Origin of the sequence: Salinibius halmophilus, from assembly GCF_003577475.1 — a bacterium.
In the GTDB taxonomy this organism is placed as follows: Bacteria; Pseudomonadota; Gammaproteobacteria; order Pseudomonadales; family Natronospirillaceae; genus Salinibius; species Salinibius halmophilus.
In genome coordinates, this window is the sequence record NZ_QPEP01000011.1 from 1 (window position 1) to 115,343 (window position 115,343).

Here is a 115,343-nt window from a genome sequence, read left to right on the forward strand (position 1 = left end):
TATGATTGACCATGCTGAGGGACTTAAATTTTGTTTGTGTGGTAACTTACATTTTCTAAGAACCTCGGCTCCTTTTCTAGCCGTTCAGATTTTCACCTACACCCTTAAATGCGAAGAGCCGCCAAAGTATTTCACGGATATGAGCCTGATAATTAACGTCGACAACGATATTGATATGTGATGATACAGGACACCAATCGAAAGTAACCGATTCACTGTTCTAGCAGGTAAGCGGTAAGTCTAATGGAGTTTCCGCATCGTTATTAACCAAGATATCAATGAGCAACCAAGGAATTAACTTAATTAGGTGTTGAGCTGAGCACCCATCAATTTTCAATGGCCCTAAACGGTGGGTGTCCAAGTTAGTTCCAAGTTAGTTCGCAAGTTAGTTCCTTCGAGGAACTTTGAGGAACTTTGGACACTCAGCGTTATTTAGCAGTTGAGTCAGTTATAAATCAACTCGTTTAAGGTGGGTGGCCAAGTTTATAATTTAAGGTTAGGAGCCTTTCTCTGATACAAGTTTTCTTAGTTCCTGAGTTATTCCATCCAAACTTTTATTCATTTTCAAAAAAATCGTATGGTTTCTACCTTTCAGTGCATCTGAAAGGTCATAGGCTGCACTATTCTTCGTACTTAGGTGCTGCATATAGTGAATATTCAAAACAGATAAATCGACGCCCCGCTTTGATGACTGAAGTGGAGTTCGGAACGTATACTCAGCAAGAACTTCTATGCCGTCCCCGATCTGAGCACTCAACCCTCCATATTGGCCACCAGCAAACCTAATTTCTCTACCAGGCGCTAGAAATGGAATGTCATGCTCGACGAAGTGAATATCACTTTTATCTGCTTTCTCAACTCCCCAGCACCTAATGGGTAACGGCTCTGAAAATGAAATATCCCTTGCAGTACCAGTTCCGATGTTGCTTATTACGAGATCTATCTTACTGGCCGTATCTATGTTTGGCTCATAGTAAATCACGATAGCTGGTTTGGTTTGTCGGTAAATCGCGTAGTAAGCCGTAAATACAGCCAAAAACGTACCTATAGGGCTAGCGATATAGAATGCTATTTGTAGATAATCAGCCATTATTAACCCTTTAGCGGTAGAATAGTGGATATACATCGTTTTTTACAGTTGAGCAAGTAATTTGTCAAATTGATTAAGTTGGGTGTCCAACCTTGCTGACAATGCTTGTATTGTTTAGTGCATAGTTCCAAACTCTGTAGAAATAGAATATGTACCCTAACCCCAATGTGAGAATGGATATTATAATCCAAACAATTATATGCCCTATTTTGCTGAAAAGGTCGATGTTACAAAACATTCTTTTGCAGTTGCCGTTCTCATCAATAAAAAACGTTCTGTTAATTATAAAATTTGAAAATGAGTATGGAAAAAAGAACAGGGCTATGCCAAAAGTAATAATGCTTAAAAACAACCAGATAATCAGGTGCCCTAAAATATCTATAATGGAAATGTCCGCTTTTAATCTCAAAGTTTGCTCCATGATTTTTAATTTGTTTCTATTTCTGGCGTAACCAACCGATTTGTGGAATACAGTGGAAGAAACCGGAACTGTTTACGTACATTTTAGGCTCTACCACTTGCTTGTTCTAATGAATCTCTTGGACACCCACCGTTCTTTAGCAGTTGAGCTATAAATGAATAAATTAGCTTAAGAAAGGTGTCCAGTTTGTTCCTAAATTAACGCCTAAATCAGGTACGCCGTAGGCGTCACCTGGATTTTCTTGTTAAGTTTCAATTACTCCGATTCTCTACGCCACCTATTTATGACATTACCAAAGTCTGTTGCAATCCAAGGCATGCACCAAGACGAATAAACGTCTAAGCTGGCTGATTTAGGTTCTGGATCAGGTTTTGGTAACTGAACAAGCGTTGGCATTAAACTCGCGTCACCTACTACTAAAGCTTCACCTTGGCCCAGACTCGGCAGCATTTCTGCTGCACCGCTCGTATTTTCAGGAAGAAGACCTTTAATGTAACTTTGATCATGCTTATTCGTAAGCCTTAGCGCAATAAAATTATTACACTGCGAAAATATGGTTGGTGAAACTTCTGAGGGGCGTTGACTTACAACCATTAAACTCAAGCCGTATTTTCTTCCTTCCTTTGCAATTCTTTCTATTGATTTTCTTGACGCTCGATACATAACTGAGTCAGAAGCTGGAACATAGTTATGAGCTTCCTCGCACACCAAGAGGACAGGAATATCATTAACAGAATTTTCACTATGTTTTAGCTTTGAGTAATGAAAACAAAAGTCGAATATTAACCTAGATATTAGACTAACTGTAACGCTGAGAACTTCAAATGGAACCCCGCTGATGTCTACAACCGTTACATTTGACGTATTCAAATAACCTATGAATTGTTTAAGCAGATCTTCAAAGTCATTTGTTTGGTAAATTTCTCCATCTTCACGTCGAGGTTTTAATAAGAACCGTAAACGCTCATCGGCTAGTCTGGTTTCAAGCCTTGAGACAAACCTAGTTAGCTCGCCATTAAATGGACCATTTGATGCTTTTGTAGCATTTGCAGTAGAAGGGGGCGCAAATAACAATCGGTCATTGAAGTAGATACCCATATCTTCAATCAAGGTGCCATCAAGTAATTTGGGTTTTCCTTCGCCTTCTTTTTTGCCAATGACCTCTCTATCTATGTTGTCAATATAATTTACCACTTCAGTAATAGAGAAGTAGCAAGGAGTGTCATAAGTTACATCTGAAAGAGTTGGGTTATATTTTTCTTTATTTAATATTACGGCTTTCTTGAAAATCGCAATCTGGTTGTGTGAGTTGCTTTCACTACTCTCGATGAACATGCTTTCTAGTTCTTCTGAGTTCATTAACCAGTATGGTAGCTGTAACCTATCAACGGTCAGATCATTTAATGTAAAACCTTTTTCTCCTTCTATTTTAAAGGCAGATGCGTATTCCGAATGGAGGTCAAAGATTACTATATGTGAATTATTTTGCTCGTGATGGATGGTATACTCATTATCTTTGATGCCTACAGCACTTTGCAGAATACCAGAGACAGCACAAGACTTACCTGAGCCAGTAGAGCCGACTATGCCGATATGTTTACCAAAGAACTTGTCACCATTTAGGCTGTAAGTAACGGACGAATTGTTTGATAATGTACCTATTGCAAAATCATACTCTCCGTTTGAAGAGAAAAGCAAATTCAAGGTCTCAGTATCCATTACATGGACAGGTTCTGTTGGAACTGGCAGTACAGGAGTTCCTTTCTTAAATCTCAAACCTTCTTCTGTTGATACTAATGCTCCTACAGGTATCGCTTCTATTGTAAACTTCCAATTCTCCTCGTGAGTACTATCAATATTCCTTATTATTGCGACCGCAAAGTTATGATTGCCATCTTCTATTTTTAAATATCTACCAACTTGTAGATTTCTCTTGTTCGACTCAAAGGTCTCAAGACTATCTATTTGAATAGATATTTTAGATGGTGCACTCGATATTACAGAACCAATGTTACTCATAACTATTCCTCATGCTTAAAACAAATTCTAATTCATTCGTATCAGGAACGCCTAAAATGGATGTTTCTATGTCCGTACAATCAACATTCTCTGGAATCTCGTTTCCAATAAAGAAAATATCATCACATTTTCTTGAGTTTAATAATTCTGGATGTGATTGACTTGAGAATAATCTGATTTGAAATTCCCTTTCAGATACTAATGACCGTGCTCCTCTTGATATTGGATCTTTGAAGAATTCGCTTTCAACAAATCTAGTTCCAATATAGCCTGTATGAGCTTTGATCCTTTTTAGATAAAGCCTGTGCTCTAATTCAAAAAGCTTGTCTTCTGTGCAATCAATGGAAAATATTGGTGTTTTTATATGGGCGGCTTTGTTGTGATACTTTGCAAGATAATTGCTAACAAAAACTACGAACCTGTCCTCAAAGTCTTGAATTTGTTCAGACATAAAATAGATGCATCTTTCCCTGGAGTTTTGAGAGAGATTTGCAGATATTTGTTTTTTCTTCGAAGTAAGTAATGATTTCTTGTCTTTAAGAGCCAACGTCCACTTTGTTATTGCAGTACTATTAACTCTTGCCAGCATATCTTCTAAACTATGTCGATTAATCTCTCGGTTAGAGTCTCCAGTGTTGCAGGAGAGAGTTGCTATGTGGTTGATACAATTTGGATATAGAATATTATCAACATCAGAGTTCTGAATCCTTAGCTCACCTAATGATGATTTTATTTCATTGGCTAAATCATCAAGGGAAGAACCAAACTCTAATCTGGCATTTTCTAAAAATGACTCTTTGTCAAACGTAGAGGGTATTCTTCTTATGATTGGTGCAAGCTTCTGGTTCGTTGATTCAAGGGCCTGATCCAACTCTTCTAGTGCTACTTGCCTTGAATTTTGTTCTGTATCTGATGTATGAACAAAAATAATGTATTTTATATTCGCCCCACTGGATTTTGAAAAATGCTCAGCCATTTGAAGCAAAGGTTTGTAAATTAAGCTAGGTGAGAAATTTTCACTTGATTCATGATACTTACATTGTATAGCAGTAAATGATCCGTCAGCATGTGCCACATCTATATCTTCAATCACACCCTCAACTGTTACAGTATCATCGTATTCTGACGTAAGTATTGATTGTGCTGTTTTATGAAATTGGTATAAAAAGCCTTTGATAGTACTTTCTGCTGTCCTTGACATATAAACCTTATGACTTGATGTATTGATGATACTTGCTTTGAAACTTAACAGCTACGTTTAGTGCATGCACAGTTTCAGTAGACTCGCCCGCAGGCTATCAAACCAATTCACTTTAAGGCTTCAAACCCGCCACCGTATAAACCCAGAAACCAGCACAAACTCGCACAACGAAAAACTGCACTAAATTGTTTGTTTATGTATCCAAGCTACTACATTGCTATCGGCATTAGAAGGTGAAAACATAACTAAAAGTGCAAGGAAATTGGCTTTAATCAACGAATTATTTAGTGCGCCTATTCGAAGCTGGTTTCACTTGCCTGAACCATCACCATTCACCACTCGCTCAATTCGCCCAATTGCACAGGCAAGTATCCACTCGCGGTAATTCAAGTCGGTTAGCCATTCGGGTTGTTGCTGTACGGCGTAGTTCACTTGGGTTTGCAGCATCACGCGCACTTGCGATACGGCGGTAGTGAGTGCGTGTGATTCTGGTGTGTTGGTCAGTTGTGCAACTTTTTGGCTAAGCACGCGCTCGGCGGCGGCCATAGCGGTTTCTACGCGTTGGCGCATCAGCAGTGGGTCGACCATCAACAGTATTTGGCGGTAGGCGCTTATGGTGCGGGCGGCTTGTTCGAACATAAGTGTTACTAGGGCATGGGCGAGTGCCTGCCAAGTTGGGTAGTGAGCTTCTATGGTGGCGCGAAATTCAATGAGGTCGTGGTCGAGCTTTTGCTGAATTACCCGTGCGTAAATGGCTTGTTTGTCGGGAAAGTACTGGTACAGGGTGCCAATGCTAACACCGGCGCGCTCGGCAATGTGGTTGGTGGTGAGCTTTTGCGCCGAGTAGGTTTTTAGTAGCTCGTCGGTGGCGGCCACAATTGCCAGCACACTAGCGGTAGATCTCTGCTGTTTCGCATGCTTTCGCTGCAAAGTTTTTTCCTCACAATGCGAGTAGTTCTGCTTAGGTTGGTCAAATTACCATGATTGTTATCTCACAGGTAGGGCAGGGCGATGACAGACACACAAATGGTTATTTTTGGGGCAGGCATTGCTGGGTTAACAGCGGCCATTGCGCTAAACCAACAAGGGGTGAAGGTTCGAGTATTAGAAAAGCAGGCGGCAGCTAGTACCGCTGGGGCGGGCATTGTGATCGACCCAGCCGCGCAGGCCTTGCTTGGCAAGCTTGGGGTAAGCCTGCACAACAGCTACTCGGCGAATAGCTTCGCGCTTGCCGAAGCCCGCTCTAAGCGGTTATTGGCTCGCCAAAAGGCTGATTTATTACTTATGCACCGGGCCGAGTTACACCAGGCATTGCTGGCTAAAAGCGAACACCTAGTGGAATACGGCCAGCATTGGCAAAGTCTTGAGGACGTTGGCGATTCTGTTCGTTGGTATCAGAATGGTGGCACGCATACAGCGAAACTGGCTATTGGCGCCGATGGTTTGCGCTCAATTGTGCGCTCGCGTACTTGTGGGCGTTGTAAAGCTCGGTTTAGTGGGCAGGTGGCGTGGCGCGGGGTAGCGCACAATAGCCTAGGCATTCACGCGCCTATTGAGTATTGGCATCACGATAAAACTCGCTTGGGGTTAGTACCGCTGACTGATAACCGGCTGTACTGGTACTTCACCGATGTAAACAATGTGGATATACCCGTGCTCAGCAAAGTTTGGCGCAATATTGTACCAAATCTTGAAGCTTGGTTACCTGGCGCCTTGCGCCATGAACTTTGGGCGCTGCCTTCTCGTTGTGCGGGTAACAATCGCATTGGTTTAATTGGTGATGCAGGCCAAGGTATGACGCCAAACCTAGGCAAAGGCGGCTGCCAAGCTATTGCCGATGGCGTCGCACTGGCCAATGCTGTGGCCGAATATGGGCTAGTGCCCGAAGCACTGTGGCGTTACGACGCAGCTCGGCGCAGCGAGAGCAATCGCATTATTAGCATGTCGAACCTAGTCGGCAAGGTGGCCACGGCAAATCGCTATGTGGTGCCGGTGCGTAATAGCCTTATGAAGTTGGCCGCTACTCTAACTTAGTGGCAGTAAAATCCGTGATTTATAAAAAGTCGTTATATTGCCGTTTTAACGAATTAAAAGTGGTAAAAAATTGCTAAATAGGAATATAAATTCAAGTTTTATTGAGACTCGTCGTTGTGGGTAGGAATCAGTTTTTCCTGCTCCCACTGGGCTTTCTCTTCTGCTAAGCACTTCATGCACAAACACTCTTCCCACTCCTCTTGTAAGTAGGCTGCTAGGTCGCGCGGCACCTGAATATTGTTGCAGTCGCAAATGGTTGATGAGCCGAGTTTGCACTCAAAATAAGTACCGCATTTGGGGCAGGGAATCTCATCGTGACAGGGCATGGGTTCTCCCGTTTCTTCCCAAACGATACGCAGCGCTTAGCTAAGTTAGGTATTGCTTTTAGCTGTCAGTAGCTGCTCAATGGTTTGCAGGTGCACAAGGGTGATGATCTCGCCTAGGGCAGCTTATCAAACGCCTGAATAGTTTGTAGGTCACTATCCCAATTGGCGGCGCTAGCTTTGAATAGGTGGGCATTGGGTTTAATGGGTACGGGTTGGTCTAAGCTGCCAGCGGGTACAACAACCAATTTTCCTGCCATTTGCACAGTGGGTAGCGCCGAACCGCAGTGTGTACAGAAGCTTTTGCTATGGCGAGTGTTCGGTAAGTTGAAGGTGTTGACTAGGCTTTCGCCGGTTAGCCATTCAAGCACGGCGTTGCTGGCAAACAGGTTGGCAGCATGGGCCGAGCCGGTGTCTTTTTGGCAATAGCGGCAATGGCATAGGTAAAAGCTGTCGAACTCGCCAGTTAGAGAGTACGTTACCTTGCCGCATAAACATGAACCTAGGTGGGGCATAGTTAGCCTTCTTTCTTTTTGGTATGGCTGAATAGTTTGTGCCACTGCGCCATCCATTCATTTACTTTTGCTAGTTCGTTGAACGCCACCGCTGCTAGTGGCTCAAGGTGTTTTTTATCGAAGCTGCCAGCGCGGCAGAATTCAAGTTGCTCGCTTACGAACTGGTACACTTTTCTAGCGTCTTCGTCGGTTTCGTTGCTGTGGTCACTATTGCGCAAGGCGTGAGTGAGTTCAATGGCGTTTTGTAAATACTGGTCTTGTGCTTGTTCGGTGTTCTCGTTGAATAGAATAATTTCCGAGAGATCGAGCCCAAATTTAAACAACATTACGGCGAATGCCCAGTTGCCAGACTTAGCCGAAGAACGTGCGTGGCGCATAGTGGCCTGCCAATTCGTTTTGGCTAAGTCGATGTCGTTGGTCATTTTTTCTTTAAACGCAGGTTTCATGTTGGCCCTTCCTTGTTTTTGATGTTGTTTAAAAAACTATAGCAACGGCCTCTAGTATTGCAAATGAGAACCCTTATCGAAAAGCTGGCGTTTAAGGTAGTTATTCAGTCGTGGAACCAAATCGCCGTTAAAATAGTATATCGATGTAATGCCACAGAATTGAGCTACCGATGAGCAAACCTAGACCCACACACAGTATTGAGTCGTTGAATGTTTATTGGCGCGAGTTGTATCAAAACCGCCCAATGTTAGCAGCCGAAAACCTACCAGGGCTTGAGCTAAATGCAGCGCTAAATAAACCTGCATTTGTGCGCGAGAAAAACTGGGTGCCTTCGCCTGCAAGTGGTGTGCAGCGTATTTTGCTTGAGCGCCAAGGGGGCGAGTTAACCAAGCGTGCCACGAGCTTGGTGGCTTATCAGGCTAATAGCCGCTTTAACGCGCACACGCATCCACTGGGCGAGGAGTTTTTGGTGTTAGCTGGTGTGTTTAGTGATGAATATGGTGACTATCCAGCGGGTACCTACGTGCGCAACCCACCTGCCTCTAGCCATTCACCCTTTACCAAACAAGGTTGCTTAATTCTGGTAAAACTGCAGCAAATGCCCGTTGATGATTGCCAGCGAATCGTTACCAATGCGTTGCAGCAAGCAAGCGGTGAACAGATGCTTTTTAATGACTACGAGAAAGTTAGCATGCTCACCAGCAGTCACGAGCCAGTTCACAGTCAAACTCAAGAAGGTTTAGTGTTGCAAGGCAGCGCTCAAGTAGCCGGGCAAACCTTGCAAGTTGGCGACTGGTTTCGCTACTCAAATGAGCAGGCCATTACCCTAGCACCCAACTCGCTAGTGTTTTCGAAGCGCGAGCATTTATCATGATTAGCATTGTTGGTGGTGGCCTTAGCGGCTTATACACAGCTTATTTATTACAGCAAAAAGGCCTGGCGTTTCAGCTATTTGAAGCGCGCGAAAGGTTCGGTGGCCGAATCAAAGGCCTGCCGGTTGGCGATAGCTCGCACTTGGAGCTCGGCCCATCTTGGTTTTGGCCTCATCAGGCTCGTATGCAGCAATTATGCGCAGAGCTTAATTTGCCCTACTTTGAACAATATGTAGCTGGCGATGCGCTTTATCAGTTACCTGGGCGCCCCATGCAACGCTTTCAAGGAGCGGGTACCATGACGTCGTACCGCCTTGCGGGCGGGTTAACGAAGCTAGACGCGGCACTGGTTGAACAACTGCCAAGACATGCGCTGCACGCGAATGCACCGGTTGCCCACGTTCAGTACCAGCAAGGCTGGCAGTTAACGGTAAATGGCGTCACTCATAACAGCGATGCCTTGATTTTAGCGGCGCCACCTAGGGCGCTTATTAACAAGACCAACTTAGCTGAGCAGTTATCGCCTAAGCTTGTGGATCGGTTAGCGAGCACGCCAACATGGATGGCGGCACAAGCGAAGTTTGTCGCGCACTATTCACAGCCATTTTGGCGCCAAGCAGGCTTGGCTGGCGATGCCTTTAGCCGCACTGGCCCAATGGTAGAGATTCACGATGCTAGTGCGCACGAACAAGCAGGTTTTGCGTTATTTGGTTTTATTGGCCTAGATGCGCAGCAACGCAAAAGCATTGCGCCTAAGCAGCTTGAGCAAGCTTGTTTAAAACAATTTGCCGATCTGTTTGGCCCACAAGCACTGCAACCAACTACTTTTGCTTTGCAAGACTGGCAACACTCTCCGTACACCTGTACTCAGGCAGACATAAACCAAGCAACCGAACACCCAAATTGCCCCGTTCACGAGTTTACTGACGAGCTGGCAAGCCTTAACTTGTACTTTGCAGGCTCAGAAATGGCCAACGAAGAAGCAGGCTATTTAGAAGGCGCACTGGCTGCAGCAGAAGGAGTCGTTTTGCGTATTTAGTTCACGTATTGTGAACAGAGGTGGTCGTGCAAGATATATCAAGACAACCGTTAAACGATGCAGTAAATAAAATACAAACGATTTGCAGGCGTTCATTGCAATTATGAATGCAAGGAGGCAATAAATGGAAGGCGTGTTGAATTTACTTTTAGCCATAACTGGCATTGGTGGCTTTATTTTTGTGCTGTTGGCTACTGGCTTTTATGTTGGCTCATCGGTTGGTGATGCATTGTCCGATCAGCCGCAAGCAAAAGCGCCTACTGATGAATTTAGCGTGCACTCCATTGACAATATTAAAATTAAAAGCAGCGACCTTGGTCATCGGTTTATTGTTATTGGCGCTAGTTTGCTATTTGTTGCAATGTTACTGGCCATGTGGATTAAACACGTCGTCAATTAGCGCTAATCAAGCGGGTTACCCCGCTTTAGATTCCAGTAGTTCTCGCAAAGGCACTGGTAACATTGCCCGTGCTTTATTAGTAAGTGTTTGTTCGTGTTTTTGCCACAGCACGCCTAAAAAGATTACGCTCAGACTAACATCAAACGTATAAGGGCTGTATGAATCAGCATGTCGCCCCCAGCCTCTCCACCTCTGTGTGCCACTGCGCAATCGTTTTTGGTTTAGCACTGATCACTGGGCCAAAATATTTGCTGCGCTTGTTTTTAATGCCAACAAACCCGAGCACTGTGCGTTTTAGGTGGCGGTAAACAACATTGCCTTGCACCAGTTTGTACCACCAAGCGGGTGTGTCGAGTGTGATAATCAGCTCCGAAGTTTTACCCTCCAGCAATTTTTTAGGGAACAGCTTGCCCGCTTCATATTTGAAGGCAAAGCCTGGTAATAAGATTCTATCCAACGCGCCCTTGAACACCGCCGGTACGGTACCCCACCAAACCGGAGTAATGATTACCACGTGGTTAGCCCATTTTAGCTGGGTTTGTAGGGTTACTAGGTCGGTTTCCAGAGGCTGAATTTTCTCGTAACCCTGCTGCAAATTGCTATCGAATGTTAGCTCGCCAATATTCATTACTTGCACGTGATGCTTTGCCTGAGCCGCTTTGGCATAGGTAGCGGCCAGTGATTTATTCAAACTATCGGTTTTTGGGTTGGCGTTTAAAACCAGTATGTTTTTCATTTTTAGTCTTTATTTGGTCAAGTGACCAAAACAATAGCATTGGCTTTTTAGTTTAAGCAAGTAAAATTTGGTCGACTGACCAATATTTTTTCTATCATAAGTCAGCAGTGTTATACTGGCTGGCCATGGCGGGTGAGCTGGTTCTGGGAGAAGTTGTGACAAGCAAAAGTGAGCAAACAAAGGCTGAAATACTTCGTGCGGCGCTAGAAGTACTGCGGGAATCTGGCGCTGAAGGGTTAACGATGCGCGGGGTAGCCAATGCTTGTGGGCGCAAGTTGAATAACGTGCAGTATTACTACAAAGATAAAGCCGTTCTGCTCAACAGCCTTGCTAACTATCATTTTCAGCTTTGCGAAAACTTTGTTGAAGACTTTGAACCAAGTAGTGGCGAGCTTTCCGCTAAAGCGCAGCTGCATGAGGCCATTGTTTACAGCTTAAATTATGCTGCGAGTCTAAGCGATTCATGTTTGGTATTTCGTGAGCTGTGGGCCATCAGTACCCGCAATGAAGCCGTGCAGGCTAACCTAACGGACTATTACACCGAAGCGTTCAATCGTATGGTTGAATTTTGGTACGACTACCCACTAGAAAACCGAAAAAAAGCCGCCGCAATTTTAGTGCCTTATGTCGACGGTTATTCGATTCAATGCCAGGCGCTGCCCTATAGCGAGGCAGAAATGGCCAACCTGCTAACCGACGTGATTTATGCAGTGCTGACCAAGGAGTTGGCTGAGTAGCGACTATATTAAACCAGCACACAACTTAACCAACACAAGGCGCACCTAACATGATTCTTTACCACCATCCTATTTCGGGCAACGCACACAAGGTAAAACTCACGCTTGCCGTGTTAAAACTTGAAGCCGAACAGGTAATCATAAATCTGCCTGCGGGCGAGCATAAAGAGGACTGGTTTAAAGCGTTAAATCCATTTGGCCAAGTACCTGTGCTACGTGACGGGGATGTCACGCTATTCGATTCTCAGGCGATTATTAAATACCTAGTGCAAACTTATGCACCGAATAGCCAATGGTATGGCCCAACCCCTAAGCGCCAAGCTCGAATTGACCAGTTTTTGGCGGTTGCCGCCGAGAAGCTCGCAGCCGGCCCAGCCAAAGCTCGCTCGTCCACATTATTTAAGCGTCTTGAACACGTTCCGCCAGCGCAGCAAATTGCCAGTGGCTTACTCAGCACCCTTAACGATATTTTGAGCCAGCAAGCATGGCTGGTTGATGACCAACCAAGCCTTGCCGACTTAGCACATTATGCATATATCAAACGTGCACCCGAAGGCGGCATAGAGCTTAGCGAATACCAAAATATACTGGCTTGGTTGACCCGAGTAGAGGCTCTAGAAGGCTTTATTGCCATGCCCGAAGCGAAGGAAATTTTCGCTGGCGCTTAGCAGCGAATAGAGAGATGGGTAGGCAAGGCCTGAACTTCCAGCTTGCTATCTTAACGTGGACACCCACTGCAATTTAGTCGTTGAAGCATTTACCAGCTTCGAGGGCTTGGGTGGGTGTCCAGCTTAGACCCCAACGAGACAGAGCGACCAAATATCAGCTCAGTTTTCGCCATAATATATGCCCTTACTCATTGCATGGTTTATTGCTACTGTGGCATGGTTTTACCTAATTACGGTGTCATGCGTATGGCATTTACCTGAGCGGGATGCTTAAAGCTGTTGGCTACTTTAGCGCCCCACATACCGCGAAATCTATAAGGAGATGTTCATGGTAGCCATATTGGTGATAGCTGCTGCAATCGTCTGTGTGTTTCTTGTTCTTGTACTGCTAGAGAAGCATTTGAACAAAAAGTTTCGTACTCAGCCAACCGGCGAAATGCTGGGCAAATGGCACGTGGATAAGCAAATTGTAAACAGCGGTCCTACTGTTGTGTTTGAATCGGGCTTGGATTCGTCTGGACTACTTGGCTGGAGCCCTGTAATAAAAGCATTAAATGGGCAGGTTAATACGCTAAGGTATGACCGGCTAGGCTATGGCTTTAGCCATGCGGCGCAGTCATCCAGAACCATTAATCAATTGTCTATAGAGCTTGAGGAGATGCTTCGCACGGCAAACCCTCCAAAGCCATTTATTTTAGTGGGGCATTCACTTGGCGGTCTGGTGGTACAAAGTTTAGCTAGCCGAGCACCCGATTTAGCTGCTGCGGTGGTACTCATAGATGCCTCCCACCCTGAACAAACTAAGACGTTTCCTGATAATAAGCTGGATATAAGTAAAGTGCCGCCGCGCTGGATACTAAAGCTAATGCTGAGCACCGGCCTATTGCGGCGTATAACGCTCAAGCAGTTTCAAGCTTATTCACTAAACACGCGCGAAATTGCTCATTACTTGACTATGGGGGGCATGAATATCCACCGTGAATTGAGCGCGCTTGCAGAATCGTTAGAACAAGCCAGCCAAATAACTTCACTCGGTACCATTCCGCTGCGCGTGATTGTAGGTAGCGATGCCAAAAAACGTGCAATGCCAAGAAGTAAGCTTGCAGGTGAAGCGATACGCGACTGGTGGTTAGCGTTGCAAACCGACTACCTTAATCTGTCATCAGACAGCAAATTGGTTGAAGCCAAGCACAGCGGTCATCTGGTAATACTTGATGAACCGGAGGTGTGTGCAAATGTGATTAAAGCGCTCGCAGAGTCTAAAGATAGCGAAGCGCAGCTGTAGAGTTATGTGGCTTGGTGCTTTAGTTCACAATCAGCTTTAGCCCTCGCTTTTCAGCAAGCGCTAAAATTTCTTGAGCGCTGCTGTCACTTTTGCACAATATGAAGGCAGTGAAGTCCCATGTCACATAATAAATAGCGGCTAGGCTTGGCACGAACAGCGGCTTCATAGTGAATTGGTGATTGTGCAAATCGTTCAACAGTTGCTGCTGGTTTCTTACGGCTTTAAGCCTGCCACCTTTAAATAGCCCAAATACCTCGTAGCGCTTAACAATATCTGCCGCAACGCCGTATAGTTGGCTGTAGCGCTGCCATGCTTCCATGTCTGAGCATTCAAATGGTGGCAGCGCATCAGCTTCGCTGTAGTACCAGTGATCCCACAACGAGATTGCATACGTCAAAATTGATTCATCATCGTGTAATTCATCTATTTTAAAGCTAGGTAGTCGCCCACTTAGCTGCGCTGATTGTTTTGTCGTTATTTGTTTGAATGCTCTCATGCCTGCACGCTATGTAATTATGGTTTTACCTACATGATCATCACCAAAGCAACGCGAGTTAGCTAGCCGTAACAAATAAAGTATCGCAACAGCCAGTAACGCCTGAGCTATGCCAGTCAACCAAACCCGTTAGTAAAACGCTAGCTTCTAGTGATCATCAGTCTAACCGCCATGGCGGGTTTAAGCGGTTTTCGCCAGCCCAGTATAGTTTGATCTTGTTTCCACAAGGGTCTGCTAGCAATGCCTCCCGCCAGAGATAGGGTTGATCTGTGGGCTCTTGTAGAAAAGCGATGCCCTTTGCTTTAAGGCTTGCAACCAACTCATCAAGGTTTTGATGTTCGAAATAAACAATGGTGTCGCCAACAGAAGCCCGATCACTAAGGTAAACCGAGAAGGTTGAACCACCTTGCGGGCACTCAAAACGTCGCGTAGTGGTCATTGCCGACAATTTGTTTTAACCCTAACAATTGATAGAAGTCGATGGCTTCTTGAAGGTTACTCACCGCAACGGTTACTTGATTCAAATTCACTGTTAGTCCTTATTTCAACTTTTAGCATCAATATTGTTAGTGCTTCTTGCTGGCAATTTAAGCCGTCCTCACTACACGCGTTAGCGAGTAGCAACTAAAAAATAATGGCGAAGCAGCTCGTAGAACCTTGCAACATGAGCAGGTTTGTTCGCTTGATAGCGATGCAAAAAGAAAAAATGCCAATCGCGGCCACGTAGTTCTGGTAACACCTGAACTAGGTTGTTTTGCATTACCATTCCAACATTGCCTTGCTGCACTCTTTGCTTAGCGACAAAGTTGGGTAATAAGCCGATACCAATGTCTTGATTTACCATGTCAACCAGCGTAGCCAGGCTGTTGGTATAAGCCGTTTTTGGCAGCTCAAATTCAATCTCTTCGTCACCACGCCACAGCTTGGTTTTGTTTTGTTGCCAGGGGGTGGCGATAAACACGTGATCTTTGATATCAGCGAGTTGGATTATTGGTTTATGCTGCTGTAGGTAGCGGCTTGAAGCACAAAACACATCATGCACCCGCCCAACAGATTGTGCCTTATAAGCGCAGTCTTTTAGGTCTCCGCCAAATATTGCTGCATCCAACTGATGATCTATTAGATCGCGCCACTTGCCTGTAATCTCGATGTTCGGCTGAATTCTTGGAAATTCGATACATAGCTGGCGTATAGCCGGCACCACGATATTACGCTCCAAAAATGGTGGTACGGATATTTTAAATTCCCCACTAGGCTGGGCTTTAACATGTTGCATATCTTGCACAACATTGTGTAATTGCGCAGTAAGTAGCTCACTGCGTGATAACAAGGCTTCCCCATGATTGGTTAGTACAACACCGCGGGTGTTTCGTGCCAGCAACTGCATCTCGACCATGTCTTCTAGCCGTTTAATTTGCTGACTAATGGCTGACTTACTCAATCCCAGTTTCTTCGCCGCACCAGTGAAAGACTTTTGTTTAGCCACTTCCGCGAAGATCAATAACAGTGGCGCAAGCTTTAATGCGTTCATAATTTTAAACAGTTAGTTAATTTTTTGGATATTGTTGATATTAGTGTACTCGCTACACTTGGTCTATCTAATAAACACTGATAGGAGGCCAGGCAATGGCTTACGTAATTGTTGAAGGTAATGTAAAAAATCCTGAGATATTGGCGCAATATAGCCAGCAAGCAGCGGCAACATTAGCAAAGTTTAGTGGCAAGTTTATCGCTAAAGGCGCTGCAGAAGCACTGCATGGGAAGGCTGAATTTGCCATTCGTGCAGTCATCGAGTTTGCCTCTGTTCAAGCGGCAAAGAATTGGTACTTTAGCCCCGAGTATCAGGCGCTAAATGAATTGCGGGAGCTAGGTATGGAAAGCCGTTTTGTGGTGACTGAAGCTATTTGACACAGTTCCTGCGTCGGATCAGCTTCAGGAATTGTTCTGCTAAATGATGAGTGTTCAGACACTCGCTACCAGTATATTTTGCGCACATTACGCCTAATGAATACTAATGCGCTGGGGCGTGAGCTTTCAGACAATATGACAAGAGGTGTCTCCCACCGAGTAATGTATGGGTAGGGCGCTAAAGTGGTTGTCCTTCGATAATCATTAGCATTATTTGCCTCTAGCTTGGGCAACTGCAGGCCTAGCCGGTACACTGGCTTGGCGCTCATTGCTGATTTTTTTCGGCGTTGGTTTATCCGTGAGGGCTTAAAATGAGGGCAAATAATGGATTTCAATCGCGCTAGCACAGCTGTGTCGGGTTTCAACAAATGGGTTGGTTGGTGGCTCCTGCTCGTCGTATTTATTAGTGGTTTTTTCTTTCGCTTCGCGCCATCTACGTTGTCTTTGAGTATGCAACAAGAGTTAAACCTTAGTGCCACGGCACTTGGGTTGGTTGCCTCTATGCATTTTTGGATATACACCTTTATGCAAGTGCCTTCAGGTGCTCTCGCCGATAAATTCGGCACTCGCAACAGTGCCTTACTTGGCGGCGGTGTGACGACGGCGGGCGCGCTTTGTTTTGGTTTGGCGAGTAACTTGCCTTGGTTATTGGCAGGTACGGCGCTCATGGGGTTGGGGTTGGCAGCCATATTTGTGGCGCTCATGCGTTACAACACACAGTGGTTTTCTCGCCATACTCTCGTGCTGAGTGCCACTATGTTATTTGCCGCGCTGGGCAGCGTGATTGCCCAAAGCCCTACTGCGCAGCTACTTATTTGGTTCAGCTGGCGCGAAATTGTGCTGTTTTTCACGGTGCTGATTCTCATCGCCAGCTTACTAATGGTTAGGTTTTTAACCGCTGGCCCGCCTGCGCAACAACGCGTGGCGCAAGGTGATAACTGGGCAGTACTAAAAAATAAGCAGATATGGCTATTGTTTGTATGCGTGGCAGCCACGAATGGTACGTTATACGCGTTCTTAGGATTGTGGGCGATACCCCTTATTGTGGATGGTTTTCAGGTGTCGGCAACGCTTGCGGCGCAATATTCCACCACGGCCCTCATTGTGTATGGGCTTGGGTCGCTATTGTGGGGCTGGGTGGGCGAGCGAGTGGGTGCGCACAAGCCAGTTATACTGGCAACGGCAGTGCTGGCTGCCGTGACTTGGGCTGTACTGACTTATAGTAACTGGTCGCTCGGTTGGCCGGGCATGGCATTATTCTTATTACTGGGGTTATCTGGTGGGCCAGTGGGGGTGATTTTTGCTGCCGCTAAAGATGCCGCACCACCACAAAATGTGGGGTTCGCAATTGCGTTGGTGAACATGGGGGCGTTTTTAATTGCTGCCATCGTGCAAACTGGCATGGGCGTGATACTAGATGTAACCTCGCCAACGCCGCAACTAGGTGATTATCAGCTTGCACTCCAGTTACCTTTTTTCGTTAGTGTTTTGGGTGTAGCCGCCGCGTTGATGCTGCCAGGTCGTTCAAGTTAGAAGCTCTGAACGATCAATATAATGATTCTTTGGCGTAAAAATCGGCTGCGCCTGCATAGTTCAAAGTCATTAAATATTCGGTTGATTCGACAATGTGCAGGGTAGTGATAGACTGCCAAAGTAATCTATTAACGAGCGTTACATGACCGATCAAAGTCGCGTTGAACCCATAACTGACAATGTGGTTGCAACACTAGTCGCAAAAATCACTGAGGCATTACCGAGCACTTAAACGACTTCCTCGCCTTCAGTGAGCAGCTACTTAAAGCTGAATAACTCAGAAGGTCATTTAAATGATCTTTTCCTCCATTTTTATTATGAAAGAATCAATTAGTTGATTGTTTTGCGCAGAAAGAGTCACTATAATGATTCAAAAGCGAACATTTTTAGCTTTTCAGTCATTATAATGATTCCTTCCTACATCGATCTCTTCAATCCTAAGTGGGGGCAGCGTGGAAATTAAAAATGCATCAAAAACGCTAGTGGAAACCCTTAATGCAGCGCTTGGCATAGCGGACAATATCGACAAGGCTTGCAGTCAAATGACCCAAGTACCGGTGCCTTTATCTGAGCTGCCAGAAGAGATTAATCGCCGGTTAAATGAATATGACCTCACACTCAAGCTGCTGTCTGAGCAGTCTGGTGTGGCGGTAAACTCGGTAAGGCGGGCGATCACCAATCCAGAAAGCATGCGCTTGGCAACACTTCAAAAAGTGATAGAGCCGCTGGGGTTAAGTTTATGTTTCGAAAAGCAGTAGTACGGATGGCAGGTAAAACCGCTGGCTATTTGTATCGATTGGATACGGGGTACCGCTTTGAATATGTGCCCGGTTATGCCTACGCCGGTGTGTCGCTCAGCCTGCCGGTGCGAGATGATCCTTACGAATGGGATGAGCTGCCGCCAGCGTTCGCCGCATTAGCGCCGGAAGGATGGATTCAAAAAAGAATCGCCATGCAAGAAAAAATTGATGAGAACGACGCATTCGAAATGTTGTGCCGCTTTGGGCAAGACCTCATTGGTGCTGTCGAGATAGAAGGTGTGGAATGAGCCAATCATTTTGCAAAATTACATTAAAGCCCTTGTCGTCTGAACCAGAGCAAAAGCTTGGTTACACTCGTGAAGGACTAAAAGCTTTATTCGACACGAGTGCCGTTAACCCAGTGATGGCCATGACACGTGCGGATTTTATGCAGGGTTTTAAAGCCTCACAAAACCGCATGTCTATTTCAGGTGTGCAACCCAAGCGTTCTGCGGTACTAAATGGCAATGCGCTTGCGATGACGGATACTGGCGGTCAGTACATCATAAAACCATCGCCAGAGGAGTATCCGAACCTGGCGGAAGTAGAGCATGCCTGCATGGCAATGACTCAGGCTCTTAGTCGCGGTGGTCGGCTAACGGTTGCCAAACATGGCTTGTTTGAACTCAGTGACGGCGAGCTTGTTTACGTCACCCGCCGGTTCGACCGCCTCGCAGACGGAACCAAGTTACAGCAAGAGCAATTAGATGCGGCCATGGGCGTCGTTGATAAGTACGATGAAAATGTTTCATATGAAAGAATCGGGCGGTTTATTCAGAAAAACGTTTCGGTACCACTGCCTGCGTTAATGGCATTCTACGAGCAGGTGATTATTTCTTTTATGCTAGGCAACGACGACTTGCACATTCGCAACCTTGGCATTCAGGTTGATTTGAGCACCGGTAAGGCAACAGGGTTAACCCCTGCGTACGATATTGTTGCTTCTAGCTTATATACCAACGGGGCCAGCTACATTGCTTTGCCCCTAACGATTGAAGATGAAATCGACCAGCAAGGCACAACTCCAGGCATGGCCGAATACGGTTACTATACCGGTAAAGATTTTATCGACTTAGGCACAGGGGTTGGTTTAAGCGGAACCGTTGCTGCACGTACGTTAAAGCGTATCGTTGACAACGTACCCAGCGCGAAAATTTTGCTGGAACGGTCATTCATGCCAGAGGAAAAGAAACAGGCGCTGTGCGAAATCCTAGATGAGCGGGTAGTGATGTTAAGCAAAGGTGTTTGATCTACTCAAGCCAAGCAGCGGCAAACTAATGACGCCCGCCGGCATCTTCGCTAACCTGTCACATCAGACTCCACTTTTTCAGTGCTCGCTAAAGGACATCCAAGCATGCTGCAGCCTGGTTTTGCCATTATTCATAGTAATCAACTTGAGCAGTTGCGTGAGCTGCTGGTTAGCTGGATGCAGTCGCATCCGTTGCCGGTGCTGGCGCAGGAAGAAATTCTGGTGCAGTCCAATGGTATTGCCCAGTGGCTGAAAATGGCGCTGGCCGATGATGCCCATCAGGGCATTGCCGCTGGGTTACAGGTGGACTTACCCAACAAGTTTGTTTGGCGGCTTTATCGGGCGGTGCTGGGTGAGAATATTCCCAAAAGTTTGCCATACGATAAGCAAAACCTCGCTTGGCGCATTCAGCGCTTGCTCCCCTCGTTAACCAGCCCGGTGTATCAACCCATTCAAAGTTATTTGGCCGGTGATGAAGACCAGCGCCGCGCCTATGAACTCGCCCAGCGCTTGGCTGATTTATACGACCAGTATCAGGTGTATCGTGCCGATTGGCTGCAATTGTGGAGTGCTAATTTAGGTGGTGAGGTTGATCAAATTCGCCGCAATAACAACACCCTTACCGAGGTGCCACCAGAACAACGCTGGCAACCTGCGTTGTGGCGTGCCTTGCGCGAAGACATGGAAGCTAAGGCTGCGCCAAGCCAGTTTTCTAGCCGTGCCGATGTGCACCAGCTAGCGCTCAATGGTTTGGCCGCCGGTGAGTTTAAGCACCCTGAGTTGCTGCCCGAGCGGGTCATTGTATTTGGTATTTCTACCTTGCCAGCACAAACCATTGAGCTACTAGCCGAGCTAGGGCAGCACCGGCAAGTGTTGCTGGCGGTGCTCAACCCTTGCCAGCACTTTTGGGGTGATATCACCTTGCTGCAAGACGAAATTCGCCGCCAGCAAAAACGTCAGCAGCGCAAACCTGGGCTGCCAGAAGAAATTGAGATCGACGATCTGCACCTACACGCACCGCCGTTGCTGGCTGCCTTAGGCAAGCAAGCGCGCGACTACATTAGCTTGCTCGATGAGTTTGATGAGCCCGAGCGCTACCGCGAGTGGTTTAATGGCCGTATCGACCTGTTTAATGCACCAGATGGTGAGCATATGCTGGCGCAGCTGCAAACCGATATTCTTGAGCTGAACCCTGTAACCCAGCGCGCCGCGTTAGCTGGCGATACCAGTGTGAGTTTTCATATTGCCCACAGCCGCCAGCGCGAAGTGGAAGTGCTGCAAGACCAGCTCATTGCCGACTTCGCCGCTGAGCCAAGCCTAAACCCGCGTGATTGCATTGTGATGGTGCCAGATATCGCCAAGTACGCGCCGCTCATTCAAGCCAGCTTTGGCCGGATCGACAAACAAGACCCGCGCTATTTGCCATTCGATTTGGCCGACCAAAAAGCGCGCGGCGAGCAGCCGCTGTTGTTGGCTTTAGAATACTTATTAAATTTGCCCGAGCAGCGCCTAACCGTCAGCGAAGTGCTCGACCTTATTGAAGTACCAGCGGTGGCCAACCGCTTTGGCATGAACCTAGATGCCATTGGCGCGGTGCGCAGCTGGTTACTAGAAGCCGGTGCCCGCTGGGGGCTAGATGGCGAGCAACGCCAGCAGCTGGATATGCCGGCCATGGCCGATGCCTTCAGTTTTGCCTATGCCGTAAAACGCCTGCTGTTGGGCTATGCCATGAGCGATGACCAGGCCTGGCAGAATGTGCTGCCGTTTGACAACTTGGGCGGCTTGGCGGCCGCTGAGCTTGGGCCCATCCTCACCCTGATTGAGCAGCTTAAAGTGTGGCTGGATACGCTTAATGGCGGTGAGCGCTCGCCCGAGCAGTGGCAGGAATTGATGGTGAAAGACAACGGCCTGTTGCGCCGCTTTTTTGCCGCCGAAGAAGACGATGAAAGCCGCTTAATTCTCACTCTACAAAATGCCGCGCAGCAGGTGTTAGATGCCTGCCAAGCTGGACATTTTGAAGAGCCGATTAGCTTATTGGTGTGGCGCGAAGCCTGGCTTAATGGGGTCGACCAAGCCGGGCTTAGCCAGAAGTTTTTAGGCGGCTCGATTACCTTTTCTACCTTGCTGCCAATGCGGGCCGTGCCGTTTAAGCGGGTATATTTGCTGGGGATGGGCGATGAAGATTACCCCCGCCAGCAACCGCGTGATGACTTCGACTTAATGGCCAACGACTATCGCCCCGGTGACCGTAGCCGGCGAGATGACGACCGCTATCTATTTTTAGAAGCCATGCTTAGCGCCCGCGATAGCTTCTATATTAGCTGGGTAGGGCGCAGCATTTTAGATAACACCGAAAAGCCCGCCTCGGTGCTGGTGAATCAGCTACGTGATGTGATCAGCCTGGGCTGGGGCGAAGAGGCCTTGGCTAGCTTAACTTATGTGTACCCAATGCAGCCGTTTTCTAAGCGCTATCTCAGTGGTGATCTGGCAACCTATGCTAGTGAGTGGTTACAAACTCATGCAGCAGAGCAGCTAGAATCCAGCTCGCTGGCAGATGAGCAGCTTAGCGAGTTAGAGTTATCTATCAGCGATGTGGGCCGCTTCTTGCGCTGCCCAGCCGACTTCTATTTAGCCAAACGCTTTAACGTGTTTCGCCCAGACGACCTAGACGCCACCGACGACGATGAGCCATTTATTATTGATGGCCTAAGCAAATATCAGTTTAGCCAGCATGTATTTGAGCAAGTACTGGCAGGCTCTAACATCGGCACCCAGCTCGACCGCCTGCAGCAACAAGCGTTATTACCAGTACAAGCCGCCGGTGAGCTGTTTCGCAAAGAGCTTGGCCGTGAAATGACTGTGGTGATGAAACGCCTAGAAGGCCTAAGCGAGGCACCACCAAGGCGTCGTGCCCAACCGCTAGAAATTAACCTGCACGACCCCGCCACCGGCCTGCACGTGCAAGACTGGTTAGAAGATATTTACCTACTAGGTGATGAGTCCACTAGCCGCCCAGTGCAGTTTGTTGTGCGCAGTGGCGCCGTGCTCGATAAAGGCCAGCCCAAGTTTTATATGCTGCTAAACGCCTACTTGCGCCAGTTATTCGCCAACGCCCACGGCGTGCCCTTGGTCACTCATGTACTCGGACTAGATGCCGGTTATTGGCTCACGCCGGTACCGGCCACACTGGCCAAAGCGCAAATTTGCAATTGGCTAGGCTGGCTTGCCAAAGGCCTACAGCAACCGCTGCCATGCGAGCTGCGCACCGGCTTGGTATGGCTCACTACCGAAGCGCCCGGCAAAGCCCAAGGTGAATACGAAGGCGGCTACAACAGCACCGGCGCCGTTGCAAAAAGCCTAGGCCTGCAACGCTATTTCCCTGATTTTAACCAGCTATTTGGCGGCGACTTCGAACAACTCGCCGAGCAGCTCTACGGCCCACTACTAAGCGCCGACTGGCAGGAGAAGCAATAATGTTATCGTCATTGCCAAACGCCACCAGCACGTCATTCCCGCGCAGGCGGGAATCTAGTTATCGAACCAACGTGTATCGCCGAGATAATTTGTTTCCCAAACCTTCGGTTGGTAAAACCTACGCCGCTTCGTCATTCCCGAGTGCTTTTGTCGGGAATCCAGTTGCAAGTATCAAAATCGGTTACCACGCATACCAATGGGGTTGTTAATGTCTAACGTACTTGAGCCACTCCAGTTTCCGCTGCATGCCAGCCGCCTGATTGAAGCCAGTGCGGGGACCGGTAAAACCTTTACTCTGGCAGCCTTATATGTGCGCCTCGTGCTTGGCCACGGCGATGAAGATAGCCGCCCGGTGCGCGCTCTGATGCCCAATGAAATTTTGGTGCTGACCTTTACCAAGGCTGCCACAGCAGAACTGCGCGACCGGATTCGCGCCCGCTTGGTGGAAGCCGCACAGGTTTTTCGTGGGCTTACCCCACCCCAAGACCCAATACTCACAGCCCTTGTTGGCGACTACGCGCCCGAGCTACACAGCCGCTGCGCGACCCAACTAGATTTAGCCGCTCAAAGCATGGACGACTCGGCGATCTACACCATTCACTCTTGGTGTCAGCGCATGCTCAGTGAGCACGCCTTTGATGCCGGAGCCAGCTTTGGTGAAACCATCGCCAACAGTGATGACGAACTGCTGCAAAACCTGGCGCGCGATTACTGGCGCTGTCAGTTTTATCCACTGCCTAGCGACTTGCTGCCCGAGTTCTTATCGGTCGCCAAGTCGCCCGATGATCTACTGGCCAAATGCAAAGCGCTGGTCAACGTCCAACCTGGAAGTGTGATGCACATAAGTGGCGAAGCCCTGCCCAAGGCGGCCTCGCCAACCGAGCTGCTGCCACAAATAGAAAAGTGGCGCGGCGAGCTAGAAACAGCCTTGGCCGGTATGGATGAGCTGGTAGAGGAAGCACTCAGTCAGCTTGACCAAGCCTTTAGTGAGAAAACCCTACACGGCAATAAGTTCCGTGAAAGTACTTGGCTGAGCAAAGAGCGTGACCTGTTGGCAGGCTGGACTGAACAATTGCCAAAAGCCAAAGACTTAAACGCTCTGGCAGCCAAGTACAATCAAGACAACCTGAGTGCCAATACTAAAAAAGGCAAAACACCGCCTACCTCAGACTTTTTCAACAAGCTGGACACGCTGGCCGAGGTGATGGCCAAACAGCCAGATATCAGCTGGCAGGTGGTCAACCATGCTAGCCAGTGGCTGAGTCAGCAGTTAGCCAAACGCAAACGCCAGCTGGCGCAAATGAGCTTTGATGACATGCTCACCCGGCTTAACAATGCGCTAGATAGCACGCAAAAAGGCGAGCAAGCCAAGGCGCTGGCCGCCAGGATTCGCCAGCAATATCCGGTGGCGATGATCGACGAATTCCAAGACACCGACCCCACCCAGTTTGCAATTTTTAACCGGGTTTATCAGGACATCCACCAAAGCCGCGAGCAAGCCTTGGTGCTCGTTGGTGACCCGAAGCAGGCCATTTATAGCTTCCGTGGTGCCGACCTACACACCTACCTTAGCGCGCGTGAGCAAACCCAGGGGCGCCACTACAACCTAGGCACCAACTTTCGCTCCACCCAAGCCATGGTGGGCAGTGTCAACGCCTTATTTGAGCGTGGCGAAAGCAATTTAGCCGATGGCGCTTTTGGCTTTAAAACCGAAACCGATAACGCCTTGCCGTTTTTACCCGTGCACGCCAATGGCAAAACACAGCACTTTGATATGCCCGAGCCGGTGGCGGCAATGAATTATTGGCCAATTGAAGATGTCGGTAATAAGTCGGATTATGATGCCCGCATGACCACCGCCTGCGCAGATCAAATTCAGCAATGCTTGCAGCATGGCCAGTTAGTGGACGATGAGGCAGCCCAGCCGATTACCGCCAAAGACATTGCCGTGCTGGTGCGTAACCGTACCGAAGCTGAGCAAATCAAAACCGCCTTGGCGGAGCGGGGCATCGACAGTGTTTATTTATCCGAGCGCCAATCGGTGTTTAGCAGCGACGAAGCCAAGCTAATTTATCACTGGCTGCACGCCATTCACCTAGGCGATAACGAAAGCCTGCTGCGCGCGGGTTTGGCATTGCCACTAATGATGCTAAATGAAGCACAGCTAGCGCAGTATTTAGATGACGACCTGCGCTGGGAGCGCCTAGCCGAGCAGGTCAAACACTGGCAGTGGTTATGGCGCAAACTAGGGGTGCTGGCCATGCTGCGCAACTGGCTGCACTACTTTGAACTGTCTAGCCTGTGGCCAGAGCGATCACTTACCAACTTTTTGCATTTGGCCGAACTGCTGCAACAGCAAAGCCAGCTGCAAGACGGCGAAGCGGGCCTGGTGCGCTGGCTGGCCGATGCCATCAGCGAAGGGGTGCAAAACGATGACAACCAGCTGCGCCTAGAAAGCGATGAGCAGTTGGTGCAAATTGTCACCTGGCACAAAGCCAAAGGCTTGCAGTACAGCCTGGTATTCTTGCCTTATGTGATGAACTACAAGCTGCTAACGAAATCGCATACCGTGAGTTACCACCAAGATGGCGAGTTGATTGTTGATGTCTCGCCAGATGAGCAAGCCTTGGCCCAAGCGCAAGCCGAGCGCCTGCAAGAAGAGGTGCGCCTGCTTTACGTGGCACTGACTCGCCCGGTGTATGCCTGCTGGCTGGGGCTCGCTGCGTTTACTGTGGGCAAAAAGAAAAAAACCGAATTACAGCACTCTGGTTTGGGTCACTTACTTGGCTTAAACACAGGTGATGACGCGGCTGCACTCTCACAAGCCGTTGCTGGCTTGGGGTGGAAGCAAGTGAGTTGGCCAGCTGGCGCGCCGCCCCTCACCAAACAGCGTCCAAAAGTGGCGGCCAGCCAAGCACTGCCCATGCCTAGCCCGCGCGAGCGCTGGTGGATTGCTAGTTACTCAGCACTAGAAACTGGCGCGCTGCGCACGCCGATTGCCGCCCCAGACACCGCCCAAGAGGCCACCTGGTTGGAAGAAGAAATCAGCGTGCAAGATAGCGAACAGCAGCTCAGCATGGATGACTTTCCACGCGGTGCTGTCGCCGGTACGGCGCTGCACGACATGCTGGAGTGGCGCATCACCCACCGGCGCAGCCCAGAAAGCGAGTGGCAGCATTACTGTAAGGAGCAACTAGCGCGGCGCGGTTGGAGCGAGTGGCTGCCAGTGCTGGATGTTTGGCGTCAGCAAATGCTCACTACGCCAATGACGGTAGACCACCAAAGTAGCCTAGAAAACCTGCCACAAGCAGTCGCCGAAATGGAGTTTTGGTTGGCGGCCAATCAGGTAAGTGCACCCGAGCTAGACGACATCATTGCCAAGCATATTTGGCCGCAGCTAGCTCGCCCGCGCCTACAGCCCGACCAGCTAAACGGCATGCTCAAAGGCTTTATCGATTTAACCCTGCAAGATGCCAAAGGCCGTTATTGGGTATGCGATTATAAATCGAATTGGTTGGGCAGTGATGAGCAAGCCTATAGCCAAGCGGCCATGCAAAAAGCCATGCTCGATAAACGTTACGACGTGCAAGCCGCGCTTTATATGCTGGCCTTGTATCGGTTATTAAAAGCCCGCCAGCCAGAGTTTTCAGCCAAGCCAGAAGCCTATATTGGCGGTGGTCATTATTGGTTTATTCGCCAGCCCCAAGCCGGGCAAATACTACTGCCAGCGAACCTAGAGATGCTTAAAGAGCTGGATGCACTATTTAGCGGAGGCCACCACTAATGGCAGAGCAACGAGATTTGTTTTTCGATGAGCCTACTATCGAACCTATGACTAGCGAGCCGCTTACTAGCGAAACACCTAATAGCCCTGAGCAGCAACTGGCCGTATGGGTTGAGCGTGGCTGGATTCGCGCCATCGATCGCCAACTGGTGCGCACCCTGAATGAATTGCAGCCTTGTGCCGAGCCACTAATGCACTGGCTGGTGGCGCTGTTGTCGCACCAGTATGGGCGAGGGCACAGCTGTATCGACCTCAACGAACTGCTGCGCAACCCAGATGGTTTATTAAGCCTGCCACCGGAAAACGAATATGATCAGCCCTTTAGTGATAAACCCAGCCAACTGTTGCAAAACCTAGGCTATCAACAGCTGGCCGATGTGATTCAAGCCTGCCCCTGGGTTGGCGAGCAAGCACCACTGGTGTGGCAAGCGCCAAGGCTTTATTTGCAGCGTTTGTACCGCGCCGAGGGCATGGTGCAGCAAAAAATTCGCCAGCGCCTTACCGGCAAAACACTTACCATTAACCTCGCCGATGAGTTGGATGACTTGTTTGGCCCAGATACCACCGATGCGCCAAATTGGCAGAAACTGGCCTGCGCTTTGGCAGTACAGCAACGTTTTGCCATCATCACCGGTGGCCCAGGTACTGGTAAAACCACCACAGTGGTGCGCTTGTTGGCATTGATTTCCCGCAACCAGCCCGGCGCACGGATTCGCCTCGCTGCCCCCACAGGTAAAGCGGCAGCACGCCTGACCGAGTCGATCAGTGGCGCCATTGCCAAGTTACCAGAAGCGGATCAAGCGCAGATTCCCACCGATGTCGCCACGCTGCACCGGCTGTTAGGGGTGGCAGGTCGTGGCTTTAAGCATCATGCCCAGCGCCCGCTCCATGCCGACGTGGTAGTGGTCGATGAAGCCTCGATGATTGACCTTGAGCTGATGAGCGCGCTGCTGCAAGCACTGCCCGAGCACTGTCAGCTCATTTTATTGGGCGATAAAGATCAGCTCGCCTCGGTAGAAGCTGGTTCGGTATTTGGCGATTTATGCCAAGGTGCCCAGCAAGGCAACTATCGCCCAGCCACCATCGAAAAGCTGCAACCGTTTAGCAACCACTCGCTGGTTGCTTATCAAACAGACGAGGGCAGTGACTATAACCAAGCCACCGTGATGCTGCACCACTCCTACCGCTTCGACGCCAACTCGGGAATTGGTATGCTTGCCAGGGCTGTGAATAACGGACAATCCACAGGCCTAGAGCTGTTCAATAATGCAGCATATTCCGACCTCAGCCGACTATCCCCAGAAACTGTGGATAACCCTGCGGTTAAGTCATTGGTGGTACAGGGGTACGCCCAGTATTTACGGGGCCTACAGACGGTTTTGACAGACTTTGATCAATGGGCAATCAGTGTGATCAAAAGCTACCAAAAGTTCCAGGTGCTGGCCGCATTAAAGCGTGGGCCTTGGGGTGTGGATGGTTTAAATGAGCAAATTACTCACTGGTTAAAACAGGCCAATTTAATACCGCAAAAATATGGCTGGTATGAAGGCCGCCCGGTAATGATGAACTCGAATAATTATGCGTTGGGCATTATGAACGGGGATATCGGCATTACCCTCTATTATCCAGATCACGACAATCCAGAACAAAAGCGCCTGCGGGTGGCGTTTCAAATGCCGGATGGCAGCGTTAAATGGGTATTACCAAGCCGCTTAACCGATGTGCAAACGGTATACGCTATGACCGTGCATAAAAGCCAGGGCTCTGAGTTTGATCATACGGTATTAGTGGTACCGCCAACGGCCAACCCAATATTAACCCGCGAGCTGTTATATACCGGCATTACCCGCGCCAAAAATAAATTTACCTTGGTGGCGCAAAGTGACAGCGTGGTGCAAGATGCCATTGCCCGCTCAGTTACGCGCAGTAGTGGCTTGTAGCCACCAGTGGAGTTTGTAATAGTGTTAATAGCCTTGCCATAGTGGTCAGGGATGAAAGGAGGTAAGTATGTTTAAAAAAGTAGCAGCTGAAGCGCTTGGTTTAGGAGACTTGGGCAAAATTATTGGCCCAGAAGACTACGACAAAGTTGATGCAGATGATTATGTAAATCATGAAGAAGATGAAAAAATCTATTTTCTCATTAAATCCAAGCAAGATGAATACTGCTTTACCAATCGAGCGCTCATTCATATTGATGGCGACTCGGCCATTAGCTCAAAACGTTTGCTAAAACGCTACGACTATAACAGTTACCAAGTGCAGAATGTGTTCTTGGAAACTGCTGGGCGCGTAGACCTAGATGTCGAAATTAAGTTCACCTTGAACGAGCATAAGTTTTCTATCGACGTGGATAAGAATCAGATAACGCCGCTGAAAGATTTGTACAAAGCGTTGTTAAAAATTGCGTCAATTCAAAAAGAAAACTTGGTGAAACTAGATTACGCGATGAAAAGCCTGCAAAGTGCCGAGGCGATGTCGACTCGCTATAACAGTGAATCCTCAACATCGCCAGCAGCACAGTTTAAAGCCGTCAATGAGTACGCGTTTAATTGGATGAGTAAGGCGCATGATACTTACATGCGCCGTGACTTCGGCGAGATCTACGCCTTGTTCATAAATAACTAATCTAGTTAGCTAGCCATAGCGCTGAACGATAGATTTCAGCTTGTTAGTTGAGCTCGCTAGTTCTTGCGCTATTTGGCTTAAGCTATCGGCTTTACTGTCCGATTCCTGGGCATTGGTACGAATAATTTCGACCTGCTCAGTGATTTGAGACACCGTGCGTTGTTGCAAACTCGCCGCTTCAGCAATTTGCTCAGATTGCTGGCGCATTTGATTAATCGCATTTGATACATCGCCGAACACGCTCGCCGTTTTGTCCACATCATCAACGGCTTCACCAATGAGCTCATTGCCCTGGGCCATGGCTTCTACCGACTCGTTTACTCCTTTTTGTAGGGTATCAATTCGTCGTTTTATGTCTTCAGTAGACTGCTGAGTTTTGCTCGCCAGTGAGCGGACTTCATCGGCAACCACCGCAAACCCTCGGCCTTGTTCACCGGCACGCGCTGCTTCAATGGCAGCATTTAGGGCAAGCAAGTTAGTTTGTTCAGCAATGCCTTGAATCACATCTAATACCGCGCCAATACTCACTGCTTCTTCAGCTAATTGTTTAATGGCGCCTGAGGTGGCTTCTAGCGTTTCTGCTAGGCGTGCAACTTTTTTGTTCGCCGTTTGTGCGGTTTGCTGCCCAGAGATAACCGCTTCCGATGCTTGATTAGCATTATCTTGGCCTTCTATGGCTGCTTGCTCGGCATGTTGGGCACTGTCGGAAAGCTGCATGATTGCGTCGTGCACATCTTCACTATGCGCTTGCAAATGCGCTGAGATAGCGCTGTTTTCTTGTGCCGAGTTAGTAAGGTTTTGCCCTTGGCCGTCGAGCACATTACCAATGCTTTCGATGTCTTTAAAGCACGCAGCGAGGCGATCCATCACTTCGTTAAACGACAGCGCCAGCTTGCCGTACTCATCTTTCGATTTCACCGGAACGCGATTCGCAAGGCTTTTCTCGCTGGTACCAATGGTTAGCATTCGCTGGCGAATACGCTCAATAGGATTAAGCAATAAGCGCGGAGCCCCTATGATCATAACAATCAGTAGTGCTATGAGAATGGCTGCATACACTAGCTGCTGCTGGATGCTACCTTGTAAGGTATCGCTAGCATCAACTGATGCTTGATCAGCAAGCGTGTTTATCTCTTCACCCAAAATGTCCAACATATCACGTGGTGTATCAAATAAACTGGTATCGGGGTCAAAAGTGAAGGTACGCATTTTTTCATCAGAGTGTGCCTTCCATGCTAACAGTGCTCGCTCTAGCTGATCAGCATCCACTTCTTGGCTATTAACCAACGCAAGGGCTTTTAAGCCACGGTCAACCGTTTGTTGAAAGTTTTCATCGTGCGATTCTTTTAAGGCAGATAGTTGGTCGGCATCACCATTTGGTCCTAGCGCAATGTAGTCACGCTGAGCGACTAGAGCTTGATAGAAATCTCGGTCGCCATTGAGCACTAACGAAATAGCTGGGTACAAGTTGTTGGCGATATTTTCAACTTTAGTATCCATTGCGTCGATTGACCGGTAGCTAGATATCGAAGCAATGAAAAACAAAGCTGCTAACAGCCCAACGACCACTCGTATTTTTATCCGAATGGAAATATCTGAAAACATGTTCATAGCGGCGTCCATGTTGGAAACGTGTAGTTAGGTATAGAACAAAATGGAAAGTTTTGCGCAATGCTTGACCTTGGTGTTACCCAAAGGTTTTATGCTGTAAGTACTCTAATTGCTAAAGGTGATGAAATGCTTGTTTCAGACCTGGCCAAAGCCGCCGGTGTAACTGGCGAGACAGTGCGCCATTACACCCGCAAGGGGTTAATCAAGGCTCAGCAAAACCCCGAAAATCAATACCACGAGTATGATTTGCAGGCCTTGCAGCGCCTGCGATTTATTAAGCGGGCGCGAGCATTAGGTTTTAGCTTAAACGAAATTCAAGACATTATTGGCTTGGCCGAGCATGGCGAGTCGCCATGCCCGACGGTGCGCGATTTAATGGCGGAAAAAATCCCCGAAACGGAGCGCAAAATAGCCGAGCTTGAGCGCCACTTGGCGCTAATGAAGGCAGCTCTTACTGATTGGCAGACCCAGCCAGACGGTGTGCCCACGGGGAGCTCAATTTGCTGCCTAATTGAGGACTGGTCACAGGAGACGACTGATGAGTAAACAGACGTACCAAGCTGCGGGGGTAAGCTGCCAAGGTTGTGTGAAGAAAATTCGTACTGCCTTGCAAGCTGTAGACCCTCAGGCCGAAATAAATGTGGATATCGATGCGCAGCAACTTAGCGTGCAAGGCGAGGTCAGTGATGAACAAGTTGCCCAAGCGTTAAGCGAGCTGGGCTATGCGCGCCAGCGCACCTTGCCAGTTAGTGGCATTAGCTGCCAAGGCTGTGTGAACAATATTCGCAAGGCCGTGCGCGCCCAAGATAATTCAGCTTCAGTTGAAGGTGATGTGGCGGCACAAGAAATTCATGTAGATAGTCGCTTAGGCAAAAAAGCGTTGAACAATATTCTGGCCGAGTTGAACTATTTGCCAAAAAGCGAGCCCGATGAAGCGCAAGCAGAGGGTAATCGTACAGACATTTCAGAAACTACGGATTCAGATAACACAGAATCAGAAAATAAAGCGTCAGGGGAATCGGAGCCTATCCAGCAGGGAAGTCAGAGGGTTCTTGACCTGCAGCTGTCTGGCGTGACCTGTGCAAGCTGTGTGGCCACCATTGAAAAGGCGGTCAACCAGCTGGAAGGCGTGCAAAGCATTGATATTAACTTTGCCAACCGCACGGCCAGTGTTTTGGGCTCGGCATCACGCGAGCAGGTAGTGAAAAGCATTGAAGATGCTGGTTATGGCGCACAAATCATCGAAAACGCCGAGCAGGCCGAAGCAGATCGAGAGCAAGCCGAAGCTGATGAATACAAGTCGAAACTACGCCAAAGCTTTATTGGCCTAGGCTTGGGTGTGCCATTGATGGCCTATGGCTTGCTTGGCCTGCCAATGCACGTTAACAGCTTAACCCTGCAACTGGTGTGGGGTGTGGTGGGGTTGGCGACCTTGGCTATTTTAATGACCTCGGGTCGCCACTTCTTTGTTGGCGCTTGGAAGGCGTTTAAAAACCACAGAGCCACCATGGATACCCTGATTGCCTTGGGTACCGGCACGGCTTGGCTGTACTCCATGGTGGTGGTATTGGTGCCTATGTTGCTGCCCGAAGTGGCACGCCACCTTTATTTTGAAGCCTCGGCAATGATTATTGGTTTAATCAACCTTGGCCAAGCGCTAGAGCTAAAAGCCCGTGGGCGCACGTCGCAGGCGCTACGCCGCCTGTTGGATTTGCGTGCTAAAACGGCAGTGGTGATTCGCGATGGTAAAGAAGTCACCCTAGATGTGCGCGAAGTGGTCACCGGCGATCAGGTGCGTGTGCGCGCTGGTGAAAAAATCCCGGTGGATGGCAAGGTTTTGCGCGGCAATAGCTACATTGATGAGTCGATGCTCACCGGTGAGCCAATGCCGGTAGATAAGCAAGAGGGAGATGTCTTGCATGCGGGCACCATTAATGGTGATGGCAGTCTGACCATGGAAGCCGAAAAAGTTGGCAACGACACCGTGCTGGCGCAAATTATTGAGCAAGTGGGTAAGGCGCAAAATACTAAGCCGCCGATTGCCCACCTGGCCGATAAAGTCTCTGCGATTTTTGTGCCTACGGTCATGATAATTGCCGTCCTAACAGCGCTGGCTTGGTACAACTTTGGCCCACAGCCCGTGCTAGTGAACATGCTGGTTACGGCAACCACGGTGTTAATTATTGCTTGCCCGTGTGCCTTGGGCTTAGCCACGCCGATTTCTACCATGATTGGTGTGGGCAAAGCGGCCGAATATGGCGGCTTGGTGCGCAATGGTGAAGCGCTACAGCGTGCCAGCAAGGTCGACACCGTGGTGCTTGATAAAACCGGCACCATCACCCAAGGCAAACCATCTGTGGTGGATGCGCAACTTATTGAAGATGAATCTCAGGTATTGCCATTGGTCGCGGCGGTTGAGCAAGGCTCAAACCACCCATTAGCACAAGCCTTACTGGCTTATGTTGGTGAGCAAAACGTCAGCGAGCCTGAGCAGTTTGAATCTGTGACCGGCAAAGGGGTGAGTGCCACCGTGGATGGCAAGCGTTTGTTGCTTGGCAATCAAAAGCTGATGGATAGCGAACAAGTGGATGTGGCCAATGTGGACACCCAAGAATGGCTCAATAACGCTAACACCGTGGTGTACTTTGCCATCGATGGCAAGCTGGCTGGCGCTTTTGCCATTGCCGACCCTATTCGCCAAGATGCCAAAGAGGCCATCGCGCGCTTACATGAGCAAAATATCCAGGTGGTGATGCTCACCGGTGACAACCCTCAAACAGCTGAGGCCATCGCCAAAGAAGCCGGGGTGGATCAGTTCCATGCGGAGCTAATGCCAAACGATAAGCTCGATTGGATTAAAAAGCTGCAAGACCAAGGGCATGTAGTGGCCATGGCCGGTGATGGCATTAATGACGCCCCGGCACTGGCGCAAGCCGATGTTGGCTTTGCCATGGGCGGCGGCACCGATGTGGCCATCGAAAGTGCTGACATCGCTCTCATGCGCGGCTCGTTGCATGGCATTAGCGACATCATCGGTATCAGCCAAGCCACCATTCGCAACATTAAGCAGAACCTATGGGGCGCGTTTGCCTACAACTCTCTGGGTATTCCGGTAGCTGCTGGGCTATTGTTCCCATTCACGGGGATGTTGCTCAGCCCAATTATTGCTGGCGCGGCGATGTCGCTCAGTTCAGTCACCGTGGTCACCAACGCCAACCGCCTGCGTTTTTATAAACCCAGTCGAGCAAAAAAAGGAGAGCAATCATGATTGTTAACTTAATTGGATTGGGCCTAGTTGCAGCCATTGTCTGGTGGTTTTGGTTGAGCGATTAGACTAATGCTAGTCACCCCCGCGAAGACGGGGGGGCTAGGTTACGTTATTTGGCTAATGCACAGTTACTAGCGCCAATATAGCCCCAAGAGTTCAATCCTTTCTGAATATGTTCGGCCGCCTGTTGAGCGGTATAGGTGCCAGCCAGCATACCTTGCCAAGCCGCCGCACTCAGTGCGCCATAGGTTGGTTGTTTCTCATTCAGTGATGGTGCCAAAAACGGCTCAACTGCTGCTGCATTCGGCATCTGTTTGATTACTTTCTCAATAATTGGATGGGTGCCAGCAGGAATATTAAATGGCTTGTTATAGGCTGGGATGTCGCTACCTATTTGCTCAACAAAAAGCTCAGCAAATTTTGCCGTGGTGGCAAATTCTAACACTTTGGCGGCACTACTTTGCTTGGTGCTGTAGGCCGATACCGCATACCCACCATCTGGGTGGGCGACAATCTTGTTATTTGGACCAGGGAAGGGGCCGTATAATGGTTTAAAGTTTGGGTTTACATCATATAAACCACCAGTAGCTTGTACTACCCAAACACCCGTTGTCCAAGCACCATCCATCATGCCGATCGCATCGCCGGTTACGACAGGTGTGCGCATTGCACCGTAGTCTATTTTCAGTGGGTCATCATGCATATTTGGAATCATGGCTATGACGCGCTCAAACGCGGACACCACTTCGGCATCGGTAAAACAAGCTGTACCATTGATAAGCTTTTGTTGGGTGGCATCACTGATCCAACCTGCCATGACCACCTCATTGGCGACTTGGTTGAGGTACCAGCCGTCTTTGCCATCAAGGGCTAAGCCAACTTGGTTAGCATTTTGGGCAGCTTCCATCAACTGGTCAAACTCAGCGACCGTTTGCGGCGCCGCTGCAAAGCCAAGCGCTTGCAATTCAGTTTGGTTGTAAATCATCGACTGTAACTGGATGGCATTAGGCACGGCATACTCAATACCATCCCATGCCACCACACCGGCGCGGCCGTTCATATTATCAAGCGTTATGCCGAGCTGATCCATAGACACCAGCATGCCACTTTGCACGAATGGGTCGAACCAAAGAGCACCGCTTTTTGCACCCAAGATATCAATCTGCCCTCTTGGCATGGTTTTGCGAAGTAGCGCTTCGTAATCTTCAGAGCTTAAGAGGTTCACCTGCACATGAATGCCGTCGATTAAGTTTTGTTCGTTGATGGCCTGCCATAACTTAGCTTCTTGTTGACGAAAGGTATGCAAGTTAACAACGGTTTTAGTGCTGCCACCGATCACTTGCCCATCACTGGTGACTGGTTCACTACATGCAGAGATAAAAAGTGCAATGGTGAGTGCTAGTAGAAATCGCATTGTTCCCTCGAATACGTTAGGTTTCATGTATTGTTACAGTTCTAACGCAATTAGGAAGTGGCGCCTTTGGGTAGTGCTAAGCGGTTCACAGTAGTAAGTGTTGCCCGGCGCACGCTTTTCGAAAAAACGCGCCGTGCAACCTACGGGTTCGGGCGTAGGTTTTACAAACCGCAGGTTTGGGAAACAATGATCAACGTTGCCCAGCGTAAAAAACACCGTTCTCGGGCTACATAGGAGTAGACCATGCCGCACCTGGTATTTGAGTACACAGCCAATCTTCAGCCGGAACCTGAGTGGCAACTAATGTTGCAGGAGTGTCATCAGTTTTTGGCTACTACAGGTGAGTGGGACCTAGCGGATATCAAAAGTCGGGTGTACAAAACCGAAATATTTCTGCAAGGCGATAAACCGGAAAAGGCACACATAACCCTGACATTACAGATGCTAGATGGCCGCAGTGATGAACTCAAAGCGAAGGTGGCCAAAGCGCTTGGGAAAATTATTGAGCGATATGTCGATACTGCTTGTGTCCACACTATGACAAACATCACTGTGCAATGCGTAGATATCCACAGGGCTAGTTATTACAAGCGAGCATAGGGGCGAATAGTCTAGTGCCTATTCAAGAGGGTCATAGCAGCTAGGTCGACTCTCCTGAAAAACGCTTTCTTAAACGCACCCTGCTCGTGGTGGGTTTATGGCGGCGTACTTTTTGCTGCGCATTCTTTAAGCCCACAATAGCTTGTGGGCTAGTTGCAATTATTGACCAAAAAGCTGTCGATAGAAGTTTATAACTTTACTGATGCCTTGTTCGGTTGATGCACCAGGCTGTAGCACGTCGAACCCATGCTTGGCGTTTTTCACCAGTAGGCGAGTAGCCTGAGTGTTATGCTTAGCATAGGCACCCATCGCGTGGTTTGCTGTCTTTCACCGGCGCTGGGTGTATTCTGGACCCTGAAAAGCGGAGCAATAAGGATTAACAATCATGGAAATATATGGCGATAAGCAGGCCGGTGGACATAAAGCTCTGCGTGTAATGGCGCAACAGCTCTCAGCGAGCCCATTTTTAGTGGGTAATCAGCTCACAACAGCCGATATTAGCTTGTATGCCTACACCCATGTGGCGCATGAAGGCGGTTTTGATTTGCAACAATATCCATCGATTCGGGCATGGTTAGGGCGTATAGAAGAGGTGGCTGGTTACGTGCCACTCGGTTAGCAAATGTTGCCCGGCGCACTTTTTTCGAAAACACGTGCCGGGCAACTTTCTTGTATGCTTAGTAGCCGTTGCGGCCTTTGCCGCCACGGCGCTCTTGCATGTGCTCCCTGCGTTCTTCCAATTGAGTAATTTGCTCGTCGGTTAGAATCTCAGCCAGAGCTGCGTGCATTGCTTCGCGGCTTTCTGGGCGTTGACCACGTAATTCAGCAATTTGTGCTTTTTGCTCATCGGTTAATTCAAGGCCTGCAAACATCGCCATTGGGCCACGGGCGCGAGGGCGCATTGCTTCAATTTGCTCATCGGTTAGCACGGTGCGCAGCTCGGCTTCTAGTGCGGCTTGTTGTGCATCACGAATTGGCTCGTTGCGCTCACGGTGATCTTGCAAGATTTCTTGCACCTGTTGGCGCTGCTCATCGGTAAGCTCTGCCATCGCGCCACGGTTTTGGCCACCAAATGCCAGGGCTGAACCGGCAAGGGTGAGTACTAAAACTGATACACCTAGTGTCTTCATCGCTTTCATTTTAATCACCTCTTTCTTTTAGGAGTTAAGCAGCGTTTGGCTGCCTACGTGATTAACTATGCGCGACAAAAGTGCAAAAAATGTGCAGCCTTTAAGGAAGAATGTGAAAGCATAAAAAAGCCGAGCACTGGGCTCGGCTATGTTGACCGTTTTCTTTTATTCAAACCGGCGCGGGTTCTTCGTTTTGATGGTGGCAATGTAGGCATGCCAGCTGGCGTAAGCCAAAATCGGCATAATAATCACGAAGCCAATCGCAAAGGTTAGGAAGCCGATGGCGATTGATACCCCAATGATGCCTGCCCAAACAATCATCGGAATGATGTTGTTATAAACGGCCTTGGCCGAGGTTACGATGGCTGTCATTAAGTCGATGTGGCGCTCCATCATGATTTGCGGTGTAAAGGCTGAAATCATAAACACTGCCGCGGTCAACATGCCACCGGCGAAAGTGCCTAGCGTTAAAAACGACACCAAGTCTTGCAGTGGTGGGTTAGCTTGTACCGGGTAAACGGCGTGGATGACTGCTGCAATACGCAGCCAAAAGATCATTGCCAGCATGAGTACAAATGCGAAACCCCATTCTCCAACTGGGTTTCGAAACATCGATCTCAGGCTGTGGCTCAAGGTTGGCTTGTGGCCTTTTTCCATCTCCCAAGCAACATCGTACAAGCCGACGGCGAATACCGGACCTATCATGGCGAAGCCAATCACCATGGGCGCTACATAGATATATTCGCCGGTGCTGTTGTAGAAGTACATGAGTGCGGCGGGTATTAGCGCGAAAACGATACCGTACGCCAAGCTGATCAGCGGTGCTTTTAGGAAATCTTTCACCGCTAGTGAAAGCCAATGGAAGGGTAGTCGCGCACTGATTTGATAGCTATCGATGCTGCGAGCTAGTTCTGTCGGCTGGTGTGCTGTTTGCTTTGTGTCTGCCATGGTGTTGTGCCCCCACAAATCTATTCGAATTTTTATGATGCGCGTAAAACTCATCTCGCGAACCAGCTAATTGCCATTACGCAGCATAGACAGGCATCAGTTTGAAATACCACTTATAGAATTGTATGTTTTCGTAATCGTAACCTTTTGCGGGCACGCAGCACCCTAGCCAAATACTCGTTATTAATTGCTTGAATGCATCTATGACCACTACAGTGAAGTAAGCAACAACAAGGGCAAACCCCGCAACGGGCGAAACGCGAAATAACAGGAGGTCCTATGTCGAATTCCAGTGAGTCGCAACCAGTCTCGCAACCAGAGGCATCACAGCTTACAGTGAATGGTGTGTCTTATCATTACATGCCAATCGCGCAAGCAGGCGAGCAGGCACAGCAATTACCTTTTTCTTTAAAGGTGTTGCTAGAAAATTTACTCCGCCATCATGATGGCGCAGCAACGAACGAGCAAGTTGCCGCCATGCTTGGCTGGCTTAAAGAAGGTAAGGCCAACAAGGAAATTCCCTACCGCCCAGCCCGAGTACTGATGCAAGATTTCACCGGTGTGCCAGCCGTAGTGGACTTAGCAGCCATGCGTGATGCGATCACGAAAGCTGGTGGCAATGCCGAGCAGGTCAACCCTCTTACGCCGGTTGATCTTGTGATCGACCATTCGGTTATGGTGGATGAATACGGCAATAAAGGGGCGTTTGCTAACAACGTCAAAGCTGAAATGGCGCGCAACAAAGAGCGCTACGAGTTTTTGCGCTGGGGACAGCAAGCCTTCGATAACTTTCGTGTTGTGCCGCCAGGCACTGGCATTTGTCACCAAGTTAATTTGGAGTACTTGGCCCAAACCGTTTTTCAAAACGATACGGGCGAAGCGTCTTGGTTGTACCCCGATACCCTAGTGGGCACCGACTCACACACCACCATGATTAACGGCCTAGGTGTGCTAGGTTGGGGTGTGGGGGGCATTGAAGCCGAGGCCGCGATGCTTGGCCAGCCGGTGTCGATGCTGATTCCAGAAGTGATTGGTTTTAAAATGACCGGTAAATTGCGTGAAGGCATTACCGCAACCGATCTAGTACTTACGGTTACCCAGATACTGCGCAAGCACGGCGTGGTGGGTAAGTTTGTTGAGTTTTATGGTGATGGCCTGGCAGAAATGCCGGTAGCAGACCGTGCCACCATTGCCAATATGGCCCCAGAATATGGTGCTACTTGTGGTTTCTTCCCAGTCGATGAGCAAACCCTGAAGTATTTAGCCCTTACCGGTCGCTCGCAAGACCAAATTGATAAAGTTGAGGTTTACAGCAAGGCGCAAGGTTTGTGGCGTAATAAAGGTGATGAGCCGACCTATACCCAAACACTGGCGCTAGACTTGGGTGATGTTGAAGCGTCGTTGGCTGGGCCGAAACGCCCGCAAGACCGAGTAACGCTCAACCATGTGAAACCAACATTCGAGTTGATGATGGCCTCAAGTGAGGGCCCAGCCGAGACGCAAGAAGGCAAGCTACTGTCCGAAGGTGGCCAAACCGCCGTTGGTGTGCAGCAAAGCTACCGCCATGCGGCAAGTCAAGAAACCAAAATTGAGGGTGAATCTTTTTGGCTAGACCCTGGCGCGGTAGTGATTGCTGCCATCACTTCGTGTACCAACACCTCTAATCCAAGTGTGATGATGGCGGCTGGGTTATTGGCGCAAAAAGCGCGTGAAAAAGGCTTGAATCGCCAGCCTTGGGTGAAGAGTTCGCTCGCACCTGGCTCGAAAGTGGTGACCGACTATTTAGCGAAAGCGGGTCTTCAAGATTCGCTTGATGAGCTGGGGTTCCAGCTAGTGGGGTATGGCTGCACAACCTGTATTGGGAATTCGGGGCCATTACCTGAGCCAGTAGAGGCAGCCATTCAGCAAGGCGGTATGACTGTAGCCTCTGTGTTGTCCGGTAACCGAAATTTTGAGGGGCGCGTGCACCCATCAGTGCAAACTAACTGGTTAGCTTCACCACCACTTGTAGTAGCTTATGCCTTGGCAGGTAATATTCGGGTGGACTTTGATAAAGATCCACTTGGCCATGATCTAGAAGGCAAACCTGTGTATTTGCGTGATATTTGGCCGAGCCAAAGCGAAATTGAAACTGCTGTAGCGAATGTCGATCAAAGCATGTTCCATACCCAGTATGGACAGGTATTTGATGGCGATGAAACCTGGCGCAATCTGGAAGTACCCGATAGCAAGGTATACGAATGGAGAGATGATTCAACCTACATTCAAAAACCAAGCTTCTTTGATGACTTGCAGCCACAACCGGCAGCGCTTAAGGACGTGCAAGGCGCCAAAATTCTTGCCTTAATGGGCGACTCGGTTACCACCGATCATATTTCGCCAGCTGGGGCATTTAAACCAACTACGCCCGCGGGCGAATACCTACAAGAGCAGGGGGTGCCACCTGAGCAGTTCAATTCGTACGGCTCGCGCCGAGGTAACCACGAAGTGATGGTACGTGGCACCTTTGCTAACGTGCGCATTCGCAACGAAATGCTGGATGGCGTTGAAGGCGGTTATACCCGAATTGGCGGCGAGCAGTTGCCTATTTATGATGCGGCCATGCGCTATCAAAAAGCGGGCACTCCACTGGTGGTGATTGCTGGCAAAGAATACGGCACCGGCTCTAGCCGTGACTGGGCTGCTAAAGGTACACGTTTGCTTGGAGTGGAAGCTGTGGTAGCCGAATCCTTTGAGCGCATTCACCGTTCAAACTTGATTGGCATGGGCGTAATGCCGCTGCAGTTCCCCGAGGGCGTTGACCGCAAAACCTTAAAACTAACCGGTGATGAAACCATTAGCTTGTTAGGCATAAGCGATTGGCAGCTTGGGCAGCCGGTCAATATGAAGGTGGACTACTCAGATGGCGACAGCCAAACCGTGCCATTAAAAGTACGCATTGATACCGAAAATGAAGCGGCTTATTTCCGCAATGGCGGTATTTTGCACTATGTATTGCGCCAGATGATGGCGAAGTAGGTTGAACGGCGGCGTTAGCCGCCGGGCAACAATTCAATTAAGGCTGTGGGCGCAGCACTAGGTTGCTGTGCACCACTAAATCCCCATTCACCGCTAGGCGAGCTGGTACTGGCATTAGGCTTTGCCAGGTTAGGTTGCCGTTCACTTGAATCAGCTCCGCTTTTGGCAGTGAGCCACCCCAGCTAACGGTTAGGTCGCCATCGATGACTAACACGTCCGCCGTGGTAAGCATTGGCGAGTTTAGCGTGCCAGGGGAGGCAATCATTTGGTCGCCGCTGGTTATAAACACTTCGCTAGGTGAAGCTGACGTAATGCTTACACCATCAACAAAGCCATAAGCGGTGGCACCGCCAACAAACTGCTGGCTCGCTTGCCAGCCGACGTTAACCCAGCTTTGGGCTTGAATGGCATCGTATTGCTCAGCTGGATACCACAACCAAGGCGACGCGTCCTCGGCATTAAGGCAAAACTGGCAGTAGTAGGCTTGCACCCAAGCCGAGTTGTGCGTGGTAATGCTGCCGTTGACCGACAGCAGAGCTGACTTTTTTGCTGGTAGCTCAAAACTTACGATCACAGGGTCGTGATCTGAAGAGCGATAAACACTGTCGCTGTACCACAAGTTGGCTTGCTCACCCGACTTAAAGCGCGTGGTGTAGTCTAGTGCGCGAGGCTCATCGGCATTAATGTGCCAAACGCCGGCATCTTTCAGCCATATTTTGGCGGCATTGTTTAGCAGTGCATGGTCGAGCTGACCAGACTGACCAAAGAACACATAGGTGTGTTCACGCTCATCTAATACCGACTCATAACCGGCTTGCGCGAGTGCCATAATTGGATCTTCTTTGGCGTAGGCATTTAGGTCGCCAATGACTGCGATTGCTTGCTCGCTGTATTCCTCTGCCAACCATAGGCTTAGTGCTTGCGCAGCTTTGGTGCGGGTAAGGTTACAGTTGCCTTGGCCGTCGCCCGCGTTCGGGTCGCCTAGCTCATCGCAGTCTGAACCCTTAGATTTAAAGTGATTCACTGCCACCACCACTTCTTGCTCGGTTGCTAGGTGGCGGAACGCTTGCGCTAGTACTGGGCGGTTTTTGCTATCAATAAATAGCGGCTGACCGTTGTTGTCTAGGGCTGAGTTGGTGCTGTCGAGCACTTTCGAGGCACCAGCTGGGCGAACCACATCGCCACGGTAAATAATACCTTGGCTAATCGCATCGCTGCCAATGCGCTCATTGCGAGCAACAAATTGCCAATCTTGTTGGGTAGCTTGGCGCACGGCCTGGGTTAATTGCGCAATGGCCGAGTTTGGTCCAAACCCATCGTTTTCGATTTCCATCAGGCCAATTACATCGGCGTTTAGCTCAGCAATGGCGTTAACAAGTTTGGCCTGCTGGCGGACAAGCTCTTCCTCGGTGCTTGCACCACGAGGGGTTGGGAAACCGGCACCTAGACCGTCGCCATTGAAGTAGTTCAATACGTTGAAGCTTGCAACGGTAAGATTGCCACGCTCAACGTCTGGGCTAGCAGGGCGCTCAGTGCTCACAAATACCGGCGGCTGAGCTGGCTGTAAGCGGTAGTTGTTAAAACCATATCCAACTGTGGCGACGAGCTCGGTGACTTGATCACCAACGCGCACCGGGTTATTAGCCGCTAGGCGAGGCGCAGGGTAAGGTACAAGTTCAGGGTTTTGTTTGGTTGAGCCATCGTCTAATAAAACACGATTTGCCAAGTTAGCTGCCTCAACCGCATTGGCCTCGCTGCCTGGGTTGGCAATTTGCGTTGGGATGAACTGGCGCTCGGTCGCCAAAACCATTTCGCCAAAGCGCGCTAGGTTGTAGTTGTCGTTCACCACTAGTGTGTCGGCAAAGGTGATCAACATGCCTTCCAATACTTCCCAGTTAGCCACTGGCATGCTCACCAAGGTTGGGGTCACAGGCGCTGTGCCGCAGTTAACGCTTGCGCTGATGTTGCTTAGTTGCGTTTCGTTGTAAAACTCTTTCACTACACCGTTTAGGTACACCACATCGCCAATGCTAACGTTGCTGCTGTCGTAAACAAATAAGCCTTCCGAAGTGCTTGGGTCGGTGTCTTCTTCTAGCGAAGCAATGGTATAACCGCTTAACCCAGGCAATACATTGCTGACCACTCCCGCTACAGTGACTTCTTCACCAGTCAGTGGGCTGGCTGCGGCATTACCTTGTACAGCATGCGGCGCTAGGGCATCGCTGGTACAGCTGAGTTGATCGTTGTCTGAGTCGTTATCTCCAGGGCCATCACCAGAACCAGCAAACTGGCCTAAATCGCTAAAATCGTTTTTATCAAACGCCGCGTATTGCTCGGCTGGGTCGAATGCGTCGTTAATATTGGTGTCGGCAGTTGTGCTGGTACGGCGGAGTACATTGTCACGTGTGGTAATGGCGCCAGAACCGTAACGCGAACCTGGGTCGAAACCAACTTGCCCTAGGCTGTCGACGATTTCGCCATTGCGGTAAACAACAATGGCATCGTCGCCATTCCAAGTACCGGTTGGAATTTCTTGGTCGGCGATCGCAAGCAATTCGCTGGCTGCTTTGGCATCTACGAGTACGTAACTCTCGCCTGCTGCCAGGTTGCCACTGAGCTGCGCCCGTTTGCCGGCCGAGGTGTTACCGTTAAAGTACACCTTTACTTCGTATTGGCCGAGGTCTAGCGCTTGGTTGCTAACATTAGTGAGCTCTAGGGCTTTATTAAAACTGGCGCCCTCTAAGTATTCGGTTATTAGCAGGTCGGCGTTAGCAGATCCTACCGCTAATGCTAAGCCGAGTAAGGTATACTTGTTCATCACAGCACTCCATGTATGCGGGTAAAAACCCGTGATTTAGGTACAGGTAGTGTCAGACTTCGATGTGTCACACTTGTTAACATTAAGTGGCCATAAGATTACATGTTTTTCGGCTGTCTAAAAGGGCAGTTCAATGCTCGCGCGCTAAATTTGAAAGGCGAGTAGATTGGAGTAAATGATGAGTTCAGACTTAAAAGCAAAAATTGCGGCGGCAGCTAATCAGGCCCTAAAGGGCAAGAACCGTAAGGCGCGTGCGTCACACATTTTGGTGCGCCACGAAGACAAAGCACTTGAGCTGAAAGCCAAGCTGGACAGCGGTGAAAAGTTTGCCAAGCTCGCCCGCGCCCACTCGAACTGCCCATCGAAAAAGAATGGCGGCGACCTAGGCGAATTTGGCCCAGGCCAAATGGTGCCAGCTTTCGACAAAGCCGTATTTAGCGCCTCGCCCAACACCGTAGTGGGGCCAATAAAAACCAAATTTGGTTACCACATAATTTGGGTGCAGTATTTTAAGTAATGGCTCATGCCATCAAAAGTCGCTCCGCGATTATTTAAAGACCTACGGAGAGAGATTTGTAGGTCCGTAAATCATTCGCGCAGCGAATGTTTGCGGACACGGATGTCCGTAAGGGCGAATTGCACGGCTTACATTAAATAGGTTGCGATATGAAAGTATTAAAATGGGTATCGGTAGCGCTGCTGGCTGCCATTGCCGGTTTGGCTGGTTATTATTTTTGGTATACCGCCAACCCGTACCAGGCATTGCCGGAAATGCGCGAGCAAATCTCTAACCCCGAGCTTCGCAGTGAAGGGCGCAATTATATTCGTTACTCACCAGAAGGTGAGCCATTGGCAAACTTGGTGTTTATCCCAGGTGGTTTGGTAGAGGCGGAAGCCTACGAATATCTCGCTGCCTCTTGGGCTGAGCAGCAGATAAGAGTCACCATAGTGAAACCCACACGAAACCTGGCCATCATGTCGCCTAATCAAGCGCTTGAGCACCTAAGCGGCGAGGCGCCGAACTTCCTTGTTGGCCATTCATTAGGTGGTACTGTGGCAGCGATGAATGGGCAAGCAGAACTAGGGGTTGATGGTGTGGTGTTACTGGCTAGCTATGGCGTCAGCCCAGTCGATGTGCCGGTGCTTTCAATTGTGGCGTCGAATGACCAGATTTTAGACTCGGTGCGTTATCAAGATTCACAAGCCAATTATACTGCTGGCTTTAGCGAGCTAACTATTGACGGTGGCAATCATGGTTATTTCGGTTGGTACGGCGAGCAAGAAGGTGATGGTGAGGCTCGCATAAATGTATGGGAGCAGCAGGACTATGTTGTTGATGCTGTGCTCGATTTTGTATTGGTTAATCAGTAGGGAATGTTATGCAATACCGACCTCTAGGACGTACTGGGTTAAACGTTAGTGTTATTGGCTTGGGCACCATGACTTGGGGCTTTCAAAATACTCAAGCCGAAGGCTTTGAGCAGATGGACTATGCCCTAGAGCGCGGCATTAACTTCTTTGATACCGCCGAAATGTATTCTATTCCGCCAACTGCTGAGCGCTTTGGCAACACCGAAGAAATAATTGGCAACTGGTTTGCCAAGCGTGGCAAGCGCGAGCAAGTAATACTCGCTAGCAAAATGACTGGCCCCAGCCTTGAATGGGTGCGCGGCGGCAGTGCAATCACACCAGATACCGTGGTGCAGGCCGTGGAGGGTAGCTTAAAACGACTGCAAACTGATTATATCGATCTTTACCAGTTGCATTGGCCAAACCGCGGTTCATACCATTTTGGCAAGGTATGGCAGTTCGCACCTAACTTTGACGCGCAAGCAGAAAAGGCCAACTTTCTAGCGGTTTTGCAATGTTTCGAGCAGCTTATCAACGACGGTAAAATTCGCCATATTGGGCTAAGCAACGAGACCGCATGGGGCCTGCAGCAATGGCTGAGCATTGGCGAGCGTGAGGCTCTGCCTCGTATTGCCAGCATTCAAAATGAATACTCGCTGCTGTGCCGCCATTTTGAGCCCGACTTAGCCGAAATAGCCGTTGCAGAAGACTGTGGCTTACTAGCTTGGTCACCCTTGTGTCGAGGCATGTTGAGTGGCAAATACCTAAACGGTGCTAAGCCAAAGGGTGCTCGTTTAACCCTAGATACCCGCCATGATTTTCGCAGCAATGCCAACACAGACGCGGCTATTCAAGCTTACATAAACTTGGCACAAGCACATGGCTTAGACGTAACACAAATGGCGCTAGCGTTTGTAAATAGCCGCCCGTTCGTTACTTCAAATCTAATTGGCGCCACCAGCATGCAACAACTGCGCAGCAACATAGATTCCATAGACCTTGAGTTAACAGAGGATGTGCTCACCGGTATAGAAACCATCCGCCGCCAGTATCCTATGGTGTTTTAAATGTTTGGATCTGGCGACCCTATAAATGGGTCGCCGGCATCTTACACGGATCGGTTTAATGTACTTCGCTTAGATAGCTGCGTAAGTCGAATTGTCCGAGTGACGCGGCGCTAGCGCGCTCCTCAATGCCAACTTGTACACTAAGCAGTTGTAAGTCGACCATCTCTTCTAGGTAAGGAACACGCACCACATAAACAGTATTTTCTTGTTGTATTCCGGTTTTAGCTAGCTCGTGTTCCTGCGCGACTAAATGGTCTTTTAGCAGTATCCCTGGCGGGTCTATTGTGCCTTTATAAACGATTTCTTGGTCGCCATTGAGCAGTATAAACCGTACGCCACCGTCCTTTTCTATTTCATTGACTGTTGGTGGGTAGGTGCGCTCAAGGACTGTTGCACTTCGAAGTTCGTGCAGGCCGCTTTCATAAGCAATGCTAAGCACTAATGTTTTACCCAACGCTATTTGGCTGAGCATCAGGCAGGCGCAAGTAAGTAACCATTTTTTCATTATCGAACCTCCCAAACGATGGTGTCTGTGCTATAGCCAGCTGTATCGCGGCGAATTTTACCGGTCACGTCTTTTATCTTGGCTTCTACCCGAGCACCCGGCACTACTAAGCGAGTGAGCGCTCGACCGTCGGAATCAGAGTTAGCTTCAGTGGCTACCCCGTTCACATACCAGCTAACTTGTTGTACTGAGCTATCTGCAAAAGTAGAAACCGAGAATGTTTGTGCACCGGGTTCGACCACAGGTGTTTCAGGGTATTTCGCATAATGCGTGCCCGCTACCATATAGGTGCTAATAGCCCATTGCTCAGCGTTTACGGCGTCAAAGTTTGCACCCAATACCCTCATAAAACTTGCTCTTGATGGGCGCCACACACCTGTTGTGCAATAGCGACCACCTTCATATAAATCGATGCTTGGGTCATCCAACCAATGGTGCCATTTCACCGTGTTACGGTTGCTGTTCGTTGTGGCATTTACAGCGTTTGGCTCTGAGTAGGTTCGGCAGTTTCCGTAGTCGTATTCATCAGATAAATCGGCAAAACTATGGGCCATTTCATGCAGTGCTAATGGCAATGCCGAGGATGCACGAGAGTACGTACCTAGATTGGCACTAGTGTAGCCAGCACCACCGTACTTGGTGTCGTTCACAACCACAAGCTTTTGGTCTACCTGTGGTGCATGCGTGGTTAGATACTGAGTTACTCTGCCACTTGCAACACATAACAGGCGGTCCATGCCGTTACAGTTGTAAGTTGCATCGAACAGGGTATCGCGACTGCCGCCCATACTGCCGTTATCGGCACCACTTTGTTTAGACACCGCATCCACCGCTATAAAGTTCCAGAATTCGTGGTGGGCGCCAGCATCCGGCTGGGTGCGTAAGTAGTCAGCATATGCGGTTGCTAGTTTGGTTATGTCATTCTGTTGCGCGGCAGTAAAACCGTCGCCGGTAATCACAAGATCTACCCCTTTGCCATCGGTTCTTCCCTTGATTAAGTTAAAGATCTCGGAAGGGTTAGCGAGCACTTTTAAGCTGACAGTCTTGGTGCTTTCACCACCCTGGTTGTCGGTAGCTGTTACGCTAAACTCTAGTGTTTGATTTAGTACAGTATTCGGTACTTCTAGTGCTAATCGGCCATCCTGCTGAGAATATGCTACCTGGCTACCTCTGCTTTGTTGCCAAACTAAGTTGCTAATCTGCCCGTCTACATCTCCCGCATAGGCTGTCAGGTTGATGATTTCTCCTGGCGATACTTCTCGGCGAACTTCACTTAAGGCGATTGCAGGTGCGATATTAGCGATTGGGCTAACCGTAGGAGTGGAAGTTGCGGTTGCCACTACCGTTGGTGTACTCGTTGGCGTAGCCGAAATTGGCGCGCTGGTAGGTGCAGTAGTAGGTATTGTCGTTGGTGCACTAGTTGGAACGGCAGTAGGCGGCAAAGTCGGCGCAGCAGTTGGCAAAACGGTCACCGATGCACTTGGTAAACTAGTTGGCGACGTTATCGTAGCAGTAACCGTCACACTTGGAGTTGGCGTGTTGGTTGCTGGTGTTGAAGTAGGCAGCGCTGCACTGTCGGATGGTTAAAGTAACCGGCTGGCATGCAGTTAGCAGCATTGCAGACGCTAGCAGGGTTAACGGTCTGAGCATGGTTGTTCCTCGAAAATTTACGAGGCGAAGAGTAGAAGCTAGCGCTGTTCGAATCTGTTCCTAAAAGTATCGAACTGCGTACAAATGTGCTTTGCCACACAGTTTGGAACAGTGTTATACCAACTCATAACGTTGTTTGCCAAAAAGCGTTATTTGCTGACAATTTAGGTTAATTTCTACGGCCATTTTTTTGCAATGCTATAAGAACGTCGAATCAGTCACCCGTGCTGTTTTTAGTTGCTTATTCAGCTCCCATTTTTGTTGATGCACTACAGTCAAGTAACTGGCAACTAGTAAGAGGGACACAAAGATGGCCGCTGATGCATTTTGGAACCGTTTGGCAAAGAAGTACGAGCGCACACCCGTACCGAGCGAGGAAGTCTATCAAGCCAAGCTTCGCAAAACCCAAGCGTTGTTTACCCCAACAAGTAACGTTCTAGAGTTTGGCTGTGGCACGGGCACAACAGCCGTTCAACACGCCAAGCATGTTGCGCACATTGATGCGTTAGACTTTTCCGCCAAGATGATTGATTTTTGCCAGCAGAAAAAAGCCGAGGCAGGGGTGGAGAATGTGCGCTTTGTGCAGGCAACTTTGCAATCCTTCTCACCACCAGATGCGCACTATGATGTTGTGCTGGGGCTGAGCATTTTGCATCTATTAGAAGAGCGCGACGAGGTCATCGGGCGGGTTTATCAAACCCTCAAGCCAGGTGGCTACTTTGTTAGCAGTACTACCTGCATTGCCGACTCTATGAAGGCGTTAAAACATATCGCACCATTAGGTGCAGCCATTGGATTGCTTCCACAAATCAATGTATTTAGCCGGCAAAATCTTGAAGATACACTTACCAAACAAGGCTTCGTGTTAGAAGAAGTGTGGCAACCAAACGATGCGGTTTTTATTGTTGCCAGGAAGTAGGGCCAGCTTGTTGTAGAGCTAATTTAGAAAGTGCACTATTTTTTCACCTATTGCATGAACACCCACCAATTTATCTACCCTTGCACAACATTGGTGGGTGTTCTGGTTAGTAGGCTCAAAAAAAGCCTGCTAGTTAAACTTCGCTAGGCCTTGTTCTAAGGCGGCCATTTTTAGGCACAAGCAGAAGACGGACATGGCTTGTTCAACGTCGTCGACACTCGCCATGCTTGGCGCGATGCGGATGTTGCTGTCTTGTGGGTCTTTGCCATATGGGAAGGTTGCACCGGCAGGGGTGAATTTAACGCCTGCTTGGCCTGCTAATGCGACGGTACGGCTAGCGAGCCCAGGCGCGGTATCCACCGAAATAAAATAGCCACCGTTAGCGTTTGACCACTTGGCCACACCTTTACCAGAAAGCATGCGGTCGAGCACTTCTACCACTTTTTCAAACTTAGGTCGCAAGATGTCGGCGTGTGCTTGCATGTGGCGTGTTAGGGCTTCTGGGCTGTTTAACAAGCGGCTATGGCGAATTTGATTCACCTTGTCTGGGCCAATTGTGATAAACCCTAAGAAGCGTTTGATATCCGCCAAGTTGCGCTCGCTGGTTGCCAAAAATGCCAAGCCAGAACCGGCATGGGTGATTTTTGACGTTGAGGCAAACATGACAATATTGTCGAGTGTGCCATGCGCTTCTGCCTGTTGCCACAGTGAACTGAGCGCAGCTGGCTCGGCTAAATCATGCACCGAATAGGCGTTGTCCCAGAACACCTTAAACTCAGCACCGGCTTTTTGGCCAAGCTTAGCGATGCGCTCAACCACCTCATCGCTATACACAGCGCCAGTTGGGTTAGAGTATTTAGGTACGCACCAGATGCCTTTGATGCTGCGGTCTTCGCCAATTAACGCTTCTACAGCATCCATATCCGGGCCGTCGTCATTCATTGCCACCGGAATCATTTTGATGCCGAATAATTCGCAGAGGGCAAAGTGGCGGTCGTAACCGGGTGCTGGGCAAATAAACTTGGCGTTTTGCCATGGCTCGCCACCTAAGCCGAATTGGTAGGCAATTAACATGGCTTGCGACATCAGGGTAAGGCTAGAGTTACCACCTACTAAAATATTGTCGATTGGCGCGTCTAACAGCCACTGCCCCAGCGCTTTGGCCTCTGGCAAACCATCGATGCCACCGTAATTGCGCGTGTCGACGCCATCTTGTGATGAATAATTACCGGCGATCATGCTATCCAGCGAATTTGATAGTGCTAGTTGCTCGCTGCATGGTTTGCCACGGGTTAGGTCGATATTCAAAGCGGGAAGGGCTTGGTACTGCTCGGTCAGAGCAATCAAGGTTTGTTGCATCATTTGCTGCGGGGTTACGTCCATCATTCAACTCTTTGCTTTATCCGTAATCGTTGCAGCAAGCTTACCTTGAGTAGGGTAAAGGTCAAACGAGACGTGGTTGCAAATTAAATTAGCTCTCCGGTTTTTAATTGCTGGTTTTTGAGCAAGGGTCACTTTGCTTTGGCGGACTGGGTTTGGATGCTTTTGACATGTGCTTCTCCAGGCTGGTAACCGTTTAAGTTAGTTCATTGACACGCTATATGAGTTGGCTATGTTTTTGTATTGGCGGTGTTATGCTTTTAGTGCGATTTTGAAGAGCAGCACCTGGCTGCTCTGCAAGCATCATTTTATGGCTTTAACTTATAGCCAGTTTTAAAGATCCACGCCGTCATGCCAATAAATAGCGCAAGGAAACCAAGCGTCATACCAAGGCTAATCCAGATGTTAACGTCAGACGAGCCATAAAAACTCCAGCGAAAGCCACTAACCAAGTAGACCACTGGGTTGGCTAGGGTAACGCCCTGCCAAAATGAAGGCAGCATGCTAATCGAATAAAAGGTGCCGCCCAGAAACACCAATGGGGTGACGACCATTAATGGCACGATTTGCAGCTTTTCAAAACCGTCGGCCCAAATGCCGATCACAAAGCCTAAAAAGCTAAAGGTAACGGCGGTCAGCACCAAGAATCCCAGCATCCAAAATGGGTGCTGAATCTGGAAGTCGACGAATAGGGTAGACGTGGCCAGAATGATCAGACCCAAAATAATCGACTTGGTCGCCGCTGCGCCTACATAGCCAATGACGATTTCAACATAGGAAATCGGCGCTGATAGCACTTCATAAATGGTGCCAGAAAATTTCGGGAAATAGATGCCAAATGAGGCATTCGAGATACTTTGGGTAAGCAGGGTGAGCATAATCAAGCCCGGCACAATAAAGGCACCGTAGCTTACGCCTCCTACATCTTCCATGCGTGAACCAATGGCTGAGCCAAACACTACAAAGTATAAAGATGTTGAGATGACGGGCGTTAAAATGCTCTGCAGCTTGGTGCGCCACATGCGAAACATCTCAAATTGATAAATAGCAGCGATAGAATGAACATTCATGCGGCATCGTCCTTTTGGTGAACCAGGTTGACGAAAATATCTTCAAGTGAGCTTTCTTGCGTTTGAATATCGGTAAACTCAATACCTTCTGCTTGCAAGTTGGCAATAATGTGCGAAATGCCATTGTGCTCTTGCTGGGCGTCGAACTCATAACTAACGGTTAAGCCGTCGTCGCTCAGTTGTAGCGGGTAGTCGGCAAGGCTGATAGGCAAGTCTTCGATGGCTTTGTATAAAGAGATCGTTAGCGTTTTACGGCCAAGGCGCTTCATCAAAGCATCTTTGTCATCAACTAGAATAATCTCACCACCGTTAATCACCCCAATGCGGTCGGCCATTTCTTCGGCTTCTTCAATATAGTGGGTGGTAAGAATAATGGTAACGCCATTATCGCGCAGCTTACGCACTAGCGCCCACATGTCGCGGCGCAGTTCTACATCTACGCCAGCGGTCGGTTCGTCGAGAAAGAGAATTTGTGGCTCGTGTGAGAGCGCCTTGGCAATCATCACTCGCCGCTTCATGCCACCAGAGAGTTGGCGCAGCTGATTGTTGCGTTTATCCCACAGCGACAAGTCTTTTAAAATTTGCTCAATGAGCGCTTTATTTGGCTTTTTACCAAATAGTCCGCGGCTAAAACTAACGGTTGCCCACACGGTTTCGAAGGCATCTGTGGTGAGCTCTTGTGGTACTAAGCCAATTAACCCGCGGGCGGCTTTGTATTGGCTAATAATGTCGAAATCCCCCGCTTTGACCGTGCCTTTGGTTGGGTTAACGAGCCCACAAATCGTTGAGATGAGTGTTGTTTTGCCCGCTCCGTTGGGGCCAAGTAGTGCAAAAATTTCGCCTTGTTTGATGGTCAGGTCGATATTTTTCAGGGCGCTAAAGCCATTTTCGTAGGTTTTCTCAAGGCCTTGTACCGAAATAATGTCGGTCATGGCGTGCTCCTAGTGATGTGATGGGTTTTGACGGTCGTGCTTGGTCATTTTTAGTATCTAGCAGTTATATGTCCGAATGTACGTTTTGCAAATTTATTGTGGTTTTTTCTACGCCAATGTAGCTCTCCACCAGCGTAGCCACGCCCGCAGTGTTTTAGCGGGCGTCTAGTTTTGTGGCTGGATGCCCGATTAACCCACCTCGGGCATGACGGTGGGTGAATTCGGGCATGACGGTGCGTGAATTCGGGCATGACATTGACTAGGAGGACAGTGCCTTGGCTAACTCGTGATACGCACTCGGCAGTGGTGCTTCTATCAACCAATACTGTCTACCGTCATTGGTTCGGCCAAGCAGACCTGCGCTTACCAGTTCTCGGCGCACTAGAACGTAGTCAGAAAACTGTATGGCAGCTTTGATGTGCTCGTTGACCTGTTTTTCGTCAATGTCAGTGAATTTTGGCAGCTGCAGATAAATCATCCACATCATCGCCAGTTGATCACTGCGTTTTGTCGGCCATCTATTCGGTTTGCCATTGCCATGGTATTGGCGCAGCTGGCGGCTGGTGGCCTTGCTAACAGGTTCTGCAATATTTGGTTGTTGCGCTTTGGCGTGTTGGAAGTTCTGTTTTCCAGCGGCTTTGGCGAGCAAGTTTAATATTTGTACATGCGAAGGTTTTTCATCCGGCCAGTGGTTGGCGAGATACTTTGCCGCTTGTGATAAATCTTCAATAAGAAGGGAAGTGTTCTGTTTGCTCATGGCTATCTCCATAACGCACGCACAGCATGGCTGTGTGCAATGATCGCCCTTGTTGCTCGTGCATTCTGGCTTGGCCAAAACAAATACAAATTGAATAAGCAGGTTTAGCGAATTGGCGATGCCTAGGTGAACTGCAGACCTTGCACAAAAAAGTAACAGAACCTTTCTAAAAAGCAAGTCTAGGCTTCAAGGGTTGCCAAGCGAAAACACTTTAGTTTATTTTCAGGGCTAAGGGTTTTTAATCCGATTGGTAATTTATAAACGTACCAGTGACGGTGCGGCCAGCACATCTGTGCTGACGACAACAACAATCTCGAGAAGGAGATACCAATGAAGAAGCTACTTGCAAGCCTAGCTATGGCAAGTGTCGTGGGCGTTACGGCACCATCAGCGATGGCAAATGAACAAACCTTCCTAACCGTTGGCACGGGTGGTCAAACTGGTGTGTATTACCAAGTTGGTCAGAGTGTTTGCCGCTTTGTTAACCGCGATCATCAAGACCTGCGTTGCAACGCACCATCAACGGGTGGCTCTATTGCCAACGTTAATGGCATGATCGGCGGAGAGTACGATATGGGCGTTGTACAATCAGATGTACAGTACAAAGCTTTGACGGGTGCAGCACCATTTGAATCCGCCAATACCGAATTAAAAGCATTGTTCTCATTGTACCCAGAGCCATTTACCATTCTTGCGCGTGCCGATGCCGATATTCGCAATTTTGATGATATGTATGGCAAGCGTGTGAACATTGGCAACCCTGGTTCAGGTCAACGCGATACCATGGAGACTGTTCTAAATGCCAAAGGCAAATCAGTCGATGATTTTGGCGTCACACTTGAGCTGCAAGCGCAAGAAATGGCGGCGGCACTGTCGGACAACAAGGTTGACGCAATTGCTTATACTGTTGGCCATCCAAATGGCAGCATTCAAGAAGCGACCACAACAACCGATGCCCGTTTGGTAAATGTTGATGGCCCAGCAATAGAAAAACTAATTGCCGACAACAGCTTTTATGCTGAGGTTATAATTCCGGGCGGGATGTACCGCGGTAATGATGAAGACACTGTTACTTTTGGGTCATTGGCAACGTTCGTTGCGGGTCCAGAAATGTCTGAAGATGTCGCCTATAAAGTCGTGAGCTCGGTGTTCGAGAACTTCGACCGCTTTAAGCGCCTGCACCCGGCGTTTGCTAACCTAAACCCAGAGGCAATGATCCAAGACGGTTTGTCTATGGAGCTACACCCAGGTGCGGTGAAGTACTATCGAGAGCAAGGTTGGATGTAATCCAAGCTTAGGTCTTTTAAAAAGCGCTAACACCCTGTTAGCGCTTTGATCTCTCACGCTACGTGTTAACGCTGCGCCCTAACTAATCATTCCTCGAGGAATTACCAATGGCTAATCACGCACAATCGCGCTCGGCTGATATTGATGCGCTCATTGCCAAGGATACTGGTGGTCGTATTCCGCTGGGCCCGTCGGGCAAATTAATTTTAGTCACCGCCGCCGTGTGGTCGCTTTTTCAATTATGGATTGTTTCACCGCTGCCCTTTATGCTGAAGTTTGGGGTATTTAACGAGGCCGAAGCGCGCTCAATTCACCTAACCTTTGCAATGTTTTTAGCCTTTTTGGCCTATCCACTACGTGCCAAAAGCCCGCAAAACAGTATTCCAATTTATGATTGGATTCTTGCCCTAATAGCGGCAGGCTGTGCGAGTTATTTGTTCGTTTTTTATGAAGACCTTGCCCTTCGACCAAACCTTCCGACTACTGCCGACATCGTAGTGGGTGTACTGGGTATCTTGTTGCTCTTGGAAGCGGCACGCCGAACACTAGGGCCACCACTGGTTATTATTGCCTCACTATTTTTGCTCTACAGCTTGGCTGGTCCTTACATGCCAGACATGATCTCGCACGGTGGCGTGAGTTTATCTGGCTTAATTAACCACCAATGGCTAACGTCGTCGGGTGTATTTGGTGTTGCCCTCGGTGTTTCCACTAGTTTTGTATTCCTGTTTGTATTATTTGGCGCTTTACTCGACAAAGCCGGTGCCGGTAACTGGTTTATTCGTGTGGCTTTTGCCTCACTTGGCCATATGCGCGGTGGTCCGGCGAAAGCGGCTGTGGTGTCGTCTGGCCTAACTGGCCTTATTTCAGGGTCTTCTATCGCTAACGTAGTCACCACGGGCACCTTTACCATTCCATTAATGAAGCGCGTAGGGTTTACCCCAGAAAAAGCAGGCGCGGTAGAAGTGTCGAGCTCGGTCAATGGCCAGCTAATGCCACCAGTGATGGGGGCCGCCGCGTTCTTGATGGTTGAGTACGTCGGTATTTCTTATGTTGAAGTGATCAAGCATGCCTTCTTACCGGCCCTAATTTCATATATTGCGCTGATCTACTTAGTGCACCTAGAAGCACTTAAAGCTGGCATGCAAGGGTTGCAGCGAGTTGAGCCACCAAAGCCAATTGTGCAAAAACTTATTTCCTTCCTTACTGGTTTACTGCTGGTCATGGCGATCGGTGCGGTGACCTATTATGGCCTGGGTTGGTTAAAACCCTTGTTGGGCGGCTGGGCACTGTTAGTTATCTCGCTATTGTTAGTAGCGGTTTATGTTGGGCTTGTGCGTGTGGCTAGTACGCAACCAAGCTTAGACCCAGAAGACGCAATGGATGAGTTGCCGCGCATTCGCCCAACCGTATTGGCAGGGTTGCAATACCTGTTGCCTGTTGTGGTATTAGTTTGGTGTTTGATGATTGAGCGCTTCAGCCCAGGATTGTCGGCGTTTTGGGCCAGTGTGTTGATGATCTTTATCGTCGCAACACAACCTTGGCTTATTAGCAAGCTTGCCAATGAAAGCACCGAAGGCATGGTTAAACGCGGCCTTGCTGATTTAACCGCTGGTCTAATTAGTGGCGCACGGAACATGGTCGGTATTGGCATTGCCACCGCGACTGCTGGCATCATTGTTGGGGCAGTATCGCAAACGGGCATTGGTTTGGTGTTAGCCGATGTGGTGGAAGTGTTGTCGATGGGCAACTTGCTGCTAATGCTGCTACTTACGGCGTTGCTGAGCCTGATTCTTGGTATGGGGCTGCCAACCACTGCCAACTATATTGTGGTGTCGGCCTTAATGGTGCCGGTTGTGCTCACGCTAGGTGAGCAGGCAGGCCTCATTGTGCCTTTGGTAGCGGTGCACTTGTTTGTATTCTACTTCGGCATTATGGCCGATGTGACCCCACCGGTTGGCTTAGCTAGCTTTGCCGCGGCGGCGGTGTCGAAAGGCAAACCAATAAAAACGGGTGTAACAGCGTTTTTCTACTCTTTGCGCACCGCCTTGCTACCGTTTTTATTTATTTTTAATACTGACTTACTGCTGATTGACGTGCCTTGGTGGAAAGGGGTGATTGTCTTTGTCACTGCCACCATTGCGATGTTGTTGTTCTCGGCGGCCACCATGAACTATTGGTTTACCAAGTCACGCTGGTATGAGTCGGTGTTGTTGTTATTAATCGCCTTCACGTTATTCCGCCCCGGTTTCTGGATGGATCGTATCTATCCACCGACCGAGCAGCTTCCGTCATCTCAGCTTGAGCAGGTTATCGAGCAAAAGGCGCCCGGCGATACCTTGCGTTTGTGGTTCGATGGTGAAGATATTTATGGCGACCCAGTCAACTATGTGGCGCAGTTTAAAGTACCAGAGGCTGCGGGCGCGCAAGCAAAGTTAGATGAACTTGGGTTAACCTTCTACGAAGTAGATGGTGAGTTGCTGGTTGATATCGTAGGCTTCTCCTCTCCAGCCGAACGCGCTGGCGTGCAGTTTGACCAACGCCTGGTGTCGGTAGAGAAGCAGTTGCAAACGCCGCCAAAAGAGCTTGCCTGGATCCCAGCGTTAATCTTGCTGTTCGGTGTGTACTGGCTGCAACGCCAACGTAAACTTGGCATGGTAAGTTAATGGTATTGATAGATGGAAATCGTTAAGGGTAAGCATGGAACACTGGCCAGAACCTAGGTCGAAACAACGCAAAGGGAACTACCCTTACAAGTTTAAAATCGACAAGGATTATCAATACCACAACACAGGCTGGCAGCTTAGCCAGCCCTTCGACTCTAAATGGTTGCATATTAGCTGTGAGGGGGTTGTGACAGTGAAAGCCAACGACACTGGTTATGCTTGGGACGGCTGCTCACCTAAATTTAGCGTGTTGAACCTATGGGTGCTCGGCACGCCAGACGGGCATGTGAACTATCGCACCATGAAGCCCTACACCTATTATGCTTCGATGGTTCATGATGCTTTGTACCAGTACCTTGATAGCATTCCAGTAAGCAAATATCAGGTCGATCGGCTGTTCTTGCAAATGCTGGGTGATTTTCAGTTACGCTATCCTTACTACTGGGCTGTGCGTCTATTTGGTGGTGTGCGGGTGAAACAGTTAGGCTTGCCAGAAACCCCGGCCATGAGTTAAGCACCATTACTTGCAGGTTTTAGCCCATTACCGTAATGTTGCCAGCCTCATTTTTTGGGTAGGCAATATGCATTTTAGCGAGTCTTGGTTGGCACCATATTTTACGCAACACTTTGGCTTTAAACGCCCTAACTGGACAGCCATGAGTGACCCAGTTGAGCAAGGCTTGAGCGAAGCACAAAAGCATGACGCTTGGCATCAAATCGCTAAAACCTGGCTTAGCTGGCTAGCCGATGGCTGTAAAACAGCCTATCAACAAAGCGAAAGTAAAGAGTTCCTAGTGTTTGCGCCGGCAAACTATGCTGACCGCGATGCGCTGCATGCGTTTCTTGAATCGAGCTATCAAACTATTTTGCACCACCTACCAGGCATTACCTCGCCTGAGGGCTATGGCAAGCATCTAGTGATTCTGTTGCACGACAATGATCATTTTCAGCGCTACCTTGGTTATTTCTACCAGCAAAGCAGCCTGCCAATGACCTGTGATGATGGCGTGTTTGTCAACGATGGCTACGGTCAGCTTGTGCTGCGTGCTCACCCTCTGGCCGACTTAGCCTCTACCATTGCTCATGAGCTGACTCATGCGTGTCTTACACACCTTGCCTTGCCAGTGTGGTTAGACGAAGGTTTGGCCGATTACATGGAAGATCACCTGTGTGGGTCGGCACCCTTTTACTTAAACGATGACGCCATTGGCCAGCACCAAGCATTCTGGACACCCACCAAAGCACAACAGTTCTGGCAGGGTCGCAGCTTTTTTGCTGACGACGACGAACATTGCGGATTAAGTTACCACCTTGCGCGCGCACTGGTGCAAACCTTGCTCGCTGATTACCCGCCGTTTAAGCAGTTTGTCAATCTAGCAAACTGGTCAGATGCTGGAGCTGGCGCCTTTATAAAGGTGTATGAGCAGCCTATCGAGGCACTGCTCGCGCCTGTATTTGACTGCCCTGCACCCGACAAGGCTCAGTGGCTCAAATAAGTGGTGCGTTGGCGCCACACGAGCACTACCAATAGCGTTAATGTGGCGGGTAAACTTAACCAGATGACGGCCTGCCAGCCTAACCCACCATAGATAACCCCAGCCGACAGCGAGGCAATTGCCTGCACACCAAATACTATGGTGTCGTTGAGCCCTTGTGCGGTGTTAGCTTGCTCTGGCGTATAGCTTTGAGCCAGTAGAGAATTACCAGCCAAAAATAAGAAGTTCCAGCCTAAACCCAATAATACTAGCGCCCACCAAAAGTGAATCACCTCCTGCCCAGACAGCGCCACCACAAGCACAAGAATGTAAGCGAGCACCCCTGCCATCATTACCTTGTGAATACCAAAGCGTGCGATTAACTTGGGGGTAATCAAACTAGGTAAAAACATTGCCACAATATGGCTTTGAATAACCCACTTGGTATCGGTGCCGCTATGGTTGCAGCCATATTGCATACTCAGCGGTGTGGCGGTCATTAAAAATGTCATCACGGCAAAGCCAATCGCCGAAGAAGCGATGGCTAATATGATGTCTGGGTTTTTTAGTAATGTGCTGCGCTTTACTCGCGCCTGTGTGGTTGACTGAGCCGACTGCTTTGGAATATTTAGTCCTAGCAGCAAACTGCCCGCCAAAATAATAATTATGGCAAGTAATAAAAAAGACCCTAGGTAGCGAGTGTCGAACAGCATTTCGCCCCGCGCACCGATTTCTGGGCCAACAAAAGCACTGACTAAACTAGCAAGTAATAAAGCACTCAGCACTTTAGGCGCATTGTTTTTATCGTCTAGTGCCTCAACGGCGGCAAAACGCAATTGCTGGCCAAAAGCAATGGCAGCACCAGAGATACCTGTAGCAAGGCACAACAAAGCAAAACTTTCGATGATGGTGGCGAGCGCACCCAACAGGGCACCGGACAGGGCAATTGCAGCACCAATTAGTGCCCCCAGCTTACGGCCAAGCTTGTTATAAACGAATGCTGCAGGGCTCGCCGCCAATGCGGTGCCTATTACCATGCAGGCAACGGGTAGGGTCGCCCAGCTTGGCGACGGTGCATAATACAGCCCCATTAATCCGCCAATTAGTACAAGCATGGGGGCAATGACCAATACCAAGGGTTGTGCCACTAAAATGGTAACAATGTTGCGGTTATACATAGCCGACTCCGGTATACTTAGCGGGCAGCAGTATAAAGCCATGCAATGCAAAAAGGACAATAAAATGACTAAGTTTTGGGTTGGCGGCTATGGTGAAGATCATCCGCTCAGTCTGGTTGCCATCGAAGATGAAAAACTAGTGATCAAGCGCTCTGTTGCGGCGGTAAACCCGAGTTTTATTGCTCAAGCTGGCAGTGAGCTGCTGCTGGTGAACGAACAGTTCCCCGACAATGGTGAAATCTGGAAATTAGATGCCATTACTCATCAAGTATTGTTTAAGCGCAACTCACTAGGGTCGGCGCCGTGTCATTTGTTAGTTCAAGGGAAGGATTTGTATATCAGCCACTACGGTGGTGGCAATATCATGCGTTGGGATGTAGAGCGCCTAAACCTGCAGGCGGTATTTCAACAGCGTGGCCAGGGTAAACACCATGAGCGCCAAGCAAGCTCGCATGTACATAGCACCATACTAACACCCGACCACCAGTGGTTGCTGGCGGCTGATTTGGGCACCGATGAAATTTTGATGTTGTCGCCTGAAAAGTTGGTACTGGAAAAGCGTTTTGCGACCAAAGCAGGTGATGGTCCTCGGCACATGGCATGGCTAGACCCTCAACATTTGTTGGTCACCAATGAGCTCTCGGCTAGCTTGTCGCTTTACTTGTGGCTAGACCGCAAACTCACGTTAGTGGATAACATTAAAGTTGGCACGCCTTTGCAGGATTACCCTGCGGAAGTTAGTGTTGTAGATGGTCATATTTACCTGTCGATTCGTGGCAGTGATCAATTGTTACAGCTCGTGTTAATGAATGGCCGACTCAAACGTGTTGCCACCGTTGCAACGGCAGGCAAATTTCCGCGTCACTTTTTAGTTACCCAGCAATATGTGCTAGTTGCTAACCAGCTCTCGGACCGCTTAGCATTATTTGAACGCAAGTCTGAAACCGGTGAAGTAGGTGCGCTGTTAAGCACATTAACTGTTCCGGCCCCTACCGTGGTTGTTGCAGTTAAATGATAAGCGTTACAAAAAGTTAAATTGCCTCTCGAAAATCTTCGCTATGGTTAACAAATAACCATACCTTTGCGAAGGAGGGCGCAATGGATAACTTGCCCATCAAAACGCGACATAACATTATTATTGTGGCCGTAATTCTAGGTTTCAGCTTAGCAATTGCACTGGCACTGTTTTCGGTAAATCGCTTATCGACGCTTGCCGAAGCTGAATCGCAAGCGCTTACCCTAGAAGCAGATCTGCTACAGCTGCGCCGCGCTGAAAAAGACTTTTTAGCGCGGCTCGATACTCAGTACGTCGAGCGCTTTAATCAACAGGTAGACAAAACTGCCCTTACCATTGACCGCATCGAGTCTTTTGGCATTGCCGATACCAATACCAGCCGAGCACTGCTTAGTCAGTACCAATCATTATTTAACAACCTAGCCAATCGCCAGGTAGAAATTGGGTTAACACCTACCGATGGCCTCTACGGTGGCTTGCGTGCAGCCATTCAGGAAGTAGAAAGTAATTTATCCAACGAGCCCGAGCTGCGCGCCGACATGTTAATGCTTCGCCGCCATGAAAAAGACTTTATGTTGCGCCTAGGTATGAAGTACCTCGATCGTTTTCGACGCGATATAGAAACCTTCCGGGTTAATTTGCGTCAGTTAGACCCGGCCTTACTGCCATTGGTAGACAGCTACCAGCAGCAGTTTGAACAACTGGTTGTAGCCGAGCAAGAAAAAGGCTTAAACGAAGAGAGTGGCTTGCGTGGCGAGTTGCGCACAGCCGCCGCAGGCTTTGAGCAAGAGGTCTTTGATAAGCAGGCGGCTATTGAACAAAGCATTGCCTCGGCTCGCGCCACATTAATCGTTATGATTGTTGTCAGTATCTTTGTGATTGCCATAGTCGCCGTCGCGCTAACGGTATGGATCTCACAGACCATCCGTAAAAGTGTGCTGGCGTTAATGAAAACAGCGGCAAACCTAGCGAACGACCCAGCGTTAGATGTAACACAAGGCAAAAACGAGCTGGCCTTTTTGCAGCAGGCATTAACAACCTTACATAACAAGTTAGATGCCGCGTTTGCTAATTTTCGTAATGCAGCCCAAGAAATTGAAGCGGTGGCAGCGCGTATTTCATCAGCCGCGCAAGATGTATCGAACACCACGCAGAGTGAGCACGATCAACTTAATCAATCGGCTACAGCGGTGCATGAGCTCAATACTTCATTTAAAGAGGTGGCTGAGTTAGCGGGCAAAACCTCGGAACTTGTCGGAAGTGTGAATGACCGACTTACCTTCACCACCCAAAAATCAAGCATGGCACAAGATTCTATTGGGCAACTGCAAGCCGACTTAAACTCAGCGGTGTCTGCGATTAATCAGCTAAAAGAAGCAAACCAAGATACTAGCAAGGTATTAGATGCCATTGAGCAAGTGGCCGAGCAAACCAACTTGCTAGCGCTTAACGCAGCAATCGAGGCAGCCCGGGCCGGCGAAGCAGGGCGCGGGTTTGCCGTGGTAGCAGATGAAGTGAGGAGTTTGTCGAGTAAAACGTCTGAGAGCACCGAGCATGTGCGGGGTACTCTGCAACACTTCGAAAAGGTAATTCATGAAGTGGTACGCACCGTTGAGTTGTCGAGCAATCGTGGCAAAGAAGGTGTGCAAGAATCGGAAGGCGCGTTGTTGTTAATTAGAGAAATGACCCAAGCTATGGCCGAAGTGAGTATGATGAACTTACAGGTAGCCACAGCTGTTGAACAGCAAAGTGCCGCTGCATCAGAAGTTGATAAGCATGTTGCTGAGCTACTAGAAGCAGCTCAGCGCGTGCAAGCAAAAACCCAAGAGAGTGACGAGGCGACCAAGGTGCTTGCGCAAGTCGTCGAGCAAATAGGCCACACGCTCAAAACCTTGGAAGCGAATTAATCTAGTTGGCGCAGAGGGATCTGTTCTTCGACCACCATATACTTTGCTAGTAACTTAAAACAGGCGGCGGCTACCAGCCAGCCAACAATAATTAGCCCGCCGCTGACAAGTGCTTGGCTAAACAGCTGACTAGCTTGATAGATGGTCATTGCCACTAAATAAGCCACGCCTGTGGTCCAGCAAACGGCAATAATGGTCCAGCGCCTTCCTGCCTCGCGATAAATGGCGGCAATGGTAGCGCTACATGGTGTGTATAGAAGAATAAACGCTAGGTAAGAGAAAGCGGCCGACACACCACTAAAAGCAACAGTTAAGCGGCCTAGCGTATCCAGTTGCACCCCTTGTTCGGTTGCCGCAGTTGCTTGATTGTCTACTGCGCCAATCGAAATACCCAGTGGGTCGGCCAATGCCCCCGTTAAGCCGAACAAGTTGTCCCTAATCGATGCAACCGCCTGTCGAACTTGTACGAAAGGCGCCTCGGCGGCTTCTTCAGTTGTGGTAGGGCTGTAGAGTGTATCTAATGTGCCTACTACCGCTTCTTTGGCTAATACACCAGTGAATAACCCTACCGCGGCAGGCCAGTTACTCGCTTCAATGCCAATAGGCTGAAAGGCAGGGGCAATGATTTTGCCGACATTGGCAAGCAGGCTTTGCTCAGGTTGCTCTGGGTGCCACTGACCTTGATGATTAAATCCAGCCAGCGTATTAATCACCAATACCATGGGTACAATCACCTTGCCGGCTCGCCAGATAAATTGTTTTAAGCGCCGCCAAGTCGTGCGCCACAACGAGCGCAAACTCGGGAAATGATAAGCCGGTAGTTCCAGAATAAATGGCTGTCTGGCGGCTTGGTTTAAGTTTCTGTTTAGCAGCACGGCCGTCACAACCGACACGAGTATGCCCAACAGGTACAAGGCAAATACCGCGTTTTGGCCGTTTTGTGGGAAAAACGCAGTGGCAAATAGCGCATAAACTGGTAAGCGTGCACCACAAGAAATAAATGGCGCCATCATCATGGTAATCAATCGATCACGTTTGTTCGGCAGTGTTCTAGTCGCCGAAATCGCTGGTACGTTACAGCCAAAACCCATTAATAAGGGAACAAAGGCGCTGCCCGATAGCCCAAGTCGCGATAACAGGCGGTCCATAACAAACGCCACGCGCGCCATGTAACCACTGTCTTCTAATACCCCCAAAAATAAGTACAAGAAAAACAACACAGGAATAAAGGTTGCAACCGTTTGTATGCCTCCTCCTATGCCGTTGGCTAATGAACCAGACAACGCCGCAGGCAGGCCAATGAACGAGCCAATGGCTGATATGCCATCAACAAAGATCAAGCCTGCCATAATGTCGAAGAAATCAATAAAAGCGCTGGCAAAATGCACGGCAAAGAAAAACATCGCATACATAGCGAGTAGAAAGAACGGGTAGGCTAGCCATGGGTGCAGCAGAATTTGGTCTATTTGGGCGCTCTTACCCGCTCGACCCACTGCCTTGGTGGCAAGCTGAGCAATCTCATCACTTTTGCGCACCAAGCCCTCTTGGCACTGATTGGTCACATTGATTACTTGGCCTTGTGGGGGTGAATCGAGCAGTGCTTCAAGCTGAGCGATGCCTTCGCCAGTTTTGGCAGAAAGCGCCACCACAGGGGCGCCAAGTTCGTCGCTTAACACATCTAAGTCAATATGAATGCCGCGCGCCCGCGCTTTATCCATCATGTTTAGCACTACAATCACTGGCCGACCCGTGGCAATCAGCTGCTGGGTTAACAATAGTGAGCGACTTAGCTGCGTGGCGTTAATAACATTGATGATGGCGGGTGCCCGTTTGAGTGCTGCCGCAGCCGTTTGAATATCTATCCCCACCGATGCAGGTGGGTAGAGATCATAGAGCCCAGGAATGTCGGTAATTTGATGGCCGGCGAAATCGCCCTGACAAAGCTCAACGGTAACCCCCGACCAATTGCCTTCGCGCTGGTGTTTGCCCGTTAGGCGATTAAAAAGCGTTGTTTTGCCGCAATTTGGCGCGCCAGTGAGGTAATAGTTCATGCTTGCTCCCAATCGATACCCTGGCATTCACTCTGGCGAAGCGCTAAGTTGATGCCTCGAAACTGAATTTCTATCGGATCTCCCAACGGCGCCCGGCGAACCACCTGCACCAAAGTTCCTGGGGTTAACCCAATGGCTGTGAGCTGTTGGCTGTAGGAATTAGACTGGTGATACTGGCGCAGTATGACTTGCTGACCAGGTTGAAGTTGCGACGTGTTCATTGCAGGCTACCAAGAGACGATTATTACGTAATGATAATAATTCCCATCACGATTCAGCATTCTGACCTAGCTCAATAAAGCGCCATTCAAGCTAGTCAATCACTGCAAGTTGCCATCTACTTATCACTGAGCGCGTAGTAAGCATTAATAAAGGAGGAAAAACCATGCGAAGATTAATGAGTTTCATTGCAGTAGTAAGTGCCTTTTGGCTGAGTGGCTGTGTGAGCATTCCAGAGGGAATAACGCCGGTAAGTAACTTTGATAAAGAGCGCTATTTGGGTACTTGGTACGAGATTGCTCGCTACGACAACCGCTTTGAGCGCAATCTGGAAGCCGTAACCGCTACTTATTTAGAGCGCGAGGATGGCGGCGTGCGGGTATTAAACCGTGGCTGGAATACAAAAAAAGAGCGTTGGGACGATATTGAAGGCAAGGCTTATTTTGTTGGCGACTCAGATGTTGGCGCCCTAAAAGTGTCGTTTTTTGGCCCATTCTACAGCGCCTACAACGTGTTTGAGCTAGATGATGGCTATGAGTACGCCCTGGTGACCGCATCCGACCGTGATTACTTCTGGCTATTAACGCGGGAACCTCAGCCATCTGAAGCGCGAGTAGAGCGATTGGTCGCCATAGCCGAGGCGAATGGATTTGATCGTGAGCAAATGCTGTTTATTGACCAAAGCCGCAATATTGATTAATACCTCGCAACAATCGCTACTAACGCTAGGTGACTACAATGTTCGATATGAGACCGTCACCCGCAGGGAGCGGGTGTCGAGGCTACATGGGTAAAAGCCGATGCGTAAGCAACAAACGTATGAGATACGTTTGTAGGCTTGAACGACAGTGCATGGAAGCACTGGCTGGAAGCCCACGCAGGGATGTTTACAACGGCTCTTCGCGGCGCCGTGTCGAATAGCGAATTTTGTAGTCGCCAAGTTACCTCGATTTAATAGCATTGCCCCTTTGGCAAGGTTTAGAAGGGCTGGTAAACTGCCGGCTCCTTCTATTAAGGTGATTGCAATGAGTAAATATTGGAGTGCTCAGGTTGCTGAGTTAAAGCCCTATGTTCCGGGTGAGCAGCCAAAGTCGCAGAATTTAATCAAACTCAACACTAACGAGAATCCTTATGGCCCATCGCCTAAGGTGTTAGAAGCAATCGCTGCTCATTGTGACCATCGCCTAAGACTGTACCCAGAGCCAACCAGCTTAGCGGTGCGTGAAGCTTTGGCAGAAGCTAACGGCTTGCGCCCAGAGGAAGTATTTGTAGGCAATGGTTCTGATGAAGTGCTCGCGCATGTGTTTCAGGGGTTATTGAAACAAAATAAACCGCTGCGCTTCCCAGACATTTCTTACAGTTTTTACCCTGTTTATTGTGGATTATTTAACGTCGCCAGCGAGCTGGTGCCGCTAAAGCAAGACTATCGTATTGATGTGGATGCTATGGCGAACAATGAGGGCCCAGTTATTTTGCCAAACCCGAATGCGCCAACAGGTATTTTGTTGTCGCTCGCGGAAATTGAGCGCTTGTGCTTAATGAATGTTGACTATGCCGTGGTAATCGACGAGGCCTACATCGACTTTGGCGGTGAGTCGGCAACAACACTTATTGCCAAGCACCCTAACTTATTAGTTGTGCAAACTTTCTCCAAGTCAAAAAGCTTGGCGGGTATGCGTATTGGTGCCGCCTATGGGCAAGCGCATTTAATCGAAGCTTTGGTGCGTGTGAAGGACAGCTTCAACAGCTATCCATTAGATATGCTGGCACAAGCTGCGGCTATTGCTGCAACCAAAGACCAAGCTTATTACGATGAATGTAATCAAAAAGTCATTGCGGCGCGTGACTGGTTAACCACAGAGCTAGAAGCGTTAGGCTTTAATGTGTTGCCATCGCATGCAAACTTTGTTTTTGCCCGCCCGCCAGCTGGCAATGCAGAAGCTGTTCAGCAAGCCCTGCGCGAGCAGAGCATTATCGTGCGCTATTTTAATAAGCCGCGCTTGAATGAACATTTGCGCATCACTATTGGTTCACAACTAGAGTGTGAGGCACTAGTGAACGCCCTGAAACAGATCATTCATTGATATGGCTCGCTACTTTATTTAAATATCCGGCTAGAGTACTGACATGGTCATCAATTACGAGGTTTTGAACATGTCAGTGCAAGCCGATGCATTGCTCCACACCCAACTGCTCACTTTGTTACGCGAACTTCATGGCACTGCCTTGCGAGCTAGCTTAACAACCGATGATGATTCGCAAGCTACAGTCATGACCGAGCTTGCCGAGCAAGCATATTTTTACCAACAAAAGCTGGTTGCTGGAGAGCAGTAGCAAGCAGCCGTGAAGAGGCTGCGCCAATGAATCGCTCCATCCTACTAGCACTGCTTCTACCCATTGTTGCAAGTGCTAGTATTTTGCCATCATTCCCTCAGTTAGATGCTTGGCAGCAGGATTATTATCAGTACCTTTCAGCTGGGGCTCAGCAGGGCGATGCATGGCAAACTCAATATCAATCTAGCTGGCAGCCGAGTCAATTTTCCGTAAAGCCAAGTGAGCAAGTGCTTGCTTATGGCGGCAAGGAAGGATTGGTTGCTGGGTTATCCTATATTGCTCAGCAGTGGCATTTTGATCAGCCGCTAGTTCAGCATCAATCTACTGCTTATTACCCATGGCGCGGGTTAATGATTGATGTGGCGCGTAACAAACGCAGTGAAGCCTGGCTACTGAACCTAGTCGATGAAATGGCAGCACTAGGGCTGAATCGTTTACATCTGCACCTCACCGACGATCAAGGCTGGCGCATTCCAATCCCTGGTTGGCCTAACTTAATTACTGTTGGCAGCGATAACTCTGTGAGAGGCGGGGCTGGCAGTGGTTATTATTCTACCGAGTTTTTAGGGCAGCTCGTTGCGAAAGCCCAATCATTGGGCGTGGTGATTGTGCCCGAGGTAGATATGCCGGGGCATATACTATCTGCTTTGGTCAGTTACCCCGAGCTGGCTTGTGAGGGCGCGCGCACCACCCATTATCAAGGCATGCAGGTGGGGTTCTCCAAACTATGCTTAACCGATAAGTGGGACCTTAGCACTGAGTTTGCCGCCGATGTACTCGATGAGCTAATGCGCGTGTTTCCATCACCTTGGATACACATTGGTGGCGATGAAGTAGAAAGCCCGCGCTATGGTGACTTTATGCGTTGGTCCGCTGATTATCTAGCAGGTAATGGCCGCTGGATGATTGGTTGGCACGAAGTGTTAAACAGCGGTGAGCTGCCAAACAATGTGGTTGTTCAGTGGTGGCGAGATGATCACTGGCCTGAGTTGGCAAAAGCACAGCAACTCGCGTTGATCCAGTCGCCATGCGATTACCTATATTTTGACCATGGTGAAACACCTAAAGAACGCAATGTTGTAACCTGGTGTCATCCTCAAACAGGGTTACCAATTGAAAAGGTTGCCCAGATGGATCCTCGCCAACATGATAGTTGGGGCATAGAAGCAGCCTTGTGGGGAGAATTTTTAGAATCTGATGAAATCGCTGACGACCGCTTGTGGCCTAGGCTAATCGTTGCGTCACGGCTGGCTTGGTTCGGTGAGCTAGCGCCGGATTGGTCACAGAATGTTAATGACTATCAAACTTGGCTGTATGAACGTAAACCTAACTGATAGGATTTAACAACTCGCCAAGACAGGCGGCTTTGGTTAACCTTTTGGGTTATCAGTATTAGGAGATAAATAATGAAAAAAATATTGCTATCGATGGCCGCAACTGTGCTTGCCACTGGCGCACTAGCCGCTGACTTTGTAGCTGGCACACACTACCAGGTAGTTGGTGAAACAGCGACGGCTAAAGACGAAGTACGTTTGTACTTCAGCTACAACTGTGGTTTCTGTAATACCTTCGATCCAACTTATGAAGACATGGAAGAGATTCTAGAAACTAACGAATCGCCTGTTGCTGTTGAGCGTACACACGTAGACTTCGTTGGTCGCAATGGTCGTGATATGACTTGGGCGCGTTCAATGGGCCACTTACTAGGCGTTGAGCACAAAGTTGGCCCATTAATCTTCAATGCAATCCATGTTGAGAAGCGAAGCTTAAGCCGCGACGACGTACGCGATTTATTTATTAGCGTAGGCGTTGATGGTGAAGAATTTGATTCAACAGCAAAAAGCTTCGCTTTGGCAGGCTTAGAAACTCAGCAACGCAAACAAACAGTTGATGCAGAAATTCGTGGTGTGCCAACGGTGATTATCAACGGCAAATACCAAGTTGACCGCCGTAACGTTAACACAGCTGAAGACCTAGCTGAGTTAGTTGATTACCTAGCAACGCTAGACTAATCAAAACCGTTAGTAGATTAGTTAACGTAAAAAACAGCCCGCGGGCTGTTTTTTTTTAACTTGATTTGGGTACACTGCCCGCCACTATGCTAGCCGGAGGCATTATGGCCAAGCGCGATATTCCAGTTTATTCGCATCCAATTATTGAAACCCACTGTCACCTTGATTACTTAGAAGGTGATGAACTAAGCGCAGTGGTGAGTGCTGCACAAGCAGTGAATGTTGAACAACTGATTACCATTGCCGTATCGCCAGGCAACCTCAGCACAGTTCGCCAGATTGCCGGGCAGTTTGATAATGTTTTCTGCACTCAGGGTGTGCACCCGCATGAAGCAGAAGACTACAACGACGACGTAGACAGTGAGATTCGCCAACATTTAGCAGATAGCAAGGTTGTAGCAGTTGGTGAAATCGGCCTAGATTATTTTTACGACCATGCTGACCGAAAACAGCAGCAAATCGCTTTCGAGCGTCAGCTGCAAATTGCCTGCGAAGCCGATTTACCCATTGTGGTGCATGCTCGCGATGCCGATGACGACACGCAAGCGATTCTTCGCAACTTTAGCACCCCATTAAAACGCAAAGGCGTTATTCATAGTTTTACCGCTGGCGTTGAACTGGCCGAGTTCTGCTTGTCAGAGGGCTTTCATTTAGGCTTTAACGGCATTATTACGTTTAATAAAGCTGAGAATGTTCGCGATATTGTGCGCCTTACGCCTATTGAGCAAATGCTTGTAGAAACCGACAGCCCTTACCTAACCCCAGTGCCGTATCGTGGCAAGCCAAATCAACCTAAGTATGTACCCTTTGTTTGTGAAAAAATTGCCGAAATTAAAGGGGTGACTGTAGAGTCCTTGCTGCCTGAGTTATACCAAAACTCTAAGCAAGTATTTAAATTGCCATAGTTGAGGAAGCTGACAAGTGCGCTGTGGTCTGCCAATCTATAGCTAGAACTGGGAGATCACTATGAAAAAAGTAATTCTGCTCGTCGCACTGATCAGTGGTAGCGCAATGGCGGCACCCAATACCCTGATGGGTGGCGGCGATGGTTATTGGGGATGGCTAATAAGCCCCGAGTTGCGCGTACTGCCAAACGGCTTAGGCGTTGGTGGTAAACTAGCGTTAGCCCGCTATGAGGGAGACCACGGCTTACTGATTGGTGGTCAATTCAACCTGCATCAACTAGGTGACCCGGGCACCGACATTAGCATGACACAGTATGGCCTGATGCTTGGTTATCGCTACATGCCCTACCAAGTTGCACATTGGGATACCGAAGTCGTATTAGGTCAGATCAGTCAAAATGATGGCAATGGTGCTGCTACGGCATTTGCTGGAGAACTCAGTGGTACTTGGAAAGTCAATGTGCATCCCAATATTCAGGTGGGGGTGGGCTTAGCCGCGATAGTTAGTGGCCAACCTGATAGCGATACCATTGCAGCGGTTGAAACCCTTGCTGGGCGATTGGTTTTTGAATTTGGAAAGTTTTAAAGCTTAACAAAACTGTTTCAAAATCATCCATTTAGCCCAGCAAAATACCATTGATGAACTATAGTGAATGTAGATTGTAGCGTTTGACGAGGTTGTCAATGAAATTGCAACGAGAGGAAAGAGTTCGACTTATGCACACTGGTATCCCGCGCAGTGTGGCACTTGAACTCGTATTTTCACCAGGGATGCTAGGTTATGAAATTCATCCAGCAAATGGTGGCGCAGCCTTAACAAAAGAGCGCCTTAGTATCGAGGACTTCCTGCCGGTCGGTGTCACATCACCCCTGCAACTTGAAGCTGTATTGCGCAAAGCAATGATCTCCGTGGCGCGTTTTATTAACATGCCTGAACTAGACGCCTACCGGCAACAATATGCTTGTGAGTTATTGGACTTGGTTGAGCCGGATTCAGAGCGCTATGTGCCCTTGCTAAGAGTGTTTGCTAATTTGATCGACAATATGATTCAAATGCTTACAACCGATGATGCACAAGGCGCATCAGAGCTGAAAGCAACAGCCGCTGATGGTGGCAGTAAAACCGAAATGCTGCACTAAGGCTTGCTTAATTGCATAAAAAACCCAGTCATTGACTGGGTTTTTTAGTTTTGCCCTCAGTAATTTAGCGAGTAGGCGTCACAATGATTGGTTCAACGTTCGGCACTAAGAAAATCTCAATGCGTCGATTCTGTGCTCGGCCCGACGCAGTGTTGTTGTTGGCAACCGGAATGTTAGAGGCATGGCCCACGGCTCGCATACGCTTGGTATCAACGCCATAGCGCGCTAGCATACGCACCGCAGAGGAGGCGCGAGCCGTTGAGAGCTCCCAGTTCGATGGGTAATAAATTTGCAGTTTATCGCCAATAGGGCGGCTATCTGAATGACCTTCGATGCTAATGGTGTAGCCGTCAAATGCTTTGATTGATTGGGCTACCGCAGCTAAGGCTTGCTCGCCACGTTCACTTAGTTCAGCCGTGCCAGAACCATATAATAGCTCGGTTGGGATGCTGATCATGGTGCGGCCATCTTCATAGCGTTCAACTAAACTGGCTTTTTCATCACTTAGCGCTTCGAGCTCACCAAGCAATGCTTCGCGAGCCTGATTTTGGGCATTTAGTTCAGTTTGCAGCTCGGCTAGTTGTTCGGCGTATTGTTCGTTTTGCGCAAGTAACTCGTTAATACGGCTGCGGGCAGAATCGAGCGCTTGTTGCGCCACGGTCTGTTCAGCCTGTAGCTTGGCACGCTCATCATTCAACTGAGCAAGCTCGGCATCTAGTGCGGCAATGGCATCGGAGTTTTGCTCGTCTGATTCTAACTCCGCCTGCAACTGATTAATTTCTGCCTCACGCTCTGCTAGCGCTGCATCTTTGGCTGCCAGCTGCTGGTTGAGGTTTTGCAGCGTTTGTTCTGCTGATGCGGCCTGACTGCGAGCGTTGTCGATGCGTTCGGCAACTTGGCGCAGATCTACGAGCTCCGCTTGTTTGTCTTCGATTTGGGCAGCAAGGTTGGCATTGTCCGACTCAAGTGCTGCAATTTGATTCGTTAACGACTCATTTTGTTCTTGCAACTGAGTCATTTCATTTTGCATCTGGGTAAGCTGTGCTTCTAACTCGCTGCTATCTTCGTTTGCCAAGCTTGCTTCCAGCTCTGAAGCTTGAGCTTGTAGGTCGTCATTCGCTTGTTGCACAGTGGCTAACTCATTTTGCAAAGACGCCAACTCATTTTCACGCTCGGCAAGGTTCGCTTGCAGTTGTTGAATTTGCTCAGACTCAGACGCTTGTTGGCTCTCTATTTGTGCTTCCAGCGTTTGGATACGTTGGGTGGTGAAGGTGGCATCAGACTCAAGGCGACGCACATCTGAGCGTAATTCGCGCCGGTCCGCTTCAATTTGGTTGATGCGCTGCTGCAGCGATTCAGCATTACTGCTGGCGTCTAGCCATAAGTAAACACCGACCGCTGCGGCAATGCTCGCAAGGATTGCGATAATCCAAGCAATGACGGAATTGGACATTTTGTCACTCCCTCGCTGAGTTTTATTTTCAGCTTAGCAGGTTAGCAACAAAATGTGTCTGTTTGTTATTTGAGCAACTATAAATTTGCCAGCGCTTTTTTCATAAACTCTGGCAAGGCTAGTGCACCTTGGTGAAGTTCGGCATTGTAATAATGCGTGGCAAACGCTTTTTGCTTGGCATCATCAAAGCGGAACTCGCGCACTTTCACTGATTTGCTCGCCATGGTGCAGCTCCACCAGCCCGATGGATAAATTGGCTGTGGGAACGGCAAGGTATGCATATTTTCAAAACCCGCAGCGCGCATCTCGCTGTACATTTCTTTGATAATACTATGCGTGTGGTACAGCGGCGACTCGCTCTGTTGTACCAAAATGCCATCATCACCTAACGCGCGCAGGCAGCTAGCAAAGAATTTGCGGTTAAATAGTCCTGCTGCAGGGCCTACTGGATCAGTGGAGTCGACGATGATGACGTCGATGCTGCTAGGTTCTGCTTTTTCAATCCAATCAATGCCATCACCAAAGAAAAAATGGGCACGTGGGTCATTGTTTTTGTCGCAGAGTGCTGGGAAAAATTGCTCAGATACGCGCGTTACTCGTTCATCAATTTCAACCTGCCAGGCTTCTTCAACGTCAGGGTGCTTGAGTACTTCACGCAAGGTGCCACAGTCGCCACCACCAACAACCACGACCTTTTTAGGCGCAGCGTGCGTGAACAGAGCAGGGTGGGTCATCATTTCGTGGTACAAGAAGTTGTCGCGGTCAGACACCATGTAGCAGCCATCCAGTACCATTAGGTTGCCCCAGTGGCTAGTGCGGTACACTTCAATCTTTTGAAACTCAGATTGTTCACTATGCAGCAGCTCTTCGATGGCTAGCGAAAAGCTAGAACCGTCGCCTGCCCATACTTCAGTGAACCATTGGTCTGGGTTAAATGAATCGCTCATGGTGTATTTCCTTCAATTCTGTGATGGCACAGTTGAGTGCCATCAAAACGAGGCGAATATCGCAGTTTTTGCTGAAATTGCAAGCCGCTTAGGCGTAGATCCGCGAGATTTTTAATACCACTTGGTCAAGGCGGCGCAGCAATCGAATCACGCGAGCTAGATGCACGCGGTCATAAACGGAAATTGATGCACGCACTACACTGGTATTGGCGTCACGTTCATCCATATTAATGGTTTCGATATTGGCTTCAGCTTCTGCTACAGCCGCCGCGATTTTGGCTAATGCACCACGCTCGTTTTGTACCTCTAAGCGCAGGTCAACGACGAACTCGTGGTCGATCTGTTCATCCCATGCAAACGGCAAGCAGCGGTCTGGGTCGTTGCGCAAGTCGTTAATATTCTTGCAGCTTTCCACATGAACCATCAGACCCTTGCCTTTGGAAATCACGCCAACAATTGGATCGCCTGGAATTGGGTGGCAGCATTTGGCATAGCTCACCAATACGCCCTCAGCACCAGAAAGCTTCATCGGTTTGCTGGCGTCATTAGCTGGGCTGTCGTCACCAACGTTTAATAAGCGGTGGGCCACTAAATAAGGCAGACGGTTGCCCAAACCAATGTCTTCAAACAGTTTGGCTTTCGACTCTATGTTCGCGTCGGATATTAAACGGTCAAAAGCATCGTCACCTAATGCTTCTATTGAGCCGCCTAATGCTTGGACAGCGCTTGATAGCATGCGATAGCCCAACGACTGAGAGTCAGACTCGCGCAGCGTTTTCATGTGGTGGCGAATGCTGGCGCGGGCTTTGGCGGTAATCGCATGGTTAAGCCAAGCAGGGTTAGGCCGCGCCAGCTTGCCGGTAAGAATTCGAACGGTATCGCCGCTCTTTAAAGGCTGGGTGAGTGGTGCGACTTTGCGGTTAATCAAACAACCAGTGCAACGATTGCCCACGTCGGTATGAATGGCGTAAGCGAAGTCGATGGCACAGGCTTGTTTCGGCAACTCAATGATTTTGCCTTTTGGAGAAAACACATAAATTTCGTCCGGGAAAAGGTCGATTTTTACGTTTTCAATGAACTCGACTGGGTTACCGGCGCGTTGCTGAATTTCTAGCAGGCCTTTCACCCAGCGGCGAGCACGAGCATGGGCTGGGTGTGGGTCGTGCGAGTCGTTTTGCTTGTAAAGTGAGTGCGAGGCAATACCCCAAGCCGCCATTTCGTCCATTTCTTTGGTACGAATTTGAATCTCGATTGGCACGCCATTCATACCAATTAGCGTGGTGTGCAGTGACTGGTAACCATTAGCTTTAGGGATAGCAATGTAGTCCTTAAAGCGATTCGGAATAGGCTTGTAGTAATTGTGCACAATGCCCAGGATGCGATAACAGTTATCGACAGAATCGGTCACAATGCGAAAACCATAAACGTCCATGATCGACTCAAACGCTTTGCGCTGCTCCTGCATCTTTTTGTAAATGCTATACAGGTGCTTCTCACGGCCAAATACCACGGCGTTGATATCGTCGTTATCCAATTGGTCTTGCAATGCCTGCTGAATTTTCTCCACCATGGCGTTGCGGTTGCCGGAAATCGAACGCACGGCTGCTTTGATGCGCGTTGAGCGCATTGGATGCATGTTTTCAAAGCATAAGTCTTCTAGCTCGCGGCGCAGCGTGCCAATACCCAAGCGTTGCGCAACCGGGGCATAAATATCCAAAGTTTCTTTGGCAATTCGGCGCTTTTTGTGCGGTGGCATGACACCCAGAGTGCGCATATTGTGCAGCCGGTCGGCTAGCTTAACCAAAATAACGCGAATGTCTTTGGCCATGGCGAGCACAATCTTTTGAAAGTTCTCGGCTTGCTCTTCCTGCTTATTCTCAAACTTTAGGTGCGTAAGTTTAGAAACCCCATCGACCATTTCGGCAACGTTGGCACCGAACTGTTCAATCAGGGCGTCTTTATTAACTGGGGTGTCTTCAAGCACATCGTGCAGCATGGCAGCCATTAAAGACTGGTGGTCCATGTGCATGTCAGAAAGGATTTCGGCAACCTGTAGCGGATGAATAATATAGGGCTCGCCTGAACGGCGATACTGCCCCTCGTGCGCTTGCTCAGCATAATAATAGGCACGGCGTACCCGGTTAACCTTTTTAGGGGATAGGTAACTGGACAGTTTAAAAGCTAACTCATCTATATTCGCTACAGGCATCTTGCTCGCATCACTGACATAAAAAAACCGGCGTTTGCCGGTTTAGTGTATCAGTCTTCTTGCTCAGCAAGAATGCTTGCATCGATATTTCCTTCAGCAATTTCGCGCAAGGCGATTACCGTAGGTTTGTCGTTCTCTTCAGGTACCGTAGGTTCAGCACCATCGTTGGCAAGCTGGCGTGCACGCTTCGATGCAACCATGATCAGTTCGAAACGGTTGTCTACGTTTTCTAGGCAGTCTTCAACAGTTACTCGTGCCATGTAAAATAGTCTCCAGATGATGGCGCATTGCGGTGGACACGCCATTGTATGGTTTTTAATCGCTATGACAAGAGGCTTTCGATTAATTCTTGCTGGTTAATCGCTTGTCTGGCCTGTTTTTGGCGTTCTGCTACAAAAATAGCATGCAATTCATCCAGTGCGGTGGAGAATGCATCGTTAATCACCACGTATTCAAACTCATGCCAATGCGACATTTCGCTTTGCGCATCTTTCATTCTACGGGCAATGACATCGGCCCCGTCTTGACCACGATTATTAAGTCGCTGCTCAAGCGCTTCTACCGATGGTGGTAAAATGAAAATAGAGGTGCAGTTTGGCACAAGTTTTCGTACCTGCTGCGCGCCTTGCCAATCAATCTCTAAAATCACATCGATGCCTTGCGCCAATTGCTCAGTCACCCATTCGCCACTGGTGCCATAGTAGTTATCGAATACCTTGGCATATTCCAAGAATAGCCCAGAGTCGATGCCAGCTTCAAACTCAGCTATGGTTGTGAAGTTATAATTGACGCCATCTTCTTCACCTGGACGCGGGGCGCGAGTTGTGTGTGAAACCGACACTTGGATGCTTGCGTCACGTTCACATAGGGCACTCACTAAACTTGATTTCCCTGCACCCGACGGGGCGGAAATAACAAATAGTTTTCCTGCTGACATGAGGACTCTCCAAATTGAATGGCGCGTATTCTAGCGTTAAATCCACCAAGGCGCGAATCTGTTCATATCGACTACACTTACGTTCAGTTTCCTGCTTGGTTTGATGAATGTTTCGTGCTTTTTTATTGATACTGGTTTTTTGGACGACAGTGGCGAGTGGCAAGCAAATGACCTGGCTGCTGTCGGATGCGCACCACATGCCGTATTTCGATGGGCAAGGCAATGGCTATATTGAAGTGCTGGCCCAAGCTTTAGCGAGCGAAGGGTGGCGCATTGACTTAGTACAACTACCCAGAACTAGGGTAGAAAGCACGATGCTAACTCAACAAGCTGACTTGATTGCTATTACCAACCCAAACTGGGTAGACGACCGCAGCAAGATGCTGTTTAGTGATGCCTATATCCATCAGCCGATGGCGATGGTTAGCCTACCGATGCCGCCGATTACCTCGTTTGACCAGTTAGCAGACAAACGCGTGATTGAGTTCGCTGGTTATTTCTATAAAGAACCCTATCGCTCGGCAGAGCGACTCAGCACCGTCTACATCTATCGGCCTGAACAGGGCTATCGAATGCTATTGGCCGACAGAGCCGATGTGCTGCTGTTAGATAGCTTGATTTTAGACTATCAACGCTCAGTAGATCATCGCTTAGCCCCTTTGATTAAACACGACTTGCTGGTTAGCAGTGATTCGGTTCATTTTGGCATTGCTAGCGATCACCCTGAGCGTGACCTTATGTTAGAGGCGATCAATCGGGTTATCGCTAACAATAATATGCAAGACTGGATGCATCAGTTCGATTTACCAAGCAACTAGTTAACCCTTGTGCAGGTTTTGCCTTGGGCATCTACACTGAAACCAATATAAAAAGTTTGGTGAAGTTGATGACGGATCAGCGTGCGCAATGGCCAAGTGACCATCTAATTATTAGTAAAACCGATCTGAAGGGCAAAATAACCTATGCCAATCGGTTATTCATGCAGGTCTCAGAGATGCATGAAGGCCAATTGTTGGGCAAGCCACATTCAGTTATACGCCACCCCGACATGCCAAGAGGGGTGTTTCGCTATATGTGGCAAACGCTACAAAAAGGCGAAGAGTTTTTCGGGTTGGTGAAAAACAAAACCTATACCGGCAAGTACTATTGGGTATTGGCTAATGTGACGCCAAACGTCAATGTACAAACAGGAAAGATAAACGGTTACTTCTCGGTTCGCCGCCAAATAAATGAATCGGTGGAAGAGGTTATCGCCAATATTTATCAGGAAATGAAAAAAATAGAATCAGCGGGTACCAACCAATCTATAGATGATGCTGTGGCTTATTTGATGGCTGAATGCAGTAAAGCTGGTGGGTATCGCGATTTTGTTATTGGTATAGCAGGGGTGCGTTTTAAATGAGCAAAGCAGCCAAAAGCGATAAACTGTCAAAACACCCGTTTTACAAGCAGCAGTTCGTATTATTATTAGTTGCAGTCTATGTGGCTGGTGCGCTTATGCTACTGGCTCGCTTTCTACCGGATTCAGTGCGTAATCTGATTGACATTCTGTTGATGGCTGGTGTTTTAGCATCGGTTACCGTAATGGCAGTGTCAATTAATAGAACCCAGAATCTGTTACAACAGTTGAAGCATACCCTCAGCTCCGCCGCGGCAGGTGACTTTTACCGACGAGTAACTGATACCCGCAATTTTGGTGAGATGGGAGAGGTTGCTTGGGAGTTAAATGAGTTTCTCGATTCGGTTGAATCCTTCTTTAATGAAACCAACTCAAGCTTTAGCTGTGTGTTAAAAAATGATTTTGAGCGCCCGCCACTGACGCAAGGCATGCCTGGGCAATTTGGTGCCGCGCTAACCAATATTGCACATGCATTGGCTCAGCTAAAAGACATTCGTGTCATCACTGACGCTAACAGTATGTCGGCCCAGCTAAACGACCTAAACATTGACAATCTGTTACAAAACCTTGGCGCCATTCAGAAAGACATGATTGGCATCTCGGCAAGGGTTGATGAAGCGGAACGCATTTCAGTTGAAAATAGTGATAAGGCTGTTAGTGCCAAAGTTGAAATAATGCAGGTTAATGATCGTATTTCGGTCATCGACCAGTCTGTTACCGAAATGGCCAATGCTAGTGAGCAGTTAGCCGACAAAGCAGCTGCCATTCACCAGTCGTTAGACATGATCAATGGTATTACTGATCAGATTACCATGTTGGCATTGAATGCTAGCATCGAAGCCGCGCGAGCCGGTGAGCAAGGTCGAGGTTTTGCTGTGGTTGCAGATGAGGTGAAAAATCTATCTCAAAACACCAGTAATGCCGCCAAAGAAATCCGCACAAGATTAGATGAATTTTCCGCCACAATGCAGCAAACTGCTACGAGTACAGCAGCAGCTAAACAAGAAACGGATGCGATGGTAGAAACCATTGCGTCGGTGACAGATGCGGTAGAAAGCACGGCAGCATCGGCGCAAACAACAAGCCGCTTGTTAACGCTGACGCGTGATATGTCATTTATGTCACTACTGAAAGTTGACCACATTGTGTACAAGCAAAATGGCTACTACGCCATATTGAATCAAGACGCCGAGGAGTACCGCGAAAAAGTTGCAGTAGACCATCATAGCTGTCGATTGGGTAAATGGTTTGATTCCGAAGAAGCCGTTAGTCGTTATGGTCGCTACCAAGGCTACAAACTGCTTACTGAACCCCATAAAAAAGTACATGATGGTGTGCATCACGCGCTGGACAAGGCTGCTGAAGAGCACTTGGATATCGAGGATATCGTGACTTGCATGCACATGAGTGAAGCGGCCAGTAAGCAAGTGTTTGATCATCTTGATGGCATATTAGCTGAGATTAATCAGGCCGAAGCTGACGATAGCGTCGAGATGTTTTAATCAGCATCAGTAGCGATTGAGTAGCTGGTGAATCATATCCGGCTGATACACCCTTGGTAGGGTAACGGCATAGAAGCGCTCAAATAGGTTGCTAAAAGTATGGCGCACCACTAGGTTCTCGGCGGCTAGCTCATCGCGGGCAACAACCGTTGGTAGTACCGAGTAGCCATAGTGGTCGCGCGCCATCAAGCGCAGCATTGCCATGTCGTCCACTTCCATTTTAATTTTTGCGGTAAACCCCTCGGTTTGGCAAAACGCCTCGAACTCAGAGCGAATGGCATGGTAGCGACTTGGTAGCACCCAGCTTACTTCATGGTAATGCTTGTCTGCTAGCTCGGGTGGGCAAACAATCGACACCGGCTGGCGCGACAACAGCTGCACAATCCAAGGTTGTTCGTTCTCTAGTTCAATGGGTTTATTGGTTAATAACAAGTCCAGTTTGTGATTGGCCAGGCGCTCCAAAAGCGTGGGTAGGTTGTTGGAGTGCAGGGTGACTCTGCAATCTGAGTTGGCAAGCGTAGGGGCAATGAACTCTTCAATAAAGTTGCGCGACATATAACTAGAAATGCCAATACTGATATGGCTGCGCTGGCCTTGCTCGCCGAAGCGCAGCAGGTTTTCTAGCTCTTCACCGCGGGTAAAAATGTCGTTGGCAAACAGCACCGCTTTCTCACCAGCCTCAGTTAGCACCAGCTTTTTTCCTGCCCGCTCAAACAGCGCGCAGTCCATGCTTTGTTCAAGCTGCTTAATTTGATTCGACAACGCTGACTGCGAAACATGCAGGGCTTGGGCCGTTTTGGTGAGGTTGCCCTGTTGGGCGACCTGCCAAAAATAATAAAGATGGTGGTAATTCAAGCGGCTCATAATCGTTCTCTTTTATAGAACATAATAATGATTTATATGTATTTCACAGAACGATAGATTGCTCACATACTTTCGTCAACTTCTACAGAGGAGAGTGATGATGGATATGTTGGCATTTGCCATACCTGCTTGGTATCTACTGGCAGGTACTATGAAAGGGCGCTCGTTATGGGCCTTGCAAGCGATTGTTCCTGCCGTGGTGCTCAGCGCATGGCTGGCCGATGGCTGGCTGGTAACCCTCATGGTGGCTTTAGTAGCAACTCTAGGGTTGTTCGTTAGCCGCTTTAGTGAGCAGTACCTAGCCGGCGAAGCCAAACAAGCCGACTTCTTCCGCTGGTTGCATTGGACCATCGCCATGGTGATGCTGGTGGTCGTCAGTGATCACTTACTCGTGCTTTGGTTTGCTTGGGTTGGTATTAGCTTGAGCCTGCACCAACTATTACTCTTTTACCCAGACCGCCCGCGTGCACAGTTAGCAGCCCATAAAAAGTTTGTTTTCGCCCGCTTCGCTGATATCTCGCTGCTCGGCGCCATCGGCCTACTATTTTGGCAATACCAAAGCTTTAGCATCAGTGAGCTTGCCCTATTAGTTAGCAGCAGCGATGCCACTGCATTAACGCACTCAGCCGCCACCTTAATGGTGCTTGCAGCATTGCTTAAATGCGCCCAGATGCCGTTCCATGGCTGGTTGATTCAAGTTGTCGAAGCCCCAACGCCGGTATCGGCTTTGCTACACGCTGGTGTGGTGAACTTGGGTGGCTACTTATTGCTACGCAACGCCGAGCTACTGCAAGCATCTTGGATTGCCACTACGGTACTTGCCTTGGTCGCAGGCTTAACCCTGGTGCTGGCAGCGGTGATTGCCACGACTCGCATTAGTGTCAAAGTAGGTCTGGCTTGGTCGACGGTGAGCCAAATGGCCCTCATGCTGCTGCAAATTGCCGCGGGCTTGTACGCTCTGGCTGCGCTGCACCTGTTAGCACACTCTTGCTACAAAGCTTACAGCTTCTTAAATGCTGGCAGCCAAGTGAAAACTGCCGTCGCCAAACAAATGTCGGCTAGCAAGGCCTCAATGGCCACCACAGTACTAGGTTTTTCGGCGGCCTTTAGTGTGTACCTGATTGGCACCGTGGTGCTAAAGGGCAGTGTGTCGATCACCGAAGTGGCGTTCTTTGCTCTCTACAGTGCTGGTTTTGCCGCACTGGTTCAGCATGGTCAGCTCGCCAAAGGCCTAGTAGCTGCCCTAGCACTGGCTGGTGTACACACGGCACTCAAATACAGCCTTGGCTGGCAGGCCTTGCCAGAGGCCTTGGCACTAGAACTACTGTTTGCCGCCATCGTATTGGTGCTCATAGCTTTCGCCTGGACTGTGCAATTTAGCGAGCACAAACCAGTTGGCAAGCGCCTACACCAAGCGCTGTTTGCTGGCCTTTACCTAGATGAATGGGCAACGCGCATCACACTCGCGCTGTGGCCTGCCAAATTAACCCAAGCAAAGCCTGTTAACAAAGTTGCCACAGCAGAGGTGCAATCATGAACGTAGCAGTGAAAGCCCCAGTATCAACCTTAATTCAACAGGCCGCTGGGCGCATTGCGCCAAACTGGCCACTCGATAAGCTGATTGCCGTGAACCCTTATTGGCAAATGCGCCAACTGAGCATGCATGAGGTGGCCGTGAACTTATCTTGGTTGGGTGGCGTGCATGTATATGGTGATGTATCGCATTATCAGCATGTGAGCGACGATGACCTGGCCCAAGCGCTGAGTGCGCTGGGGCACGAACTGACGGTGGCACAGTTTAAGCAGCAACCACTTAAACAACCCCAGCCTTGGCAGAACGTTGCACAGCTGGCGGATTTAGAACGCGATAGCGAGCGTGAGATCAGTTGGAATGATGAAGTGGTTCACCAAATTAGCCAGTTTGCCGGTGACTACTTTGCTAGTCAGCCACAAACCGGCGCTGGCTGCGATGACTTTTACGCCGCTTGGTTAGACACCATTTGCCACGACCATGGCCTAGAAATTCTAATGAAGAGCAAAGGCTTGGTTGAGCAGTTTAAAGCCTTGCCAAGTGATGCAACAACGCTTGTAGAGCAAGCTTTGACCATGCTTGGTGTAACAGATGAAGCGCAGGTGGATTACCTACACGCGCTACTACTAAGCATCAACGGCTGGGCTAGTTATAGTGCTTATGTCGGTTGGCAGGCCATGTTGGCTGGCAAGCAAAACAATGTGGTAGAGCAACTGCTTGCCGTGCGCCTAGCTTGGGAGCTGGTGCTTTGGCAGCAGTTATCCAGCAGTGAACTGCAAATAAACTGGAAGCGCCAACTTGCCCATAGCAATCAGCTTAAAGGTGAACACCAAGCCTATGTAGATGGCTTGCAAGTGTGGCACCTAGCCAATGAAATGCAGATTCAGCAAGGGTTGCACCAGCAACTGCGCACGCCACTGCCAGCCAAAGACAATGCAGCGCTTAGCCTGCAAGCGGTATTCTGCATTGATACGCGCTCGGAAGTGATGCGCCGGGCACTCGAAGCACAGTCGCCAAGTATTCAAACCAAGGGGTTTGCTGGCTTCTTTGGCTTGCCAATCGCTTATGCGGTGGGCAGCTATCAGCGCCCGCAGCTGCCTGGCTTGCTGGCTCCTCAATTAGAAGTGCGGGAAGCCAGTTCGGGCAAGCTTGCCACCGCCCAATACAGCGCCCAATGGCAGAAGTTTGCTAAATCCTCTGCTGGTGGTTTTAGCCTAGTGGAGTCTACTGGGTTGTTATACCTAGGGGGCTTGGTGAAAAACACCCTGGGTCTTGGCAAAGCCAAAGTCACTGAATTTGGCCCGCTTACCCTAAGCAAACAAGGCAAAGCACTGCCGCTAAGTGAACAAGCAGATATGGCTGCTGGTATTTTGGGTAGCATGGGCTTTACTGATGAGTTTGCCGACACCGTGCTGCTGTTAGGGCACGGCAGTCAGTGCCAAAATAACCCGCACGAAGCAGGCTTAGACTGCGGTGCTTGTGGCGGCCAAACCGGTGAAGTGAATGTGCGCCTGTTGTGCCAGCTTCTAAATGATGCCGCGGTAAGAGAAGCTTTGATTGAGCGGGGCATTCACATACCAGATGCGACGACCTTTGTGCCAGGTTTGCATAACACCACGACTGATGAAGTCATTGTGCTATCTGGCCAAGTGCCAGAGCAGATTGAACAATGGCTAGCCGGCGCAACCGAGCAAGCCAGTAGCGAGCGGGCTAAGTTATCAGCGAGTCCTGATGCCAAACAAAAAGCCCGCGACTGGAGCCAAACGCGGCCAGAGTGGGGCTTGGCCAATAACGCCTGCTTTATTGTTGCTGATCGTAAACGCAGCCAGCACCTAAACCTAGGTGGGCGCAGCTTCCTGCACGACTACAACTGGGCGAACGACAAAGATTTTGCCTTGTTAACCACCATTCTCACCGCGCCAATGCTGGTGACCAACTGGATTAACATGCAATACAACGCCTCGGTGACCGATCCACTTAAATACGGTGCTGGCAATAAAACCCTGCACAATGTAGTGGGTGGCAACATAGGCGTGTTTGAGGGCAACGGTGGCGACCTGCGTATTGGATTGCCGCTGCAAAGTGTGCACGATGGGCAAAAATATATGCACACGCCTACTCGGCTGAATGTGTATGTGGATGCGCCAAAACACGCCATTCGCAACATTATTGATGCCCACGACAACGTTCGCTGGCTAATCGACAACGACTGGCTCTACCTCTACCAGCTGCGCGACGACGGCATCTGCCGTTATCACCAGGGGTATTGGCATCCGGTTCAGTAAAGGCTGTCACACCCGAACTTAAACCGTCACACCCGCGAAAATAAACCCGTCACACCCGCGCAGGCGGGTGTCTAGTTTCGGTATGGTCAAACCCGCGAAATTAACCCGTCACACCCGCGCAGGCGGGTGTCTAGTTTCGGTATAGGTGTCCAGTTTCGGTATAGTCACACCCGCGAAAGCGGGTGTCTAGTCTCCGTATACAGCCTCGCTACGGCTCACCCCGTCACAATAAGTGTCTCGCCTTGTGAAACGTGTGTGCTACACCTGAAACGTTTTCGCTAAAAAACACCCACCCAGAGCGTTCGCGAATCTGGCACCACCATTGCAAAGCTCCACTTATCAACCAATAGGAGCAACACCATGCAATACACCGAAAAATTCTTAGCCCTAGCCAACAACGCCATTGCTCAAGTAGAAAGTGTGGAAGTTGAAGAGATCGCCGAGCTAGTCGCCAACGGCGCTCAGCTTTTGGACATTCGTGACCGCCCAGAGCATCAAAAAGATCATATCCCAGGCTCAATGAACATCAGCCGCGGTACATTGGAAATGTTGGTGGAGGGCAAAATTGCCGACCTCAATCAAACAATTCTCTGCTACTGCAATGCCAACAACCGTGGTGCACTCAGCACGCTAGCACTCAAACAAATGGGTTATCACAACGCTAAGTTTATCGCTGGCGGCTTAGGTGCTTATCGCGAGCGTATTGAGACTAATAAGGCAAAATAATTTAGGAGTTAGGCTAGGTTGGCATAGCCTGTTGGTTGAGGTCTGGTAGTCGCTGTAATAGTATTTTTGTCTACATGACCAACTCAGGGACGCGCATGCGGATTGTCGTCATATTAATTGCTGCAGCAAGCCTTGCTGCATGCGATGCCAGTACAACCACTAGCGAAACGACTGTGGCACCCTCAGCTGTGCCTGTTTCACAAGTTGCAAGGGCGCTAAATGATACCGGGCAAATATGGTGTACGAATAGCCATAATACGCAAGTAGCCTGCCCAGCAAGCGGCTTGCAAGGGCAAGATGGTGACCATGGCCGCGATGCACAAGCCAGAGCCGGTAGCCTAACTAAAACGCCATATGGTGGCGGTGCGCAAGCATTCGATTTGACTAAGTTGGATACCCTTGGCAATAAGTTGGCAGCCAATGCGAGTGGGCATAATTGTGTAGCAGACAATGTGACTGGCTTAATGTGGGAGGTCAAAGCAGCTTCCGGTTTGCGCGATTACCGGCATACCTATAGCTGGTATAACGGAGCTTCAGGGCACTTGAATGGTGGCACTTGCGCCAACGATAGCTGTGACACCCAAGCTTTTGTTGAGGCAGTAAATCAGCAAGCACTGTGTGGCTACAACGATTGGCGCTTGCCGACAGTAGCAGAGCTGAGATCCATTATTCACTATGGTGCATCGGTGCCAACGGTTGACCAAGACTACTTCCCACGCACCGAAAACGCCTGGTATTGGACGAGCAGCGAGCATCCCGCTAGCGCGAACGGGGCCTGGAATATCAAATTTAATTTTGGTCGCAGTAACTTCGCGATTAAAAGCGTTGCTAGTCATGTTCGATTGGTGCGAACAGGGAGCGTTCAATGACTACAGCGAGAGCAATGGGCTTATCTCTATTAATGGGCTTATCTCTATTAATGATAACGGCGACATCACAAGCGTGTTTGCAGTTGCCACCAAACTGGGAAGCAAGTGGTGGCCAGGTTGTCGATACACAGTCCAAAATTGTGTGGCAGCGCTGCAGCCTGGGGCAAACGTGGAATGGTGATAGCTGTGTTGGGGAGCCAACGCAGCTGACTTGGCAGCAAGCCATCGGTGAAGCAACAGCAAACCGATTGGCTGGTTATGCCACCTGGCGGCTACCTAACCTAAAAGAACTGAGCAGTTTGGCTAACGGCCAATGCGGCGCCGTCGATCAAGCCATGTTTCCAGCGACAAAACAGCAGCGCTACTGGAGTGCAACAAGTGCAGGCCATAACCTAGACGCTGCTTGGACAGTGCACTTTTTATTCGGCAATGATGACTACACAGACAAACAAAACTTCGCGCTGGTTCGCTTAGTAAGAGACCAATAAAATGCCCTATCAAGGAAGCTGCCTTTGTGGCACCGTAACGTTTGTTGTTAAAAGTCCAATCAACAAAATGTATCACTGCCATTGCTCGCTGTGTCAAAAGCAAGGGGGTGGCTGCGCCAATGCGGCAACCATAGTGCCGATTGATCAGTTTGCATGGCAGTCTGGCGAGCAAAATATAAAACAGTGGCACAAATCAACTGGGTTTAGCTCACATTTTTGCAGTAGCTGCGGCAGCCCAGTGCCAAACAAAGTAGGTGACTCGTTAATGTGGATCCCACTTGGTTTAGTCGCCGAGGCCGCTCCAGAACTGGCCGCGCACCTGTGGTTGTCTGCAAAACCAACTTGGTCAATACCAGCGAAAGCCGAACGCAACTACGCTGACATGCCTGAAGATTTAGGCGAGTTTGTTAGGTTTTTACAGTCGTAGGTTGCACGACCCAATACCCCGTCACACCCGAGAAGGTGGGTGTCTAGTCTCTGCTACGACCCAATACCTTGTCACACCCGCGAAGGCGGGTGTCTAGTCTCTGCTACGACCCAATACCTTGTCACACCCGCGAAGGCGGGTGTCTAGTCTCTGCTATAAATCCATTTGAAGCCCAAATCCCGCATAAACAAAGAAGTTAAAATTGGAAAGTATTATTAAAGATTACCCGATTAATGCGAAGTTATATTTACAGAAGCTAGATCAGTGGATAACTCAGCTTTGTGAGCAGCATAATCTTGGCCCAATTGAGCAGTCGGTAAAATGGGGAGAAGCGAGTTTCTCGGTCAAAACCGGCAGCCCAATTCGGATGGATTGGAAAGCGAAAGCGCCAGAGTACGTAAGCTTGTTTTTTAACTGCCAGGCCAAGTTAGTTGATACCTTTCGTGAACTATATGGCGACCAACTCTCACTCGTTGGTAATCGCGAACTCGCCCTACCACTTGACCAGCCCATCCCAGAAGAAGCAGTAAAGCACTGCTTGTTGCTGGCGCTAACGTATAAAAAAGTTAAGCACCTACCGCTGCTGGGGGCGTGATGATCCGGGCGCATAAGCCCTAGCTATTTCCAATGGCGTGAAATAATAGGAATTTGCCTAGCAGTGCAATAGAATGCCTGCCGCTTAAACGACGACATAAATGGAGTAAATCATGGCTTTAGCAACAGCACGCCATATTTTGGTAAGCACTGAAGCTCAGTGTAATGAACTAAAAGCGCAAATCGCAGCGGGTACCGACTTCGCTGACGTAGCAAAACAGCACTCGCAATGCCCATCGGGTGCACAAGGTGGTGACCTTGGCGAGTTTGGACCAGGCATGATGGTGCCAGAGTTTGATAAAGTTGTGTTTTCAGCACCAATTAAAGAAGTGCAAGGCCCTGTACAAACACAGTTTGGTTATCACCTGCTAGAAGTAACCTCGCGCATCGACTAATGCATAGCTAATCCCGTAGGTTGCACGGCCGTTCGCGGCCGGGCAACGTGTATCGCCACCGATCAATGCTCCCTAAACCTGCGGTTTGAAAAACCTACGCCTAATCCCGTAGGTTGCACGGCCGTTCGCGGCCGGGCAACGTGTATCGCCGCCGATTAATGTTTCCCAAACCTGCGGTTTGAAAAACCTACACCTAATCCCGTAGGTTGTACGGCCGTTCGCGGCCGGGCAACGTGTATCGCCGCCGATTAATGTTTCCCAAACCTGCGGTTTGAAAAACCTACACCTAATCCCGTAGGTTGTACGGCCGTTCGCGGCCGGGCAACGTGTATCGCCGCCGATTAATGTTTCCCAAACCTGCGGTTTGAAAAACCTACACCTAATCCCGTAGGTTGTATGGCCGTTCGCGGCCGGGCAACGTGTATCGCCACCGATCAATGTTTCCCAAACCTGCGGTTTGAAAAACCTACGAAAAAACTGGATAAATAATCAGTTGTTTAGCTAGATTTGGTGTATGCTTAGAGGGTTACCATTAGCCTAGTTTAGTTATGCCAATACACGCCCTCTACCTTTGTGAAAAGCCATCACAAGCGCGCGACCTAGCACAAGCACTTGGTTGCCGCAGCCGTGTGGAGGGCGCGCTACATAATGGAAAAGGCACCTATGTGACCTGGGCGGTTGGGCACTTATTTGAGCAAAAAATGCCCGACGAAATAGAGCCCAGCATGAAGCAATGGTCGCTGGCGACGCTGCCATTCTTGCCAACTGATGTACCCCTCAAGCCCGTCTACCGCACCAAAAAGCAGCTCGCGGCAATTAAAAAGCTACTCAAAGATCTACAAGGCTCATTGTATATCGCCACCGACTATGACCGCGAAGGCGAAGCCATTGCTCGCAATATATTAGTCATGAGCAATTATCGTGGGCCAGTACAGCGGGTGAAATTATCGTCGCTTGATAAGGTGTCAATTCAGAGGGCACTAAACAACGTCGTCGATGGCAGTCAGTCGATTGGTTTGTACCATGCTGCGAAAGGTAGGCAAATGGCCGACTATCATGTGGGTATGAACTTTAGTCGCTTGTATACCCTAGTAGGTAAACAAGCAGGCCTGAGTGAAACCTTCAATGTTGGCCGCGTGGTCGCACCCACGATTGCCTTGGTGGTGAATCGCGACCGCGAGATTGAGCAGTTTGTGCCTCAACCTTATTTTGAGTTGTGGATCAAAGTACAAGGCCAAAATGGCCAGTTCAATGCTAAGTGGCAGGTGCCAGAGGGCGAGTTCAATGGCCTAAAAAATGCAGACGAAGAAGGCCGCTGCATTAACCGCCAGCTAGCCGAGCAGGTTGCTAATGCGGTCATCAATCAGCCTGTTACAGTGCAGAAGGTGGAAAAAAAGCTAACCAGCTCCGCCGCGCCGTTGCCATTCGACTTAACCTCGCTGCAGCGTTTGTGTGATAGCAAATTTGGTCTAAGTGCCGACAAAACCCTAGCGATAGCGCAAAAACTCTACGACGAAAAGTTCACTACCTATCCGCGCACCGACAGCCGATACCTGCCGCGCTCACAACAAGCGGATGTGCCAAAGGTGCTGCAAGCCATTGTTGCTAGTGATGCGAGCACTCAGCAAATAGTGGCTGGCGCTAACCCCAGTGCGCGCGCTCGTGTGTTTAACGACAGCAAGGTCAGCGCCCACCATGCGATTATTCCAACCTTTGAGACGGTGAATGTTGGCAAGCTAAACCCGATGGAGGCTAAGGTTTACGATGCCATTCGCCGCCAATACATTGCCCAGTTTTATCCACCGGCGAAAGCCGAAAAAACCCGCATCACGCTAGTTGATGCACCGAAACAAAGCTATATCGCTAAAGGCTCGGTGCCTATCGAAGCAGGTTGGCAGGTGTTATTTAAAAGCGCCAAAGACGCTCAAGCCGGTGATCGCAAAGACGAACCAAAAGGCAAACAAGGCCAAGAGGACGAACTAGAGCAAAGCCTTCCGCCGGTGCAGCAAGGCGAAAGCCTGGTGTGCCAGCAAGCTGATGTGCTGGATAAATTAACTAAACCGCCCGCTTATTTTACCGAAGCCACGCTGCTTAGTGCCATGGAGCATGTTGCGCGGTACGAGCCCAACCCCAAATACCGTGAGCTGTTAAAGGAAGTCTCAGGTATTGGCACACCCGCTACACGCGCTGAAACCATTAAAACGGCAATCAAACGCGACTATTTACGCAAAGACAAACGCTCCCTGCATGCCACAGCAAAAGCGCGCACCATGATTGATATTTTGCCTAGGGTGCTGACTTCTCCGGCATTAACCGCGCGCTGGGAGTTGGAGCTGCGCAAGCTTGAAACCGGCGACACTACGGTAGCCGAGTTTGACCAAAAAATTCGCGACTGGATTGAGCGCCTAGTGCTAAAAGCCAAAGATCACATGGGAGACATTACCAACCATCTAGTCAGCCACCCAGATGCCAAAGCAATGAAAAGTGATAAGCGTGGTGCTAATCGCAAAGGCGGTTCAAACCGGGGAACGTACGGTAAAGGCAAAAAAGGTGGGGCTCGCAAAACCTCGAGTGATAAAGCCAAAACCGCAAAATGCCCAAACTGTGGCGACAAAGCTTGGCGCAACCAGTTTAAGCAAAAGCCAGGCTGCTACTGGCGCTGCAGTGGCTGCAGTACCTTCTTTGATGATGTAGAGGGGCGGTTGACCCCTCGGGTATAGGGTTACTGGCTAACCATAAACCAGATAACACCTTCTTTCTGTTCGCCCACTTCGTTCTCAACTGTCCATTGCACAGCATAGGTGCCAGCTTCTAGGCGCTCTGGTAGCGGGAATTCAAAGCGCAGCTTTAGTTCATCCGAGGGTGCAAAGTTGATCGGCAGTGCTTCGCCGCGGTCGGTTTGTAATTCGAGCCCCACAAGCTTGTTCGCTTGGTCAAACTCTAAGCCAATACCCGGTGGAGGGCCTGCAAGCACCTGGCCAGCACCCGGATAACTATTGGTTAACTCGCTTTGATTGGCAGCAAGTGCGACCGTTGAAAGCATGGTGGTTGAAAGGGCTAAGGCTGCCATTAACTTTTTCATCACGGTTTCCTATTTTATTCAGTACTAGCCAAATGTAATGCGCTCAGTTTGCTAGCGCCTTAGAGTCTATGTTCGGCCAAACACCTTCCCTTCGGACTCTTACACTAATGAGCTTGGCATTATGGCGCGTGCGTCTACCTGTTTGCTACCAAGTCCATCGCAATTCTACACCAATCATTGGTAAATCCATTAACTTGGCTGAACAAGCACCTGACAAGCCAATGGCTTCTTCGTAACATGAGGCAAATTTTACTGGGTTTAATCATTATGTCTGCCTGCCACGCCCTATTTATTGCCGCCCCTGCCTCTGGGCAAGGAAAAACCACCATTACCGCTGCCCTAGCTCGCCTGTTAGTAAAGCAAGGCAAAACGGTGCGGGTGTTTAAAACTGGGCCCGACTACCTAGACCCACAAATATTGGCCTTGGCTAGTGGCGCACCTGTGGTGCAGCTCGATTTATGGATGGCTGGTGAAGCTTGGTGCCGAGCACAACTCAACAAAGCCGCACAAGAGGCCGATGTGATTTTGGTTGAAGGGGTCATGGGCCTATTTGATGGCACGCCCTCTAGTGCCGATTTGGCCGCTACCTTTGGCATTCCAATTGCGTTATTAATGGATGTTTCAGGTATGGCGCAAACCGCTGCCGCGGTGGCCGTTGGGCTAGCGAACTATCGTGATGATTACAGCGTTGCCGGGCTCATTGCCAATCAATGTGGCTCGGTATATCACCAGCAGCTAATTACCGATGCGCTGCCTGATGACTTGCCACTTATTACCGGTGTGCTGCGCAACAACAAGATGACATTACCCGAGCGCCACTTAGGTTTGGTGCAAGTGGAAGAAATGGCCGATGAGCTCAACGAGAGAATAGATGCCGGGGCGCAAGCGCTTGATGCCGAGGCACTCAACTTGTTTTTGCAAAGCCTGCCAAAAGTAGCTTTCAGTGAAGGCCAAGAGCCGACTGTAGAGCAATGGCTAGCGGGCAAAACCATTGCCATTGCCAAGGATGCCGCGTTCAGTTTTATCTATGCGGCCAATACCGAGCTGTTGCAAGCGATGGGCGCAAAGCTTGTGTATTTCTCGCCTCTGCGCAACGAAGCTGTGCCAACAGCCGATGCACTTTGGCTGCCCGGTGGTTACCCAGAGTTGCACAGCGAAGTTCTGTCGCAAAACACGCAAAGCCAAACGTCGATTTTACAAATGCATCAGCAGGGCAGACCCATACTGGCTGAGTGTGGCGGCATGCTGTATTGCTTAACCAGTTTGCGCCAACTAGATGGCTCTGAGCACCCGATGTTGGGCTTATTAGCTGGACAAGGGCAAATGCGCGAGCGCGGTGGCTGCCAAGGTATGCAAAGCGCTCCTCTGCCAAGTGGCCTGGTTCGTGGCCACGCCCACCACAGGTCTACCGCGGTCGACACCCCTGAGCCATACGCCCACGGCCAACGGCAAAAGCATCCGGCTCCTGGCGAACCCATCTATCGGCAAGGCTCACTTACCGCCAGCTATTTGCATTTGTTTTTTCCATCGAACCCAAAGGCCATTGCGCAGTTGTTTGCTGGTTCATAACTATTAAGTCGGTGTGCACGAGGGCAGGAGATACACACATCTGGAAAGCTACTTACTGCACTCAGTGATCCCGTCATCCCCTCCTTTTTCTGATTGGTCTGACACTTGGCGGGGTTTTTTTTTGCCAGCATTCACTAGAACCCTAGCGACACAAAATTAACATACTCAGCCAGTCTGTCCGCCCAGCAACCGTGCTTCCTTGTCCAACAAGGAAGTTATCAATAGACTTTAATGCGCTGCCTACTGAATTGCTGATCGTTCACTAGGTCAAAAGCAGAGGTGAAACCGTGTCACTCGTCCTCACTGGGTACCCCTATTTCACCCAAGTTGGTGAACAAACCAATGGCGCTATGAAGTATTCACCACTGGCGCGCGGTGAAGTGATGACCTGAAGTGCTTAAGGGGCTTATTTTCTTAATTGTGAGTTTCACCAAATGACGGTGTGCCAATTGATGCGGAAGTTAGTATAAGTGCTGATAACTATTTTTCCGGTAGGCACGGTGTGTATTTAGAGCTGATAGTCCACATCTTTAAATAGTAATGGCTGAAGGGTATGCCGAATTATGAGTCCTATAAATCGATTTGGTTTTATGGTGAATAGAAAGCCAGAATGTTAAATGCCACTGGTGCAGATTGTATATTTTAAAATATATAAAAAAATCAATACTAATGTAATGCCTCGTATTAATTGCTTCAATGCTAGATAAGTTATGGGCAGAATAAATAAATTTCCGCCCCTAATCATTACAAATTCTTAGCAAGCTGAATCCTCAAAGTTCGAGTTGCATCTCTCATTTCCTGATCCCAGCTTTCAGTAGCCAAATTATCTTTCTTTTTTTGCGCTAACTGAAATACTTCTTCAAGTGATTCTTTTATACCATTTGGAGCTGTTCCATCTTTAAATAGTAAATGGATGCTTTGAGAATGTGCTCGTATCTCATAAGTCCATTTTTTAATTCCATCCTGATCTTTCGGCTCAAAAGTGATTGTTTTTAGAATGGATGTGAAGGATTTTTGCTTTTGTTCTTTTATCCATTTGGAATGTTCCCTTTTATTGGTAAATATGTGCGTTGCTATTAATAATATGATGTTTGTAACTATTGTGCTTAGTGCTGCTATTACCAAAGGATGTGTAAAGATATTTGTTTCTGCCGTCATTTTTTTTCTCCTAGAGAGTGGGTTTTCCATTGAGTTTAATTGCGTACCCCAATATTTCTGATTTTTTGTTTGAGTTTATCATGATTTTTTTCGAAGTGGATGGATTGATTTTAGTTGGTTTTGGGTACCATACTTCACTTTTTTCAGGGTTTGAAAGGTGAGTTAATGCCATAGCAACAGCATGCGGCTTAGGTCCAATGGGTATCATTATGTTAATGTTTTTGCTTTTAGATACCTTTTTATTTAAATATTCATATAGGCCAAATATGTCATATGGGTGTGATCTATGGAAATAAGGCCTTTCGCTTAACCCGCGTGTTAATAACTCAGCTGCTTTCCAGTTCCTTCTATAGCTTTGAGGGGTGCTTGGGAATGGAATAATTATCTCCGTCATACTTGATGTATACTCTTGTAGATGTGAGGAAATATTTGCTGGAGTGAAGCCAAAGCCTATGTAATTATCTATCTTGAGGTTTGAACGTTTGGTCTCATCAAGAATGCTGAAGCCCGGCACGGCTGTTGGTGGATCGCATTCGTGTACTGAAGCTTTCTCTTGATACAGCGATGTACATGTGTAGCTCAATAATAAATTTTCTATTTCATCGCTTGAAATGACTCTCTTTATAAATGTTAAAGTGAATTCGATTGGGGCTGACGTAATATCGAATATTATTGACTTTTCGGATGCTTCCAAGATTTCGCTTATTTTTTTATTGTAGTCTGATATCGAGTTTTGTATCTCTTTTTTAGGTGATATTGAGAACTCTTCCTTTATTTTAATCTTTCTTTTTTCAAGATCGCTTCCATTTATGAAATTTTTATAGTTAAACTCGATAAATGTTGAATTGATAGATTCCTTTATCGCTTTTATATGTGAGTGAGTCTCGATTGATCTAGGTTCGAAAGATACCGTGTTGATTGTACTCCATTCTATTTCACTAGTTCGATCAAGAATAAAGTCAATATGTCCCCAAGGTTTCATGTTGCTTCCTTAAAAAAGACTTAGCTGAGTTGGTCCTGATTGAACCTCAGGTGCTATTTTTTTTCCGTTATATATTGAATTTATTTCATCTAGGCTAGTATATATTGGCTCTTTAGTTCTTATATGAGGTATTCTGAATGTAGGGCATAGTATCGGATTGAGGTGCCATTTTATTCTATCCCCTGTGCCTATATTTTTGGGTGTGTGTTGAGACTCTATAAGGTCGCCATTGTCGACACACAATCCAATTATTCTGGAAATTTCATCACCCTTTTTAAATTCATCCTTTTTTATTGAAAATCCTGTGTTTCCAGGGTTGGATAAAGCCTTGTCCTCGCGTAATTTTTTCGATATCCAGTCAGATATTTTGGTGATGAACTCTTTCCTTTCAAAACCATTACTTCCTTCCCTAAGCTTGTCTACCCATATTTTACTAGCTTCATGAATCCCGATGTTTTGCTGCTTACTAGGTATGCTTGGTAAATCAATCAATTTTAGTTCTTCAGTGCTTGTAATTCGTAACCAATTTGACCAAATGGCTCTGCAGATAGACATGAAGACCAATATGTTAGAACCTGAAAGTCCTATTACATGCTCAGCGCCGCTCCATATTGGAACTTCTTTGCATAAACCTGCTAACTGAATTGTTGCAGCTTCGTTTCGCTCTTTTATCCAATATTTTTTTTCTTTCCAGCTAACAACTTTATTTGGGGTAGTGGATGAAAGTAAGTCCCAGTTGTTCTGTTTTTTTTGTCGCAGCCAACATGAGGTTAAATACGCATATAAAGGTTCAGACTTCCAATCGCTTTTAATATAATTGATCCATTCGTCGCTCAAGTGATCAGGTAAAGGTATTATGAAAGGCTTATTCTTTACATATGCTCTTGCTCGCTCCTTTGGAGATAACGACTTACCAAGTACTCTAGTTAAAAGCTCGTTGGCCGGAATGTTTTTGATTGGTATGGATCTGTTTCCGGTGCCAAGGTGAGATAACCTTCTTTGGAATACATCCTCTGCAAAGTTCTTGAATACAACCTTTGTGGATGGGTCTTCTTTCGGTTTTAATATCTCATCAATATTAACAATTACATAGTCACGGTATTCTTCAATGGATGCATTCGATCCAAATGCTTCCAAGCTTGCATCCCAAGCATAGTGACGAGTACCAACTCGATAAGATATTTTTTGAGTTCTTTGAGATAGTGCTTGGTTAATCGCTTTTCGAAAAATAGTAGTATTATACTCGTTTTTCTCTATTTCATATAACTCTTCATGTTGGTCAATGCCGATGTATAGCTGGCATTCCTTAGGGATGATGCCGCACTCCTTTAAAATATCTATAAACTTCTCAATTGGTTCTCCAATTGGTTGCGTGGTTTGATTTACTCTATTACATATTTTGTTTTCGTTAAAATTAAAGTATTGTCGATATTTTGTTATCCTTTCTTGTGCCGATAATAGGAAATCTTCCAGCGATTTGGACGTTGAATAATAATTGGAATAGAAGTTGTCGTTAGATATCTTTTGTGAAAACTCTTCAATTTGTTCTTTGCTAATTTGAATTTTCAATTCCTTGGTAAGTACGCTATCTAAATCTTGCTCTTTTTTTAAGTGTAGAATGTTCTTGGTTATGTCAATTATTATTTTTGTGTTGAAAATGTCTGAAAAGGTCTTGTATAGCCAGGTGTCAATGTTTTCCTTGGGGACTTCATTCGCACGGTAAGCTATTTCCTTTATATTGTCTTGTATTAAGTGGGTTTTAGCATATAAAAAGCACCTATCCTTTTCAGGGATAGGGGTTGCAATACCTGACCTGGAGAATTCTATTCTATTTTTAAGCTCAAATAGGCTCATCAGCATGCTCTTGCCGCTGCCTTGCCTACCCTTTATGACTATGTTGGAATTACTCCACAACTCATCTGTACTTTCGGCGATCTTGGGACTAAAAAGTGAAACATACTCTGATGGATTGAGCTTTTCAGTCAACCAAAGGTCATGAAATGGGTTATCGTTTTTTTCCATGTCCTGATCTCCTAGCCTCGATCAATTCTTGGGAAAAGTGGCGCCCAAATTGGAGACTCTCTATTATAAATAGCTGGCATGTTATTAGGCGCGTTGCTATACATTATTACCGTACCTCCAAGGTCATTATAGCCAAACTTTCCATTATTAGGGCTGCTTTCTATTTTATGAAAATTATCATCGATGACCTTTCTTATTTCCTTGAAGGTGATGGGCTCACCTTCGTTTGGCGACTTTGAAATAAGAGATGATCTATCAATTGTCATTATAGGAGATATCGTAACTTTATCTTTGAGAGTAGAAGATATATTTTGCAATCCTTTCTCGCAAATGACAAGCGGAATGAAAAGTATAGGAATGTTTATAAGGTTGCAAATAGGCTCTAGGGCTTTTAGAGCTTGGTCACCAGAACCAACAAAGTCTTCAATAGCTACTAGGTAGTCAATTTTATTATCGTAAATGTATTGCTGTATTTTGCTAGGTGCTGCAAACGCAGAAAGACTAGATAGATCGGGCCTTAATCTCTTTCCGGAAATCTTGTTTTGGTGTAGGAAAGAGTTGATTTTAAGACTGTCAGTTATTGGACAGAACCAGCACTTATCAATAGCTTCTGTGATCTTTGTTTTATAATCCTGATCAAGAAATGATAAGTTTTTTTGCTTTATAATATATTCAGGTAGATTTCGATGGCACGCTACACGGTATAGCTCTCGATATTCATCCTGGGTTAAGAAAATGAGATATTGAACTGATTTAAAGGCGATCCATCGCTCTTGTACTGTGTCGTAACAGGATAACCATCGCTCCATTCGATCAAGGAAGTCTCCACTTGAATCGCAAGACTCTAATGGTGCGGGCTCGTAGTCGTTATAAACAAACTTTGCCATATGCTCATAAAACTGCTTTAGAGCGGATGCTTTAGAAGATATTGACTCATCTTCTCCATATAAAAGTAGTTCATCAATATAGCTGTCTGTCATAAAACTATAAAACCTTAAGTATCGATTCAGCAAGTGCTTTAGCAAGTGGTGGCGGAACAGCATTGCCGATCATTTTAAACTGATTATGGATAGAGCCAAAAAATTCAAAGCTATCCGGAAAGCCTTGGATTTTTGCAGCTTCTCGAACTGTAAAGCCCCTGTGTTGAGTTGGGTGAAGGAAATTTTTTGGATTTCCAAAAGTAGTGTCTACAGTAGGTGAAAAGCCATCGTAGAAAGGCCTTTTATATTTTCCATTGAATCTATGGCTTAAATCTATGTACCCATCTTTTTTCGTTATGTAGCCTTTTTTTACCAGAGAGAGAATTTGTTTGTCTAGCTCATATCCACAGTGTTGCTTTAACTGTTCTAGTTCTACGGGATCTGCATCACCATTCGAGCGTCGCCTTAAACGCCGGCGTAGTTTTGAAATTGTTACTAAAAGTAGCTTCTCTTCTGCAGAGGTAGTGCCAAATACTTCTGGTATGTCCCAAGTGTGTACGCTTCGGTCACCTAGTCGAACATCGCATAGCTTTTTACCCTGTGCAATTGCCTTACTAATTTTTAACTGATCAGAGCTTAGCTGAAAGTTCTTCGGTATGTCTTCTGGATCAATTTTGTTATTGCCAATATAGTGGCCTAACCCCTTAGCATTTTGTTTTATTGGATCCAGTTGGAAGTCTTTTTTCCCTAAACGAGCCACTAAGAAAACACGTTTTCTTTGTTGAGGAACATTGAAGTTTGAGGCATCTAGAACAATTGTTTTTGTCCAGTAACCATTATTCTGAAGCTGCCTCTCTGCCTTTTCCCAATTATTTCGAAAGACGCCTTGAATGGCACCAACAACGTTCTCCAGCACGATTATTGGAACTCTACTTTCGGTGCCTGCATCAATTGCTTTAAATAAAAGATTGTTTCTAGGATCATCTACCCTTCGTTTTCCTAAAGTAGAATATCCTTGGCAAGGTGAGCCCGAAACTAGAACATCACAAGACTTTGGAATAATTATCTGTTCTACGCTTAAGTCTCGTTTTTCTGCTGAGTGATGAAAATTATGATTATAAGTGTCGATTGCAGCTTGCCAGTTATCATAAGCAAAGATCGGATTTAGTCCTGCATCTTGAAACCCAAGGTCTAGCCCTCCACAACCACAAAAAAGGCTTCCAAAGTTCACTTGCAACTCACTTACATTTACTAGTTTGAAACGGAGATTTTAGCTGCTTTATCGTCTGGTACAAGTTTCACCAGAAGAATCTAATTTATCAATGCTTTGCTGTCACTTGAAGAACCGGCCACGAAAGCCGTATATTGTTAGGCGGAAGATCAGAGATAAACCTAAAAATAGGCTGACCATTGGCAGGCTAAGCTCTAGAGTGATAGTAACTTCGTAATTTTTCTTACAGCTCCGAACGCCGTTGCGTTCTTCATACACCGCCTTTTCCTAATCAAATTCATGCTGAGGGAATTTGCTCATAACGAAGCAGCATAGGTTTTCGCTGATCATGGTACGTGCGCTATGTGGGTTCGCGATATGCTTGTATGGCGCATGGCTATGATCGTGCGAGTGACCCTCTGACTGGTACTCGGCATGGTGGTGTTGAACGTTGACTTCGCCGAGGGCTAGGCGGTTTTTGAAGCCACCGAGTAGTCCAACGCTTGCAGTTCGCAGGCTTGTGAATTATTCGCGTAGCGGATGTTTGTTAACATGTGACACCCAAACACATGTCGCCAAACATTTTGACCAAAAACACGACCAAAATGATTTAGCGACCTACGATTTTTCATCAAATTATCACCTATCGCCAAGTCAGAGGGTCAACCTTGTAATAGTGTTTCAACTGGTCGTACAAGGCTTTGTGTTGTTCGTGCATGTCGGCTGGGCGCTCGAAGAAGGTTTCTGAGGCGACGGCAAAGAACTCGGCTTCATTGGTGGCACCATAGTAGTCGAGCAGAGTGGGTAGGCGGCGAGCAACGGCTTTTTTGTGGCGGTCAAACTGTCGTTGCATCACGTTAAACCAGTCTTGATATTGTGCTTTCGAACTTAATCTTGGGGCGCCATTAGCAGCCCCTGTTTCTTGGTCGAGCTGGTGGGCAAACTCATGAATAATTAAGTTGTGCCCGTCTTCGGCATCGGCGGCACCTTCTTGGGTGTGCTGCCATGAAAGAATTACTTTGCCAATGTCCCAAGATTCGCCTAATAGCACTCGGGTTTGTTCGTGCCACACACCTAGGGCATCCACATGTGGGTTGTTGGCAACAAATGCGGTGGGTAATACATATATTGAATGTAGCTTTTCAAAGTAATTGGTTTTGCGGTTCAGCAGCAGAAGGCAAGCTTGGGCAGCAATGGTGACGCGGATTTCGTCGGTCATCGCTAGGCCGTCTTGGCCATAAAAGTCTTTTTCGGCCAAGAATACCAGCATATGGCGCTTGAGCTGCAACTGCAGGTCGGCGGGCATCTGATTAAAGTACGGCACGTTCTTGCGAATAATTTGCCGCCATTCTTTCGGGAAGGGTTGGTTAGCAATGCGCTGGCGCCTGAGCTTGATCCACAGCGGTTTACCAAAGAAATAACCAAAGCCAAGTATTGCAATTAAAATGATTAAGGCCATGTTGCCTCCTAGGGTCATAGTAAATAGTTGGAGGCACTGGGTTTTAAAAACAAGTGTAGTGGGTAGCTGGCGTAAAAAGTGGTGAACTTCTGCTAACGTCACAAAACGATTGGCGCCTATAATGGCCTATCACATTTGAGGTCTTAGCCATGCTTTCTTATCTTCATGGTTTTCATGCCGGCAATCATGCCGACGTACTGAAGCACTTTGTATTGGTGCAAGCATTTGCTCATTTTCAAAAAAAGGCGGCTTTTCACTATATCGACACGCACGCTGGCGGTGGTTTGTATTCACTTACTAGTGAGCGTGGCCAAAAAATTGCTGAGTATGAAGATGGCATTGCAAAGATAAACTCACAGGATGAGTTTCCAGAGCCATTGGCTGAATATTTAGCGCTGATTAATACACTTAATGAAGTTGAGCTGAGTGTTTACCCTGGCTCGGCCAAAATTGCCCAACTGTTGGCACGCCAAGAAGATCAAATTCGGCTATTTGAGCAACATCCAAAGGAGTTCGAGGCGTTAAAGCGCCAGTTTAAGCAACGAAACATTAAGCTGTACCGAGAAAACGGCTGGGATGGCTTGTTAAGCCATGTACCACCGGCCTCCAAGCGCGCCTTGGTGTTAATCGACCCTCCTTATGAAGACAAAGCAGAATACAACCTAGCGGCGGAGAAGCTGAAGCAGGTGTATAAGCGCTTCAGCAGTGGCACCTATATGCTTTGGTACCCAATGGTAGAGCGCCCAAGAATCGATCACCTTACTCGTAGCATTAAAAAGTCGGGCATCAAAAACGTACTGTGGCTAGAGCTCAATGTGCGTGCCGATCACTCGCCTGGCATGAGTGGTAGTGGCATGATTGTGGTGAATCCACCTTGGACGCTACAAAAAGAAGCCGAGACGGTGATGCCTTGGTTGATACGCGAGCTGGCGCAAGACAATAAAGCGTCGTTTAAAAATATTATGTTGGTGGCGGAGTAGAAGCGCTCTGTCGTCATACCCGCGAAGGCGGGTATCTAGTTAGGGAGTTCGAATTTCAGGTTAAGTCCACTTCTGTTCGAACTAGATCCCCGATAAGAGCACTCGGGGATAACGACTTCGTGTTTGTACAACTACAGCTTGCCCACTTCACTATTTCTCTCTAAGCTGTTGTTATATACAGTTTAGAGTTGTCAAGATGAAAGCCTTCAAAGATATCCACCAACTCGCCATTCAACGAAAGGGTGGTGAGGCTAAGTTAAACAAGCTTATCAAACCCGTGCTCACAGCCATACAGCTTAAGCAAATTGGTGATGATCGATATTTGTCGATGATGGCCAAGGCGATTAATCAAGCAGGGTTTAACTGGACGGTGATTAATAACAAGTGGCCACAGTTTGAAGAGGCATTTTTTGGTTTTAAGCCAGAGGTGCTTGAGCTGTTGTCCCCCGAGCAATGGGAAGCTTACACCGAAGACACGCGGGTAGTGCGTAACTGGCAAAAGATAAAAGCGGTGATGGAAAACGTTGGTTTAGTGCAGCAGCTTGCCCGCCAGCATGGCAGTTTTGCTAACTTTATTGCCGACTGGCCAAGCAATGATCAAGTTGGGTTGATGTTGTATTTGAAGAAACACGGCAGTCGCTTAGGTGGCAATACTGGTCAGTGGTTTTTGCGCTCTATGGGCAAATCGAGCTTTGTATTGTCGCAAGATGTCTGCCTCGCTCTGCAGCGTGCTGGCGTGGATATTAAAACTCAGCCAACCTCGCAAAAAGAGTTAAAACTTGCCCAAGCGCAACTGAATGCTTGGGTCGACGAGAGTGGCTTGCCGCTCACGCACGTATCGCAAATTGCTGCGTACTCTATTGGTGAAAACTATGCGGGCGAGTTCATTCAAGGCGAGATTGAGAAGTTTGAAAAGCATGAACCAAGTGTGACCAAGTAGTAGGTTTAAGGTTATCTTTTTGGGTAGCGTTGGCAGCATAATTAAAACAAGAGTGTATAAAAATGAAGCACGTTTTGCCTACCATCGCACTAACTGTTTTAGCGAGCACACCGGTATTGGCACAGTGGCAAGAGGGCAAGGCCTATGTTGCTGGTGAGGTTGTTGCCCACAATGGTGGCAGCTTTCAGTGCAAGCCATTTCCATTCAACGGTTGGTGTGGTCTATCAGCCTACGAGCCGGGTGTCGGTTTTGCTTGGATGGACGCCTGGGTAGCACTCACTAGCTTGCCAAGCCCAACCGCTGTTGCAAGCCCGACAGTGGTGCCGAGCCCAACCGTGACCAGCACGCCATTGTTAACCGCTACGCCAACGCCAGTTACAACAACGGGTATTGCACCGTTTGAGTTAGGTGTAACAAAGGCGGTGAACGGCCAAGTGTATTCTTATGGCGGCAATTGTTGGCAAGCAAAAAACTCACCTGGTGTATGGGAGTCACCACGAGAAGGCTGGTTCTGGCAACAGGTAATTTGTACGACTCCAACGGCAACCCCAACGGCAACCCCAACGGCGACTCCAACAGCGACTCCAACAGCGACTCCAACAGCGACTCCAACAGCGACTCCAACAGCGACACCAACCGCGACACCAACCGCGACACCAACCGCGACACCAACCGCGATACCAACCGCGACTCCAACACCAACGGCAGTACCGAGTGTGGGCGTGTTGCACCAATGGGGGTTTGATGAGCATCCAATAGGGCCATATTCAGCGGCAATGTTTAAAAGCGATTGGGGGTTCTCGCCGAATACTTCTGCCGGCGTGGCTGGCGGGCGTTTGAATATTGTTGCCGACCCGTATATCGACAATGGCAACCAAGCGCTACGCGTAACCTATCAAGCGAACGGCTATGGTGGCAGCTCGGCTTCGGTATTTAAGTTTGCGATCGATGGTGATCACAATGAGTTGTGGTTGCAGTATCGCGTGATGTTCGATGCCAATTTCGACTGGGTGAAAGGTGGCAAGCTGCCTGGCTTAGCTGGTTATACCGGTACAAAACCAACGGGCTGTTTGAGTAATAACAGTATAAATGGGTTCAGTGCCCGCCTCATGTGGCGCGAAAAAGGCCATGCATTGCAATACGTTTATAATCCAGAGAAATCCGAGTATTGCGGTGACTACACCTCTTATTATCAATTCTTCACCAAGGGCGAATGGTACACGGTCACGAATCGTGTGCAGCTGAATGACATTGGCCAAGCGAATGGCCAGATTACCGCATACTTAGATGGCTTTCCGGTAGCTGAAATCAATGACTTGGTACTGCGAACCAGTAGTGAGGTAAAGGTGGATGCACTGCTGTTTGAGACGTTCTTTGGCGGTGGGTCATCGGCGTGGGCACCAAGTGAAGCCCAATATAGCTACTTTGATGACATCATCATCGCAACCAGCAACCCAATCGGGTTAATGGTTGAACAACCAAACAATGAGCCACCACTCGTTCACCCTGTTACTGACTATCAAGCGTGGCAGGTGGATGTTGGTTACGATGAGAACAGCAAAGTGTATTGGATAGATGAGCAAGGGCAATATCGTTATTTTGTTGCCCGTTATGGCATCGCGGCGGGTAAATCGCCAGCAACAGAGGCCTTGCCAGAAAGCTTTGTAGGCGTGTATAGCCCTGTTCGCTTAGATAATAATAAGCCTTGGGTGGAGGTTAATAATCCGCTTGCACCGCCAAGCTTTTAACCAATAGGGGTGGCCGGGCTGGGCCCGGCGCCCCAAAATTGCTTAGTCATTGGCATCACCATTTAAGTGGTTTGCGCAGGGCTTTGACTTGCCCTTTTTGCGTTTTTTTATCCATGCGCTTGGTTTGCGATGAGCGCGTTGGTTTAGTGGGTTTGCGTTTCTTTTCTACTTTCGTTGCTACTTTGATCAATTCCACTAAACGCTCAATGGCGTCTTCGCGGTTTTTCTCTTGTGTGCGAAAGCTTTGCGCTTTAATGACGATAACGCCATCGCTAGTAATGCGCGAGTCGTTGAGTTTTAACAGCCGTTCTTTATAAAAAGCAGGTAAGCTCGAGTGCTGAATATCGAAGCGCAGATGTATAGCACTAGACACCTTATTCACGTTCTGCCCACCGGCGCCTTGTGCGCGAATGGCGGTCATCTCAACTTCCCAGTCGCCTAGCTGCACGTTGTTGGAGATATGAATCATATCTACTCCCCTATGGTTGCTGTGCGCTGGTTTGAGAGGCGGCCGGATAATACCACAGGTATTGGTGCTGTGCGGGCATGAACAACAAAAAATTATTGAAAACTCGCCATTCGCCAGCAGTCTCGGCCTGCGTGTTTGGCTTGGTATAACAACTGGTCGGCTTGGCTTAATAACTTATCAATCTCGGCGATTTTATAGATATTCAACACACCACTACTAATGGTCACGGTGACTGGGCGATCTTCTTGGCGGAAACTAATTGCACGTGTGGCTCGCCCAAGAATAGACGGCCAGTGCTCTAGGTTATCGTCTTGAATGGGAATCATGACGGCAAACTCTTCACCGCCCAAACGTGCAAATAAAGCGTTGTTGGGGATCAGTGACTTCACTTTTAACGCAAGCTCGGTCAAAACTCGATCCCCAGAGCCATGGCCAAAGGTGTCATTAATTTGCTTAAAGTGGTCAAGGTCAAACAAAATAAGCTGAACAGGCAATTGGTTCGCCAACATGCGCTCGGCTGTAGGTTTAAAGGCGCGCCGATTTAATGCTGCGGTCAGCGGGTCATAGTGCGCTTGCTCGGTTAGCAACTCATTGGCGATGCGAAGGTCTCTGGTTTGCGCCGCAACGGTTCGCCGAAGCTGGAGTATGTACACCAAGGCTAACAGCAAGCTCGCACCAATGGCCACCGGCCACATGTACACTGGGTATTCGGTGCGTGTTTCAGCATGAAACCAGCGGCCGGTAATTTGGTTAAGTTCTTCGGCTGTGATCACCGACGTATCTATGGTTAGGCCACTATCTTTTGCGGTGGCAAACTGCACGGGGCCGCTATAAAGGTGGCGAATAGGAAAGAACAGATTAAACTCTTCGGCCAAATAGAGGTAATAGTTAGCCACCTGCATATCTGCAACAAAGGCTTTTACTTTTCCAGCCAGTGCAGCCTCTAATAGGGCCGCGTTGTTTGGGTAAAGTACCCGAATAGCTTTAGGATAAGTTTGTTTAACAAAGGCTTCTTCGGCGCCTTGCGCCACTACGGCAATTTCACCACCAATGGCATACTCTTCAATGTTTCGGCCAAGCAAGTCGTAATGCAAGTATAGTTGTGCATCGAGATTGGTAATTGCACTGCCAAAATCCAGATATTCTGCCCGCTCCTCTAAATAAATGAGACCGGCGTGAATATCGGCTTCGCCATTGCGCATTAGCTCTAAGGATTCGCCCCAGTCAACTAGTTCAAAGCGAATGGTTTGCCCAGTTTTTTCACCGTATAGTTGCCAGTAGTCAATAAGCAGGCCCGCTGGGCGGCCATTATGGTCTAGGTAAGAATACGGCTTCCATGCCACAGAGTTAGTGACTACTAACTCGGCTACGGCTATATTGGTAATTAACAATAGAAAAAGCGCACGAATCGTTTTCATTGCATCGGTTTCACTTCCATTTTTGAACAGTGTACCAGTGGCATGTGACGCTAAGTATAGACCGAGTATGAAATCTACAATTTATTAACTATTTTTGAATAATAATAAAAAATTGTAATTAATATTGAAATATTAATAAAAATTATTAATTTATGCATTTTATAGAATTAAATTTAGGCGGTGTTTGCTGTAGCGAAGTTGAGGTGTTTTACCAGCAACAAAACTATGGTGGTGGGGTTCAGTGTAATGAGCGTGTACTCGCTGCGTATCACCAACAAGAGGTTGTTGGGGCTGCAAAGCTAGAACAATGTGAAGGGTTCAGCGTGTTGCGTGGCGTGTATGTAGACCAAGCGTTTCAGGGGCAGGGTATTGGCAGGAAACTCATTACGCTGCTGCTTGCTTCGCCAGCAACTGTTTATTGTTTACCTAAGCGGCATCTACAGAAGTATTACCAATCCTTTGGCTTTGAATGCGTTGATGCACTCCCTGACCAGCTTCGAGAACGCATAAACCAGTATTTGGGCGCCGGTATTGATGTCGTCGCTATGCGAAAGCCATAGCGTTTTCAATCAAGGTGCGCTTGGCGGTTTGCCATTGACTGGCCAGCTGTTCTGGCTGGCTGACTAAATCGGCAAACTGAGATACATCGGCTCGACTAGAGCTTAGTGCTTCAAATAACCAAACACGCGGGTCGGCGCCTTCGGTGCGGCGCAGGCGCAGTTCGTTCATCCTTGCCGCAAGCCGCTCTTTGTTTGTAACGTGAATGGCTTGCATGGCCGTTACTATTTGCTGGTGGCGAGCGATATTACTCATCGCCCGCTCGTCTTCGCTCCACATTAGCCAGTTGGCAATATCTGACAGGCTGCGCAAGCAGCCTGTGCAAATATCATCGCCAACACTCGTTGAGCACTTGCCAATGCAAGGGCTATCAGAGAGTTTGCGCGCTTTCATTACCATTTTAGCGCCCCACCTACTTGGTATTCGGTAACGCGGGTTTCGAAGAAGTTCTTCTCTTTGCTAAGATCCATCATTTCCGCCATCCACGGGAATGGGTTTTCTTCACGCTCATAAATTGGCGCCAAACCAATTTGCTGCAAGCGACGGTTAGCAATGAACTTTAGGTACTGCTCCATGATTTTGGCGTTCATGCCCAGCACGCCACGCGGCATGGTATCGCGGGCATATTCAATTTCAAGCTCGGTGCCTTCGCGAATCATATCGGTGGCAGCTTGCTTAATTTCGTCGTCCCACAGGTGTGGGTTTTCAATCTTGATCTGGTTGATCATATCGATGCCAAAGTTAAGGTGCATCGACTCATCACGCAGAATGTACTGGAACTGCTCGGCCACACCGGTCATCTTATTGCGACGGCCCATCGACAAAATCTGGCTAAAGCCACAATAGAAGAAGATGCCTTCCATCACGCAATAAAACGCAATCAGGTTTTTCATCAGCGCTTTGTCGGCTTCAACCGTGCCAGTTTGAAAGTCTTCATCGGCGATGCCTTGTGTGTGCTCAAGCGCCCAGGCGGCTTTGGCGTAAATGCTTGGCACCTCGCGATACATATTGAATACTTCGCCTTCATCCATGCCTAGGCTTTCTACACAATACTGATAGGCGTGCGTGTGAATGGCTTCTTCAAATGATTGGCGCAACAGGTATTGGCGACACTCTGGATTAGTGATCAACCGGTAGATGGCCAATACTAGGTTGTTGGCAACCAGTGAGTCAGCAGTGGAGAAGAAGCCTAGGTTGCGCATCACAATGCGTCGCTCGTCGTCGCTCAAGCCATTTGGGTCTTTCCACAACTTCACATCTGCCGACATATTTACTTCTTGCGGCATCCAGTGGTTGGCACAGCCATCTAGGTACTTCTGCCAGGCCCATTCGTATTTGAATGGCACCAGCTGATTAACATCGGCGCGGGCGTTAATCATACGCTTTTCTGATACATCTACCCGGCCTTCGCCCATTTCCAGCTGTTCAAGACCCGTTACGCCGCCTTCAGCGGCTAGTTCTTCATCCACATGCTGCTTGCCCAATTGGGCGTACTTATCAAAGGTCGACGCGGTTGATACCGTTTCAGGCTGCTTAGGCGCTGCTGGCTGTGCAACAGGTGCCGATTCAGCAGCTGGTGCTTGTTGTTCAACTTGTGGTTTTGCTTCAGCTTTTGGTTTCTCAGCCGTCGGGCTGTAATCATCCCAATCGATCATAATCTGTCTCCTCTGTGCCTCTTGGTCGAAGTTTGAGACCGAGGCAGTTTCGTAATTTGTCCTAAATTGTCCATCCCTGTGGGGGCTCCCAGTCAGTGCATCCATGCACTGCCGTTCGAACCAACAAACGCAACTTATGCGTTTGTTGGTGCGCAGTGAAGTCGGCGCTAGCAACCGCTGTATTGTGCAATGTTATCGGTGGCTCACCATTTTCAGAGGCTTGGGGTGTGTGAGCTGTTTGAGGCCGTCACCTGCAGGGAGCAGGTGCCGAGCCTACAAGGACGTACTTGCGGCGGGCCGAAAAACGGCTTACCACCCCAAGCCTCGAAGCTGGCGAGGTCTGCCGACTACTGGCAGGCTTCGCATTCAGGATCGTCGATCAAGCACATTTTTGGCTCTGGATCGGCCGACACGGCGTTGAGCTGGTTTTGGCTAACGGTTGATTTTTCTGCCGCCGTTGCCCCCATGGCACGTAGGTAGTAGGTAGTTTTTAGGCCAGTTAACCATGCCATTTTGTAGGTGATGTCCAGCTTGCGACCATCTGGTTGGTCGATGTAAAGGTTCAGTGATTGTGCTTGGTCGAGCCATTTCTGGCGGCGTGAACCACATTCCACTAACCAGCGTGGCTCCACTTCAAAGGCGGTGCGGTACTTTTCACGCAAGTGCTCAGGAATACGTTTAATTGGTAGTACCGAGCCGTTGTGGAACTTAAGGTCGTTCACCATCACTGCGTCCCATAGGCCTTCGGCTTTTAGGTCGGCTACCAGGTGTGGGTTAACCACGGTGAACTCGCCCGATAGGTTCGATTTCACATAGAGGTTCTGGTAAGTCGGCTCAATGGATTGACTAACCCCAATGATGTTGGCAATGGTGGCCGTTGGCGCAATGGCTAGTACGTTTGAGTTACGCATGCCTTGTTTTACCTTGCTGCGCAGCGTTGCCCAGTCTAGGCGCTGAGAGCGGTCAATACGCAGGTGTTGCTCGTCACGCGCTGCCGCTAGCATCTCAATTGAGTCAATTGGCAGAATGCCTTGTGACCACAGTGAGCCTTCAAAGCTCTTATAAGCACCACGCTCTTGCGCTAACTCAGCTGAGCTTTCCAGTGCAACGTAACTGATTTCTTCGGTAATACGATCAGCAAACTCCACTGCATCGTTCGAGGCGTAAGCAATGCCTAGCTTATAAAGGGCATCTTGGAAGCCCATCATGCCAAGGCCTACCGGGCGGTGGCGAAGGTTGGAGTTCTTCGCTTGCGGCACGGCATAAAAATTAATATCGATGACGTTATCGAGCATGCGCACGGCGGTTTTAACGGTGCGGCGCAGGCGTGCTTGGTCAATTTTGCCATCGCGTACGTGGTTCACTAGGTTCACTGAGCCAAGGTTACAGACGGCAATCTCGTCTTCACTGGTGTTTAGTGTGATTTCGGTACACAAGTTTGAGCTATGCACTACACCAGCGTGTTGCTGTGGGCTGCGCAAGTTACAGGTGTCTTTGAAGGTAATCCATGGGTGTCCTGTTTCGAACAGCATCGACAGCATTTTCTTCCATAGGTCTTCTGCTTTTACCACCTTGTGCAGTTTGATCTCGCCATTACGGGCCTTTTCTTCGTAGGCCTCGTAGGCTTGGCGGAATGCATTGCCATACAAGTCGTGTAAGTCAGGCACGTCGGAAGGGGAGAATAGTGTCCAGTCTTGGTTATTGAGTACGCGCTCCATAAATAAGTCGGGTACCCAGTTGGCGGTGTTCATATCGTGGGTACGACGGCGGTCATCACCGGTGTTTTTGCGCAGCTCCAGGAATTCTTCAATATCTAGATGCCAGCTTTCTAAGTACGCACACACCGCACCCTTGCGCTTACCGCCTTGGTTCACGGCAACGGCCGTGTCGTTTGCTACCTTCAAAAACGGTACCACACCCTGAGAGTGACCATTGGTACCGTGAATATGGGCGCCGAGAGAGCGCACCGGCGTCCAGTCGTTGCCTAAACCACCAGCCCACTTAGACAGCAAGGCATTGTCGCGCATGGCTTCATAAATGCCGCTCAAGTCATCCGGTACGGTCGTTAGGTAGCAGCTAGATAGCTGGCTGTGCTGAGTGCCGGCGTTGAACAAGGTTGGTGTTGAAGCCATGTAGTCGAAGCTAGATAACAGTTCGTAAAACTCAATGGCGCGCTCGGTTGGCTGGTCTTCATTGAGCGCCAAGCCCATCGCAACACGCATGTAGAAAGTTTGTGGCAGCTCAATGCGGCCGCCGTTGATATTCAGTAAGTAGCGGTCGTTAACAATTTGCAGACCAAGATATTGAAACTGCTGGTCACGCTCTGGTCGCAGTGCTGCGGCAATTTTGTCTAAATCAAACAAGGTGCCTAAGCGCTCATCAATGCGCCCAGCCGGTACGCCAAGTTCAATGGCCTTCTTTAGTACAGCGCCTTGATCATCGGCGTCTACACCTAGGCTATTACCCACTTCGGCTTTGATGCGCTTGAGCAACAAACGGGCACAAAAACGGCTGTAGTCTGGTTCCAATTCAATTTTTGAACGAGCTGATAGCAGCAATGCTTGCTCGATGTTTTCAATACCAATGCCGTCATACACGGAATCGAGCGTTTCGTTTTCTAGCCAAACGGTGTCGATGTCGTTTAAGCCTTCAGCCATATGCGCAATGGTTTGGCGTAGCCACCCAAGGTCTAGCGGCGATTTGTCACCATCGTCTTTTACAACATATAAAGTAGGGTGTGGCTGGTATTCGCCATCGGCTGCGGCGCGCTCGCGGGCACGCTCTTCGCGATACAAAATATACGCGCGAGCAATTTTCTGCTCGCCATGGCGCATAAGCGCTAGTTCAACTTGGTCTTGAATGTCCTCGATGTGCACGGCGGCACCACTTCCGAGTCGAGTTTGATACAGATGGCCTACGTGGTCGGCAATGCGTTCGGCAAGTTGATGCAAACGCTCGCTACCCGCTTGTTCGCCTTCTACGGCAAGAATCGCTTTGGCAACGGCGACTCGAATACGCTCAGCCGTGAAAGGCTGTGCCGATCCATCGCGTTTAATCACTCGCAGAATTGTGGTGTCCGCTTGTGCTGTCATTCATTGTGCTCCTAGCTGCGCAATTCAAGGCAAGCCAAGCGCAAACGAACACAAACACACAGACAGGTGCAGTGTAGGAAGATGCGCCACAGGCCCTTAAATCGCGAAGGGTTATGGGTTTAGCTCAATGCGGGGTAGGGCTGTTCACTCTTAATGCAAGGTGGCGTTTGCCAGAGGGTTGAGCGTTGTTTTTTCGACACGGCGCAAGATTCTACCTGCCTACCGCATCCCTGCGAGGGCTCCCAGGCAGTGCATCCCTGCACTGCCGTAAAAGTCTACAAACGCATCTAATGCGTTTGTTGCTACCGCAACGACTTTCACCCATGTAGCCTCGACACCTGCTCCCTGCAGGTGACGGTCTCAAAACAACCCATCAACCCCCTGGCTTTATTTACCAGAGCTATCCGAGCGAACAGCCCTACCGCATAATTCGGGCAGTGAGCTGCTAAATTTTGACTTGGTCGGTCTTCGGACTTCTGTTGAGCTAGCAACAGTTACCGCTGCGCGTCAGTGTGGGATTTGCACCCAGCTTCCCTAAACAAAATAGCGCTATGGCGCTGCTTTGAGTTGAAAGTTCACAGGTTATGCACAGGCTATTCAGAGCTCTATGCACAACATCTTGTGCTTTCACCAAGTGCTAGTAACAATATATTGATGTAGGTCAGTTGGCAAGGTTTGTGATGCGGTTAGCTATTTAGGTGTCGGCTTGTGCAAACACGCTGCCAGCTTTGTAGCCAAGACACGCTGCATGTTCGTTCAGTGTTTGGTTGTTTCTGTAAAATTTTGTAACACCTTGCTAAGCGAGCGAGTTGAACGCGTCGGAAGCACTCGTATACGCTGTTCTTGGTCATGTCTGCAGGGTCGTCACCAGTGACGGCGCCGAAGCGGGCAGCAATCAGTACAGAGAAACGGCGTTGTTCAGATGGGCGCTCATATTCATGGATGGTGCTCAGCGATAGGTTTAAAAGCATGGCCATTTGTTCTTTGCTTAAACCAGCTGCTTGCCGCCATGGGCGCATATTGCTCGATAGGTCAACGTAGTACTTGCCTTCTAAATCACCGAGCATGGTTGGTATGGCAGCGCGATCTAGCGGGTGTGGGTCAAAATAGCTGACTTCTTGTGTTTGCGAGAGCAGGGCAAATAACAATCCGATATCGGTTGATGGGGTATGCATCAGTGCATCGGCGCAATGCAATACGTCGTCGTCGAAGAAAAAATCAGGGAAGTATTTTTCATATTCAGAGTTTTTAAGCAGGTAGAGGGGCGCCATGCCGGTCAATATAGACAGTCGACAAGCGTGATGCATGCGAGGTATTTCTTCGCCCTTTTCGTATTTTTTTAACTGTGAAACAGACATATTCATCTGTTCTGCTAGCTGTGCTTGGGTTTGCTTTTTAAGTCGCCGCAGGTGGCGTATATTTTGGCCAATGGTGGTGCCAATATTGGCTTCCATCGCGGCAATATCTAATAAGCGAAAACTGCGCCCTGTATCACTAGTAAAGGTCTGCATTAAAAATTATGTCCCTGCAATGTCCCTGCATTGTTGCGACGGCAATTATCCTATTTAGTTGAGCAATATGTCGTAGTTACATCAAGTATTTAATCGAATACCATTCGGTTAGCTAGACAGTTGGTTGAATTATGATCTTATTGTCGCTAGGCCAAGGTGGCGCTAGCACCAAACAGGCATGCTGGCTTAGACTGTAAGCAGAACTGCCTTGGATATGAGCTCGCCTATGCAAACGAAACCAGACTACCGACCATATAACTTTAGTGGGTTATTAACGACGTCGCAGAAGATGATGAGCTTTATTGCGCGGTTGGAAAAAGTTGCTCGTACCGATTCGGCCGTATTGATTCGCGGCCAAAGTGGTACAGGTAAAGACCTAGTCGCCCGCCATTTACATGCCTTAGGTAAGCGCCACAGCAAGCCCTTTAATGCCATTAACTGTGCTGCACTCACGCCTGAATTGATGGCATCAGAGCTGTTTGGCCATAAGCGTGGTGCGTTTACTGGTGCGGTGGCCGATCACGCCGGCTTGTTGCGCAGCACCCATGGCGGCACCTTATTTCTGGATGAGGTGGCTGAGCTAACGCCAGACATTCAAGCGCGGCTATTGCGTGTGGTGCAAGAGAAAACCTTCACCCCGGTTGGCAGTACAGAAGTGGTTCGCACAGATGTGCGTTTTGTTTCTGCCACGCATACGTCTTTACGGCGGCGAGTAAAAGAGGGCAAGTTTCGCGAAGACTTAATGTACCGCTTGCGCGTCATTCCCTTGTACTTACCACCGCTCATTGAGCGTGAAGACGATGTTGCCATGCTGATTTGGCAGTTTATTGAGCGCTTTAATCAACATGGCTTGCGCTTGGTCGAAAAGATAGAGCAGCGCGCTTGGGAAGCTTTGCTCGACTACACCTGGCCGGGCAATGTGCGCGAACTGCAAAATGCGATCGAATATGCCCATGTTATTGGCAGTGGCGATACCATCCGCTTCGATGATTTGCTGCCCGAGTTACGTGGCGAAGCACCGCCAGACGAGCTTGCCGACCATCAACCGCAGGATGAGCGCAGCCGAATGCTGGCGTTAATGCGCCAGTTTCGCGGTAACCGAACCGAAATGGCCAAACACCTCAACATTAGCCGCAGTACGCTTTGGCGTCAGCTCAAGGTGCTAGGGCTAGATGGTGACCTTGGTAAGTGATCTTATGAATTGAGAATTTCGTTAAGAAAGTCTTAATGATAGGTTTCTAAAAAAGTTTCTTAGTGTTGCAACATGTTTTTCAGGTGTTGCAACGCATTCTATTTTCATCCAGAAAATTCCTAAAAAATAACTTGGCACGCTCCTTGTATTGCTATGCTCAAAGAGAACTGACATTCAGGAGCTCAGCCATGAATATTCAACATTTTTATGACCCAAACACCTTTACGCTGACTTATGTCGTGTACGACGAAGCGACTAGAGATACCATAGTGATCGACCCAGTTTTGGACTTCGATCAGCAAGGTGCCAAGATCACCAATGAGTCTTACCTAAAAGTAAAAGACTTCATCAGTGAACATGACTTAACCGTTCGTTTGGTATTGGAAACCCATGCCCACGCTGACCACTTGTCGGGCGCGCCACTATTCAAAGCCGATTACCCAGATGCATTGGTCGGCATTGGTGAGCAC

105 protein-coding genes and 1 riboswitch (1 of these 106 running past the window's edge) are annotated in these 115,343 nt (G+C 48.6%); of the genes, 60 read left to right on the plus strand and 45 right to left on the minus strand.

Features of this window, described 5'->3' with window-relative positions:
• On the plus strand, window positions 1-181 hold a 181-nt coding region (locus DUW71_RS17845; protein WP_233546132.1), incomplete at its 5' end, for a hypothetical protein.
• A 315-nt stretch (window positions 182-496) separates the two neighbouring features.
• Here the strand turns inward: DUW71_RS17845 and DUW71_RS12905 are convergent.
• The 5 genes from DUW71_RS12905 to DUW71_RS12925 form a co-directional block, all read right to left on the minus strand.
• Entirely contained in the window at window positions 497-1,090 is a 594-nt protein-coding gene (locus tag DUW71_RS12905) for a hypothetical protein (RefSeq protein ID WP_119395676.1), read from the minus strand.
• Between the two features lie 73 nt (window positions 1,091-1,163).
• Complete coding sequence (locus DUW71_RS18000) at window positions 1,164-1,511, minus strand: DUF6693 family protein (protein WP_325048586.1); 348 nt, start codon at window positions 1,509-1,511, stop codon at window positions 1,164-1,166.
• A 255-nt stretch (window positions 1,512-1,766) separates the two neighbouring features.
• On the minus strand, window positions 1,767-3,530 hold the full coding sequence (locus DUW71_RS12915) for an ATP-binding protein (RefSeq protein WP_119395678.1): 1,764 nt from the start codon (window positions 3,528-3,530) through the stop codon (window positions 1,767-1,769).
• Entirely contained in the window at window positions 3,523-4,731 is a 1,209-nt protein-coding gene (locus DUW71_RS12920; protein ID WP_119395679.1) for a hypothetical protein, read from the minus strand. Before DUW71_RS12920 ends, DUW71_RS12915 begins: the two co-directional genes overlap by 8 nt.
• Before the next feature lie 309 nt (window positions 4,732-5,040).
• Window positions 5,041-5,661, minus strand: coding sequence for a TetR/AcrR family transcriptional regulator (locus DUW71_RS12925; RefSeq protein WP_119395680.1), 621 nt, complete (start codon window positions 5,659-5,661; stop codon window positions 5,041-5,043).
• Between the two features lie 81 nt (window positions 5,662-5,742).
• Here DUW71_RS12925 and DUW71_RS12930 point away from each other — a divergent pair, with 81 nt between their 5' ends.
• On the plus strand, window positions 5,743-6,765 hold the full coding sequence (locus DUW71_RS12930) for an FAD-dependent monooxygenase (RefSeq protein ID WP_119395681.1): 1,023 nt from the start codon (window positions 5,743-5,745) through the stop codon (window positions 6,763-6,765).
• A 98-nt stretch (window positions 6,766-6,863) separates the two neighbouring features.
• Here DUW71_RS12930 and DUW71_RS12935 read toward each other — a convergent pair whose 3' ends face one another.
• From DUW71_RS12935 to DUW71_RS12945, 3 genes are all read right to left on the minus strand, one after another.
• Window positions 6,864-7,091 (minus strand): cysteine-rich CWC family protein, encoded by a 228-nt coding sequence (locus DUW71_RS12935; protein ID WP_119395682.1) that lies wholly within the window; start codon window positions 7,089-7,091, stop codon window positions 6,864-6,866.
• A gap of 113 nt (window positions 7,092-7,204) precedes the next feature.
• The gene (locus tag DUW71_RS12940; protein ID WP_119395683.1) at window positions 7,205-7,603 is read right to left on the minus strand and encodes a GFA family protein; all 399 of its coding nucleotides are present in this window, start codon (window positions 7,601-7,603) and stop codon (window positions 7,205-7,207) included.
• Between the two features lie 2 nt (window positions 7,604-7,605).
• Complete coding sequence (locus DUW71_RS12945) at window positions 7,606-8,049, minus strand: hypothetical protein (protein WP_119395684.1); 444 nt, start codon at window positions 8,047-8,049, stop codon at window positions 7,606-7,608.
• Between the two features lie 170 nt (window positions 8,050-8,219).
• Here DUW71_RS12945 and DUW71_RS12950 point away from each other — a divergent pair, with 170 nt between their 5' ends.
• The 3 genes from DUW71_RS12950 (at window position 8,220) to DUW71_RS12960 (ending at window position 10,361) form a co-directional block, all read left to right on the plus strand.
• On the plus strand, window positions 8,220-8,924 hold the full coding sequence (locus DUW71_RS12950) for a cupin domain-containing protein (protein WP_233546133.1): 705 nt from the start codon (window positions 8,220-8,222) through the stop codon (window positions 8,922-8,924).
• Window positions 8,921-9,961, plus strand: coding sequence for a flavin monoamine oxidase family protein (locus tag DUW71_RS12955; protein WP_119395685.1), 1,041 nt, complete (start codon window positions 8,921-8,923; stop codon window positions 9,959-9,961). The genes DUW71_RS12950 and DUW71_RS12955 overlap by 4 nt, the downstream gene beginning before the upstream one ends.
• Before the next feature lie 124 nt (window positions 9,962-10,085).
• Complete coding sequence (locus tag DUW71_RS12960; protein ID WP_119395686.1) at window positions 10,086-10,361, plus strand: hypothetical protein; 276 nt, start codon at window positions 10,086-10,088, stop codon at window positions 10,359-10,361.
• 163 nt (window positions 10,362-10,524) lie between these two features.
• Here DUW71_RS12960 and DUW71_RS12970 read toward each other — a convergent pair whose 3' ends face one another.
• Window positions 10,525-11,097, minus strand: a complete 573-nt coding sequence (locus DUW71_RS12970; RefSeq protein ID WP_119395687.1) for an NAD(P)H-dependent oxidoreductase — start codon at window positions 11,095-11,097, stop codon at window positions 10,525-10,527.
• A gap of 155 nt (window positions 11,098-11,252) precedes the next feature.
• Between DUW71_RS12970 and DUW71_RS12975 the strand changes: the two genes are divergently transcribed.
• From DUW71_RS12975 to DUW71_RS12985, 3 genes are all read left to right on the plus strand, one after another.
• A complete protein-coding gene (locus DUW71_RS12975; protein ID WP_158584070.1) occupies window positions 11,253-11,834 on the plus strand; it encodes a TetR/AcrR family transcriptional regulator in 582 nt (193 codons plus the stop codon).
• Between the two features lie 50 nt (window positions 11,835-11,884).
• Window positions 11,885-12,502, plus strand: coding sequence for a glutathione S-transferase family protein (locus DUW71_RS12980; protein WP_119395689.1), 618 nt, complete (start codon window positions 11,885-11,887; stop codon window positions 12,500-12,502).
• Between the two features lie 328 nt (window positions 12,503-12,830).
• Window positions 12,831-13,787: an alpha/beta fold hydrolase gene (locus DUW71_RS12985; protein ID WP_158584072.1), complete on the plus strand. Its 957-nt coding sequence runs from the start codon at window positions 12,831-12,833 to the stop codon at window positions 13,785-13,787.
• Between the two features lie 19 nt (window positions 13,788-13,806).
• Here DUW71_RS12985 and DUW71_RS12990 read toward each other — a convergent pair whose 3' ends face one another.
• The 3 genes from DUW71_RS12990 to DUW71_RS13000 form a co-directional block, all read right to left on the minus strand.
• Window positions 13,807-14,283: a hypothetical protein gene (locus DUW71_RS12990; protein WP_119395691.1), complete on the minus strand. Its 477-nt coding sequence runs from the start codon at window positions 14,281-14,283 to the stop codon at window positions 13,807-13,809.
• A 157-nt stretch (window positions 14,284-14,440) separates the two neighbouring features.
• Window positions 14,441-14,722, minus strand: coding sequence for a VOC family protein (locus DUW71_RS12995; protein WP_233546134.1), 282 nt, complete (start codon window positions 14,720-14,722; stop codon window positions 14,441-14,443).
• A 171-nt stretch (window positions 14,723-14,893) separates the two neighbouring features.
• Window positions 14,894-15,814 carry a LysR family transcriptional regulator gene (locus DUW71_RS13000; RefSeq protein ID WP_119395692.1) on the minus strand — a complete coding sequence of 307 codons (921 nt, stop codon included), beginning with the start codon at window positions 15,812-15,814 and terminating at the stop codon, window positions 14,894-14,896.
• A 95-nt stretch (window positions 15,815-15,909) separates the two neighbouring features.
• Between DUW71_RS13000 and DUW71_RS13005 the strand changes: the two genes are divergently transcribed.
• From DUW71_RS13005 to DUW71_RS13045, 9 genes are all read left to right on the plus strand, one after another.
• Window positions 15,910-16,191 (plus strand): DUF1330 domain-containing protein, encoded by a 282-nt coding sequence (locus tag DUW71_RS13005; RefSeq protein ID WP_119395693.1) that lies wholly within the window; start codon window positions 15,910-15,912, stop codon window positions 16,189-16,191.
• Window positions 16,192-16,515: 324 nt separating this feature from the next.
• Window positions 16,516-17,724, plus strand: a complete 1,209-nt coding sequence (locus DUW71_RS13010; protein ID WP_119395694.1) for an MFS transporter — start codon at window positions 16,516-16,518, stop codon at window positions 17,722-17,724.
• Window positions 17,725-18,176: 452 nt separating this feature from the next.
• Window positions 18,177-18,482 carry a helix-turn-helix domain-containing protein gene (locus DUW71_RS13015; RefSeq protein ID WP_119395695.1) on the plus strand — a complete coding sequence of 102 codons (306 nt, stop codon included), beginning with the start codon at window positions 18,177-18,179 and terminating at the stop codon, window positions 18,480-18,482.
• Window positions 18,464-18,772, plus strand: coding sequence for a HipA N-terminal domain-containing protein (locus DUW71_RS13020; protein WP_119395696.1), 309 nt, complete (start codon window positions 18,464-18,466; stop codon window positions 18,770-18,772). Before DUW71_RS13015 ends, DUW71_RS13020 begins: the two co-directional genes overlap by 19 nt.
• Window positions 18,769-19,773: a HipA domain-containing protein gene (locus tag DUW71_RS13025; protein WP_119395697.1), complete on the plus strand. Its 1,005-nt coding sequence runs from the start codon at window positions 18,769-18,771 to the stop codon at window positions 19,771-19,773. Before DUW71_RS13020 ends, DUW71_RS13025 begins: the two co-directional genes overlap by 4 nt.
• Window positions 19,774-19,878: 105 nt before the next feature.
• Window positions 19,879-23,247, plus strand: a complete 3,369-nt coding sequence (gene recC / locus DUW71_RS13030) for an exodeoxyribonuclease V subunit gamma (RefSeq protein WP_119395698.1) — start codon at window positions 19,879-19,881, stop codon at window positions 23,245-23,247.
• 208 nt (window positions 23,248-23,455) lie between these two features.
• Window positions 23,456-27,031, plus strand: a complete 3,576-nt coding sequence (gene recB, locus DUW71_RS13035; RefSeq protein ID WP_158584074.1) for an exodeoxyribonuclease V subunit beta — start codon at window positions 23,456-23,458, stop codon at window positions 27,029-27,031.
• A complete protein-coding gene (recD, locus tag DUW71_RS13040; protein WP_199671224.1) occupies window positions 27,031-28,971 on the plus strand; it encodes an exodeoxyribonuclease V subunit alpha in 1,941 nt (646 codons plus the stop codon). Before recB ends, recD begins: the two co-directional genes overlap by 1 nt.
• Before the next feature lie 67 nt (window positions 28,972-29,038).
• Window positions 29,039-29,656, plus strand: a complete 618-nt coding sequence (locus DUW71_RS13045) for a PH domain-containing protein (RefSeq protein ID WP_119395700.1) — start codon at window positions 29,039-29,041, stop codon at window positions 29,654-29,656.
• A 9-nt stretch (window positions 29,657-29,665) separates the two neighbouring features.
• On the opposite strand, the gene DUW71_RS13050 is transcribed toward DUW71_RS13045, so the two are convergent.
• Window positions 29,666-31,267 carry a methyl-accepting chemotaxis protein gene (locus tag DUW71_RS13050; RefSeq protein ID WP_158584076.1) on the minus strand — a complete coding sequence of 534 codons (1,602 nt, stop codon included), beginning with the start codon at window positions 31,265-31,267 and terminating at the stop codon, window positions 29,666-29,668.
• A gap of 126 nt (window positions 31,268-31,393) precedes the next feature.
• Between DUW71_RS13050 and DUW71_RS13055 the strand changes: the two genes are divergently transcribed.
• Window positions 31,394-31,813 (plus strand): MerR family DNA-binding protein, encoded by a 420-nt coding sequence (locus DUW71_RS13055; protein WP_119395828.1) that lies wholly within the window; start codon window positions 31,394-31,396, stop codon window positions 31,811-31,813.
• On the plus strand, window positions 31,806-34,535 hold the full coding sequence (locus tag DUW71_RS13060) for a heavy metal translocating P-type ATPase (RefSeq protein ID WP_119395702.1): 2,730 nt from the start codon (window positions 31,806-31,808) through the stop codon (window positions 34,533-34,535). Before DUW71_RS13055 ends, DUW71_RS13060 begins: the two co-directional genes overlap by 8 nt.
• Before the next feature lie 109 nt (window positions 34,536-34,644).
• Here the strand turns inward: DUW71_RS13060 and DUW71_RS13065 are convergent, their stop codons facing one another.
• Window positions 34,645-35,949: an ABC transporter substrate-binding protein gene (locus DUW71_RS13065; protein WP_119395703.1), complete on the minus strand. Its 1,305-nt coding sequence runs from the start codon at window positions 35,947-35,949 to the stop codon at window positions 34,645-34,647.
• Between the two features lie 243 nt (window positions 35,950-36,192).
• On the opposite strand from DUW71_RS13065, the gene DUW71_RS13070 reads away from it, so the two are divergent.
• Together DUW71_RS13070 and DUW71_RS13075 are read left to right on the plus strand one after the other, a co-directional pair.
• Window positions 36,193-36,549: a 5-carboxymethyl-2-hydroxymuconate Delta-isomerase gene (locus DUW71_RS13070; protein ID WP_119395704.1), complete on the plus strand. Its 357-nt coding sequence runs from the start codon at window positions 36,193-36,195 to the stop codon at window positions 36,547-36,549.
• A gap of 385 nt (window positions 36,550-36,934) precedes the next feature.
• Window positions 36,935-37,168 carry a glutathione S-transferase C-terminal domain-containing protein gene (locus DUW71_RS13075; RefSeq protein WP_119395705.1) on the plus strand — a complete coding sequence of 78 codons (234 nt, stop codon included), beginning with the start codon at window positions 36,935-36,937 and terminating at the stop codon, window positions 37,166-37,168.
• Window positions 37,169-37,226: 58 nt separating this feature from the next.
• Here the strand turns inward: DUW71_RS13075 and DUW71_RS13080 are convergent, their stop codons facing one another.
• Both DUW71_RS13080 and DUW71_RS13085 read right to left on the minus strand, forming a co-directional pair.
• A complete protein-coding gene (locus tag DUW71_RS13080; protein ID WP_119395706.1) occupies window positions 37,227-37,688 on the minus strand; it encodes a Spy/CpxP family protein refolding chaperone in 462 nt (153 codons plus the stop codon).
• Between the two features lie 156 nt (window positions 37,689-37,844).
• Window positions 37,845-38,627: a DUF2189 domain-containing protein gene (locus tag DUW71_RS13085; RefSeq protein ID WP_119395829.1), complete on the minus strand. Its 783-nt coding sequence runs from the start codon at window positions 38,625-38,627 to the stop codon at window positions 37,845-37,847.
• Between the two features lie 279 nt (window positions 38,628-38,906).
• Between DUW71_RS13085 and acnA the strand changes: the two genes are divergently transcribed.
• A complete protein-coding gene (gene acnA / locus DUW71_RS13090; RefSeq protein WP_119395707.1) occupies window positions 38,907-41,645 on the plus strand; it encodes an aconitate hydratase AcnA in 2,739 nt (912 codons plus the stop codon).
• Window positions 41,646-41,682: 37 nt separating this feature from the next.
• Here the strand turns inward: acnA and DUW71_RS13095 are convergent, their stop codons facing one another.
• The gene (locus DUW71_RS13095) at window positions 41,683-44,463 is read right to left on the minus strand and encodes an ExeM/NucH family extracellular endonuclease (protein ID WP_119395708.1); all 2,781 of its coding nucleotides are present in this window, start codon (window positions 44,461-44,463) and stop codon (window positions 41,683-41,685) included.
• Window positions 44,464-44,641: 178 nt separating this feature from the next.
• On the opposite strand from DUW71_RS13095, the gene DUW71_RS13100 reads away from it, so the two are divergent.
• The 3 genes from DUW71_RS13100 to DUW71_RS13110 all read left to right on the plus strand — a co-directional run bounded on the left by DUW71_RS13100 (window position 44,642) and on the right by DUW71_RS13110 (window position 46,880).
• Window positions 44,642-44,980: a peptidylprolyl isomerase gene (locus tag DUW71_RS13100; RefSeq protein ID WP_119395709.1), complete on the plus strand. Its 339-nt coding sequence runs from the start codon at window positions 44,642-44,644 to the stop codon at window positions 44,978-44,980.
• A gap of 149 nt (window positions 44,981-45,129) precedes the next feature.
• Window positions 45,130-45,834, plus strand: coding sequence for an alpha/beta hydrolase (locus DUW71_RS13105; RefSeq protein ID WP_119395710.1), 705 nt, complete (start codon window positions 45,130-45,132; stop codon window positions 45,832-45,834).
• 8 nt (window positions 45,835-45,842) lie between these two features.
• Complete coding sequence (locus DUW71_RS13110) at window positions 45,843-46,880, plus strand: aldo/keto reductase (RefSeq protein ID WP_119395711.1); 1,038 nt, start codon at window positions 45,843-45,845, stop codon at window positions 46,878-46,880.
• Between the two features lie 55 nt (window positions 46,881-46,935).
• Here the strand turns inward: DUW71_RS13110 and DUW71_RS13115 are convergent, their stop codons facing one another.
• Both DUW71_RS13115 and DUW71_RS13120 read right to left on the minus strand, forming a co-directional pair.
• Window positions 46,936-47,385, minus strand: a complete 450-nt coding sequence (locus DUW71_RS13115) for a hypothetical protein (protein ID WP_119395712.1) — start codon at window positions 47,383-47,385, stop codon at window positions 46,936-46,938.
• On the minus strand, window positions 47,385-48,725 hold the full coding sequence (locus tag DUW71_RS13120) for a M64 family metallopeptidase (RefSeq protein WP_158584078.1): 1,341 nt from the start codon (window positions 48,723-48,725) through the stop codon (window positions 47,385-47,387). The genes DUW71_RS13115 and DUW71_RS13120 overlap by 1 nt, the downstream gene beginning before the upstream one ends.
• On the opposite strand from DUW71_RS13120, the gene DUW71_RS17595 reads away from it, so the two are divergent.
• Window positions 48,706-48,972 (plus strand): hypothetical protein, encoded by a 267-nt coding sequence (locus DUW71_RS17595; RefSeq protein ID WP_158584080.1) that lies wholly within the window; start codon window positions 48,706-48,708, stop codon window positions 48,970-48,972. The two genes, DUW71_RS13120 and DUW71_RS17595, sit on opposite strands and share 20 nt — an antisense overlap.
• A gap of 373 nt (window positions 48,973-49,345) precedes the next feature.
• Window positions 49,346-49,954, plus strand: a complete 609-nt coding sequence (locus DUW71_RS13125; protein ID WP_119395714.1) for a class I SAM-dependent methyltransferase — start codon at window positions 49,346-49,348, stop codon at window positions 49,952-49,954.
• Window positions 49,955-50,083: 129 nt separating this feature from the next.
• Here DUW71_RS13125 and DUW71_RS13130 read toward each other — a convergent pair whose 3' ends face one another.
• The 4 genes from DUW71_RS13130 to DUW71_RS13145 all read right to left on the minus strand — a co-directional run bounded on the left by DUW71_RS13130 (window position 50,084) and on the right by DUW71_RS13145 (window position 54,093).
• Window positions 50,084-51,340 carry an aminotransferase class I/II-fold pyridoxal phosphate-dependent enzyme gene (locus DUW71_RS13130; protein WP_119395715.1) on the minus strand — a complete coding sequence of 419 codons (1,257 nt, stop codon included), beginning with the start codon at window positions 51,338-51,340 and terminating at the stop codon, window positions 50,084-50,086.
• A gap of 302 nt (window positions 51,341-51,642) precedes the next feature.
• On the minus strand, window positions 51,643-52,404 hold the full coding sequence (locus DUW71_RS13135) for an ABC transporter permease (RefSeq protein WP_119395716.1): 762 nt from the start codon (window positions 52,402-52,404) through the stop codon (window positions 51,643-51,645).
• Window positions 52,401-53,336 (minus strand): ABC transporter ATP-binding protein, encoded by a 936-nt coding sequence (locus DUW71_RS13140; protein ID WP_119395717.1) that lies wholly within the window; start codon window positions 53,334-53,336, stop codon window positions 52,401-52,403. The genes DUW71_RS13135 and DUW71_RS13140 overlap by 4 nt, the downstream gene beginning before the upstream one ends.
• A 259-nt stretch (window positions 53,337-53,595) precedes the next feature.
• Complete coding sequence (locus tag DUW71_RS13145; protein WP_158584082.1) at window positions 53,596-54,093, minus strand: DUF2087 domain-containing protein; 498 nt, start codon at window positions 54,091-54,093, stop codon at window positions 53,596-53,598.
• Window positions 54,094-54,423: 330 nt separating this feature from the next.
• Between DUW71_RS13145 and DUW71_RS13150 the strand changes: the two genes are divergently transcribed.
• The 4 genes from DUW71_RS13150 to DUW71_RS13165 all read left to right on the plus strand — a co-directional run bounded on the left by DUW71_RS13150 (window position 54,424) and on the right by DUW71_RS13165 (window position 59,542).
• On the plus strand, window positions 54,424-55,380 hold the full coding sequence (locus DUW71_RS13150; RefSeq protein WP_119395719.1) for a TAXI family TRAP transporter solute-binding subunit: 957 nt from the start codon (window positions 54,424-54,426) through the stop codon (window positions 55,378-55,380).
• A 107-nt stretch (window positions 55,381-55,487) separates the two neighbouring features.
• Window positions 55,488-58,046: a TRAP transporter permease gene (locus tag DUW71_RS13155; RefSeq protein WP_119395720.1), complete on the plus strand. Its 2,559-nt coding sequence runs from the start codon at window positions 55,488-55,490 to the stop codon at window positions 58,044-58,046.
• Window positions 58,047-58,080: 34 nt separating this feature from the next.
• Window positions 58,081-58,560 (plus strand): hypothetical protein, encoded by a 480-nt coding sequence (locus DUW71_RS13160; protein ID WP_119395721.1) that lies wholly within the window; start codon window positions 58,081-58,083, stop codon window positions 58,558-58,560.
• A gap of 67 nt (window positions 58,561-58,627) precedes the next feature.
• Window positions 58,628-59,542, plus strand: a complete 915-nt coding sequence (locus tag DUW71_RS13165; protein WP_158584084.1) for a hypothetical protein — start codon at window positions 58,628-58,630, stop codon at window positions 59,540-59,542.
• Here the strand turns inward: DUW71_RS13165 and DUW71_RS13170 are convergent.
• Entirely contained in the window at window positions 59,527-60,699 is a 1,173-nt protein-coding gene (locus DUW71_RS13170; protein ID WP_325048587.1) for an MFS transporter, read from the minus strand. The genes DUW71_RS13165 and DUW71_RS13170 overlap by 16 nt on opposite strands.
• 64 nt (window positions 60,700-60,763) lie before the next feature.
• On the opposite strand from DUW71_RS13170, the gene DUW71_RS13175 reads away from it, so the two are divergent.
• Together DUW71_RS13175 and DUW71_RS13180 are read left to right on the plus strand one after the other, a co-directional pair.
• Window positions 60,764-61,714: a lactonase family protein gene (locus tag DUW71_RS13175; protein ID WP_158584086.1), complete on the plus strand. Its 951-nt coding sequence runs from the start codon at window positions 60,764-60,766 to the stop codon at window positions 61,712-61,714.
• Between the two features lie 83 nt (window positions 61,715-61,797).
• Entirely contained in the window at window positions 61,798-63,621 is a 1,824-nt protein-coding gene (locus DUW71_RS13180; RefSeq protein WP_119395725.1) for a methyl-accepting chemotaxis protein, read from the plus strand.
• On the opposite strand, the gene feoB is transcribed toward DUW71_RS13180, so the two are convergent.
• Both feoB and DUW71_RS13190 read right to left on the minus strand, forming a co-directional pair.
• Complete coding sequence (feoB, locus tag DUW71_RS13185) at window positions 63,618-65,672, minus strand: ferrous iron transport protein B (protein ID WP_158584088.1); 2,055 nt, start codon at window positions 65,670-65,672, stop codon at window positions 63,618-63,620. The genes DUW71_RS13180 and feoB overlap by 4 nt on opposite strands.
• The gene (locus DUW71_RS13190) at window positions 65,669-65,893 is read right to left on the minus strand and encodes a FeoA family protein (protein WP_119395727.1); all 225 of its coding nucleotides are present in this window, start codon (window positions 65,891-65,893) and stop codon (window positions 65,669-65,671) included. The genes feoB and DUW71_RS13190 overlap by 4 nt, the downstream gene beginning before the upstream one ends.
• A gap of 164 nt (window positions 65,894-66,057) precedes the next feature.
• On the opposite strand from DUW71_RS13190, the gene DUW71_RS13195 reads away from it, so the two are divergent.
• The 8 genes from DUW71_RS13195 to DUW71_RS13230 all read left to right on the plus strand — a co-directional run bounded on the left by DUW71_RS13195 (window position 66,058) and on the right by DUW71_RS13230 (window position 72,282).
• Window positions 66,058-66,591, plus strand: a complete 534-nt coding sequence (locus DUW71_RS13195) for a lipocalin family protein (protein WP_199671225.1) — start codon at window positions 66,058-66,060, stop codon at window positions 66,589-66,591.
• Window positions 66,592-66,916: 325 nt separating this feature from the next.
• Entirely contained in the window at window positions 66,917-67,975 is a 1,059-nt protein-coding gene (gene hisC / locus DUW71_RS13200; RefSeq protein ID WP_119395729.1) for a histidinol-phosphate transaminase, read from the plus strand.
• A 70-nt stretch (window positions 67,976-68,045) separates the two neighbouring features.
• Window positions 68,046-68,225 carry a hypothetical protein gene (locus tag DUW71_RS13205; RefSeq protein WP_119395730.1) on the plus strand — a complete coding sequence of 60 codons (180 nt, stop codon included), beginning with the start codon at window positions 68,046-68,048 and terminating at the stop codon, window positions 68,223-68,225.
• Window positions 68,226-68,251: 26 nt separating this feature from the next.
• On the plus strand, window positions 68,252-69,559 hold the full coding sequence (locus DUW71_RS13210; RefSeq protein ID WP_119395731.1) for a family 20 glycosylhydrolase: 1,308 nt from the start codon (window positions 68,252-68,254) through the stop codon (window positions 69,557-69,559).
• Window positions 69,560-69,631: 72 nt separating this feature from the next.
• Complete coding sequence (locus tag DUW71_RS13215; protein ID WP_119395732.1) at window positions 69,632-70,237, plus strand: DsbA family protein; 606 nt, start codon at window positions 69,632-69,634, stop codon at window positions 70,235-70,237.
• A 104-nt stretch (window positions 70,238-70,341) separates the two neighbouring features.
• Window positions 70,342-71,142 carry a TatD family hydrolase gene (locus DUW71_RS13220; protein WP_119395733.1) on the plus strand — a complete coding sequence of 267 codons (801 nt, stop codon included), beginning with the start codon at window positions 70,342-70,344 and terminating at the stop codon, window positions 71,140-71,142.
• Window positions 71,143-71,203: 61 nt separating this feature from the next.
• Window positions 71,204-71,728, plus strand: coding sequence for a hypothetical protein (locus tag DUW71_RS13225; protein WP_119395734.1), 525 nt, complete (start codon window positions 71,204-71,206; stop codon window positions 71,726-71,728).
• Window positions 71,729-71,826: 98 nt separating this feature from the next.
• Complete coding sequence (locus DUW71_RS13230) at window positions 71,827-72,282, plus strand: hypothetical protein (protein ID WP_158584090.1); 456 nt, start codon at window positions 71,827-71,829, stop codon at window positions 72,280-72,282.
• Between the two features lie 64 nt (window positions 72,283-72,346).
• Here the strand turns inward: DUW71_RS13230 and DUW71_RS13235 are convergent, their stop codons facing one another.
• From DUW71_RS13235 to gmk, 5 genes are all read right to left on the minus strand, one after another.
• Complete coding sequence (locus DUW71_RS13235) at window positions 72,347-73,735, minus strand: OmpA family protein (RefSeq protein WP_119395736.1); 1,389 nt, start codon at window positions 73,733-73,735, stop codon at window positions 72,347-72,349.
• Between the two features lie 77 nt (window positions 73,736-73,812).
• Window positions 73,813-74,682, minus strand: a complete 870-nt coding sequence (gene speE / locus DUW71_RS13240; protein ID WP_119395737.1) for a polyamine aminopropyltransferase — start codon at window positions 74,680-74,682, stop codon at window positions 73,813-73,815.
• An 88-nt stretch (window positions 74,683-74,770) separates the two neighbouring features.
• Complete coding sequence (locus DUW71_RS13245) at window positions 74,771-76,891, minus strand: RelA/SpoT family protein (protein WP_119395738.1); 2,121 nt, start codon at window positions 76,889-76,891, stop codon at window positions 74,771-74,773.
• A gap of 50 nt (window positions 76,892-76,941) precedes the next feature.
• Complete coding sequence (gene rpoZ, locus DUW71_RS13250) at window positions 76,942-77,151, minus strand: DNA-directed RNA polymerase subunit omega (protein ID WP_119395739.1); 210 nt, start codon at window positions 77,149-77,151, stop codon at window positions 76,942-76,944.
• Between the two features lie 62 nt (window positions 77,152-77,213).
• Complete coding sequence (gene gmk / locus DUW71_RS13255; protein WP_119395740.1) at window positions 77,214-77,828, minus strand: guanylate kinase; 615 nt, start codon at window positions 77,826-77,828, stop codon at window positions 77,214-77,216.
• Between the two features lie 107 nt (window positions 77,829-77,935).
• Between gmk and DUW71_RS13260 the strand changes: the two genes are divergently transcribed.
• The 3 genes from DUW71_RS13260 (at window position 77,936) to DUW71_RS13270 (ending at window position 80,729) form a co-directional block, all read left to right on the plus strand.
• Window positions 77,936-78,646 (plus strand): substrate-binding periplasmic protein, encoded by a 711-nt coding sequence (locus DUW71_RS13260; protein WP_119395741.1) that lies wholly within the window; start codon window positions 77,936-77,938, stop codon window positions 78,644-78,646.
• A gap of 68 nt (window positions 78,647-78,714) precedes the next feature.
• Entirely contained in the window at window positions 78,715-79,230 is a 516-nt protein-coding gene (locus DUW71_RS13265; RefSeq protein ID WP_119395742.1) for a PAS domain-containing protein, read from the plus strand.
• Complete coding sequence (locus tag DUW71_RS13270; RefSeq protein ID WP_119395743.1) at window positions 79,227-80,729, plus strand: methyl-accepting chemotaxis protein; 1,503 nt, start codon at window positions 79,227-79,229, stop codon at window positions 80,727-80,729. The genes DUW71_RS13265 and DUW71_RS13270 overlap by 4 nt, the downstream gene beginning before the upstream one ends.
• 6 nt (window positions 80,730-80,735) lie before the next feature.
• Here DUW71_RS13270 and DUW71_RS13275 read toward each other — a convergent pair whose 3' ends face one another.
• The gene (locus DUW71_RS13275; protein ID WP_119395744.1) at window positions 80,736-81,593 is read right to left on the minus strand and encodes a LysR family transcriptional regulator; all 858 of its coding nucleotides are present in this window, start codon (window positions 81,591-81,593) and stop codon (window positions 80,736-80,738) included.
• Window positions 81,594-81,690: 97 nt separating this feature from the next.
• Between DUW71_RS13275 and DUW71_RS13280 the strand changes: the two genes are divergently transcribed.
• The 9 genes from DUW71_RS13280 to DUW71_RS13320 all read left to right on the plus strand — a co-directional run bounded on the left by DUW71_RS13280 (window position 81,691) and on the right by DUW71_RS13320 (window position 91,628).
• Window positions 81,691-83,130, plus strand: a complete 1,440-nt coding sequence (locus tag DUW71_RS13280; RefSeq protein ID WP_119395745.1) for an NADH-quinone oxidoreductase subunit L — start codon at window positions 81,691-81,693, stop codon at window positions 83,128-83,130.
• Window positions 83,127-85,409, plus strand: a complete 2,283-nt coding sequence (locus tag DUW71_RS13285) for a YbcC family protein (RefSeq protein ID WP_119395746.1) — start codon at window positions 83,127-83,129, stop codon at window positions 85,407-85,409. The genes DUW71_RS13280 and DUW71_RS13285 overlap by 4 nt, the downstream gene beginning before the upstream one ends.
• A gap of 360 nt (window positions 85,410-85,769) precedes the next feature.
• The gene (locus DUW71_RS13290) at window positions 85,770-86,135 is read left to right on the plus strand and encodes a rhodanese-like domain-containing protein (RefSeq protein ID WP_119395747.1); all 366 of its coding nucleotides are present in this window, start codon (window positions 85,770-85,772) and stop codon (window positions 86,133-86,135) included.
• Between the two features lie 95 nt (window positions 86,136-86,230).
• Window positions 86,231-87,004, plus strand: coding sequence for an Lcl C-terminal domain-containing protein (locus tag DUW71_RS13295; protein ID WP_158584092.1), 774 nt, complete (start codon window positions 86,231-86,233; stop codon window positions 87,002-87,004).
• Window positions 87,001-87,492: an Lcl C-terminal domain-containing protein gene (locus tag DUW71_RS13300; protein ID WP_119395749.1), complete on the plus strand. Its 492-nt coding sequence runs from the start codon at window positions 87,001-87,003 to the stop codon at window positions 87,490-87,492. The genes DUW71_RS13295 and DUW71_RS13300 overlap by 4 nt, the downstream gene beginning before the upstream one ends.
• Before the next feature lies 1 nt (window position 87,493).
• A complete protein-coding gene (locus DUW71_RS13305; protein ID WP_119395750.1) occupies window positions 87,494-87,919 on the plus strand; it encodes a GFA family protein in 426 nt (141 codons plus the stop codon).
• A gap of 202 nt (window positions 87,920-88,121) precedes the next feature.
• Window positions 88,122-88,514, plus strand: a complete 393-nt coding sequence (locus DUW71_RS13310) for a DUF1801 domain-containing protein (protein WP_119395751.1) — start codon at window positions 88,122-88,124, stop codon at window positions 88,512-88,514.
• 112 nt (window positions 88,515-88,626) lie between these two features.
• The gene (locus DUW71_RS13315; RefSeq protein ID WP_119395752.1) at window positions 88,627-88,908 is read left to right on the plus strand and encodes a peptidylprolyl isomerase; all 282 of its coding nucleotides are present in this window, start codon (window positions 88,627-88,629) and stop codon (window positions 88,906-88,908) included.
• Window positions 88,909-89,456: 548 nt separating this feature from the next.
• Window positions 89,457-91,628 (plus strand): DNA topoisomerase 3, encoded by a 2,172-nt coding sequence (locus DUW71_RS13320; RefSeq protein WP_119395753.1) that lies wholly within the window; start codon window positions 89,457-89,459, stop codon window positions 91,626-91,628.
• 2 nt (window positions 91,629-91,630) lie between these two features.
• On the opposite strand, the gene DUW71_RS13325 is transcribed toward DUW71_RS13320, so the two are convergent.
• Window positions 91,631-91,990, minus strand: coding sequence for a copper resistance CopC family protein (locus tag DUW71_RS13325; protein WP_119395754.1), 360 nt, complete (start codon window positions 91,988-91,990; stop codon window positions 91,631-91,633).
• Between the two features lie 237 nt (window positions 91,991-92,227).
• Here DUW71_RS13325 and DUW71_RS13330 point away from each other — a divergent pair, with 237 nt between their 5' ends.
• Window positions 92,228-93,559, plus strand: coding sequence for a cobyrinate a,c-diamide synthase (locus DUW71_RS13330; protein WP_233546137.1), 1,332 nt, complete (start codon window positions 92,228-92,230; stop codon window positions 93,557-93,559).
• Between the two features lie 744 nt (window positions 93,560-94,303).
• Here the strand turns inward: DUW71_RS13330 and DUW71_RS13335 are convergent.
• The 6 genes from DUW71_RS13335 to DUW71_RS13360 form a co-directional block, all read right to left on the minus strand.
• Window positions 94,304-94,717, minus strand: a complete 414-nt coding sequence (locus tag DUW71_RS13335; protein WP_119395755.1) for a hypothetical protein — start codon at window positions 94,715-94,717, stop codon at window positions 94,304-94,306.
• A 10-nt stretch (window positions 94,718-94,727) separates the two neighbouring features.
• The gene (locus tag DUW71_RS13340) at window positions 94,728-95,699 is read right to left on the minus strand and encodes a hypothetical protein (protein WP_119395756.1); all 972 of its coding nucleotides are present in this window, start codon (window positions 95,697-95,699) and stop codon (window positions 94,728-94,730) included.
• A 9-nt stretch (window positions 95,700-95,708) separates the two neighbouring features.
• Window positions 95,709-97,721 (minus strand): ORC-CDC6 family AAA ATPase, encoded by a 2,013-nt coding sequence (locus tag DUW71_RS13345; protein WP_119395757.1) that lies wholly within the window; start codon window positions 97,719-97,721, stop codon window positions 95,709-95,711.
• An 11-nt stretch (window positions 97,722-97,732) separates the two neighbouring features.
• Window positions 97,733-98,701, minus strand: a complete 969-nt coding sequence (locus DUW71_RS13350; protein ID WP_119395758.1) for a phosphoribosyltransferase-like protein — start codon at window positions 98,699-98,701, stop codon at window positions 97,733-97,735.
• A 4-nt stretch (window positions 98,702-98,705) separates the two neighbouring features.
• Window positions 98,706-99,872 (minus strand): DNA cytosine methyltransferase, encoded by a 1,167-nt coding sequence (locus DUW71_RS13355; RefSeq protein ID WP_158584094.1) that lies wholly within the window; start codon window positions 99,870-99,872, stop codon window positions 98,706-98,708.
• Between the two features lie 622 nt (window positions 99,873-100,494).
• Window positions 100,495-101,310 carry a M90 family metallopeptidase gene (locus DUW71_RS13360; RefSeq protein WP_119395760.1) on the minus strand — a complete coding sequence of 272 codons (816 nt, stop codon included), beginning with the start codon at window positions 101,308-101,310 and terminating at the stop codon, window positions 100,495-100,497.
• 149 nt (window positions 101,311-101,459) lie between these two features.
• Between DUW71_RS13360 and DUW71_RS13365 the strand changes: the two genes are divergently transcribed.
• From DUW71_RS13365 to DUW71_RS13375, 3 genes are all read left to right on the plus strand, one after another.
• A complete protein-coding gene (locus tag DUW71_RS13365) occupies window positions 101,460-102,290 on the plus strand; it encodes a 23S rRNA (adenine(2030)-N(6))-methyltransferase RlmJ (protein WP_119395761.1) in 831 nt (276 codons plus the stop codon).
• 196 nt (window positions 102,291-102,486) lie between these two features.
• The gene (locus DUW71_RS13370) at window positions 102,487-103,230 is read left to right on the plus strand and encodes a DNA-3-methyladenine glycosylase I (RefSeq protein WP_119395762.1); all 744 of its coding nucleotides are present in this window, start codon (window positions 102,487-102,489) and stop codon (window positions 103,228-103,230) included.
• Between the two features lie 62 nt (window positions 103,231-103,292).
• Window positions 103,293-104,978: a polysaccharide lyase gene (locus DUW71_RS13375; RefSeq protein WP_119395763.1), complete on the plus strand. Its 1,686-nt coding sequence runs from the start codon at window positions 103,293-103,295 to the stop codon at window positions 104,976-104,978.
• Between the two features lie 55 nt (window positions 104,979-105,033).
• Here DUW71_RS13375 and arfB read toward each other — a convergent pair whose 3' ends face one another.
• Window positions 105,034-105,447, minus strand: a complete 414-nt coding sequence (gene arfB / locus DUW71_RS13380; protein WP_119395764.1) for an alternative ribosome rescue aminoacyl-tRNA hydrolase ArfB — start codon at window positions 105,445-105,447, stop codon at window positions 105,034-105,036.
• A 92-nt stretch (window positions 105,448-105,539) separates the two neighbouring features.
• Window positions 105,540-106,865, minus strand: coding sequence for a transporter substrate-binding domain-containing diguanylate cyclase (locus tag DUW71_RS13385; RefSeq protein WP_119395765.1), 1,326 nt, complete (start codon window positions 106,863-106,865; stop codon window positions 105,540-105,542).
• A 152-nt stretch (window positions 106,866-107,017) separates the two neighbouring features.
• Here DUW71_RS13385 and DUW71_RS13390 point away from each other — a divergent pair, with 152 nt between their 5' ends.
• On the plus strand, window positions 107,018-107,425 hold the full coding sequence (locus DUW71_RS13390) for a GNAT family N-acetyltransferase (protein ID WP_119395766.1): 408 nt from the start codon (window positions 107,018-107,020) through the stop codon (window positions 107,423-107,425).
• Here the strand turns inward: DUW71_RS13390 and DUW71_RS13395 are convergent.
• From DUW71_RS13395 to DUW71_RS13410, 4 genes are all read right to left on the minus strand, one after another.
• On the minus strand, window positions 107,409-107,822 hold the full coding sequence (locus DUW71_RS13395) for a DUF1289 domain-containing protein (RefSeq protein WP_119395767.1): 414 nt from the start codon (window positions 107,820-107,822) through the stop codon (window positions 107,409-107,411). The genes DUW71_RS13390 and DUW71_RS13395 overlap by 17 nt on opposite strands.
• Complete coding sequence (locus tag DUW71_RS13400; RefSeq protein ID WP_119395768.1) at window positions 107,816-109,078, minus strand: ribonucleotide-diphosphate reductase subunit beta; 1,263 nt, start codon at window positions 109,076-109,078, stop codon at window positions 107,816-107,818. The genes DUW71_RS13395 and DUW71_RS13400 overlap by 7 nt, the downstream gene beginning before the upstream one ends.
• A 347-nt stretch (window positions 109,079-109,425) precedes the next feature.
• Window positions 109,426-112,170 carry a ribonucleoside-diphosphate reductase subunit alpha gene (locus DUW71_RS13405; RefSeq protein ID WP_119395769.1) on the minus strand — a complete coding sequence of 915 codons (2,745 nt, stop codon included), beginning with the start codon at window positions 112,168-112,170 and terminating at the stop codon, window positions 109,426-109,428.
• Window positions 112,171-112,633: 463 nt separating this feature from the next.
• Window positions 112,634-112,705, minus strand: a riboswitch (cobalamin riboswitch).
• 151 nt (window positions 112,706-112,856) lie between these two features.
• Entirely contained in the window at window positions 112,857-113,681 is an 825-nt protein-coding gene (locus DUW71_RS13410; protein ID WP_119395770.1) for a helix-turn-helix domain-containing protein, read from the minus strand.
• A 226-nt stretch (window positions 113,682-113,907) separates the two neighbouring features.
• Here DUW71_RS13410 and DUW71_RS13415 point away from each other — a divergent pair, with 226 nt between their 5' ends.
• Both DUW71_RS13415 and DUW71_RS13420 read left to right on the plus strand, forming a co-directional pair.
• Window positions 113,908-114,873 (plus strand): sigma-54 interaction domain-containing protein, encoded by a 966-nt coding sequence (locus DUW71_RS13415; protein ID WP_233546139.1) that lies wholly within the window; start codon window positions 113,908-113,910, stop codon window positions 114,871-114,873.
• Between the two features lie 188 nt (window positions 114,874-115,061).
• A protein-coding gene (locus DUW71_RS13420) for an MBL fold metallo-hydrolase (RefSeq protein ID WP_119395772.1) crosses the window boundary here: on the plus strand, window positions 115,062-115,343 show its start. It continues 591 nt past the right edge of the window; the window shows 282 of its 873 coding nt (coding positions 1-282); the start codon lies at window positions 115,062-115,064; its stop codon lies off the right edge, out of view.

Excerpts from the sequence above, each read along its gene's own strand:
- DUW71_RS12990 (WP_119395691.1), bottom strand. The coding sequence starts at position 14,283 with ATGAGAGCATTCAAACAAATAACGACAAAACAATCAGCGCAGCTAAGT.
- feoB (WP_158584088.1), bottom strand. The coding sequence starts at position 65,672 with ATGAACTATTACCTCACTGGCGCGCCAAATTGCGGCAAAACAACGCTT.
- DUW71_RS12915 (WP_119395678.1), bottom strand. The coding sequence starts at position 3,530 with ATGAGTAACATTGGTTCTGTAATATCGAGTGCACCATCTAAAATATCT.
- DUW71_RS13165 (WP_158584084.1), top strand. The coding sequence starts at position 58,628 with ATGCATTTTAGCGAGTCTTGGTTGGCACCATATTTTACGCAACACTTT.
- DUW71_RS13320 (WP_119395753.1), top strand. The coding sequence starts at position 89,457 with ATGCCAATACACGCCCTCTACCTTTGTGAAAAGCCATCACAAGCGCGC.
- DUW71_RS12945 (WP_119395684.1), bottom strand. The coding sequence starts at position 8,049 with ATGAAACCTGCGTTTAAAGAAAAAATGACCAACGACATCGACTTAGCC.
- DUW71_RS13350 (WP_119395758.1), bottom strand. The coding sequence starts at position 98,701 with ATGACAGACAGCTATATTGATGAACTACTTTTATATGGAGAAGATGAG.
- DUW71_RS13145 (WP_158584082.1), bottom strand. The coding sequence starts at position 54,093 with ATGAGCAAACAGAACACTTCCCTTCTTATTGAAGATTTATCACAAGCG.
- recD (WP_199671224.1), top strand. The coding sequence starts at position 27,031 with ATGGCAGAGCAACGAGATTTGTTTTTCGATGAGCCTACTATCGAACCT.
- DUW71_RS12920 (WP_119395679.1), bottom strand. The coding sequence starts at position 4,731 with ATGTCAAGGACAGCAGAAAGTACTATCAAAGGCTTTTTATACCAATTT.
- DUW71_RS13360 (WP_119395760.1), bottom strand. The coding sequence starts at position 101,310 with ATGGCCTTAATCATTTTAATTGCAATACTTGGCTTTGGTTATTTCTTT.
- DUW71_RS13415 (WP_233546139.1), top strand. The coding sequence starts at position 113,908 with ATGCAAACGAAACCAGACTACCGACCATATAACTTTAGTGGGTTATTA.
- DUW71_RS13245 (WP_119395738.1), bottom strand. The coding sequence starts at position 76,891 with ATGCCTGTAGCGAATATAGATGAGTTAGCTTTTAAACTGTCCAGTTAC.
- DUW71_RS12970 (WP_119395687.1), bottom strand. The coding sequence starts at position 11,097 with ATGAAAAACATACTGGTTTTAAACGCCAACCCAAAAACCGATAGTTTG.
- DUW71_RS13070 (WP_119395704.1), top strand. The coding sequence starts at position 36,193 with ATGCCGCACCTGGTATTTGAGTACACAGCCAATCTTCAGCCGGAACCT.
- DUW71_RS13135 (WP_119395716.1), bottom strand. The coding sequence starts at position 52,404 with ATGAATGTTCATTCTATCGCTGCTATTTATCAATTTGAGATGTTTCGC.
- acnA (WP_119395707.1), top strand. The coding sequence starts at position 38,907 with ATGTCGAATTCCAGTGAGTCGCAACCAGTCTCGCAACCAGAGGCATCA.
- speE (WP_119395737.1), bottom strand. The coding sequence starts at position 74,682 with ATGAGCGATTCATTTAACCCAGACCAATGGTTCACTGAAGTATGGGCA.
- DUW71_RS13150 (WP_119395719.1), top strand. The coding sequence starts at position 54,424 with ATGAAGAAGCTACTTGCAAGCCTAGCTATGGCAAGTGTCGTGGGCGTT.
- DUW71_RS12935 (WP_119395682.1), bottom strand. The coding sequence starts at position 7,091 with ATGCCCTGTCACGATGAGATTCCCTGCCCCAAATGCGGTACTTATTTT.
- DUW71_RS13340 (WP_119395756.1), bottom strand. The coding sequence starts at position 95,699 with ATGAAACCTTGGGGACATATTGACTTTATTCTTGATCGAACTAGTGAA.
- DUW71_RS12930 (WP_119395681.1), top strand. The coding sequence starts at position 5,743 with ATGACAGACACACAAATGGTTATTTTTGGGGCAGGCATTGCTGGGTTA.
- DUW71_RS13050 (WP_158584076.1), bottom strand. The coding sequence starts at position 31,267 with ATGAACATGTTTTCAGATATTTCCATTCGGATAAAAATACGAGTGGTC.
- DUW71_RS12940 (WP_119395683.1), bottom strand. The coding sequence starts at position 7,603 with ATGCCCCACCTAGGTTCATGTTTATGCGGCAAGGTAACGTACTCTCTA.
- DUW71_RS13025 (WP_119395697.1), top strand. The coding sequence starts at position 18,769 with ATGAGCCAATCATTTTGCAAAATTACATTAAAGCCCTTGTCGTCTGAA.
- DUW71_RS13075 (WP_119395705.1), top strand. The coding sequence starts at position 36,935 with ATGGAAATATATGGCGATAAGCAGGCCGGTGGACATAAAGCTCTGCGT.
- DUW71_RS13000 (WP_119395692.1), bottom strand. The coding sequence starts at position 15,814 with ATGAACGCATTAAAGCTTGCGCCACTGTTATTGATCTTCGCGGAAGTG.
- DUW71_RS12960 (WP_119395686.1), top strand. The coding sequence starts at position 10,086 with ATGGAAGGCGTGTTGAATTTACTTTTAGCCATAACTGGCATTGGTGGC.
- DUW71_RS13160 (WP_119395721.1), top strand. The coding sequence starts at position 58,081 with ATGGAACACTGGCCAGAACCTAGGTCGAAACAACGCAAAGGGAACTAC.
- rpoZ (WP_119395739.1), bottom strand. The coding sequence starts at position 77,151 with ATGGCACGAGTAACTGTTGAAGACTGCCTAGAAAACGTAGACAACCGT.
- DUW71_RS13280 (WP_119395745.1), top strand. The coding sequence starts at position 81,691 with ATGATGGATATGTTGGCATTTGCCATACCTGCTTGGTATCTACTGGCA.
- DUW71_RS13275 (WP_119395744.1), bottom strand. The coding sequence starts at position 81,593 with ATGAGCCGCTTGAATTACCACCATCTTTATTATTTTTGGCAGGTCGCC.
- DUW71_RS13270 (WP_119395743.1), top strand. The coding sequence starts at position 79,227 with ATGAGCAAAGCAGCCAAAAGCGATAAACTGTCAAAACACCCGTTTTAC.
- DUW71_RS18000 (WP_325048586.1), bottom strand. The coding sequence starts at position 1,511 with ATGGAGCAAACTTTGAGATTAAAAGCGGACATTTCCATTATAGATATT.
- DUW71_RS13315 (WP_119395752.1), top strand. The coding sequence starts at position 88,627 with ATGGCTTTAGCAACAGCACGCCATATTTTGGTAAGCACTGAAGCTCAG.
- DUW71_RS13395 (WP_119395767.1), bottom strand. The coding sequence starts at position 107,822 with ATGGTAATGAAAGCGCGCAAACTCTCTGATAGCCCTTGCATTGGCAAG.
- recC (WP_119395698.1), top strand. The coding sequence starts at position 19,879 with ATGCTGCAGCCTGGTTTTGCCATTATTCATAGTAATCAACTTGAGCAG.
- DUW71_RS13190 (WP_119395727.1), bottom strand. The coding sequence starts at position 65,893 with ATGAACACGTCGCAACTTCAACCTGGTCAGCAAGTCATACTGCGCCAG.
- DUW71_RS13410 (WP_119395770.1), bottom strand. The coding sequence starts at position 113,681 with ATGCAGACCTTTACTAGTGATACAGGGCGCAGTTTTCGCTTATTAGAT.
- DUW71_RS13105 (WP_119395710.1), top strand. The coding sequence starts at position 45,130 with ATGAAAGTATTAAAATGGGTATCGGTAGCGCTGCTGGCTGCCATTGCC.
- DUW71_RS13230 (WP_158584090.1), top strand. The coding sequence starts at position 71,827 with ATGAAATTGCAACGAGAGGAAAGAGTTCGACTTATGCACACTGGTATC.
- DUW71_RS13210 (WP_119395731.1), top strand. The coding sequence starts at position 68,252 with ATGAATCGCTCCATCCTACTAGCACTGCTTCTACCCATTGTTGCAAGT.
- DUW71_RS13385 (WP_119395765.1), bottom strand. The coding sequence starts at position 106,865 with ATGAAAACGATTCGTGCGCTTTTTCTATTGTTAATTACCAATATAGCC.
- DUW71_RS12905 (WP_119395676.1), bottom strand. The coding sequence starts at position 1,090 with ATGGCTGATTATCTACAAATAGCATTCTATATCGCTAGCCCTATAGGT.
- DUW71_RS13155 (WP_119395720.1), top strand. The coding sequence starts at position 55,488 with ATGGCTAATCACGCACAATCGCGCTCGGCTGATATTGATGCGCTCATT.
- DUW71_RS13175 (WP_158584086.1), top strand. The coding sequence starts at position 60,764 with ATGACTAAGTTTTGGGTTGGCGGCTATGGTGAAGATCATCCGCTCAGT.
- DUW71_RS13020 (WP_119395696.1), top strand. The coding sequence starts at position 18,464 with ATGTTTCGAAAAGCAGTAGTACGGATGGCAGGTAAAACCGCTGGCTAT.
- DUW71_RS12980 (WP_119395689.1), top strand. The coding sequence starts at position 11,885 with ATGATTCTTTACCACCATCCTATTTCGGGCAACGCACACAAGGTAAAA.
- DUW71_RS13095 (WP_119395708.1), bottom strand. The coding sequence starts at position 44,463 with ATGAACAAGTATACCTTACTCGGCTTAGCATTAGCGGTAGGATCTGCT.
- DUW71_RS13125 (WP_119395714.1), top strand. The coding sequence starts at position 49,346 with ATGGCCGCTGATGCATTTTGGAACCGTTTGGCAAAGAAGTACGAGCGC.
- DUW71_RS13100 (WP_119395709.1), top strand. The coding sequence starts at position 44,642 with ATGAGTTCAGACTTAAAAGCAAAAATTGCGGCGGCAGCTAATCAGGCC.
- DUW71_RS13060 (WP_119395702.1), top strand. The coding sequence starts at position 31,806 with ATGAGTAAACAGACGTACCAAGCTGCGGGGGTAAGCTGCCAAGGTTGT.
- DUW71_RS13110 (WP_119395711.1), top strand. The coding sequence starts at position 45,843 with ATGCAATACCGACCTCTAGGACGTACTGGGTTAAACGTTAGTGTTATT.
- DUW71_RS13115 (WP_119395712.1), bottom strand. The coding sequence starts at position 47,385 with ATGAAAAAATGGTTACTTACTTGCGCCTGCCTGATGCTCAGCCAAATA.
- DUW71_RS13010 (WP_119395694.1), top strand. The coding sequence starts at position 16,516 with ATGGATTTCAATCGCGCTAGCACAGCTGTGTCGGGTTTCAACAAATGG.
- gmk (WP_119395740.1), bottom strand. The coding sequence starts at position 77,828 with ATGTCAGCAGGAAAACTATTTGTTATTTCCGCCCCGTCGGGTGCAGGG.
- DUW71_RS13290 (WP_119395747.1), top strand. The coding sequence starts at position 85,770 with ATGCAATACACCGAAAAATTCTTAGCCCTAGCCAACAACGCCATTGCT.
- DUW71_RS12995 (WP_233546134.1), bottom strand. The coding sequence starts at position 14,722 with ATGACCACTACGCGACGTTTTGAGTGCCCGCAAGGTGGTTCAACCTTC.
- DUW71_RS13330 (WP_233546137.1), top strand. The coding sequence starts at position 92,228 with ATGAGGCAAATTTTACTGGGTTTAATCATTATGTCTGCCTGCCACGCC.
- recB (WP_158584074.1), top strand. The coding sequence starts at position 23,456 with ATGTCTAACGTACTTGAGCCACTCCAGTTTCCGCTGCATGCCAGCCGC.
- DUW71_RS13325 (WP_119395754.1), bottom strand. The coding sequence starts at position 91,990 with ATGAAAAAGTTAATGGCAGCCTTAGCCCTTTCAACCACCATGCTTTCA.
- DUW71_RS13130 (WP_119395715.1), bottom strand. The coding sequence starts at position 51,340 with ATGATGGACGTAACCCCGCAGCAAATGATGCAACAAACCTTGATTGCT.
- DUW71_RS12950 (WP_233546133.1), top strand. The coding sequence starts at position 8,220 with ATGAGCAAACCTAGACCCACACACAGTATTGAGTCGTTGAATGTTTAT.
- DUW71_RS13405 (WP_119395769.1), bottom strand. The coding sequence starts at position 112,170 with ATGACAGCACAAGCGGACACCACAATTCTGCGAGTGATTAAACGCGAT.
- DUW71_RS13180 (WP_119395725.1), top strand. The coding sequence starts at position 61,798 with ATGGATAACTTGCCCATCAAAACGCGACATAACATTATTATTGTGGCC.
- DUW71_RS13055 (WP_119395828.1), top strand. The coding sequence starts at position 31,394 with ATGCTTGTTTCAGACCTGGCCAAAGCCGCCGGTGTAACTGGCGAGACA.
- DUW71_RS13225 (WP_119395734.1), top strand. The coding sequence starts at position 71,204 with ATGAAAAAAGTAATTCTGCTCGTCGCACTGATCAGTGGTAGCGCAATG.
- DUW71_RS13400 (WP_119395768.1), bottom strand. The coding sequence starts at position 109,078 with ATGATCGATTGGGATGATTACAGCCCGACGGCTGAGAAACCAAAAGCT.
- DUW71_RS13205 (WP_119395730.1), top strand. The coding sequence starts at position 68,046 with ATGTCAGTGCAAGCCGATGCATTGCTCCACACCCAACTGCTCACTTTG.
- DUW71_RS13170 (WP_325048587.1), bottom strand. The coding sequence starts at position 60,699 with ATGTATAACCGCAACATTGTTACCATTTTAGTGGCACAACCCTTGGTA.
- DUW71_RS13370 (WP_119395762.1), top strand. The coding sequence starts at position 102,487 with ATGAAAGCCTTCAAAGATATCCACCAACTCGCCATTCAACGAAAGGGT.
- DUW71_RS13295 (WP_158584092.1), top strand. The coding sequence starts at position 86,231 with ATGCGGATTGTCGTCATATTAATTGCTGCAGCAAGCCTTGCTGCATGC.
- DUW71_RS13260 (WP_119395741.1), top strand. The coding sequence starts at position 77,936 with ATGTTTCGTGCTTTTTTATTGATACTGGTTTTTTGGACGACAGTGGCG.
- DUW71_RS13345 (WP_119395757.1), bottom strand. The coding sequence starts at position 97,721 with ATGGAAAAAAACGATAACCCATTTCATGACCTTTGGTTGACTGAAAAG.
- DUW71_RS13215 (WP_119395732.1), top strand. The coding sequence starts at position 69,632 with ATGAAAAAAATATTGCTATCGATGGCCGCAACTGTGCTTGCCACTGGC.
- DUW71_RS13065 (WP_119395703.1), bottom strand. The coding sequence starts at position 35,949 with ATGCGATTTCTACTAGCACTCACCATTGCACTTTTTATCTCTGCATGT.
- DUW71_RS13390 (WP_119395766.1), top strand. The coding sequence starts at position 107,018 with ATGCATTTTATAGAATTAAATTTAGGCGGTGTTTGCTGTAGCGAAGTT.
- DUW71_RS13195 (WP_199671225.1), top strand. The coding sequence starts at position 66,058 with ATGCGAAGATTAATGAGTTTCATTGCAGTAGTAAGTGCCTTTTGGCTG.
- DUW71_RS13285 (WP_119395746.1), top strand. The coding sequence starts at position 83,127 with ATGAACGTAGCAGTGAAAGCCCCAGTATCAACCTTAATTCAACAGGCC.
- DUW71_RS13335 (WP_119395755.1), bottom strand. The coding sequence starts at position 94,717 with ATGACGGCAGAAACAAATATCTTTACACATCCTTTGGTAATAGCAGCA.
- hisC (WP_119395729.1), top strand. The coding sequence starts at position 66,917 with ATGAGTAAATATTGGAGTGCTCAGGTTGCTGAGTTAAAGCCCTATGTT.
- DUW71_RS13005 (WP_119395693.1), top strand. The coding sequence starts at position 15,910 with ATGGCTTACGTAATTGTTGAAGGTAATGTAAAAAATCCTGAGATATTG.
- DUW71_RS12955 (WP_119395685.1), top strand. The coding sequence starts at position 8,921 with ATGATTAGCATTGTTGGTGGTGGCCTTAGCGGCTTATACACAGCTTAT.
- DUW71_RS13265 (WP_119395742.1), top strand. The coding sequence starts at position 78,715 with ATGACGGATCAGCGTGCGCAATGGCCAAGTGACCATCTAATTATTAGT.
- DUW71_RS12985 (WP_158584072.1), top strand. The coding sequence starts at position 12,831 with ATGGTAGCCATATTGGTGATAGCTGCTGCAATCGTCTGTGTGTTTCTT.
- DUW71_RS13140 (WP_119395717.1), bottom strand. The coding sequence starts at position 53,336 with ATGACCGACATTATTTCGGTACAAGGCCTTGAGAAAACCTACGAAAAT.
- DUW71_RS13365 (WP_119395761.1), top strand. The coding sequence starts at position 101,460 with ATGCTTTCTTATCTTCATGGTTTTCATGCCGGCAATCATGCCGACGTA.
- DUW71_RS13045 (WP_119395700.1), top strand. The coding sequence starts at position 29,039 with ATGTTTAAAAAAGTAGCAGCTGAAGCGCTTGGTTTAGGAGACTTGGGC.
- DUW71_RS13220 (WP_119395733.1), top strand. The coding sequence starts at position 70,342 with ATGGCCAAGCGCGATATTCCAGTTTATTCGCATCCAATTATTGAAACC.
- DUW71_RS13375 (WP_119395763.1), top strand. The coding sequence starts at position 103,293 with ATGAAGCACGTTTTGCCTACCATCGCACTAACTGTTTTAGCGAGCACA.
- arfB (WP_119395764.1), bottom strand. The coding sequence starts at position 105,447 with ATGATTCATATCTCCAACAACGTGCAGCTAGGCGACTGGGAAGTTGAG.
- DUW71_RS13085 (WP_119395829.1), bottom strand. The coding sequence starts at position 38,627 with ATGGCAGACACAAAGCAAACAGCACACCAGCCGACAGAACTAGCTCGC.
- DUW71_RS13235 (WP_119395736.1), bottom strand. The coding sequence starts at position 73,735 with ATGTCCAATTCCGTCATTGCTTGGATTATCGCAATCCTTGCGAGCATT.
- DUW71_RS13080 (WP_119395706.1), bottom strand. The coding sequence starts at position 37,688 with ATGAAAGCGATGAAGACACTAGGTGTATCAGTTTTAGTACTCACCCTT.
- DUW71_RS13305 (WP_119395750.1), top strand. The coding sequence starts at position 87,494 with ATGCCCTATCAAGGAAGCTGCCTTTGTGGCACCGTAACGTTTGTTGTT.
- DUW71_RS13300 (WP_119395749.1), top strand. The coding sequence starts at position 87,001 with ATGACTACAGCGAGAGCAATGGGCTTATCTCTATTAATGGGCTTATCT.